Below are 85,963 nucleotides of genomic sequence, written 5' to 3' on the forward strand. Positions count from 1 at the left end.
GCCGGCGGCGCCGGCGCGGCCGGCCGCGCCCGCCGCGCCCGCCGCGCCCGCCGCGCCCACTCCGTCGCCGCGGGCCCAGCCGCGGTCACCGGGCTCGTTCGCCCGCTGCCACGCCTCGTCCCAGGCGATGCCGTAGTACTCGTAGAGCCGCTGCTCCTCGCTCGCGTCGAGGTGGCCGCCGCCGTCGACGTCGACGTGCGGGGCGCCCTTGACGCGGTCCTTGGAGTAGGGCACCTCCAGGTGGTCGCTCACCACGGAGGCGTCCTTGATCGGCACGAAGGACTCGTTGGTGCCGAACATGCCGGTCTTGACGGTGACCCATTCCGGGCGGCCGGTGGCGTCGTCGAGGAAGACGTGCTTCGCGTCGCCGATCTTCTTGCCCTCGGTGTCGTACACGGGATGGTCCAGCACAGTGGGAATCTGCTCCTGGGCGATCATGTCCACCCTCCTGGCTTGTCGAGGTCACCCGGCGACTAACCGGCGATATGAGGGCGAAACGCTGATATGCACCACAGATTTGGTTGATTTCTGACCAGTTGACCGTTGAAGCGACGGGTCAGGGGCAGACCGGGGCCGCCGGCTTCCAGTCGCCCAGGTAGACGGTCCGGGTCGCTTCCGCCGCCTGCGCGGGGGTCAGCCGGGGACGGTTCTCCGGCACGGTGACCTCCGCGCCGCGACCGGTGTTGCGGTACTCGGCGAAGCGCTGCTCCTGCCAGGGGTACTCGGCCCGCATGTCCGCGTACGGCGCCACCGCGTCGATGCCCGCGCCCAGCACGCTCTCCCGGACCACCAGCGACGGCCGGGCCGTCGGGTCCGAGCCGGGCACCCACGGGCGGGCCAGCTTGTAGAAGGCGTCCGGCGCCTCGCTGGTCACCCGGCACCGGGAGGCCAGGAAGCCGTACGGGTTGGCGCGGGCCGTCGACGGGGCGAAGACGAAGCCGTACGGGGCGCCCGCGAGATCGGTGCGGACCAGCGTCCGGAAGTGGCAGTGCTCGAAGACCGCCGTGGCCCGTCCGAAGACGAAGTCCACGTCCCCCTCGACGTAGCAGTGCGCGAAGTACTGCCGGGCGAAGGCCGCCAGGGACATCGAGTCCGCGTACAGCGTGTCCTGGTGTCCCAGGAACCGGCAGTGGAAGAACGCCGAGCGGTCGCCCTGCGCCTTCAGCGCCACCGCCTGCGTGCCTGGGTTCCCCGGCAGGTCGGTGCGGAGGAAGTCGTTGGCGAAGGTCACCGCGTGCGCGGTGAAGTCCGCCGCCTGGAGGGTGACCGTCGCCGACCCGGTGGTGCCGTACGTGCCGGAGCCGTCGGGCTTCGGCGTGCCGGCGGCGTTGTCGTACACCACGACGACGTCCTTCGCGTCCCCGCTCGCCCCGATCCACGTCATGCCGGTCCGGGCCGCGCCGACCGCGACCGTCTCCCGGTACGTGCCCGGCGCGAGCACCAGCGTCCACCCGGCCCCGGACGCGGCGCTCACCGCCGCCTGGACGGAGGTGTGGTCGCCGAGGCCTCCGGGGTGGACGTACAGCGTCTTCGCGGACAGCCGGGCCGCGGGCGAACCGTACCGCCCGAAGGGGCCGGCGGGGGCGGCGGCCGCGGCGACGGCGAGCAGGGCGAGCGCGGCGAGCGCCGCGCCGGCCCCGGCGAGGAGGGACCGGCGGCCGAGAGGGGTGCGGGGGTGGTGCGAGGGCATGCGGATGCTCCTTCGCTGAGCAGGGGGAAGGGACGGAGAGGGAAGGGGAGGGGGAGGGGCGGCGCGGGAAGGGACCGGGCCGGGGCGGGCGCGACGGGACGGGTGTGCCGCGCTCCGCCCCGGCCCGGGGCAGGGGGGGGGGAGGTCAGCGCAGGCGGCCGGCGCCGGCGCGGAGGCCGACGAGGAAGGGCACGGCCAGCGGGTGGTCCACCCGGGTGCGCAGGGTGGGCGTCCAGCCCGCGTCACCGCGCAGCGTCTCCGCCGGGAACTGCTCGTTGTGGACGGCCAGCAGGTCGACCGGCCGCCCGTTGACGTAGTTGCCCGTGGTGGTCACGGGCGCGTCCTTCCACTTCTTGAGGATCTGCCCGGCGGGCACCCCGGAGCCGAGCGTGAAGGCGTTCTTCTCCGCGTGGAGCTGCGACTCCTGTCCGATGCCCAGGCTGTACACGTAGTTCGCGTCCGGCACCTTGAAGTGGTTGTTGTACGCGTCGACCTGGCCGAAGCGGACCCGGGGGGCCCGCTCCACCACGCCGTCGAAGAGGTTGTGGTGGAGGGTGACGCGGAGCCTGCCGCGGTCGGTGGCGCCCGCGCTGTCGCTGTTGCCGATCATCAGCGTCTTGTCGTGGTCGGTGAAGACGTTCCACGAGACGGTGACGAGGTCCGCGCCGCGCACCACGTCCAGCTCGCCGTCGTGCTGCTGGTACACCTCGCCGTAGTACTCCGGCAGCGAACTGTCCGGGTAGCGGCCGTCGGTGAAGGTGTTGTGGTCGACCCAGACGTGGGTGGAGCCGTACACGACGAGGCTGTCGTACTCCGAGTTCCAGGCGCCGGTGGCGCCGTCCGTCGGGTCCCACTGCGGGAAGCAGTCGAGCGGGCTCTCCAGCTTCAGGTTGCGCACCACGACGTTGTCGACGCCGGTGACCTGGAGGCTGCCGCCGAGGATCGTGGCGTCGCGGCCGACGCCGACGAGGGTGGTGTTGGCGGGCACCTTGACCTTGATGGCCCGGCCCTGCGCGGTGGCGGAGGCGGCGCGCAGTTCCTCCTGCGGGCCGGTGACCTCGTTCTCGTACCCCCAGACGGCCGGGTCGTAGTCGGCGAGGTACCGGTCGAAGTCGTAGCCGGGGGCCTCGAAGGCGGCGCAGCCGGCCTCGACGGCGTCCAGGGTGCCGACGACCTTGACGATGCGGGGCTCGGTGCCGGGGGCTTCGAGGGCGGCGCGCAGCTCGGCCCAGGTGGTGACGGTGAAGACGCGGGAGGCGTCGGCGGCGGCGCCGCCGGTGGTGCCGCTGCCCTCGGAGGCCCAGCCGTCGCCGGCGGGGAGGGCGGCGCGGGCCGGGTCGGCGGCCGGGCGGTGCCCGGAGTGGGCGCCGGCGGCGGGCGCGGTGACGGTGAGGACGAGGGCGGCGGCGGCCACCGCTCCGAGCTTCGTGCTTCTGTTCACGCGCGGTTCTCCTCAGGATGCGGAAGGGGGTGCGGGGGGCCAGGTGATCCAGCGGGTGGGGACGGTGTCGTCGAGCCGGCGGGTCTCGCGCGGGGCGAGGACCCGGGTGCGGAGCAGCTCGCGGGCGACGAGCCGGGCCACCTCGATGGCGCCGGGCGGGTTGAAGTGGGTGTTGTCCTGCTCGGTGGCGGTCCAGTTGAAGTACGTCTTGGTCGCCTCGGGGCCGAGCCGCTGCCACAGCGCCAGCGACAGCGCCTCGATGTCGAGGAGGGGTGTGCCGGAGGCGGCGGCCACCGCGCGGGCGGCGGCGGGGTAGTCGCCGAGCGAGCGCTGGGCGTTCCCGGCGGCGTCGAAGCGGCGCCGTTCGACGGAGGTGGCGATCACCGGGTGGGCGCCCCGGGAGCGGGCCGCCTCGACGAAGACCCGCAGGTTGTCCTGGTAGGAGCCCCAGGGGGCGGCGTACCGGGCGGGGTCGGTGCTCTTGGAGTCGTTGTGCCCGAACTGCACGAGCAGGACGTCACCGGGGCGCAGCGCGGCCGTGATCGGCGCGAGGCGGCCCTCGTCGAGGAAGCTCTTGGTGGAGCGGCCGTTGACCGCGTGGTTGGCGACCGCGGTCTCCCGGTGCAGGAAGAACGGCAGCGCCATGCCCCAGCCGGTCTCGGGCGCCGCGTCGGCGTACTTCTGCGCGGCGGTGGAGTCCCCGGCGATGAAGAGCGTGCGCGGGCGGGCGGAGCCTTCGGCGGCGGACTCCTCGGCACGGGCGGCGGCCGGCCGCCCGGCCAGGGCGAGCACCAGGCCCGCCCCGGCCGCGACGGCCCCGCGGCGGCCGAGCGTCACTTGTTCTGCTGCTTCCACTCGGCCTGGGCCTCGTTCAGCTGCTCGGCGAGGGTGTCGGCGAACTGCTTCGCGGTCATCGAACCGAGCAGCACCTTCTGGAAGTTGGCCTCGTTGTCGGCCTTGGAGATGGTGTTCCAGTCGGGCAGGTAGTAGGGCAGCTGGACGATGGTGGCCTTGCCGCTGAAGAGGACCTCGGCGGCGAGCTTGGTCGGCTCGGCCTCCTGGAGCCAGGGGTCGCCCGCCGCCTCGGTGTGGGCGGGGATGGCGCCGGCGGACTTGTTCCACTTGGAGTTGGACTCGTGTCCGGCGGCGAACTCGATGAACTTCCAGGCGGCGGCCTTGTTCTTGCTGGAGGAGAAGAGGCCGAGGCCGTCGACCGGGTTGGACACCATCACGCGGGTGCCGTTGTCGAGGGTCGGGTTCGGTATGCCGCGGAACTTCTCGGTGCCGAGGGCCTTCACGTGGTCCTGGTAGGAGCCGAGGTTGTGGTTCAGCATGCCGATCTCGCCGCTGTCCCACTGGGCGACCATCTTGGTGAAGTCGTTGTTGACGTCGGCCGCCGGGGTCGTCTTCTTGAAGAGGCCGGCGTACTTCTCCAGCGCGGCCACGTTCTTCGGGTCGTTGACGGTGGTCTTGTCGCCGTCCCAGAAGCTCTGGATGCCGCTCTGGCCGTACATGGCGTCGAGCGCCTGGGCGATGGAGCCGGCGCCGCCGCGGATGGTGTAGCCGAAGCGGTTCTCGCCCCTGGCGGTGAGCTTCTCGGCCGCCGTGTAGAACTTCGACCAGGTGGTCGGCTCCTCCAGGCCGGCCGCCTTGAACAGGTCGGTGCGGTAGTAGAGGACGCCGTTGCTGGCCGAGGTGGGGACGGTGAAGAGCTTGTCCTGGCCGCCGGCGGCCTTGACGGACTCGACCATGCCGGGGTTCAGCTTGCCGAAGAGCGCGCTGCCCTCGATCCGCTTGTCGAGCGGCTCCAGCGCGCCCTGCGCCGCGATCCCGGCGAGCATCGCCGCGCCGACGCCGCCGACGTCCGGAAGCGCGCCGCCCTGGATGGCGGTGTCGTACTTGGACTGCACCTCCTTGGAGGCGACGCCGACGTACTCGACGTCGATGTCCGGGTTCGCCTTCTCGAAGTCGGCGATGATCTCCTTCCAGACGTCGGTGCGGACACCGCCGTTGTTGTCCCAGAAGGTGATCTTGCCCTTGCCCGATCCCTCGGTGCCTTCGCCGCCGGCGCCGCCGCTGCCGTCGTCACCGCAGGCGGTGGCGGTCAGCGCGAGGACGCCGGAGAGGGCGAGGGCGAGGGCGGCTCTGCGCCGTCCGGGGAAGATGGTCATCGTCGGCTCTCTTCTCTCGGGGTGGTGCTCGGGGTGGTGCGGGGATGGGAGGGGGGTGTGGGGGAGTCGCCGGGCCCGTCGTGGTTCAGCGGGCGGCGGCGGTGTCGGGGGCGGCGCTGCGGAAGTCCGTGAACACGCCCGTCCCGGCGTGCCCTTCGCCCTCGGGCGCCGCGGCGAACAGGCCGAACAGGGCGCCCACCCACCGCCAGGGGGTGGCCGCGAACTCGGGGCCGAGCCGGACGGGTCCCCCGCCGGCGTCGTAGGAGAAGCGGCAGCGGGCGTCGGCGGTGACCTCGACCCGCAGCAGCACCGTGTCGGTGCCGGTCGGCAGCGGCACGGCCCGGGCCGCGTCGCGCTCCCGGTCGGCGTTGCCCGGCGCGAAGCGGTGGGCGAGCAGCGGCCGCCCGTCGGGGGCCCGTTCCAGTCCGATCCAGGCGTACGCGTCACCGAGGACGACCAGTCCGGCGCGGGCCCCGGGGGTGTCGGAAGCCAGCCGCAGCCGGACCTCCGCGGTCCGGGCCCCGGCCGGCAGCCGCTGGGTCAGCACGTGGGGCACCGACCGCAGGTCGTCGGCCCGGTCCGTACGGACGCAGGTGAGCCGGAGCCCCCGCCCCTCGTGCGGACGCGTCCAGTCCGCGCCGGGGTTGGCGGTCCACTGCCACTGCGGTCCGAACGCGCCGCCGGGGAAGCCGTCGTCCACGGCTGGCCGGGCCGCCGGGCCCACCGGAAGGTCCGGCTTGCGGTGGACGCGTACGGGGGAGCCGTCGTCGCCCATCACCGGCCAGCCGTCCGCGTCCCAGCGCATCGGCTGGAGGTGGACGAGCCGCCCGTGCGCGCCGGTCTGCTGGAAGTGCAGGAACCAGTCCTCGCCGGCGCCGGTGCGCACCCAGCCGCCCTGGTGGGGGCCGTTGACGTCGGTGTCGCCCTGGGAGAGGACGATCCGCTCCTCGTACGGTCCGAAGAAGGAGTCCGCGCGGAAGGCGCCCTGCCAGCCGGTGGCGACGCCGCCGGCCGGGGCGAGGATCCAGAACCGTCCGTCGTGCCGGTAGGTCTTGGGCCCCTCCAGGGTGAACCAGCCGGGCAGCAGGTCGGCGTCGACCAGGGTCCGGCCCTCGTCGAGGACCTTGTCGCCGTCCGGGCTCATCCGGTGTCCGGTCAGCCGGTTGTTGAACCCGGCCCGGGATCTGGCCCAGCCGTGCACCAGATACGCCTCGCCGGTCTCCTCGTCCCACAGCGGGCACGCGTCGATCAGGCCCAGGCCCTCCTTGACCAGGTGCGGGCGGGTCCAGGGACCCTCGATCGCCGGTGAGTTGACCTGGAAGATCCCGTGGTCGGGGTCGCCCCAGAAGATCCAGAAGCGGCCGTCGTGGTGGCGGAGGGACGGCGCCCACACCCCCCGGTCGTGCCGGGGGACGGTGAACGCCTCCTCGGGTTCGAGCCGGGCGAGGGCGTGCCCGACGAGCGTCCAGTTGACCAGGTCGCGGGAGTGCAGCAGCGGCAGCCCGGGCGCCCGTCCGAAGCTGGAGGCGGTGAGGTAGAAGTCCCCGCCGACCCGGACCACGTCGGGGTCGGACCAGTCCGCCGCCAGGACCGGGTTGCGGTACGTGCCGTCCCCCAGGTCCCCGGTGACCTCGGGCACCGGCGGGCCGGTCACGACGCCACCGCCTTGCGCACCAGGGCCGCGGCCCCGTCCCGGTCCAGCCGCCCGTCGGCGACGACCGTGACCACGCGCCGGACGAAGGTCTCGCCGGCCGGGACCGCGAGCCGCTCGCCGTACGCGAGGGAGGAGCCGACGCCCGGGTACTCGGCGGCCCGCACGAACCACGGGTCGCGCCGGGTCGTCGCGGTCGCCCCGGCGAAGACCAGCGTCCAGCCGTCGCCGCACATCGCCACCCAGTCGGCGCGGGTGCCGTGCACGGCCTCCTCGCCGTCCGCCCCGGGGCCGAACACCCGTGGCGCGGCGGCCTCCTTGGGCGCCCGCCAGAAGAAGCCGCCGTACGCGGCGCCCGGGCGTCCGTTGGTGGCCGGGCTGCCGATCGACAGGTCGCGGCCGGAGACGTTGGCGACGGAGAAGGTCAGGTCGAGGGCCCAGGCCGTGTCGGTGAGGGCGGCGGCGGCGACCGTACGGTGCTCGGCGAGCAGCCGCTCGCCGCCCGCGGTCCAGCTCAGCTCCTCGACGAAGCCGTCCGGGTCGCACAGCTTGAAGCCGTCGTGGCGCTGGACGCCGTGGTTGTCGAGCGCCACCGATCCGCGGTCGCGGACGAAGGTCCGGCCGCCCCAGAAGTTGTGCCCGGCGACGTCCGGGACGGCGACGGAGACGCCCAGGTGGTGCACGTGGTCCTCGGGCAGCACCTCGGTGACGGCCCGTCCGGCGAGCGTCGTCACCGGGTGGAGGTAGGGGCGCGGGGAGTGGTCGGCGGCGAGCGCCGGCCGGGTCACGCAGTGGGCGACCGTGCGGCCCGCGGCCCGCAGCACGGTGGTGGACCCGGTGCTCATCGGGCCTCCGCCGGGGCCGGCGACGCCCAGGGGGCGCCGAGTTCGGAGTAGAGCCGCAGCTGTTCGGCGCTGGCGTCGACCAGCTTCTCCACGTCCGCCACGACCCGGCGCGGGGCGCTCTCGCCGGGCTCGGCGCGCCAGTGCGCGGCGGGCAGCGGCAGCGGGTCGGGGGCTGTGCGGACCGCCTCGACGACCCGCATGAAGGCGCCGGTCGCGTCCGGCGGCACGCACAGCGGGGTGCCGTCGGTGACGTGCGCGAGCAGGTTCTCCAGGAGGTCGGTGCGGCCGTGCACGATCTCCTCCGGGCCGTGTCCGGCCCGCTGGAGCAGGACGCGGTCCTCGCGGTACCAGAAGGTGATCCGGCCGCGGGTGCCGTGCACGACGACGTACGGCTCGCCGTTCTCCTCCGCGCAGAGCGTGGCGGCGACGGTGACCGGGAAGCCGGCGGTGGTGGTGATCCGGACGGCGGAGGTGTCGTCGGACTCGATGGCGTGCGCGTGGAACAGCTCGGTCTCGATGCCGGTCACGTCCTCGGCGCGGGTGGTCCCGGCGAGCGCGAGGGCGGTGGCGACGGCGTGGGCGAGCGGGTTGGTCAGCGCGCCGTCGACGACGTCGACGCCGTCGAGCCGGCGCCGGCCGGCCCAGCGGGCCCGCCGGAAGTACGCCTCGTCGCGGACCCAGGCGCCGGCCGCGCCGACGCCCCGGACCTCGCCGATCGCACCGTCGGCGATGAGGCGGCGGGCGGCGGGGACGGCGTGCGAGCCGAGCGACTGGAAGCCGATCTGGCAGGCGGCGCCGGCCGCCGCGACCCCGTCGGCCATCCGGCGGAACTCCGCGTAGGACGGGGCCGGCGGCTTCTCCAGGAGGATGTCGGCGCCGTGCCGGGCGGCGGCCAGCGTCATGTCCGTGTGGGTCTGGATCGGGGTGCTGAGGACCGCGATCCTCGCGCCGGTGGCGGCGAGCAGCGCCTCGAAGTCGTCGGACTGGGCGGGGTCGCCGAGGCCGTCGAGCTCGGCGGCGTCGAGCGGGCGCAGTTCGCAGACGCCGGCGAGGCGGACCAGGCCGAGCCGTTCCAGGCGGTGGATGTTGAGGAGGTGGCTGCGGCCGTGGCCGCGGGCGCCGGCGAGGACGACGGGCAGGGGTTCGGTCTCGTGCACGGGGCTCATCCCTTCACCGCCCCGGCGCTGAAGCCGGTGACGAGCCACTTCTGGATGAAGGCGAAGACGATCACGACGGGGACGGCGGCGATGACGCCGCCCGCGGCGAGCGCGCCGAGGTCGACGCTGTCGGCGCCCATGAGGGTGTTGAGGCCGACCGGGATGGTCTGCTTGCTCTGGCTGCTGAGGAACATCAGGGCGAAGAGGAAGTGGTTCCAGGCGTGCACGAAGGCGAAGGAGCCGACGGCGACGAGCCCGGGCCGCAGCAGCGGCAGCACCACGATCAGGAAGGCGCGGAAGCGGTTGCAGCCGTCGACCCAGGCGGCCTCCTCCAGGGAGGGGGGCACGTTCCGGATGAAGCCGCTGATGAGGATCATCGACAGCGGGAGCTGGAAGACGGTCTCGGCGAGGATGACGCTGCCGATCGAGTTGATCATCTTCAGTTCGGCGAAGATCTGGAAGAGCGGGACGAGGAGCAGGGCGCCGGGCACGAACTGGGAGCAGAGCAGGGCCAGCATGAAGCCCTTCTTGATCCGGAAGTCGAAGCGGGCGAGGGCGTATCCGCCGGCCAGCGCGACCACCGTGGTGCTGATGAGCACCGCGACGCCGATGAGCAGGCTGTTCTGGAAGAAGACCCCGAAGCTGCGTTCGGTCCAGACCTTCTCGAAGTGCTCGGTCGTCATCGGCCAGGGCAGCAGCGAGGTCGATCCGGCCGGGCGGACGGCGAAGAGGAAGATCCAGTAGAAGGGGACGAGGGTGAAGACGAGGTAGACGCCGAGCGGCAGGTAGATCTGCCAGCGGGGGACCTCGTCCCAGGCCCGGTGCCGCGTGCGGGCGGCGGTGGGCGGGGTGCCCTCCGGCGGCTGCGCGGGGGGCGTCGCGCCGTCGGCGGGCGCGGTGCGGGTGCGGGTGGCTGCGGCGGTCACTTGCTGTCGCCTCCGAACTTGCTCAGGCGCAGATAGACGATCGAGCAGAAGAGAAGGATCACGAACGCCACCGTGGTGAGGGCGGAGGCGTAGCCGAAGTTGTGGGCGTCGACGCTGGTCTCGGCGACGTACAGCGGGAGGGTCGTGGTGACGCCCGCGGGCCCGCCGCCGGTCAGGGTGTAGAGGAGGTCGACGTTGTTGAACTCCCACACCGCGCGCAGCAGGGTGGAGAGCACGATCGCGTCCCGGATGTGCGGGAGCGTGATGTGGAAGAACTGCCGCAGCCGGCCCGCGCCGTCGACCTCGGCGGCCTCGTACAGGTCGCCCGGGATGGACTGGAGGTCGGCGAGGATGAGGATGGCGAAGAAGGGCACGCCGCGCCAGAGGTCGGCGACGATCGCCGCCCAGAAGACGGTGCCGGTGTCGGAGAGCAGCGAGGTGCCGTACTCGCCGATGCCGAGGTCCGCCAGATAACGGGTGATTCCGGTCTGCGAGTTGTAGAGCAGCACCCAGATCGCGGAGGTGAGCACGCCCGAGACGGCCCACGGCGAGAAGACCAGGGCGCGTCCCAGCGCCCGGCCGGCGAAGGTCTGGTTGACGATGAGGGCGAGCGCCAGCCCGAAGAGCAGCTGGAGCGAGACCTCGACCACGACCCACTTGAGGCTGAAGGTGAGCGTGCCCCAGAAGTGCGGGTCGTCGGTGAAGATCTTCGTGAAGTTGTCCAGGCCCGCGAAGCCGTTCCGCCAGGGCTTGGTGGGGTTGTAGTGCTGGAGGCTGTAGTAGAAGACGCTCAGCACGGGGTAGGCGATGAAGCCCAGCATCAGCAGGCCGGCGGGGGCTATGAGCAGATACGGCAGCCGGCGGGGGGTCGCTCCCGTGCGGCGGCGCCCCCGTGCCGTGGTGGCTCGGGGCGGTTTGGTCACAGCTGTGGCCATGACGGGCGGCTCCGTTCTCGGGCGGGCGGTGCGGAGTGCGAGAGGTGTCCGAAAGACGTCCAGAAAGCGCTTTCTATCAGAGGTGAAGCGCTTCGCGAACGACGTTCGGTATCTCGAACGAGAGGGGCGGTGGGGGACAGGGCGGGGAGTCAGCCCGCGTACGGATCGGGGGTCGTCCCCGGCCGGGCCAGGAACTCGAAGTCGCAGCCGGTGTCGGCCTGGGAGATCTGCTCCATGTACAGCGCGCCGTAGCCGCGCTCGTACCGGGCCGGCGGCGGGGTCCACGCGGCCCCGCGACGCTCCAGCTCCTCGTCCGCGACGTGCAGATGGAGGGAGCGGGCCGCGACGTCGAGGGTGATCGTATCGCCCGTGCGGACCAGGGCAAGGGGTCCGCCGACATGCGATTCCGGCGCCACGTGCAGCACGCACGCGCCGTAGCTCGTGCCGCTCATCCGGGCGTCCGAGATCCGGACCATGTCCCGCACCCCCTGCTCCAGGAGGTACTTCGGGATCGGCAGCATCCCGTACTCCGGCATCCCCGGGCCGCCCTTCGGCCCGGCGCCGCGCAGCACCAGGACGTGGTCGGCGGTGATGCCGAGCGCCGGGTCGTCGATGGTCCGCTGCATCGTGCGGTAGTCGTCGAAGACGACGGCCGGTCCGGTGTGCTTGAGGAACCGCTGCTCCATGGCGACGTGCTTGACGACCGCCCCGTCCGGGCACAGGTTGCCCCGCAGCACCGCGAGTCCGCCCTCGGCCGCCAGCGGCCGGTGCCGCTCCCGGATCACGTCGTCGTCGTGCACGAGGGCACCGTCGAGCTGTTCCCGCAGGGTGGCGTGGGAGACCGTCGGCCGGTCCAGGTGCAGCACGTCGGTGATCCGCGACAGGAAGCCGCGCATCCCGCCGGCGAAGTGGAAGTCCTCCATGAGGTGCTTCCCGCCGGGCCGCAGGTTCGCGAGCACCGGCACCGTCCGCGCGATCCGGTCGAAGTCGTCCAGCGTCAGCTTCACGCCCGACCGGCCGGCCATCGCGATCAGGTGGATCACCGCGTTGGTCGAGCCGCCCAGCGCCAGCACGGCGGCGACCGCGTCCTCGTACGCCTCCCGGGTCAGCAGCCGCGAGAGCCTGAGGTCCTGACGGACCAGCTCCACGATCCGCAGTCCCGACGCGGCGGCCATCCGGTCGTGCCCCGAGTCCACCGCCGGCACCGAGGACGCGCCCGGCACGGTCACGCCCAGGGTCTCCGCCGCGGCGGTCAGCGTCGACGCCGTGCCCATCGTCATGCAGTGGCCGGGGGAGCGGGCCAGACCGCTCTCCAGCTCGGCCAGCTCGCAGTCGCCGATGGTGCCGGCCCGCCGCTCGTCCCAGTACTTCCACATGTCCGTGCCGGAGCCGAGGGTCTCCCCGCGCCAGTGCCCCGGCAGCATCGGCCCGGCCGGCACGAAGACCGTCGGCAGGTCGACCGAGGCGGCGCCCATCAGCAGCGCGGGCGTCGTCTTGTCGCAGCCGCCCATGAGCACCGCCCCGTCCACCGGGTACGAGCGCAGCAGCTCCTCCGTCTCCATGGCGAGGAGGTTGCGGTAGAGCATGGGCGTCGGCTTCTGGAAGGTCTCCGACAGCGTGGACACCGGGAATTCGAGCGGGAAGCCGCCCGCCTGCCACACCCCCCGCTTCACGGCCTGCGCCCGGTCGCGCAGGTGCACGTGGCAGGGGTTGATGTCCGACCAGGTGTTGAGGATCGCGATCACCGGCTTGCCGAGGTGCTCCTCCGGCAGGTAGCCCAGCTGTCGGGTCCGCGCCCGGTGGCTGAACGACCGCAGCCCGTCGGTGCCGTACCACTGGTGGCTCCGCAGCTCCTCGGGCCGCACCTCCCGCGCACCGTCCGGGCGGCGCCCGCCGCGGGTCCCGGCCGCGTCGGCGTGCCCGCCGTCGGTGGCGGTCGCCGTGGCGTTCGCGGGTCCGCCGTCGGCCGGGGCCGTGCCCGCGTGCCCGTCGTCGGTCGCGGTCCGGGTCGCCGCCCCGGCCGCCGTTCCGCGCCCGTCGTCCGTCCCGTGCCCGCCGCTCATATCGGCCACCCGCCGACGATCGTCGCCACCTCGGACCGCTCGTCCTCCGGGAGTTCGCGGCTCGGCGGGCGGATGTCGCGGCGGCACAGGCCGAGTGCGGCGAGCGCCTCCTTCACGACCGTGACGTTGTCCGCGCTGCCGTTGGCCGCGCGCAGCTCCTCGAAGCGGCGGATGCGCTCCCACACCTTCATCGCGGTGCCGTAGTCGCCGGCGCGCAGGGCCTCCAGCATCTCCAGGGAGAGCGCGGGCGCGACGTTGACCAGGCCGGAGGTGAAGCCGGTGGCGCCGGCCGAGAAGTACGAGGGGGCGTACGGCTCCGCGAGCCCGGCCACCCACACGAAGCGGTCGAGCCCGGCGTCGCGGGCGAAGCCGGCGAAGCGGGAGGCGTCCGGCACCGCGTACTTGACGCCCACCACGTTCGGACAGGCGGCGCCCAGTTCGGCCAGCCGTGCCCCGCTCAGCAGCGGGTTGCGGATGTAGGGGACGACGCCCAGCTCGGGCACCGCCTCGGCGATGGCCCGGTGGTAGTCGACCCAGCCGCTCTCGGAGACGTACGGGTGCACCGGCTGGTGGACCATCACCATGTGCGCCCCGGTGTCCCGGGCGTGCCGGGCCGCCTCGACGGCCGTCGGCACGTCGTGCCCGACGCCGACCAGGACCACCGCCCGGCCGGCCGCCTCGGCGACGGTGGCCTCGGTGATCGCGCGGCGCTCCTCGGGGGTCAGGGCGTAGAACTCGCCGGTGTTGCCGTTGGGGGTGAGGGTGCGCACCCCGCCGTCGAGCAGCCGGCGCAGCAGCGCCCGGTGCGCGGCGGAGTCCACCCGGCCGTCCTCGGCGAACGGCGTGACCGGGATGGCCACGACGTCGGCGAGGGCGGCCCGAAGGGTCTCGAAATTCATGGTCACTCGCTGTCGCTGTCCAGAGGGGAGGAACCCGGGGCGGGCTCCAGGGGGTTCGCGGGGAAGGCGCGCTCCACGAACGAGGCGATGTGGGCGTGGACCGCCCGGCGCGCCCCGTCGGCGTCGCCCGCGGCGGCGAGCCGCAGGATCTCCTCGTGCTCGGCCGCCTCCCGCTCCCAGGAGGGGACGGCGGCCCAGGCGACGGTGGAGACGAGCGCGGCCTGGTCGCGCACCTCGTCGAGCATCCGCCCGAGCAGCGGGTTGCCGCAGGGGAGGTAGAGGGCGCGGTGGAACGCCCGGTTGGCCAGGGAGCGTTCGGCCGGGTCGTCGGCGCCGGCGGCCCGGGCGAGGGCCTCGTGGGCGGCGTCGAGCGGGGCGCCCGAGGCGACCGCGCGGCGGACGGCCTCGGGCTCCAGGAGCAGCCGGACGTCGTAGACGGCGCGGGCCATGTCCGCGTCGACCATCCGCACGGTGACGCCCTTGTACTGGCTCATGACCACGAGTCCGCTGCCCGCGAGGGTCTTGAGCGCCTCACGCACCGGGGTCTTGGAGACCCCGAAGCGCGCGGCGAGTTCGGCCTCCACGAGCGCCTGCCCGGGTCTGAGCCCCCCGGTGAGGATGTCGTGCTTGATCGCCTCCTGGACGTACTGGGTCCGGGAGGGGATGGGGCTGGGGGCGAAGGCCATGGAGCACTCTCAGATCTCGTGTATGGCGCATGGTGTACGGCATCTCGTGTATCGCGTCTCATATATGACGTACGAAGTGCAACGGGCATGAAGCTAAGGGGGCGTCGGTGTTTCGTCAATGCTTCGCGCAGGGTTGGAGAAAGCGTTTTCTATCCGTCCTGGCGGGAGCGCTTCCACGGCGGGCCGCCCGTGATCGTCGCGGGGCTGTTCCCGTGTTTTGTTTTCTGGGATAACTATTGGGGGCCCGGTACGCCCGCCCGTACGCCCGCCCCACCGGCCCGGCCCGGCACGGCTGCCCCGGCCCGAACGCCCCCGGCCCGCTCCCGCCCGCCCCACCCCACCCCAAGGACCCGCATGAAGTTCACCGACGGCTTCTGGCTGATGCGCGAGGGCGTGCACGCCTCGTACGCCACCGACGTCCGCGACCTGCGCGTGGCCCCCGGCCGCTTCACCGCGTACGCCTCCGTCAAGCGGGTCGAGACCCGCGGCGACACCCTGAACTCGGCGCTGCTCACGGTGGAGTGCCACGCCCCCGCGGAGGGCGTGATCGGCGTGCGGATCACCCACCACGCGGGCAGGGCCCACCGGGGCCCCGGCTTCGCGCTCGCCGCCCCCGACCCCGCCGCCGGCACGGTCCGCGAGGACGGCACGACCGTGGAGCTCGCCTCCGGCCCGCTGCGCCTCCGGCTCGACCGCGCGCGCCCCTGGACCCTGGACTTCCTGGACGCGGAGGGCCGCCCCCTGACCCGGTCCGGCCGCAAGGGCACCGCCTTCGTGACCACCCCGGACCGGGCCCACCACATGGCCGTCCAGCTCGCGCTCGGCGTCGGCGAGCAGGTCTACGGCCTCGGCGAGCGCTTCACCCCCTTCGTCAAGAACGGGCAGAGCGTCGACATCTGGCAGGCCGACGGCGGCACCAGCAGCGAGCAGGCGTACAAGAACGTGCCGTTCTACCTCTCCTCGCGCGGCTACGGCGTCTTCGTGAACCACCCCGGCCGGGTCTCGTTCGAGGTCGGCTCCGAGGCCGTCGGCCAGGTGCAGTTCAGCGTCGAGGACCAGTCCCTGGAGTACTTCGTCGTCGCCGGCCCCACCCCCAAGGACGTGCTGCGCCGCTACACCGCCCTCACCGGCCGTCCCGCCCTGCCCCCGCCGTGGTCCTTCGGCCTCTGGCTGACCACCTCCTTCACCACCCCCTACGACGAGGCGACCGTCACCTCCTTCGTCGACGGCATGGCCGCCCGCGACATCCCGCTGTCCGTCTTCCACTTCGACTGCTTCTGGATGCGCGAGTACCAGTGGTCGGACCTCGCCTGGGACCCCGAGACCTTCCCCGACCCGGACGGCATGCTCGCCCGCCTCAAGGCCCGCGGCCTGCGCGTCGGCCTCTGGATCAACCCCTACATCGCCCAGAAGTCCGCCCTCTTCGAGGAGGCGGCCGAGCGCGGCTTCCTGGTCCGGCGGCCGAACGGCGACCTCTGGCAGTGGGATCTGTGGCAGCCCGGCATGGCCCTCGTCGACTTCACGCACCCGGACGCCCGCACCTGGTTCCAGGACAAGCTCCGCCCGCTCCTCGCGCAGGGCGTCGACTGCTTCAAGACCGACTTCGGCGAGCGGATCCCCACCGACGTCGTCTGGCACGACGGCTCCGACCCCGAGCGGATGCACAACTACTACGCCCAGCTGTACAACCGCACCGTCTTCGAACTCCTGGAGAAGGAGCGGGGGCCCGGCGAGGCCGTCCTCTTCGCCCGCTCGGCGACCGCCGGCGGCCAGCAGTTCCCCGTCCACTGGGGCGGCGACTGCTGGGCCTCCTTCGAGGCCATGGCCGAGTCGCTGCGCGGCGGACTCTCGCTCTCCCTCAGCGGCTTCGGCTTCTGGAGCCACGACATCGGCGGCTTCGAGGGCACCCCCGACGCGGAGGTCTTCACCCGCTGGCTCGCCTTCGGCCTGCTGTCCTCCCACAGCCGCCTGCACGGCAGCGACTCGTACCGGGTGCCGTGGGAGTTCGGCGAGGAGGCGGTCGCCGTGGCCCGCCGCTTCACCCGCCTCAAGCACCGCCTCATGCCCTACCTGTACGCGGCGGCCGCCGAGGCCCACGCCACGGGCGTTCCCGTCATGCGCCCGATGCTCCTCGAATTCCCCGGCGACCCGGCGACCCGCACCCTGGACCGCCAGTACATGCTCGGCCCCGACCTCCTCGTCGCCCCCGTCATGGACCCCGGCGGCGAGGTCGAGGTGTACGTCCCCGAGGGCACCTGGACCCACCTCCTCACCGGCGAGACCGTCACCGGCCCGTGCTGGCGCCGCGAGACCCACCCCCTGGACGGCCTCCCCCTCTACGTCCGCCCCGGCGCCGTCCTCCCGCTGGCCGCGCCCTCGGACCGCCCCGACGCGGACTGGCCCGACGGCCTCACCCTCCTGGTGGCCCCCGGCGCCCCCGAGGGCGCCACCACCACCGTCACGGTCCCGGACCACCGGGGCGCCCCGGCGGCCGTCTACACCGTGACGCACACGGCGACCGGCCCGGAGACCGCGGCGACGGGCACGGACCTGCCGTACCGTACGCGGGTGCTGACGGAGGGCCTGGAGATCTGAGGCGACGGCCCCGGCTCACGCCCGTCCGGCCCGAGGGGTGCGGCGAGGACGGCCGGGCGGGAGCACGTACGGGACGACGGCTACGGGACCAGCGGGGGCGGCATCATGGAACAGCGGGGCGACAGCGGTGACCAGGGGACCTTCTTCGCGGCGTACGAGGAGATGCTGCGACGCTGGCCCGCGGACGTCACCGGCATCGACGTGCCGACGCCGTACGGCCCCACCCGCGTCCATGTCTGCGGTCCGGAGACGGGCGCCCCGCTCGTGCTGCTGCCCGGAGGCGGAACCACCTCCATGGTGTGGTTCGGCAACGTCGAGGAGCTCAGCCGCGACCACCGGGTGTACGCCGTCGACGTCATGGGCGACTTCGGCCGCAGCGTCAACGACGGGGCACCGCTGCGCGGCGCCGGTGACCTGATGGCGTGGCTGGACGCGGTTCTGGACGGGCTCGGCCTCGCCGAGGCGCGGTGGTGCGGCCACTCCTACGGCGCCGCGATCGCCCTGCGCTACGCGCTGGGGGCGCCCCACCGCGTCAGCAGGCTGGCCCTCCTCGACCCCACCAACTGCTTCGCCGGGCCGAGCCCGCGCTACCTGCTGCGCGCGCTTCCCACGCTCCTGCGGCCCACCGTCGCGCGGCAGCGGTCCTTCCTGCTGTGGGAGACCGGCCGGCCCCCCGAGGACCGCGGGTGGCAGGACTTCCTCGACAGCACCACGACGGCGGTGCGATCCAAGGTCGTGGCCCTGCGCCGCCCCCGACCGAAGGAGCTCCGGACCTGCACCGTCCCGACCCTGGTCCTCCTGGCCGAACGCAGCCGCACCCACGACGCGCGCCGGGTCGCGGCCAGGGCCCGTGACCTCCTGCCCGGGGCCGACGTCGTCATCCTGCCGGACGCCTCCCACCACTCCCTCCCCACCGAGCGGCCCGACGCGCTCAACCGCCTGCTGACACGGTTCCTGGCCGCCTGACAGCACGGACGGGCGCGGTACCAAGGGCGCGACCGCCCGGGATGGCGGACGGAATCCGACCTAGTGGCGGTCCAGCATGGCCCCATGAGCGAGCACACCTCCACCCCCGTCCAGGCCGTCCCCGAGGGCTACACCACCGTCACCCCCTGGATCATCGGCACCGACACCGCCGGACTCATCGACTACCTGGAGCGGGCCTTCGGGGCCGAGGACCTGGGCCGCTTCGTCCTCCCGGACGGCACGATCGGCCACGCCGAACTGCGGATCGGCGACGGCCGCCTGATGGCCTTCGACAGCCCGCCCGGCTGGGGACCCACCCCCGCCTTCGTCCGGCTCTACGTGGAAGACGCACGGGCCGTCCACCGCCGCGCCGTCGAGGCCGGCGGCACCTCCGTCACCGAGGTCACCCACCTCTTCTTCGGCGACCTCGTCGGCCGCGTCCGCGACCCCTTCGGCAACCTCTGGTGGATCCAGACCCACATCGAGGACGTCGACGAGGAGGAGGCCGCCCGCCGCCTCTCCGACCCCGTCTTCACGAAGGCGATGGAGTACGTCCAGGGCGCGCTGCGCTGACGTGCCCCTCCGCCCCGGCCACCGGGCCCACCCGCACACCACCGCCCGCCCCGGCGAACCGTGCGGCCAGGGAGAGGCCGTGGGGCGGCGCTTGACCTCAACCTTGGTTGATGTCGGAAGGTCGTGTCATCCGACGGCGAGACGAGGAGAGCGTGATGACACAGCCCAGGATCCTGGTGACCGGCGCGACCGGGAAGGTCGGCGGCTCGGTGGTGGCCCGACTGCACGCGGCGGGAGTGCCCGTGAGGGCGCTCGTACGAGGGGCGGCCGACCTCCCGGAGGGCGTCCAGGCGGTACGCGGCGACCTCGGCGACCCCGCGTCGCTGGGCGCGGCCCTGGAGGGCGTCGACGCGGTGTTCCTGGTGTGGCCCTTCCTGAGCGCCGACGGCGCGGCGGACGTGATCGACGCGATCGGGAAGCACGCCCGGCGCGTGGTGTACCTGTCGTCCGCAGGCGTCGGGAGCCGGGCGGAGGAGGAGCCCGGCGAGGCGATCACCCTGTTCCACACGGAGCTGGAGCGGCTGGTCGAGGCGTCGGGCCTGGAGTGGACCGCCCTGCGGCCCACCGGATTCGCGAGCAACGCGCTGGGGTGGGCGGAGGAGATCCGCACCACCGGCGTGGTGCGGGCTCCGATGGCCGCGCTGGCCCGCCCCCTGATCCACGAGGCGGACCTGGCCGCCGTCGCCGTCCGCGCCCTGACGACCGACACCCTGATCGGCGCCCGCCCCCTGCTCACCGGCCCCGAACTCGTCACCCAGGAACGGCAGGTGGCCCTCATCGGCGAGGCGATCGGCCGTCCCCTCCGGTTCGACGAGACCACGCTGGACGAGGCCGTCGAGCGGATGAGGGCCGCCGGCTGGCCCGCGGACCTGGTGGACGCCGTCCTGCCCGCCCAGGCGAAGATGATCGACAACCCCGAGCCGGTCAACGACGAGGTCGAGCGCCTCACCGGCACCCCGGCCCGCTCCTTCCGCGCCTGGGCGCAGGACCACGTGGCGGACTTCCGCTGAGCACGGGTTCCGCGCCGCCGTGACGGAGGACGACCGGGTCATCGGGGACCCGCAGCGGAACGAGAGGTCCCGCCCCGGGGAGCGGGCTCGACACCCTCCGGCCGAGGGCCGCCACGAAGCCGTGGGCGGGGGTGCACGGTCGCGACGACGTAGAGTCGCCCGAGGCTCGGTGTCGTGGCCTCCAAGGGGGCGGGGGTTTCGACGGGTATGAACAAGACGGCCAGGACCGAGTGGTGGGAGAGTCTGCCTGCCGGGATCCGCGACGAGATCGACGGATACGTCCTTCAGGACTCCCTTCTCATGGCGGTGCGGGCCATCGTCGCCGTCGGCCTCGTTCCCCACGGCATAGGCGTGGGTACCGCTCAGCTGATCGCCCATGACCGCTATCTCCACCATGGGGACCGGATCGCCCGAGAGCCCGAGAGCCCCCTCGACCTGGAGTCCCTGGCCTGCCGGGCGGCCGGGTGCGAGGGCCGCGTCGTCGCGATCGAGGCGGTCTGGGACGGGGACACCGTCCACGACTGGTTCGTGCGGCTGCTGGCCCTCACCACCGACCCGGCGGCAGAGGCCCCCATGGCCACCGTCTATTGGTCGACGGCCAAGCGCTACCTCGGCGAGCACGAGGAGGACGCCTCGCGCCACCCCGTGGCGACAGCCGCCGAGCGGGCGGGGCGTGCGCTCGCCGAGCACCTCTCGGTGCCGTTCCACTTCGCCTCCCCGGACACACCCGACGACGAGGCCCCGCGCCTGCGGCCCTGAGCGACCGGCCGGCACCTGGCGGGGGCGGATCCGACTACTCACGGATCTCGCGCGGGATCCGCGTGCGCCATCGGCAGACCGCCGCGTACGTCCCGGCCGTCGACCCGGGCCGGTCCCGGCCGAACCGCCCGTGCCGCGAAGACTCATCCGCCCGTACGGGACGGTGCCGCCCGACGCGGAGGCGCGGCCCGGCCCGGTGCGGTGGTCTTCCGGCCTGCGCCCCTCACGGCAGCTCGCGCGGGCGGCGGACCTCCGGCATCCTCAACTTCGGCTCCGTGTGCGGGTGGTTGCGCATCTCGACCCGGAAGTCCGCCGCCTTGGAATAGTCGTGCCTGCGGAGACTGCTCTGCTCCCACGCGGCCACCAGTTCGCAGATCGGGCAGCCCGCCGTGGGTACGGCCGGCGGCAGGGGCTCCACCGAGAGCACGACCGGAGGCTCCGGGCAGGTCCCCGGCGGGCGACTCGTCGCCGGGACCGGGGTGGTGAGTACGCGGATGAGCGCGGCCTCCCCCTCGGTCGGGCGCCGCAGCCGGCCCGGCGCGGCCGTCCAGGTGGTGCCGCCGCCGGGCGGCCGCAGGTGGACGACGGACCCGTCCCAGGCGGTGACTCTGCCGAGCCGAGGGGTTCCCTCGCCGGTGTCTTCCGCCATGAACGACCCGAGGTCGGGGACGGGGGTGGGGCGGTCGCTTGCGGGCATGCGGGTGCCTCTCTGTAGCGAATCCACTACTAGGAGCACCCAGCGTGACCTACAGTCGAAGCGTCCTCAACGTACGGTCGGGTGAGGGGGAACTGTGGGCAATCGCAAGAGGCTTGACCCGGACAGCGGGCCGATGGCCGCGTACGGGGCACGTTTGCGCAGGCTGCGCGAGGAACGAGGCTGGACGCAGGAGGAGCTGGCCACGCGTACGGGCTACTCCAGCAAGCACATCTCTGGTGTTGAAATTGGTGGCAGACCCTCAACTCTCAGATTCTCGGGAGCTGTCGACGCGGCCTTCGGGCTGACCGGGACGGAACGGTCATTCGATCGGGAGTGTCGGCAGGTGCGGCACGGTGTACTTCTGGAGGGCTTCCCGGAGTACGTCGCCCAGGAGCGCAAGGCCGTCGAGATCCGTCTGTTCACGATCGGAGTCATCCCGGGACTCGTTCAGACGCCTGAGTATGCGCGGACGGTGACCGGGAGCTTCGTCTCGCGCGGAGCCGCTACGGCGGAGCAGGCCGCAGAGCGAGTGGCGTACCTGATGGAGCGCCAGAAGATCCTGGAGCAGGAGAGGCCCCCGATGCTTTTCGTCGTGATGGACGAGAGCTGCCTTCGCCGCCCCGTGGGCGGTTCTGGCGTCATGGCCGCTCAGCTCGACCGGCTCATGGAGTTCGCGGAGCGTCCGAACACCGTTGTCCAAGTGGCGCCGTTCGCCCTCGGGGAACGACGCCCGCTCGACCTTCCCCTCTACCTCCTGACCCTGCCCGACAGGTCCGTGATCTCCTACGCCGAATCGCAGTCGAGGGGCCATCTGGAGCGGGAAAACGGAGCCGTATCGTCCATGCTCACGGCCTATCATCAGCTCGCGGCGGAGTCGCTCTCGCAGGCGGACACCGTGACCATGATCAAGGAAGTACGAAAGGGCATGCTGTGACCAACGAGTCCCCTCTCTGGTTCAAGTCCTCGTTCAGTGGCAACGGCGGTGCCGACTGCGTGGAGGTCGCCCACAACCTCGTCCCCACCCTCGGCCTCGTTCCCCTCCGCGACTCGAAGGTTCCGTCCGGACCCACGGTCGCCGTCTCCGCCACCGCGTTCACCGTCTTCGTGGACTCCTTCAAGGGCCGGTAGCCGCAGCGGGCCGGGCGCCGTCCGAGGTGCGGACGGCGCCCGGCCCGGCGGGCGTGCTACAGGCTCCAGGAGAACTTCACGGCCTCCATGGGGAGGGCCTGGCCGGTGGTGCCGACCATGCCCTCCGCCTTGCAGCCGGACCGGTAGGTCGCGAAGGGGGAGGGGCGGGAGGGCTTCTGCCCCTGGTCCCGGAGCCAGCCCTCGGCCCAGATGTCGCCCTGGCCGCCGAGGCGGCTGTCGGGGCAGTAGTAGTACGAGATGGCCTCGATGGCGGTGTTCATGCCCACCGTGCCGATCTGGATGCTGTGGCTCGGGTTGGCGCACTGGTAGCCGGAGTCCCAGCCGTAGGTCGCGCGGTGGGCCTTCATGCAGAGGCTTCCGTAGTTGATCTCGACGCGCAGGGCCTCCAGGTTGCGGGCCTCGCCGATCGAGCCGGCCCACGCGCCCTGGCAGACCTTGGCCTTCCAGCCCACGTTCTGCACGTGCGGCGTGTAGCAGAGCGAGACGGCGTCGGCCTGCGCGGCGCCGCCGAAGCCCAGGGTCGCCGCGGCGGCCAGGCCGGTCGCGGCCAGGACGCGTGCCATGGTCTTGAACATGACGTGATACCCCCGTTGAGTCATGACGATCAAGGATGATCGGGGTGGATGTTAGGGGCCTCGCGTCGACTTCCTTCCGGGGTGGGCGAATCTCCGCGTGTCGTGGCCGCGCGGCGGAACTCCTAGGCTGGGGGCATGACGAACGGCACGCCGCCGCGCGACCGCGCGCAGCGCATCAAGGACGTACGGGCCCGCCTGGAGGGGGAGACGGACCTCTGGGCCGCCTCCGCCGGAACGGACGGCGTGCCGTACCTCGTGCCGCTGTCGTTCTTCTGGGACGGGGTGGACGTCTGGCTCGTCACGCGCCTGTCCAACCCGACCGGGCGGAACCTCGCGGCCCACGGCCGGACGCGTCTCGCCCTCGGCGACACCCGGGACGTCGTCCTCCTGGACGGCGAGGTCGTCACGTACACCCACGACGAGGTGCCGGACGCGGCGGCCGAGGGCTTCCGCGTCAAGACGGGCTGGAACGCGCGCCGGGCGGGTTCGGCGTACCGCTGGTTCCGGGTTCGTCCGACCGACCTCCAGGCGTGGCACGAGGAGCCGGAGCTGCCGGGGCGGCGGCTGATGACGGACGGGGAGTGGGCCGACGGCTGACGGGGGCCGTCACCAGCTCCGGTGCACGGTCGCCTTGGTGCCGGTCACCAGGCTCGCGGGCGGGACGTCGTCGGCCACGACCGCGCCGGCGGCGATCACGGCGTCACGGCCGATGGTGACGCCGGGCAGGATCATGGCGCCGGCGCCGATCCACACGTTCTCCGCCACGTCGATGGGCGCACCGGTGAGGTACAGCTTGCGCTCCTCGGGGTCGACCGGGTGGCCGCTGGTGATGAACGTGACCTTCGGTCCGATCATCACGCGTTCGGCGATCCGGATGCCGGCGTAGTCCAGGAACGTGCAGTTCTGGTTGATGAAGACGCGCTCGGCGAGGTCGAGGTTCAGGCCGTGGTCCGTGTAGAACGGCGGGTAGATCGTGACCCTCCGCGGCAGCGGCCTGCCGAGGATCCGCTCGAACAGCTCCGCCTTGCCCGCCTCGTCCTCGAAGGGGAGGACGTTCAGGCGGGAGGTGAGTTCGGTGACCCGCAGGACCCTCTCGGCCATGGCCTGGAACTCGGCGCTGTGGATCCGCATGAGACGGTCGCTGGACATGTCACGGTCCTTGTCTGTGTGCCGGAGGCGGACGAGGGCGCCCGGGACCGTGGCGTGACGGGTGGCCCGGATGCCCTCGTGACGGCACTCTAGGGGACCCCGTGAGGCCCCGGCCGGGAACGAAATCCAGGTGCGGGGGAGCGGGGCCGGGGCGTAGGGTGCCGTGCGTGTCCAGCCCCGAGGCATCCAGAGCGGGGGGCTTTCGGTCCCGCCGTCAGCCCCTGAGCCTCCGCCTTTCCTGAGCCGGTGATCACCTCACCGACCGCCGCCGCGCGCAGCGCCGTGCGGCCGGTCGGCTGTGCCCCCGTGCTCCTGGGCAGGGAGGGGGCGGGCCGGCGGCGGTGACGAGACGACGTCCACCGTTCTCGCCTCACCTCGGAGCCTTCCGTGCCCCAGCCCCAGCCCGGTTCACCGTCCCCGTCCCGGCCCCAAGTCCAGTCGCAGTCCCAGCCCCAGCCGAGTCGGCGTGCGCTGCCCCTTCCCCTGCCGCTCTACCTCCTCGCCCTCGCCGTGTTCGCCATGGGCACCTCGGAGTTCATGCTCGCCGGCCTGCTGCCGGACCTCGCCCGCGACCTGGGGGTGAGCGTCGGCGCCGCCGGGGCGCTCACCTCCGCCTTCGCGGTCGGGATGGTGATCGGCGCGCCGCTCATGGCCGTGCTCGCGCGCGGCCGGACCGGGCGGTCCGGGCTGCTCGGATTCGTGCTCGTCTTCCTCGCCGCCCATGTGGCCGGGGCCCTGACGACCAGCTTCGTCGTCCTCCTGGCGAGCCGGGTCGTGGCCGCCCTCGCGAACGCGGGCTTCCTCGCCCTGGCCCTCACCACGGCGATCGCCATGGTTCCGGCGGACCGCACGGCGCGGGCGCTCGCGGTCCTCCTCGGCGGGACGACCGTCGCCACCGTCGTCGGCGTCCCCGGCGGTGCCCTGCTCGGGGCCCACGCCGGGTGGCGGGCCGCCTTCTGGGCGGTCGCCGTGCTCTGCGTACCGGCCGCGCTCGGCATCCTGCGGGGTGTGCCCGCGGCCGAGCCGAGCCCGGAAGGGCCCTCTCTGCGCGCCGAGTTCGGTGTGCTGCGCGAGCCCGGGCTCGCGCGGGTGCTCGTCCTGGCCGCGCTCGTGAACGCCGCCACCTTCGGCTCCTTCACCTTCCTCGCCCCGGTGGTGACCGGCCCGGCCGGGCTCACTTCCTCCTGGGTCTCCGCGGCCCTGATGCTGTTCGGGGCGGGGTCCTTCGCCGGGGTGACGGCGGCGGGACGGCTCGGGGACCGGCACGCCGGCCGGGTCCTCGCCGTCGGAGGGCCGCTGCTGCTCGTGGGCTGGGTCGCCCTCGCCGTCCTGGCGGACCGTCCGGCGGTCCTGCCGGCCCTTCTGTTCGTCCAGGGCGCGCTGTCCTTCGCCGTCGGCGGCACGCTGATCGCCCGGATCCTGTACGAGGCCGCGGGCGCGCCCGCGCTCGCCGGGGCCTACGCCACCGCCGCCCTCAACGTGGGCGCCGTGGTGGGGCCGTTGCTCGCCGCGACGGTGCTGGGACGGCCGACGGGGCCGTTCCTGCTGAGCGCGGGGCTCGTCGCCGCCGCGCTGGCGTTCGCGGCGGTCAGCGGTAGTCGTCGGGGTGGTCCTGCATCCAGGTGTTGATGAAGTCGCGGGTGGCGATGAGCTGCTTCTCGTGCTTCTTCAGGTTCTCGAAGGAGGCGTCGCCACCGAGCCGCTCGTTGAGCTCGGTCATCTTCCGGATCGGCTCGGGGAAGTGTCCGGGCCCCTTGGGGTCGTTCTTCATCGCCTGGTCCATTTCCTGGAGTTCCTTGTTCACGCGGCCCAGGAAGTAGCCGCAGTCCTGCGCGCAGGAGTCGTTGAGCGTGGCCTGGAGGGTCGCGAAGGCGTCGCGGACCTTCTCGCCCGAGGAGGGGGCGTACGGGTCGACGGTGGAGCCGGCGGTGGCGGGCGCGGAGTCGTCGGGCAGGGCGCCGGCCGCCTCGGGCGGGGCCGTGGGCTCGGCGGCCGTCGTCGCCGTCGCCGATGTGCCCGGCCCTCCCGCCGGGCGGTCGGGCTCGGGGATCGTGCCGCAGGAGACGGCCAGGGCCGCCAGGACGGCGGCGACCAGTGCGGTGTTGCGTACGGACGTCGTGCCGGTCATGTGGGTCCCCCCGTGGTCATCGATCGGGAGAGCCTAGCCCTGAAATGCCCGGGGCCCGGCGCCGGATGACGCCGGTGCCGGGCCCCGGGGGCGCCCCGCCGGGCCCGGAGGAGGCCGGCGGGACGCCCGGTGTGCCGTGCTTCTCCGGTCCCTCAGCCGGAGAAGCCGACGTGCGCGAGCCGGACCGGCCCGCGCAGCTCGACGCGGAGGTCCGTCACGTCGCGGACGTGACAGGGCGCCCCCGCGAGGACGTAGGCGTACGGGCCGTCCGTGGGCTCCACCGTCACCCGGGCCAGCGCGTCCCGGGCCGTACCGGCGAAGAACGTCACCTCGCCCGCCCCGGCGGCCGTCACCGCCAGCTCCGTCACGCCGTCGCCGAAGTCGCAGGCGCGGAAGAGGAGCGTGCCCGGCGCGGCCGGATCCGCCGGGGTCACCGCGTCGCCGGAGACCCGGGAGCGGTCCACGATGACGGTGCCGGTCTGCTCGTCGTAGTCCGCCGCCCCGATCCCCGCCTCCAGGACCGGGCGCGGGCCCGGCGCGGTGCCCGCGAGCTCCAGGCGGACGGTCCGGCGGGAGTCCGCCGAGGACGGGCCGGCCAGGAACTCGTACGGCCCCGGCTCCACCGACCACCGCCCGTGCGCCACGTCCCAGTGGCCGAGCGCCCGCAGCGGCACCGTGAAGGAGGGCGTCGCCGTGGCGCCCGGGGCCAGGTGGATCCGCTCGTGGGCGACGAGCGCCCGGTGCGGGCGCGGCACCGACGGGGCGAGCGCCCGGGCGTACACCTGGACGACCTCGTCCGAGGCGACGGCGCCCGTGTTGGTGACGGCGCAGGAGAGGCGCACCGCGTCGCCGTCCACGGCGGCCGTCAGTCCCTCGTAGCCGAAGCTCGTGTAGGTGAGGCCGTGGCCGAAGGGGAAGAGCGGGGTGCCGTCGAAGTAGAGGTAGGTCTGCCGGCCGCCGATGACGTCGTAGTCGAACAGGTCCGGCAGGTCGGCGTCGGAGCCGTACCAGGTCTGCGGCAGCCGTCCGGCGGGGGAGACGTCCCCGGCGAGGACGCGGGCCAGCGCGGTGCCGGCGGCCTGGCCGCCGTGCGCGGTCCACAGCAGCGCCGGGAGCGCCGCCGCCGCGTCGGGCACCGCGTACGGGTAGGAGGAGACGAGGACGAGGGCCGTGCGCGGATTGGCCGCGTGCGCCGCCCGCCACAGCCGGTCCTGGTGCGGCGGCAGCGCCAGTGTCGTGCGGTCCTCGGTCTCCCGGCCGTTGATGTGCGGGTCGTTCCCGGCGACCACGATCACCGTGTCGGCGCCCGCGGCGGCCCGTGCCACGGCGTCCTCGCCGCGCTCGACGGTCTCCACGGAGAAGATCCCGGCTTCTTCGCGTCCGGCGGCAACCTTCGCGCCGTCGGCGGCGACAGAGACGTAGCCCCCCGTCCCCAGGTGCAGCAGGAGGTGACCGTCACCGTGGGCCTCGAACCGGAACGTCTCCTGGACGACCCAGCCCCCGGGCTCGTCCGCCGAGGCGCGGACCAGGCCGTCCCCGGCCACCGACAGGTAGCGGCCGTCCGGGGCGCGCAGGGTCAGCACCCCGTCGCCCCAGTCGATCAGGTCGAGGACCGTGCCCTCCGCGTCGGCGGTCAGCGGCGGCAGGTCCGTGCGGCCGGCGAGCAGCGCCGGGTCGAGCGCGATCTCCGCGTCCCGCCCCGGCTCCTCGTCCGTGACGTCCGGGACGCGCAGCGCCCGCCCGTCGGCGGTCCGCAGCCGGATCCGGTCCACGCCCTCCGCGAAGTCCACCCGGTCCGCGCCGAACCGCTCCCGGACGCCGTCCAGCGGGGAGGAGCGGTGCAGCCGCGCGCCGCTGTACCAGTCGAGTTTGGCGGCGTCGGCGAGCAGCCCGACGACCGCGATCCGGCCGCCGCCGGCCAGCGGCAGCAGCGGGGTCCCGTCCCCGGCCGGTTCGTTGCGCAGCAGGACGAGCGCCGCCTCCGCCGCCTCGCGCGCCAGCGCGCGGTGTTCCGCCGTGTCGTACGCGGACTCTTGGGCGTACGGGTCGAGTTCCGGGTCGAACTCGCCGAGCAGGAAGCGCACGGTCAGCTGTCTGCGCACGGCCCGGTCCACGTCCTCCTGGTCGATCAGGCCCCGCTCCAGGGCCCGTTCGAGCCGGCCGAGGATCACCGAGCTGTCGGTGCCGTGGTCGGTGAAGGAGTCGACGCCCGCGCGCAGCGCCGCCGCGACGGCCTCCTCGTGGCTGTCGAAGTACGCCTGCGGGTCGCCGAGGTTGCTCGGCGCGCCCGCGTCGGAGCAGACGAGCAGCTCCCGGTCGGTCCAGGCGCGCAGCTCCGACCCCAGGTACGGGGAAAGGTGGTTGGGCCTGCCGTTGACCAGGTTGTAGGCGGGCATCACGCCCGCGACCGTGCCCGCCTCGACGGCGCCGCGGAAGGCCGGCAGGTCGTACTCGTGGAGGACGCGCGGCCGGACGGAGGCCGAGGAGGTGTCGCGGGCGGTCTCGTTGTTGTGCGCGAGCCAGTGCTTGAGCACCGGCGCCGTGCGCCAGTACGTCGGATGGTCGCCGCGCAGTCCGCGGGTGAAGGCGACGGCGATCGCGGAGGTGAGCGCCGGGTCCTCGGAGTAGCCCTCCTCGCCGCGCCCCCACAGCGGGTTGCGCAGCAGGTTCACCGTGGGCGCCCACACGTTCAGGCCGACCCGCTCGTCCTTGGCGCGCATCGCCCGCGCCTCGCGGGAGACGGCCTCGCCGACCCGGCGGACCAGCGCGGGGTGCCAGCTCGCGCCGAGGCCGACGGCCTGCGGGAAGACGGTCGCCGGGCCCATCCAGGCGACGCCGTGCAGGGCCTCCTGGCCGGTGCGGAAGGCGGCCAGGCCGAGGCGTTCGACTCCGGGCGTGAACTGGTGGAGCAGGGCGAGGCGTTCGGCGGGGGTGAGGCGGCCGAGGAGGTCGGCGACGCGTGCGTCGACGGGGAGGGCCGGGTCACGGAAGGGCGGCCGGTCTGCGGTCACGTACGAGTCCCTTGGACGGCGGTCGCCGGACGGCGGCCGGAAGTTTCGAAGCGCTTCGATGCTCAAGCGCGCCGGGATGGGTGTCAAGGTCCCCGGCCGCTTCACTTCACCTCTTGGCCACAGGAGTTGAAGGCAACCCGGCTTCCCGGGCGGCACTTCGAGAAACTCCTGAACGACTCTTGCCGCGCCTGTGACCGTCACTTAACCTCGCAGCAACATCGAAGCGCTTCGACTCACCGGCGGCGACCCGCCGCGCCCGTCGCCGCGCTCCCGGGGCCCCGCCCCGCCCGCACCCCGCACCTTGCTCCATCTCCATCACCGCAGCCGGCCGGCGACCCCTCGGGCGCCGCGTGTCCTGGCGCGTGCCATGAAGGGTTGACGCAATGACGCCGAACGCCGCCTCCACGGGCTCCCCGAGAACCGAACAGAGCCGGAGGGGCTTCCTCGCCACCGGCGCCGTCGCCGCCGTCGCGGTCGCCGGCGGAGCCCCGCTGCTCACCGCCTGCGGCGGCGGTGGCGACACGGGGAAGAAGGACGGCACCACCAGCGGCAAGGACGCCGCCAGGATCCTCCCCGCCTTCGTGGCCAGCGAGGTCGTGCCCGCCGACGTCCCCGCGCGAAACGGCTCCGCCGCCGGCTTCACCCGCGCCATCCCCGCCGCCGAACTCAAGACTTCCGTCACCGAGAAGCTCGGCAAGGGCGGCGCGCTCACCGTCATGGCACCCTTCTGGGGCACCCCGCCCGCCCCCGGCAACCCGTACTACAAGGCCATGGACGAGGCCATCGGCGTCCAGGTCACCTGGCAGAACCAGGACGGCAACGTCTACGACCAGAAGCTCGGCGCCGTCCTCGCCTCCAGCGACATCCCCGACCTCGTCGTCGTCCCCGGCTGGAACCTCGGCGGCAAGATCCCCAGCGCCGTCGACGCCAAGTTCGAGGACCTCGGCCCGTACCTCTCCGGCGACAAGGTCAAGGCGTACCCCAACCTCGCCGCCATCCCCACCGACGCCTGGCAGCGCGGCATCTTCGGCGGCAAGCTCCGCGGCCTGCCGATGCCCGCCTCCTACGTCACCAACATCGCGCCCTTCTACCGCAAGGACCTCTTCGACGCGAAGGGCTGGCAACTCCCGAAGAGCGCCGACGAGTTCCTCGCCCTCGCCAAGGAGATCACCAGCGCCAAGGCCAAGGTGTGGGCCTGCGCCGACATGACCTGGACCGCCTGGAACATGTTCGGCGTCCTCAACGGCAGCGACAAGGCGCTGGGCTGGAACCTCGTCGACGGCAAGCTGGTCAACCGCATCGAGACCCCCGAGTACCTCGAAGCCCTCGAATGGACCCGCAAGCTCTTCGACGCCGGCGTCGTCCACCCCGACGAGAAGGCCCAGAACCAGGGCGACTCCGCCGTCCGCTTCACCTCCGGCCAGTGCCTCATGTACAACAACGACCTCTCCCACTGGTACGGCAAGACCGCCGAGATGGCCGCCCAGAACCCGAGGTTCGCCATGGCCGCCATGGACATCCCCGGCCACGCCGGAGGCAGCCCGCAGCTGTGGGCCACCAACCCCGCCAACATCTGGTCCTTCGTCCGCAAGGGCGCCCCCAAGGCGGTCGTCGAGGACGCCCTCGCCATCGCGAACTTCACCGCCGCGCCCTACGGCACCAAGGAGCGCATGCTCACCGACTACGGCGTCGAAGGCGTCCACCACACCGTCAAGGACGGGCTGCCCGTCAAGACCGACGCGGGCAACCAGGAGGTCAGCAGCTCCTGGATGTTCGTCGCCAGCCCCGCCCCCTACCTCGCCCACCCCGACATGCCGGAGATCACCAAGGCGCAGGTCGCGTGGCAGCAGCGAATGGGAGCCCTCACCCGCAAGTCCTCCTTCTACGGCCTCACCATCGCCGAGCCCGGCCGGTGGACCGGCCTCATGAACGACTTCGAGCAGCTGGAGAAGGACATCGTCCGCGGCCGCAAGAAGCTCTCCGACATGCAGCAGGCCGTCTCGGAGTGGAAGTCCAAGGGCGGCGACCAGCTCCGCGACTGGTACAAGAAGCTCCTCGACACCACCGGCTCCGCGGCGAGCTGACGTGAACAGGCACGACACCACCGACCGCCGGCCGAGGACCCTCGGCCGGCGGCTCCGGCGCGACCGCGTCCTCCTGCTGATGACGCTCCCCGCCCTCGTCCTCGTCCTCGTCTTCAACTACGTCCCGATCCTCGGGAACGTCGTCGCCTTCCAGGACTACGACCCCTACGTCTCCACCAACGGCGTCACCGCCGTCCTGGAGTCCCCCTGGGTCGGCCTCGCGCAGTTCGACCGGGTCCTGTCCGACCCCTCCTTCTGGGCCGCCGTCGAGAACACCCTCGTCTTCTTCGTCCTCCAACTGCTGCTCTTCTTCCCCGTCCCCATCGCCCTCGCCCTGCTCGTGCACAGCCTGCTGCGACCCCGGATCCGCGCCTTCGTCCAGGCCGTGCTCTACCTCCCGCACTTCTTCTCCTGGGTCATCGTCATCACCGTCTTCCAGCAGATCTTCGGCGGCGCCGGCGTCATCGCCCAGACCCTGCGCGAACACGGCCACGAGGGCTTCGACCTGATGACCGACCCCGGCGTCTTCAAGTTCCTCGTCACCGCCGAGGGCATCTGGAAGGACGCCGGCTGGGGCGTCATCGTCTTCCTCGCCGCGCTCGCCGCCGTCGACCAGTCCCTCTACGAGGCCGCCGCCATGGACGGCGCCGACCGGTGGCGCCGCATGTGGCACGTCACCCTGCCCGCGCTCCGCCCCGTCATCGCCCTCCTCCTCGTCCTGCGCGTCGGCGACGCCCTCACCGTCGGCTTCGAGCAACTGCTCCTCCAACGCGACGCCGTCGGACCCGGCGCCGCCGAAGTCCTCGACACCTTCGTCTGGTGGACCGGCCTGCGCAGCCAGGACTTCAGCTACGCCGCCGCGGCCGGACTCATCAAGGGGATCGTCGGCCTCGCCCTCGTCCTCACCGCGAACAAGGTCGCCCACCTCATGGGCGAACAGGGGGTGTACCGCAAGTGACCCAGCGCGTCCTCGAACGGCCCGCGCCGCCGCCCGCCCGCACCACCGCCGCCCGCCGCTCCCGGTGGGCGGCGCCCGCCCGCCCCGTCTGGGAGGAGCCGCCCACCCGGGCCGGACTCACCGCCAAGGCGGCGCTCCTCGCCGCCGCCTGCCTCGCCGTCCTCGTCCCGCTCTGGATCGTCGTCGTCACCAGCCTCTCCAGCAAGCAAACGATCACCGAGGCCGGCGGACTGGTCATCGTCCCCCGGGACCTCACCCTCATCGCCTACCGCGAACTGCTCAGCGGCGGACAGGTCACCCGCGCCGTCCTCGTCAGCCTCGGCGTCACCCTCGCCGGCACCCTCTTCTCGATGACGGTCTCCGTCCTCGCCGCCTACGGCCTGTCCCGGCCCGGCTCCCTCGGACACCGCGCCCTCCTCTTCACGCTGATGGGCACGATGTTCTTCGGCGCCGGCCTCATCCCCACCTACCTCCTGGTGCAGAGCCTCGGCCTCACCGACACCTACCTCGCGCTGATCCTCCCCAGCGCCGTCAGCGTCTTCAACATCCTCGTCCTGCGCGCCTTCTTCATGGGCATCTCGCCCGAACTCGTCGACAGCGCCCGCATCGACGGCGCCGGCGACCTGCGCATCCTGTGGACCATCGTGATGCCGCTCTCCCGCGCGGTGATCGCCGTCATCACCCTCTTCTACGCGGTCGGCTACTGGAGCGCCTGGTTCAACGCCTCCATCTACCTCAACGACCAGAACATGATGCCGCTCCAGAACGTCCTCATCCAGCTCGCCCAGAAGCAGGAGATCCCCGTCGGCCTCGGCCAGGCCGTCAAGGCCGGGAACCTCTCCGGACTCGCCGTCCAGATGGCCGTCATGGTCCTCGCCCTGCTGCCCGTCGCCGTCCTCTCGCCCTTCGTCCAGAAGCACTTCAAGAAGGGCATGCTCACCGGCGCGGTCAAGGGCTGACCCCGCACCCACCTACCGGAAGAACCCGCATGCCGAGCCTCGACGACCTCACCCGCCCGCCCGGCCGCCCCGGCCGCGTCCTCTACGGCGGCGACTGGAACCCCGAACAGTGGCCGGAGGACACCTGGCCCGAGGACCTGCGACTGATGCGCCGGGCCGGCGTCACCACCGTCACCCTCGGCGTCTTCTCCTGGTCCCGGCTCGAACCCGAGCCGGGCGCACGCGAGTTCGGCTGGCTCGACCGGCTCATGGACCTCACCCACGCGCACGGCGTCGACGTCGTCCTCGCCACCCCCACCGCCTCCCCGCCGCCCTGGCTCGGCCGCCGCCACCCCGAGTCGCTGCCCCGAGACGAGGACGGCCGCACCGAATGGTGGGGCTCCCGCCAGCACTTCTCCCACTCCAGCCCCGCCTACCGCCGCCACGCCGCCGCGATCACCGAGGACCTCGCCGCCCGCTACGCCGCCCACCCGGCCCTCGTCATGTGGCACATCAACAACGAGTACTGCACCCACGACTGGGGCGACGAGGCCGCCCGCACCTTCCGCACCTGGCTCCAGGACCGGTACGGCACCCTCGACGCCCTCAACACCGCCTGGGGCACCGACTTCTGGAGCCAGCGGTACGCCGCCTGGGAGGAGGTCCTGCCCCCGCGCCGCGCCCACTACCTCCGCAACCCCGCCCACGTCCTCGACTTCCGCCGCTACACCTCCGACCAGCTCCTGGAGTGCTACCGCGCCGAACGCGACATCGTCCGCAAGCACACCCCCCACCTCCCGGTCACCACCAACTTCATGCCCTTCTGGTCCGGACAGGACGGCTGGGCCTGGGCCGCCGAGGAGGACGTCGTCTCCGTCGACGTCTACCCCGACCCCGCCGAGCCCCGCGCGGGCGGCCACGAGAACGCCCTCGTCGCCGACCTCACCCGCGCCGAGGCCGGCGGCCGCCCCTGGATGGTCATGGAACAGGCCGCCGGCGCCGTCAACTGGCGCCCCGTCAACCACCCCAAGCCCGAAGGGCTCAACCGGCTCTGGACCCTCCAGGCCGTCGCCCGCGGCGCCGACGCCGTGCACTACTTCCAGTGGCGCCCCTCCCGCCAGGGCGCCGAGAAGTTCCACTCCGGCATGCTCGGCCACAGCGGCGAACACGGCCGCGCCTTCCGCGAGACCGTCCGCATCGGCGCCGACCTCGCCCGCCTCGGCCCCCGCGTCGCCGGCAGCCGCCTCCCCGACGGCGGCGTCGCCCTCCTCCACGACTGGGACTCCTGGTGGGCCGGCCGCCACGAGGGCGCCCTCTCCGCCCACCTCGACCAGGGCGACCTGGTCCGCGCCTGGCACCGCGCCCTCTGGGACGCCGGCCTCCCCGTCACCTTCGCCCACCCCCACCACGACCTGACCGCCCACCCCCTCGTCGTCGTCCCCCACCTCTACCTCCTCGACGACACCGCGATCGACGCCCTGGAGCGGTACGTCTCCGGCGGCGGCCGCCTCGTCTGCGGCTTCTTCACCGGCGTCGCCGACCCCGACGACCGGATCCGCCCCGGTGGCACGGACGCCCGCCTCCGCGCGCTCCTCGGCATCGACCGGATCGACGAGTGGTGGCCCCTCGCCCCCGGCGAGCACGCCGACTGCGGCACCTTCCGCGGCACCCTCTGGTCCGAGGAACTCGTCCCCGCCCCCGGCACCGAGACCCTGGCCGCCTACCGGGGCGGCGCGCTCGACGGCCGCCCCGCCGTCCTCCGCCACGGCCGCGCCCGCTACCTCTCCACCCTCCCCGAACCCGACGCCCTGCGCGCCCTGCTCGCCGAAGCCGCCCACGAGGCCGGCGTCCGGCCCGCCCTCGACGGCCTGCCCGACGGCGTCGAGGCCGTCCGCCGGGGCGAGCTGCTCTTCCTGCTCCACCACGGCCCCGCCCCGGTCACCGTCGCCGTCCCGGGCCGCCACCGGGACCTGCTCACCGGCACCACCGTCGACGACACCCTCACCCTCGACCGCTTCGGCGCCGCCGTCCTGGAGGAGCACCCATGAGCGCACCCGCCCCCGCGTCCCCGCCCGCCTCCCCGGCGGGCCCCGTCCACGGCACCTGGGAACCCGCGCCCGCCGCCCGCTGGGAGGACGCCTTCCCCGCCGGGAACGGACGCCACGGGGCCCTGGTGTACGGCGACCCGGTGGACGACCGGGTGATCGTCACCCACCACACCCTCGTCCGCCCCCACCACGCCCCCGGCGACACCGACCCGCCCCGCCTCGCCGACCGGCTCCCCGCCCTCCAGGACGCCCTCCTCTCCGGCGACCCGACCGCCGCCGAGACCTTCACCGACGGCCGCCCGCTGCGCTGGATCCAGCCCTTCCACCCGGGCTTCCTCACCCGCGTCCTCGACGAGGCCCCGGCCGGCGGGCGCGCCGTGCGCCGCGAGGCCGACTTCACCACCGGCGTCGTCACCGCCACCGCGGGGCCCCGCGCCAGCCGGGTCCTCGTCTCGCGCGCCGACGACGTCCTCGTCCAGTACGTCACGGAGCCGGGCCCCCGCGTCCACGTCGAGCTCGACCACCGCCTCGACGGCGCCCCGCCCGGTCTCACCGCGGGCCGCGGCATCACCACCGCCCACGGCGAGACCGTACTCACCCTGCGCGCGGGCTACCCCGGCTCCACCCTCGGCTACACCGGCGTCACCCTCGTCCTCACCGACACCGGACGCACCACCCTCACCGACCGCGGCATCCGCGTCGAGGGCGCCCGCCGCCTCCTCCTGCTCACCCGCGTCCACCGCCACGACGGCCCCCACGACCCCGCCGGGGAGACCGCCGCCCTCCGCGCCCTCGCCGGGGAGGACGGCCCCGCCGCCGCGTACGCCCGGCTCCTCGCCCGGCACACCGCCCTGCACGGCGCCGCCTACCGCCGGGTCGCCCTCGACCTCGCCGCCGACCCCGCCGAACGGGCCCTGCCCGGCTCGGCGCTGCTGGCCCGGCCCGCCGGACCCGCCCTCCTCGAACGCCTCTTCGCCGCGGGCCGTCACCACCTCCTCTCCTCCGCCGGCCTCCACCCGCCCCGCCTGTGCGGGCTGTGGACCGGCGACTGGGACACCGCCTGGTCCGGCGGCTTCACCACCGACGCCAACCTCGCCCTCCAGACCGCCTCCGCCGTCGCCGCCGACCTGCCCGAGGTCACCGAGGCCCTCCGCACCCTGATCCGGGGCCAGCGCGCCGACTGGCGGGACAACGCCCGGGCCGTCTTCGGCACCCGGGGCGTCGTCGCCCCCGCCCACACCGACGGCGAGAGCGGCCACACGTACCACTTCGACCGGGAGTACCCCCTCCACCTGTGGACCGCCGCCGCCGACTGGCTGCTCCTCCCGCTCCTCGAAGCCGACGAGGCCGACGGCCGCCGCGACCCCTGGCTCACCGGGATGCTCCTCGAACTCGCCGACTTCTACGAGGACTTCCTCACCCGCACCGGCCCCGACGGGCACCTCGCCGTCGTCCCCTCCTACTCACCGGAGAACCGCCCGCGCGGCGGCAGCTGGGGCGCCGTCAACGCCACCATGGACCTCGCCGCCGCCCGCCACGCCCTCACCGCCGCCGCCGACCGCGCCCCCGCCGGACGGGCCGCCCGCCTCCGGGCCCTCGCCGACCGCCTCCCGCCGTACCGCGTCAACGACGACGGCGCCCTCGCCGAATGGGCCTGGCCCGGCCTCGGCGACCGCTACGACCACCGCCACCTCAGCCACCTCTACCCCGTCTGGCCGCTCGACGAGATCACTCCGTACGACACCCCCGAACAGGCCCGGGCCGCCGCCCGCGCCCTCGCCCTGCGCGGCCACGAGAACGACTCGGCCCACGGCCACCTCCACCAGGGCCTCATCGCCGCCCGGCTCGGCGACGCGGCACGCACCGGGGACGCCCTCCGCCGCGTCCTCGGCGGCGACTTCTTCCACGCCTCCCTGATGAGCGCCCACTATCCGAAGCGGGACGTCTACAACGCCGACGCCGCCCACGCCCTGCCCGCCCTCCTCGTCGAGGCGCTGGTCCGCTCCACCCCGGGCCGGCTCGTGCTGCTGCCCGCGCCGCCGCCCGGACTCTGCGCCCGCGGCCGGCTCACCGGCGTCCGCACCCGTTTCGGCGCCCGGCTCGACCTCGCCTGGGCACCGGGGGAGTACCGGGCCGTCCTGCGCCCCGCCCGGGACGCCGACGTCGAACTGTGCGCCCCCGAGGGCCGGCGGCGGCTGGCGCTCCGGGCGGGCGAGGAGCACGTCCTCGTCAGCCCGTGAGCCGGCGGGAGGGCGGCGGACCCGAACTGGCCCGCACGGTCAGCACCGGGGTGAGCAGCTCCACCCCGGTCGCGTCCGGCCCGCCCGGCCCGGTGAGCCGGGCGAACAGCCGCTCCACCGCCCGCCGTCCCAGCTCCTGCGCCGGGATCGCCACCGAGGTGAGCGGCACGGACGCCTGCGCGGCCACCGCCTCCGGGCAGACCGCGACCACCGACACGTCCTCCGGCACCGCCCGGCCGGTCCGCCGCAGCAGGGCCAGCAGCGGCTCCACCGCCGTCTCGTTCTGCACCACGAAGGCGCTGACCCCCGGGCGCTCGTCCAGGATCCGCGCCAGCACACCGGCGACGGCGTCGTGACTGCCGTCGCACGGCCGGTGCAGCAGCCCCACGCCCAGCCGCCCGGCCCGCTCGCGCAGCCCGCCGAGGGTCCGCTCGGCGAAGCCGGTGTGCCGGGCGTACACCCCGGGGGAGCCGCCGACGACGGCGATCTCCCGGTGCCCGAGCCCGGCCAGGTGCTCGACGCAGAGCGCCCCGGCCGCCGCGAAGTCCAGGTCCACGCAGTTCAGTCCGGCCGGATCGGCGGGCAGCCCGACGAGGACGGCGGGCGGGGCCGCCGCGCGCAGCACCGGCAGCCGCCCGTCGTCGAGCTGCACGTCCATGAGGATCACGGCCTCGGCGAGCCCGCTGCCGGTGACCCGGCGCAGCGCCGAGGGCCCCTCCTCGCCGGTGAGCAGCAGCACGTCGTAGCCGCGCGCCCGGGCCGTGGTGGCGACGGCCACCGCGATCTCCAGCATCACCGGCACGTACATGTCGGTGCGCAACGGCACCATCAGCGCGATGATCCGCGAGCGGCTGCTGGCGAGCGCCCTGGCGCCGGCGTGCGGCTGGTACCCGAGCTGCTCGATGCTGGCCCGGACCCGCCGCCGGGTGAGGTCGGAGATGGGCCGCTTGCCGCTCAGGACATAGCTCACCGTGCTGGCCGACACCCCGGCGTGGCGGGCGACCTCGGCAAGCGTGACCATCCGATCTCCCCTGCGGCCGGGACGGGCGAATCGCTTCGACGGAGCCGTCGGAAGATCGCTTCGACGGCTCAGCAGGACGGTAACGCGGGCGAGTTGACGTGTCCAGACTGCGGGGAGGGGCAATATCGAAGCGCTTCGACTCGTGGCGTGCGCCACCCTCCGCGCAGGGCAAACCGAACCGTTCAGTCTTGACCCTGAACCGATCGGTGTAGTTCAGTGGGTGCGCAGGGTGGCGGGCGGCCACCGGGGCGGGACGAGGGAGGCCGGAGATGTTCGCGGTGGTGTACCGGTGGCGGGTGCGGCCGGAGAAGGAGCAGCTGCTCGTCGACGGCTGGCACCGGGTGACCCTGGCGATCCGTCAGGAGTGCGGCAGCTACGGCTCCCGGCTCCACCGGGCGGACGACGGCACCTGGGTGGCGTACGCCCGCTGGCCCGACCGGGAGACCCGGGAGAAGTGCGGAACCCCCGACCCGGTGGGCGAGGCGATGATGCGCGGGGCGATCGACGAGTACTTCGCGGAGACGCGCCTCACCCTCGTCGACGACCTGCTCGCCGAGCCGGAACCCGCCTGACGGCGGTCCCGCCGGAGCGGGCCGCCGCCGGGACGCGCGGGGGCGTCAGGGCGCCTCGCGGGGGAAGCGCGTCAGCGGGCCGGGGTCGTGGCTGCCGGGCGGGGACATGGTCCCGGCGGCGCCGTGCCGGGCCAGCTGGTCCAGGACCAGGCGGCCGCGCCGGACCCGCTCGCGGGCGGTGGCCAGCGCGTGCTCCCGCAGGTGGGCCCCGTACGGGTAGATGCCGGCCGCCCGGCTCAACCCGAACTTCAGGTACAACGGCGCGGCCCTGCGCACCAGTTCGGCCACCTCGTGCAGCCGGACGTAGCCGCCGAGGTCGTCCGGCGCCTCCACGTAGAGGTCCATCGGCGCGGCGCTGACCCGGCGGATCTCGGTGAGGTGGGCGGGCGTCAGGTCCGAGGGGACGTTCAGGGAATCGGCGCCGAGCCGCTCGTAGACCGCGTACGACGCCGGGTTCACCGGGCCGATCAGCGCCGACACCTTGAACCGCATCCCGGCGGGCAGCACCCCGGCGGTCCGCATCCGGTGCAGGGTCCACAGCACGCCCTCGTCCGCCACCAGCAGCGCGCCCACGCCCAGCTCGGCGGCCCGCAGCGCGTCCTCCACACAGCCGGCGAGCGCGTCGTGGCCCCGGGCGCGGGGCCCGGCGCCGCCCGAGTCGGTCCGGGTCGCCGCCCCGGTGTCCCAGGTGCCGCGCGGGCCGGTGAACAGGCAGAGCTCCACGGCCCGTTCGGCGCAGGCCGCCACCATCTCGGCGATCTCGGCGTCGGTGAGCATCCACACCCCGCTGCCCTGGCTCACCCGGTGCACCGGCACGTCGAGCCGCGCGCTCTCCGCGAGCACCGCCGCCAGCGCCTCCGGGCCCTCCACGGACGGCACCTCGGTCCGCCACCGGCCCCCGTCCGGAAAGGCGTGCGGGGACGAGTCGGCGGGATCGGGCGGCGGGACGGGGTGGCCGATGCGGCGGAGGGCTGCCGTTCCGGGGTGGTGCGAAGACATCTGACTCCTCGTGTGCGATGGGCCGGACGATGTGCGGGGAGCGGGGCGACCGGACGCCCCGGCGGGGCACGGCGGGGCACGGCGGGATCGGAGGGACGAGTCGACCCGCTCGGTACGCGGCGGGTCCGGGTGTGCGCCTCGGGCCCGGGTGTACGCGGGCCCGGGGGTACGCGTCGGGCCCCGGCGTACGCGTCGGCCCCGGGTGTACGCAGCGGGTTCAGGGCCGCAGCAGGACCTTGCCGACCGTCGGGTCGTCGCCGCCGACCAGGGCCAGCGCCTCGGCGAAGCGCTCCAGCGGGAACTCGTGGGTGACCAGCGGCGCCGGGTCGAGCAGCCCGGTCGCGAAGGCCCGCACCGCGTCCGCCCAGGCCGCCGAGGAGGCGCCGAAGACGCTCCGCAGCTCCAGCTGGCTCACCGAGAGGTGCACCGGGTCGATGCCGGTGGCGCCCTCCGCGAACATGCCGGTGAGCACCACCCGGCCGCCCCGGCGGGCGAGCAGGCACGACGAGGCGGCCGTGCCGGGCGCCCCGGCCGTCTCCACCACGAGGTCGAAGGCACCGGGCGCCGCCTCCCCCGGGGCGAGCGCGGCGCTCGCCCCGAAGTCCAGGGCCCGCGCGGCCCGGGCCGCGCGCGGGACGGCCTCGGCCAGCTCGGCGGGGGAGTCGGAGGCCAGCCACCGCGTGGCGAGCAGCCCGAGCGTCCCGGCGCCGACGACGGCGATCCGCTCCCCGGGGCGCGGCCCGCCGGCCCGTACCGCCGCCGCGACCACCGCCGCCGGCTCCAGCAGGGCGGCGGCCCGCAGGTCGGAGCCGTCCGGCAGGAGGTGGAGGAGGCGGGCGGGGACGAGCAGCCGGTCGGCGAAGGCGCCCGGTTCGGTGAAGCCGGTCTCCGCGTACCCGGCGGTGCACAGGCTCGTCTCGCCGTACCGGCACCGCTCGCAGGTCCCGCAGCTGCGGAAGCCCTCCGCGACGCACGGCCGGCCGGCCAGCCCCGGGTCCACCCCGGGGCCGACCGCCTCGACGGTGCCGGACCACTCGTGCCCCGGCACCACCGGGTAGCGCACATAGCCGGGCGCCCGCCGCCCCTCGTACACCTCCCGGTCGCTGAGGCAGATCCCGGCGGCGGCGACCCTCACCAGGACCTCGCCCGGGCCGGGTTCGGGCCGGGGGCGGGTCACGAGCCGGTGCGCACCGGGCCGTTCGACGAGCACGGCACGGTCGGTCGGGCCGCCGGTCACTTCGGCCGCCTCCGCTCCCAGCCGTCCGCCCACAGGTCGAACCGCGCCCGCTGCTGCGGGAACTCGGACGCCGCGTCCACGTCCAGCTCGACGCCGAGGCCGGGGGCGTGCGAGACGGGGAAGCAGCCGGTCTCCGGGTCGATTTCCGGGGCGCCGCGCACGACCTTCTTGATCTCCGCGTCGGCGAAGTCGTTGAAGTGCTCCAGCACCTTGAAGTTCGGGGTGCAGGCGGCGAGCTGGAGCGAGGCCGCGGTGAGGACCGAGCCGCCGACGTTGTGCGGGGCGACGGTCACGTAGTGGGTCTCGGCGGTCGCGGCCAGCTTGCGGGCCTCCAGGATGCCGCCGATGTGCCCGACGTCCGGCTGGATGATGTCGGCGGCCTGCGACTCGAAGAGCTCGCGGAACTCGATCCGGTCGTGGATCCGCTCCCCGGTGGCGATCGGCAGCTCCGTCTTCTCCGCCACCTTCGCCAGCGCCTTCAGGTTCTCCGGCGGCACCGGCTCCTCCAGCCACGCCGGGCGGAAGGGGGCCAGCTCGCGGGCGAGCCGGACGGCCGTCGCGGGGGAGAAGCGTCCGTGCATCTCCACCATCAGCTCGGTGTCGGGCCCGATCGCGTCCCGGACGGCCTCGATGAGCGAGACCGCGTACCGCGAGGCGGCCGGGTCGAGTTCGAGCCTGCCCGCGCCGAACGGGTCGATCTTCAGGGCCCGGTAGCCGCGCGCGACCACCTCGCGGGCCGCCGCGTGGTACGCCTCGGGGGTCCGCTCGGAGGTGTACCAGCCGTTCGCGTACGCCGGCACCCGGTCCGTCACCCGCCCGCCGAGCAGCTGCCACACCGGCACGCCGAGGGCCTTGCCCTTGATGTCCCAGCAGGCCGTCTCGACGACCGCGATCCCGGACATCACGATCTCGCCCGCCCGTCCGAAGTCCCCGTACTTCATGCGCCGTACGAGGTCCTCGACGGCGAAGGGGTCGGAGCCCGCGATGTGGTTGGCCTCCGCCTCGCGCAGATAGCCGAGCAGGGCGTCGGTGTGACCGAGCATCCGGGTCTCGCCGACGCCGGTCAGCCCCTCGTCGGTGTGGACCAGGACATAGGTGAGGTTCCGCCAGGGGGTGCCGACGACATGAGTGGTGATTCCCGTGATGCGCACGACGATGGCTCTCCGGAGTGTTCGTGATTTCGAACGGCGTTCGACGAGGTGGCGTGACCGTAGACAGCGGCCCGGCGGGGTGTCAATGGGAGCGCGGCCACCCCGTCCCGGACGGCCCGGGCCCGTTGCCCGGCGCCCGGCCCGCGGCTAGTCTCTGTCCGCGATTTCGGTCGCGGTCCGGCATTTCGAACGGCGTGAGGGTGGGGTGGGGGGCCATGGGGCGACTCGTACCAGCGGTGACCAGGGCATTCGACGTACTGGAGCTGTTCCTCCAGGGAGACGGCACGCTCTCCGCCCCCGAGATCACCCGCAGGCTCGGGCTGCCCCGCACCACGACCCACGAGCTGGTCTCCACCCTCACCGCCCGGAACTACCTCGTGCCGGTGCCGGAACAGCCCGGCCGCTATCGGCTCGGGGTGCGCACCTACCAGCTCGGCAGCCGCTACGCCGAACAGCTCGACCTCGCCGCGGAGGGACGGGAGGTGGCCCGCGAGACCGCCGAGACCTGCGGCGAGACCGTGCACGTCGCCCTCCTGGAGGACGCCGACGTCATCTACGTCGCCAAGGTGGACTCCACCCACGCCGTCCGCATGGTGTCGGCGGCCGGCCGGCGGCTCCCCGCCCACTGCACGGCCGTCGGCAAGATGCTCCTCGCGATGCTCCCCGCCGACGAGCTCGACGAACTCCTCGACGGGCGCGAGCTGACCGGCATGACGCCGCGGAGCATCACCGACCCGGACGCCCTGCGTGCCGCGCTCGCCGAGATCGCGATCCTCGGCGTCGCCGTCGAGCAGCGGGAGTCCAACCCGGACGTGTCCTGTGTCGCCGCCCCCGTCCGCGACCGCTCCGGCCGGGTCGTCGCCGCCCTCTCCATCTCCGTCCCGGTGATCCGCTGGGACGAGGCCCGGGAGAACGAACTCACCGCCCTCGCCGTGCGCGGAGCCGGCGAACTCTCCGCCCGCCTGGGACACCGCGGCTCCGGGCGCTGACGCCGGGCCGCGCGCGGCCCCCCGGTGCTCAGCCACCCGCGCCCGCGCCGCCCTTGGCGGCCTTGCGCATGCGGCTGACCGGACCGAAGACCTCCCGGTCGTCGAGGAAGCCCTCCAGGGCGAAGGTCGCCGCGCCGAGCGTCACCGGGTTGTGCGGGACCGTGCTGCGGCACAGGGTCGCCGCCCGGTGCGGCAGGGCGAGCGCGTGGCGCCCCACCGCCTCGTACGCGACCGGCAGCAGCCGCTCGCCGAGCAGGTCGACGACCTGGTTGCCGACCACGACGACCTGCGGGTTGACCAGGTTCACGAGGGTGGCGACGGGCGCGCCGAGGTAGCGCCCGATGCGGTCGATCGCCGCGGCCGCCGCCGGGTCGCCCGCGTCGGCCGCGCGGGCCAGCGCCGCGACCGTCACCGCGTCGTCGGGGCCGGTCGCCCGCGCGTCGCCGGGGGCGAGCTCCCGCCAGGTCTCGGCGATCCCGCGCAGCGACACGTACGCCTCCACGCAGCCCCGGTTGCCGCAGGTGCACGGGCGGCCGTCGAGGGCGAGGCAGGTGTGGCCCCACTCGCCCGCGCTGTTGGTGAAGCCGCGGTACAGCTGCCCGCCGATCGCGATGCCCGCGCCGACGCCCGCGCGCAGCGTCAGCACCACCAGGTCGTCGACCTCGCGGCCCGCTCCGCACCACATCTCGGCGACCGTGCTGGCCCGCAGCGGGTTGTCCAGCCACAGCGGCAGCCCGAGCCGCTCGTCGAGCAGGGCCCGCAGCGGGACCTCGTGCCAGGACCAGTACGGCGAGAACGACGACACCCCGCCCTCGCGCTCGACCATGCCCGGCACGCTCACGCCGGCGCCGAGGACCCGCGCGCGGTCGGTCCCGGAGGCGGCGAGCAGTTCCCCGACGGCCCCGGCGAGCGCGTCGACGACGTCGGAGGGGCGGACGTCCCCCGGCGGCAGCGGGCGCTCCACGGAGTGCCGGACCGTCAGCGCCAGGTCGAACAGCTCGGCGTGGACCGAGGTCTCGGCGATGTCGACGCCGATCAGCGCGCCCCGCTCGGCGTTGACGGCGAGCCGCGCGCGGGGCCGTCCGCCGCCGGACTCCTCGTGCCCGGCCTCGACGAGGACGCCCGCTTCGAGGAGTTCGGCGGTGAGGTTGGCGACCGTGGCGAAGGAGAGGCCGGTGGCGGCCGCGACGTCCTGCCGGCTCATCGCGCCGGGGCCCGCGTAGACCCGGCGCAGCACCTCGAAGCGGTTGAGTCGGCGAATGTCCTGCGAGGTGCGCCTGATCATCCCTGCTGTCCTCCGTCGGTGCGCTGTCGTCGCTGTGTCCGCCGTCGTCCCCGGCACCCCGGATCTTATTCGAAGGGTTGGAAGAAGAGCGCGGAGGTGTATTTACAACCGTTAGACGAACCCGTAGCTTTTCCCTCGCCGGCACCCCACCGGCACCCCACCGCCACCTCACCACCCCGTCGACACCCCGGAGGAGACGCGATGTTCCAGCTCACCGCCGTGCCCTGCACCCCCGCGCCCGGCCGCCTGCCCGAAGGCCCCGTCTGGGACGCCGCCCGCCGGGAGCTCCTCTGGGTCGACATCACCGAGGGCCTCGTCCACCGCGCCGCCCTCACCCGGGAGGACGGCCGCACCGACCTGGCGCCCACCACCTCCCTCCGCTTCGACCGCCCCGTGGGCGCGGCCGTCCCCTGCGCCTCCGGGGCCCTCCTCGTCGCCGCCGGCACCGCCTTCCTCCGCCTGGAGGACGGCCGCCCCCCGGCCGAGGCCGTCGAGCTGGCCGCCCCCGCCCTCCCCGACGACGGCGTCCCGCGCCGGATGAACGACGCCTCCGTCGACCCCGCCGGCCGGCTCCTCGGCGGCACCATGGCCTTCGACGAGCGGCCCGGCGCCGGCGCCCTCTACCGCCTCGACGCCGACGGCCTCACCCCCCTCGTCGAAGCCGTCACCATCTCCAACGGCCTCGGCTGGAGCCCCGACGGCACCCTCCTCTACTACGCCGACAGCCCCACCCGCCGCGTCGACGTCTTCGACTACGACCCCGCCACCGGCGCCCTCTCCGGCCGCCGCCCCTTCGCCGTCCTCGACCGCGGCTACCCCGACGGCCTCACCGTCGACGCCGAGGGCAACGTCTGGGTCGCCGTCTGGGGCGGCGGCGAGGTCCTCGCCCTCACCCCCGGCGGCGTCCTCCACGCGCGCGTGGAGCTGCCCGCCTCCCACGTCACCAGCTGCGCCTTCGCCGGCCCCGACCTCGACGTCCTCGTCATCACCACCGCCACCCACGGCCTCTCCGACGACCGGCGCCGCGCCGAGCCCGACGCCGGCCGCCTCTTCGTCTGCCGCCCGGGCGTGACGGGCCTGCCCGCCACCCCGTACGCCGACCGCTGACACCTCCCGGGAACCCACCATGACCAGCCCGTACGACGGACTGCGCGCCGCCCTGGCCGCCGCCCCCGTCATCGCGATCCTCCGCTCCTCCTCCGCCACCCGCTTCGCCGAGGTCACCGACGCCCTCCTCGCCTCCGGAGTCCGCGCCGCCGAGTTCACGCTCACCACCCCCGGGGCGCTCGACGCGCTCCGCGAGTACGCCGCCGACGCCCCGCCCGGGCTCGCCCTCGGCGCCGGCACGGTCACCACCCCCGCCGACGCCCGGGCCGCCGTCGAGGCCGGCGCCACCTACCTGATCACCCCCGCCACCTGTACCGACGTCATCGCCGAGGCCGTCCGCCTCGACGTGCCGGTGCTGCCCGGCGCGTACACCCCGACCGAGATCCTCACCGCCTGGCGGGCCGGCGCGACCATGGTCAAGCTCTTCCCCGCCGCCACCGGCGGCCCCGCGTACCTCAAGGCCGTCCGCGCCCCGCTCCCCGACGTGCCGCTCGTCCCCACCGGCGGCATCGGCGCCGCCGACGCCCCCGCCTACCTCGCCGCCGGCGCCACCGCGCTGGGCATCGGCGGCCCCCTCGTCGGCGACGCCTGCGAAGGCGGCTCCCTCGCGGCCCTCACCGACCGGGCGGCCGCCCTCCTGGACGGGATACGGCCCCGATGACGCACCCCGCACCGCACTCCACCCCCGCCCCCGCGCCCGGTCCCGTGCCCGGCTCCACCCCCTCGCTCGTGACCCTCGGCGAGGCCATGGCCGTCGTCGCCGCCACCGAGCCCGGACCCTTCGCCCACGGCACCCCGATGAGGCTCGGCTGGGCCGGGGCCGAGGCGACCGTGGCCGTCGGCGTCAGCCGGCTCGGGCACACCGCCGCCTGGACCGGTCGGGTCGGCGACGACGCGGCCGGCGCCATGGTCCTCGCCGGACTGCGCGCCGAGGGCGTGGACGTCTCCGGCGCCCGCACCGACCCCGACGCCCCCACCGGCCTCATGCTCCGCGAGCGCAGGACCGCCGACCGGCTCCGCGTCAGCTACTACCGGGCCGGACTCGCCGGCTCCCGGCTCGCCCCCGCCGACCTCGACGAGGCCCGGATCACCGGCGCCCGGATCCTCCACGTCACCGGCATCACCCCGGCGCTGAGCGCCACCGCCCGCGCCGCCGTCGAGCACGCCGTCCGCCTCGCGCACGGCGCCGGCGTCACCGTCTCCCTCGACGTCAACCACCGCGAGCGCCTGTGGAGCCGGACCGAGGCCGCCGAGGTGCTCGGCCGCCTCCTCCCGTACACCGACCTGCTCTTCGCCGGTCCCGAGGAGGCCGCGCTCTTCGTCCCCGGGGGCGAGCCGGAGGAGACCGCCCGCGCCCTCACCCGGCTCGGCCCCGCCGAGGCCGTCGTCAAGCTCGGCGCGGACGGCGCCCTCGCCGTCACCGCCGACGGCGCCCACCGCCAGGCCGCGATCCCCGTCACCGCCGTCGACCCCGTCGGTGCGGGCGACGCCTTCGTCTCCGGCTACCTCGCGGCCCGCCTCGACGGCTCCCCGGTCCCCGAACGGCTCCGGCTCGCCGCCCTCTGCGGAGCCTTCGCCGTCTCCGTCCCCGGCGACTGGGAGGGCATCCCGCGCCGCACGGAACTCGGCCTCCTGGCCGCCCAGGACATCACCCGCTGACCTCCCCCTCCCCGAGAAGGCCCCCGCACATGAACCGTTTCTCCGGGCAGACCGCCGTCGTCACCGGCGCCGCCTCAGGCATCGGCGCGGCCAGCGCCGTCCGGCTCGCCCGCGAGGGCGCGGCCGTCGTCGTCGCCGACATCGCCGCCCCCGCCGGCGAGGCCGTCGCCGCCCGCATCCGCGAGGAGGGCGGCCGCGCCGCCTTCGTCCGCTGCGACGTCTCCTCCGAGGCCGACTGGACCGCGCTGCGCGAGGAGACCCACCAGCGCTTCGGCCCCGTCTCCGTCCTGCACAGCAACGCCTTCACCCACACCCCGGCCGCCGCCCACGAGCTCCCCGTCGCCACCTGGGACCGCGAGCTCGCCGTCAACCTCCGCTCCCTCTACCTCGCCGCCCGCACCTTCCTCGACGACCTGCGCGCCGGGGGCGGCAGCCTCGTCGCCACCTCCAGCGTCCACGCCGACTTCGGCCTCCCCGGCTACCCCGCCTACGCCGCCGCCAAGGGCGGCATGTGCGCGCTGATCCGCCAGTTCGCCGTCGAGTACGGCCCCGACGTGCGCTTCAACTCCGTGCTGCCCGGCCCGATCCTCACCGACGTCTGGAACGACGTCGACGAGGAGGGCCGCCGCCTCTCCGCCGACGCCACCGCCCTCGCCCGCCTCGGCCGCCCCGAGGAGGTCGCCTCCGCCGTCGCCTTCCTCGCCTCGGCCGACGCCGCCTACATCACCGGCACCAACCTCGTCGTCGACGGCGGCTGGACCGTCAAGAAGGACTCCAAGTGAAGATCACCTCCCTGAAGACCTACCTCGTCGCCCCCCGCTGGTGCTTCCTGCGGATCGACACCGACGAGGGGATCACCGGCTGGGGCGAACCCGTCGTCGAGGGCCGCGCCCACACCGTCGCCGCCGCCGTCGAGGAGCTGTCCGACTACCTGGTCGGCCAGGACCCGACGCGGATCGAGGACCACTGGCAGGTCCTCACCAAGGGCGGCTTCTACCGCGGCGGACCCGTCCTCTCCAGCGCCGTCGCCGGCATCGACCAGGCCCTGTGGGACATCAAGGGCAAGGCGCTCGGCGTCCCCGTCTGGGACCTCCTCGGCGGACCCGTCCGCGACCGGGTCCGCGTCTACAGCTGGATCGGCGGCGACCGCCCCGACGAGGTCGCCTCCGAGGCCCTGGCCCGCAAGGACGAGGGCTTCACCGCCATCAAGATGAACGCCTCCGCCCAGCTCCGGCTCATCGACACCCCCGCCGCCACCCAGGCGATCGTCGACCGCGTCGCCTCGATCCGCGAGGCCGTCGGCGACGACTTCGACATCGCCGTCGACTTCCACGGCCGCCTCACCCTCCCGATGGCCCGCCGGGTCCTGCCGCTCCTGGAGCCGTACCTGCCCTTCTTCGTGGAGGAACCGGTCGTCCCGGAGATGAGCGATCACATCGGCGAGGTCGTCCGCTCCACCTCGATCCCCATCGCCACCGGCGAACGCCTCTACTCCCGCTGGGACTTCAAGAAGGTGCTCGGCCAGGGCATCGCCGTCGCCCAGCCCGACCTCTCGCACGCGGGCGGCATCTCCGAGAGCCGGCGGATCGCCGCGATGGCGGAGGCGTACGACGTCTCCCTCGCCCCGCACTGCCCGCTCGGCCCGATCGCGCTCGCCTCCTGCCTCCAGGTCGGCTTCGCCACGCCCAACCTGCTCATCCAGGAGCAGAGCCTCGGCATCCACTACAACACCGGCTCCGACCTCCTCGACTACCTCGTCGACCCCTCGGTCTTCCGGTACGAGGACGGGCACGTGGCCCTGCCCACCGGCCCCGGCCTCGGCATCGAGGTCGACGCGAAGGCCGTGGAGCGGGCCGCCGAGACCGGCCACCGCTGGCGCAACCCGGCCTGGCGCCGCGACGACGGCTCCCTGGCGGAGTGGTAGTTCCCGGACACGGGAAAGGGCCGGATCCCCTCGGGGATCCGGCCCTTCACGGCGTACCGGTCCGGGTCAGCGGTGGGCGAACCAGTTCGCCGCCGGCAGCAGCCGGCTGTCGTAGTCGAACAGCGCCTGGTTCTCCCAGGCGTTGCCCGACGACGGGTCCGTGGGGTCCCAGCCGTTGCCGGTCACCGCGGTCCAGGCCGGCTCCCAGTAGACGACGCCGAGACCGCGGCCGCCCGGGACGGCCTCCACGACGTTCATCACGTCACGGAGCCACGCCGACTGGCCGGACGGGGACGCCGGGTAGCCGGAGACCAGCTCCGACGACAGGTCGATGATGTTCTCGTGCGCGTCCTCGCTGTCCAGCCGGAAGGGATACGCGGTCTCCGCCACCATCACCTTCTTGCCGTAACGGGCCGCGATGTCGTCCAGGTTGGTCTGGAGCGAGGACAGCGCCCCGTGCCAGTAGCCGTAGAAGGACAGCGCGATCACGTCGTAACTCACGCCCTGCGCCGTGGCGTTGTCGAACCACGTGCGGTAGAGCGCGTTGTCGCCGCCGTTCGCGAGGTGCAGCGCGATCTGCGTCGACGACGAGACCGCCTTCGCCGCCGAGATGCCGGAGTTCAGCAGCCCCGCGAGCTGCGGCCAGTTGGACGTCGAGCCCTCGGGCCACAGCATGCCGGTGTTGATCTCGTTGCCGATCTGCACCATGTCGGCCGTGGTGCCCTGCGCCTTCAGCGCGTTCAGGACGTCGTAGGTGTGGTTGTAGACGTCCGTCCTGAGCTGGCCGTACGAGTGCCCGGCCCACGCCGCGGGCTTGGACTGCGCGCCCGGGTCGGCCCAGATGTCCGAGTAGTGGAAGTCGACGAGCAGCTTCATGCCCTGCGCCTTGACGCGCTTCGCGGTGGCGAGGACCTGCGTCTTGGTGTTGTAGCCGTCGGCCGGGTTCACCCACACCTTCAGGCGGCCGTAGGTGGCGCCCGCGCCCTTGAGGAGCGCGACCGGGTCGCCGGTCGTCCCCGCGGCGTTCTTGTACGTGGCGCCGAAGTCCTCGTTCTTCTTGAGCGCGGACAGGTCGACGCCCTTCACGGTCAGTCCGGTGGAGCCGGAGGTGAAGGTCAGGTCGTCGACGTTGAGCCAGTTGCCCGCGTTGGCGTCGGAGTTGACGCTGATCGTGCAGCCGCCGCCGACCACCTTGACCGAGGTGACGACCCGTATCCACGAGCTGGTCGTGACCGGCAGATCGGTGCGCTGCTCGGCGGAGCCGCAGTTGCGCAGGGCGAGGTAGGCCGCGTTCTGGCCGCCGCCCGAGCGCACCCAGGCGCTCAGCGTGTACGTGCCGTCGGCGAGCCCGCTGAGGTACTGGTAGGTCTCGACCTTGTAGGCCGAGGAGGACCAGTGCGACAGGCGGTGGCCGCCGCTGTGGCCGCCCGCCTCGGTGAAGGAGGCGGCGTTCTGGCCGGCGGCCGAGTAGGTCGACCAGCCGGACGGCGTGGCCGTGCCGGCGCCGTCGCTCTCGAAGCCGGAGTTGGTGAGCGTGCTCGCGGCCACGGCCTGCTGCGCGGGCAGCGGAGCGAGCAGCAGCGCCGCGCCGAGCGCGCCGGCCAGCGTGGCGGAGCGGAGCCGGAAACGGCTTCTGATGGTGCGCATCGTCGAGTCCCTTCGACGGTGACGGACGGGGGAGTGGTGGTGCGGTGGCGCTGTTCCTCGGGGACGGGGGAAACGGGTGGTACGGCTCACCCGGGGACGGCGCGGCGGGTGCGGGCCGCCCCCGGGGAGATCGGGGGCCCGACCCCGTGAGGGGGCCGGGGAGGGGGGGAGGACGGTGCGGGGACGCGTACGCGCGACCCCCGGGCGGATCGCGTACGGTTCCGGCGCGCGGACCGGCCGCCGTCGGCCGTCGGCCGGTCCCGAGGCGCGTGGTCCGCCGGCCGCCGGCCGTCAGCTGTCCAGGTGGACGACTCCGACGTCGCCGGCCGGGACGGTGAGCGTGCCGTTCACGCGCCCGCCGCCGAGCAGCTCCGTGCCGGTGGCGTCCAGCGGCACCTTCGTCTCCTCGTCGGTGTGGTTGAGGACGAAGACGTAGTGGCCGTTCGCGCCGGCGCGGCGCACGACCTCCACGTCCCGGGCGAGCCCGGTGCGGCTCGGGATCCCGGCGTCCTCGGCCGCCGCGGCGACGATCGCGTCCAGCGAGGCCGCGTCGAGGCGGGTGGAGACGTACCAGGCGGTGCCCCGGCCGAGCCGGTGCCGGGTGACGGCGGGCCCGCCGGCGGCCGGCCCGTCCGCGTAGGTCCAGACGGTCTCGGCGCCGCGCGGCCGGACGAACTCGGTCCACACGTCGCCGGTGAGCGCGGCGCCGCCCGGCCCGGTCAGGCCGACCCGCTGGTGGTCCAGGAGCGGCGACCACTCGTCGACGGTGAGGCCGAGGACGTCCCGCAGGGCGCCCGGGTAGGCGCCGGGGTGGACGGCGTCGTGCTCGTCGACGATCCCGGAGAAGTACGAGACGACCAGGGTGCCGCCGTTCTCCACGTACTCCCGCAGGTTCTGCCCGGCGGCCTCGGTCATCAGGTAGAGGGCCGGGACGACGACCAGCGGGTAGGCCGACAGGTCGGCCTCGGGGTGCGCGAAGTCCACCGTGAGGTGCCGGTCGTAGAGGGTCTCGTAGAAGCTGTCGGCGCGCTCGCGGGCGTCGTGCGCCTCGTTCGGCCGCCACTCCAGCTTCTGCGCCCACCAGGAGTGCCAGTCCCACAGCACGGCGACGTCGGGGACGGTCCGGCTGCCCCGGACCTCCTCCAGCGCGCCGAGTCCAGCGCCCAGCTCGACGACCTCGCGCCAGATCCGGGTGTCGGTGCCGCCGTGCGGGACCATCGCCGAGTGGAACTTCTCGGCGCCGCGCCGGCCCTGCCGCCACTGGAAGAACATGGCGCCCTCGGAGCCGCGGGCGACGTGGGCGAGGGAGTTGCGGGCCATCTCGCCGGGGCGCTTGGCCGGGTTGCGCGGCTGCCAGTTCACGCCCGAGGTGGAGTGCTCCAGGAGCAGCCAGGGGGCGCCGCCGGCGACGGAGCGGGTGAGGTCGGCGGCCATCGCGAGGTTCACGTGGGTGCGCCGGCCGTCGGTGATCAGGTAGTGGTCGTTGGTGACGAGGTCGACCTCGCGGCCCCAGGCCCAGTAGTCGATCGAGTCGCACTGGCTGAGCGCGGTCATGAAGTTGGTGGTGACCGGGACGCCGGGGGACAGCTCGTGGAGCACGTCCCGCTCCGCGCGGAAGTTCTCGCGGATGGTGGCGTCGGCGAAGCGGCGGTAGTCCAGCTGCTGGGCCGGGTTGCCGACGGTCGGGGTGGCGCGGGGCGGCAGGATCTCCTCGTACGTGCCGTACCGCTGGCCCCAGAAGGCCGTGCCCCACGCTTCGTTCACGGCCTCGACGGAGCCGTACGTGCCGTCCAGCCAGCGCCGGAAGTGCGCCGCGCAGCCGTCGCAGTAGCAGGCGCTGACGGGGACGCCGTACTCGTTGTGGACGTGCCAGAGCGCGAGCGCCGGGTGGGCGGCGTAGCGGCGGGCCAGCTCGGTGGTGATCCGGACGGCGGCCTCGCGGTAGGCGGGGGAGCTGTGGCAGATCGCGCCGCGCGAGCCGTAGGCGAGGCGGACGCCGTCGGCGGTGACGGGCAGCGCCTCGGGGTGCGCGCGGTAGAACCAGGCGGGCGGGGCGACGGTGGGGGTGCCGAGGTCGACCCGGATGCCGTGCGCGTGCAGCAGGTCGAGGACGCGGTCGAGCCAGCCGAAGTCGTACCGGCCCGGCTCGGGCTCCAGGAGCGCCCAGGAGAAGATCCCGACGCTCACCATGGTGACGCCGGCCTCGCGCATCAGCCGTACGTCCTCCTGCCAGACGCTTTCCGGCCATTGTTCGGGGTTGTAGTCCCCGCCGAACGCGAGCCGGGTCAGGCCCTTGGGGGTCGTCGCTGACATGAGTCTCTCCTGAGCACCTGTGGATCGGGAAGGGGGGTGTTCGTTTGCCGTGGCTGTGAACGTACACACATCCGGTTTCGATGTGGCAACGCAACATAACCGCACAGGAACAACCATTGACAAGTGTCCAGAACGTTTCTCTACTGTGAACGCTCACAGATGCATGGTCGGCCTCTCCGTCCGATGGAGAGGCCCCTTTCGGTCAGGGAGAACCCACCCATGCCCCAGATCACGCGCCGCAGCCTCGCCGCCGCCACCGCCGTCCTCCTCGGCGCCACCGCGCTCACCGCCTGTGGATCCGACTCCGGCGGCGAGGCGGGTGCCGAGTCCGGCCCCGTCGAGCTCACCTACTGGGCCTGGGCGCCCGGCATGGACAAGGTGGCCGCCCTCTGGAACGCCCAGCACCCCGAGGTCAAGGTCACGGTCCAGAAGCAGGCCTCCGGCGACGACCTCGTCACCAAGATCATCACGGCCGCCAAGGCCCACAAGGGCCCGGACCTCGTCCAGGCCGAGTACCAGGCGCTCCCGACCCTGGTCAGCAACGACGCCCTCGCCGACATAGCCAAGGAGGTCCAGGGCGTCGAGAAGCAGTTCGCCCCCGGCGTCTGGCAGCAGACCACCCTCGGCGGCGACGCGGTCTACGCCCTGCCCCAGGACTCCGGCCCGCTGATGTTCTTCTACCGCCAGGACCTCTTCGAGGAGTACGGCCTCACCGTCCCCACCACCTGGGACGAGTTCGCCGAGACCGCCCGCGCCCTCAAGAAGAAGGCCCCCAAGAAGGCCCTGACCACCTTCTCCGCCAACGACTCCGGCCTCTTCGCCGGCCTCTCCCAGCAGGCCGGCGCCCAGTGGTGGACCTTCGAGGGCGACAACTGGAAGGTCGGCATCGACGACGACGCCACGCGCAAGGTCACCGACTTCTGGGGCGGCCTCGTCGCCGAGGGCGCCATCGACAACCAGCCCATGTACACCCCCGCCTGGAACAAGGCCCTCAACACCGGCGAACAGCTCGCCTGGGTCTCCGCCGTCTGGGCCCCCGGCACCCTCGGCACCGCCGCCCCCGACACCAAGGGCAAGTGGGCCATGGCCCCCCTCCCGCAGTGGAACAAGGGCGAGAACGCCACCGGCAGCTGGGGCGGCTCCTCCACCGCCGTCACCAGCGACTCGAAGCACAAGGAAGCCGCCGCCCGGTTCGCCACCTGGCTGAACACCGACCCCGAGGCGCTCGCCGCCCTCGTCAAGGAGAGCGGCATCTACCCCGCCGCCACCGCCGCCCAGACCAGCGGCGCCCTCGCCAAGGCCCCCGACTACTTCGCCAACCAGCCCGACTTCTACACCAGGGCCGCCGAGATCGCGAAGACCACCGCGCCCGCCGCCTGGGGCCCCAACGTGAACGTCGCCTACACCGCCTTCAAGGACGAGTTCGGCAAGGCCGCCAAGGCCAGGACCGAGGCCGCCTTCGGCGCCGCCCTCACCAAGCTCCAGGACACCACCGTGGCCGACCTGGAGAAGCAGGGCTTCGGAGTCGCCAAGTGACGCAGCCCCCCAAGGGCGCGCGCCGGTCGTACGGGGTCAAGACGGCCCCGTACGGCTTCCTCCTCCCCGCCGCCCTCCTCTTCCTCCTCTTCTTCGCGCTGCCCATCGGCTACGCGCTCTGGCTCAGCGTCCACAAGGTCGAGATCAAGGGACTCGGCCTCGGCAAGGGCGCCAAGTCCGAGGTCTGGGCCGGCCTGGAGAACTACGGCTCCGCCCTCGCCGACCCCGAATTCCTCGGCAGCGCCCTGCGCGTCCTCGGCTACGGCGCCCTCGTCGTCCCCGTGATGCTCGGCCTTGCCCTCCTCTTCGCGCTCCTGCTCGACTCCGAGCGCGTCCGGGGCCGCTCCTTCGCCCGGCTGGCGATCTTCCTGCCGTACGCCGTGCCCGGCGTCATCGCCGCCGTCCTGTGGGGCTTCCTCTACCTCCCCGACGTCAGCCCCTTCCACTTCCTCCTGGAGAAGGCCGGACTCCCGCAGCCCGACCTCATGGACGGCGGACCCCTCTACCTCGCGATGTCCAACATCGCGGTCTGGGGCGGCACCGGCTTCAACATGATCGTCATCTACACCTCGCTGCGCGCCCTGCCCACCGAGGTCTTCGAGGCGGCCAAGCTCGACGGCTGCTCCGAACTCCAGATCGCGCTCCGCATCAAGATCCCGATGGTGATGCCCTCCCTGGTCCTCACCTTCTTCTTCTCGATCATCGCCACCCTCCAGGTCTTCAACGAGCCCATGACGCTCAAGCCGCTCACCAACGGCATCCCCTCCACCTGGAGCCCCCTGATGAAGGTCTACAACGACGCGTTCACCGGCGGGAACATCTACGCGGCCTCCGCCACGGCCGTCGTGCTCGCCCTCGCCACCTTCGCGCTCTCCTTCGCCCTCCTCAGGATCTCCAACCGCCGCACCACGCAAGGAGCCGGCCGATGACCGGTCACGCCACCCCGGCGCTCCGCAAGGCGCCCCCCGCCGCCGGCACCACCCCCGGCACCGCGCAGGCCCCGCCCGCCCCCGGCACGGCCGGCCCGGCCCCCCGCCGCACCGCCCTGCTGCCCACCGCGGCCCTGATCCTCGGCGCCCTCTACTGCCTGCTGCCGGTCGCCTGGGTCGTCGTCGCCGCCACCAAGGCCGACGACGAGCTCTTCTCCACCTTCACCTTCCTGCCCGGCACCGGCCTCGCCGACAACCTCGGCGAACTCACCGCCTACCGCGACGGCATCTACTGGAAGTGGATGGGCAACTCGGTCCTCTACGCCGGCCTCGGCGCCCTCCTGTCGACCGTCGTCTCCGCCTTCGCCGGCTACGCCCTCGCCGTCTACCGCTTCCGGGGCCGCGAGCTCTTCTTCAACGTCATGCTCACCGGCGTCCTCATGCCCCCGGTCATCCTCGCCATCCCGCAGTACCTCCTCATGGCCGAGGCCGACCTCACCGACAGCTACCTCTCCGTGCTGCTGCCGCTGATCCTCTCCCCGTACGGCGTCTACCTCGGGCGCATCTACGCCGAGGCCGCCATCCCCGCCGAACTGGTCGAGGCGGGCCGCGTGGACGGCGCCGGAGAGTGGCGGATCTTCACCCGGATCGCCGTGCCCATGCTCGGCCCCGGCCTCGTGACGATCTTCCTCTTCCAGTTCGTCGCCATCTGGAACAACTTCCTGCTGCCCTTCATCATGCTCGGCGACGACGAGAAGTTCCCCATGACCGTCGGCCTGTTCACCCTCCTCAAGCAGGGCGCCAGCCAGCCCGCCCTCTACACCCTGGTGATCACCGGCGCCCTGCTCGCCGTCCTCCCGCTGATCGCCCTCTTCCTCGTCATCCAGCGGTTCTGGAGCCTCGACCTGCTGTCCGGCGCCGTAAAGTCCTGAACACAGGGGAACGAGGGGAAACACACAGCATGAGCACAGCAGCGAGCAGGCGCCGACCGGCGACCATCCACGACGTGGCCCGCGAGGCCGGCGTCTCGCGCGGCACCGTCTCCCGCGTCCTCAACGGCGGCCACTACGTCAGCCCCGCGGCCAAGGCGGCCGTCGACGCCGCGATCCGCAGAACGGGGTACGTCGTCAACCGGCACGCCCGCTCGCTGATCACCGGCAAGTCCGACTCCGTCGCCTTCCTCCTCACCGAGCCGCAGGAGCGCTTCTTCGAGGACCCCAACTTCAACGTCCTCCTGCGCGCCTGCACCCAGGCCCTCGCCGACCGCGACATCCCCCTGATCCTGATGATCGCGGGCACCGAGGACGAGCGCCGCCGCAACCTCCGCTACATCGAGGCCGGCCACGTCGACGGCGTCCTCCTCGTCTCCAGCCACTCCGGCGACCCCGTCGTGGCCCGGCTGCACGAGGCCGGCGTGCCCGTCGTCGCCTGCGGCAAGCCGCTCGGCCAGACCACCCGCATCGGCTACGTCGCCGCCGACGACCGCGACGGAGCCCGCGAGATGGTCCGCCACCTGCACGCCACCGGCCGGCGCCGCATCGCCACGGTCACCGGCCCGCTCGACACCCCCGGCGGCGTCGAGCGGCTCGCCGGCTACCGCGAGACCCTCGCCGCCTGCGGCCTCCCCGCCGACGACGCCCTCGTCGTCACCGGCGACTACAGCCGCGCCAGCGGCGCCGAGGCCGCCCGCACCCTCCTGGAGCGGGCCCCCGACATCGACGCCGTCTTCGTCGCCTCCGACCTGATGGCCCAGGGCGTCCTCGACGCCCTCGCCCGGGCCGGCAAGCGCGTCCCCGAGGACATCGCCGTCGGCGGCTTCGACGACTCCCCGGCCGCGCTCTCCTCCCAGCCTCCGCTCACCACCATCCGGCAGCCCTGGGACCGGATCAGCGCCGAGATGGTCCGCACCCTCCTCGCCCGGATAGCGGGCGAGGACCCGGCGACCGTCATCCTCCCCACCGAACTGGTGGTCCGCGAGTCCGCCTGACCCCGCCCTACGCCCGGCCCCGGACCAGGACGACCTCCAGGGTCCGGGGCCCGTGCACGCCCTCCACCCGGTCCAGCTCGATGTCGCTGGTCGCCGAGGGCCCCGAGATCCAGGTCAGCGGCCGTCGCGGGTCCAGCAGGGGCATCGCCTCCGGCACGGAGGCGACGACCTGCTCCTCGCGGACGACGCACACGTGCAGGTCCGGCACGAGGGTGAGGGCGCGCCGCCCCTGCCCCGGCCCGCCGTCGAGCACGATCGTGCCGGTCTCGGCGACCGCCAGCGCGCACCCGGTGACCACGGCGTCGACCGCGTCCAGGGCCGCCGGGGTGAGACGGCCGTCCGGTACGGCCTCCGCCGTCGCGTCGGCGAGCCATTCCGCCGGCAGCCCGTCCGGCACAACGCACGTACGGGCTCCGCGCTCCTCCAGCCGCCGCGCGATCAGCGCGGCCAGCCCGGCCTCGTCGGTGCGGTGCACCCGGGCCCGGTAGTCGGCGAGGTTCTCGTGGAGCAGGTCGAGGACCGCCTCCGGGTCGTCCGGCGTGTGGCGGGTGAGGTACGCGCGGGTCACCTCCGGCGCCTCGGGCGCGTCCGCGACGGCGGACCGGATGCGGGCGAGGATCCGCTCGCGGGAGTTCTGGCTCATGCGCGGTCTCCTGGGCGGTTCTTCTTCCACCAGTCCCGGAAGGGCTCGGCGGGCAGTTCGGGCAGGTCACGGCTCTCCGACCACTGGCGGGCGCCGGGGCCGGGAAGCCTCTTGGGGTGCAGCCCGCGCGTCCGCGACGCGACGCGCTCGCCCGCCGCCAGGACCCCGGGGTGGTCGAGGACCCAGGTGGCCGCCCTGACGGCGGCCTTCTCCAGCCGGTGCCCCGGCCCGCCCCGGTCGGCGACCCGCCCGCGCAGGTGCACCAGCACCTCCGGGATGTCGATGGCCACCGGGCACACCTCGTAGCAGGCCCCGCACAGCGAGGACGCGTACGGCAGCGAGGCGTCGACCTCGCTCGCCGTGCCGCGCAGCTGCGGGGTGAGGATCGCGCCGATCGGGCCGGGGTAGACGGAGCCGTAGGCGTGGCCGCCGGCCCGCTCGTACACCGGGCAGACGTTGAGGCAGGCCGAGCAGCGGATGCAGCGCAGCGCCTGCCGGCCGACCTCGTCGGCGAGGGCGTCGGTGCGCCCGTTGTCGAGCAGCACCAGGTGAAAGGCAGACGGCCCGTCGTCGTCCGTCGTCCCTGTCCACGTGCTCGTGTACGGGTTCATCCGCTCGGCCGTCGAGGAGCGGGGGAGCGTCTGGAGGAAGACCTCCAGGTCGCGCCAGGTGGGGACGACCTTCTCGATGCCGACGACGGAGATCAGGGTCTCGGGGAGGGTGAGGCACATCCGCCCGTTGCCCTCCGACTCGACGACGACGAGGGTGCCGGTCTCGGCGACCATGAAGTTCGCTCCGGAGATCCCGACCTTGGCCCGCAGGAACTTCTCCCGCAGGTGCAGCCGGGCCGCCTCGGCCAGCTCGGCGGGGGAGTCGGAGAGCCCCTCGGGCGCGGGGCGGCCCCAACCGCCCATCGTCTCGCGGAAGATGTCCCGGATCTCGCCCCGGTTGCGGTGGATGGCCGGCACCAGGATGTGCGAGGGCCGGTCCTCGCCGAGCTGCACGATCAGCTCGGCCAGGTCCGTCTCGTAGGCGCGGATCCCCTCGGCCTCCAGGGCCTCGTTCAGCCCGATCTCCTGCGTGGCCATCGACTTGACCTTGACGACCTCGCTCTCGCCTGTCGCCTTCACGAGGTCCGTGACGATCCGGTTGGCCTCGGCCGCGTCCGCCGCCCAGTGCACGGTGCCGCCCGCCGCCGTCACCGCCTCCTCCAGCCGGAGCAGGTACGTGTCGAGGTGACGCAGCGTCCGGTCCTTGATCCGCTTCCCGGCCTCCCGCAGCTCCGCCCAGTCGTCCAGCTCCGCCACGGCCCGCGCCCGCTTGTCCCGGATCGTGTGCGTGGCGTGCCGCAGGTTGGCCCGCAGCCGCTCGTCCCGCACCGCCTCGCGCGCCGCCTCGGGAAAGGCGGGCATCCCCATGAAGACTCCGCTCACCGCCAGGGCTCCTCTTCCGTGCTCGCCAGGATCTCCGCCAGGTGCACCGCCCGCAGCGGCGCCCCCTGCCGGCTCAGCATGCCGCCGACGTGCAGCAGGCACGAGTTGTCCGCGCCGCACAGCACCCCGGCGCCCGTCGACACCGCGTTCGCCACCTTGTCCGCGCCCATTGCCGCCGACACGTCCGGGTTCTTCACCGCGAACGTCCCGCCGAAGCCGCAGCACTCCTCCGCCCCCGGCAGCTCCACCAGCTCCAGGCCCTTCACCGCCTCCAGGAGCCGGCGCGGCCGCTCGCCGAGCCCCAGCATCCGCAGCCCGTGACAGGACGGGTGGTAGGTGACCCGGTGCGGGAAGTGCGCGCCGACGTCGGTCACGCCGAGGACGTCCACCAGGAACTCCGTCAGCTCGTAGGTGCGCGGCCCGAGCGCCGCCGCCTCCGGACCGAAGGAGGGGTAGTGGTGGCGCACCATCGCCGCGCACGAACCCGAGGGGACGACCACGTGGTCGTACCCCTCGAAGGCGCGGACCGTGCGCCGTACCAGCGGCACGGTCTCCCGCCGGTAGCCGGTGTTGAACTGCGGCTGCCCGCAGCAGGTCTGCGCCGCCGGGAAGTCCACCTCCACGCCCAGCCGTTCGAGCAGCCGCACGGTGGCCACCCCCGTCGACGGGAAGACGGCGTCGTTGACGCAGGTGACGAAGAGGGCGACGCGCATCAGCACTTCCTCGGGGACGGTTCGAGACGGGCGGCGGCCCGGTCCCAGACGGCACCGTCGCCCTGCGGCTCGTAGTGTCGCAGGGGCTGCGTCCGGGCGACCAGGCGACGCACGGACGCCAGGTCGCCGACGAGACCCGCCGCCCGCGCCTGCACCAGCACGTTCCCCAGCGCCGTCGCCTCCACCGGGCCCGCCGTCACCGGCAGCCCGGTCGCGTCCGCCGTCCACTGGCACAGCAGCGCGTTCCGCGCGCCGCCGCCCACCAGGTGGATCCTGCGGACCTCCCGGCCGGACAGCTCGGCGGCCCGCCGCAGCGTCCGCCGGTGCGCCACGGCCAGCGACTCCAGGACGCAGCGCAGCACCGCCGCCGGAGTCACCGGCACCGGCTGCCCGGTGCGCCGGCAGAACTCCGCGATCCGCTCCGGCATGTCGCCGGGCGCCAGGAACTCCGGCGCGTCCGGATCGACCAGCGAGGCGAACGCCCGCTCCCGGGCCGCCTCTTCGAGCAGCGCGGGGAGGTCGACCGGGTGTCCCCGGCCCTCCCAGGTGCGCCGGCACTCCTCCCACAGCCAGAGCCCCATCACGTTCCGCAGGAACCGGACCGTGCCGTCCACCCCGCGCTCGTTGGTGAAGTTCGCGGCACGGGCCTCCTCGGTCAGCACCGGCCCCGGCAGTTCGAGCCCCGCCAGCGACCAGGTGCCGCAGGAGACGAACGCCACCGCCCCCGCCCCGGTGGCGGGCACCGCCACCACCGCCGACGCCGTGTCGTGCGAGGCGACCGTCGTCACCGGCGTCCCCGCCGCCAGCCCCGTGTGGGCGCGGACGTACGGCAGCAGGTGCCCCGCCGGATCGCCGGGCGCCCGCAGCGGCGGCAGCAGCCCCGGGTCGATCCCGAGCAGCCCGGTCAGCTCCCGCGACCACGTGCCGGTCCGCACGTCGAAGAGCCCGGTCGTCGACGCGTTCGTCTCCTCCGCGCCGACCGACCCCGTCAGCCAGTAGGTGAACAGGTCGGGCATCAGCAACAGGCGCTTCGCCGACGCCAGTTGGGCGCTTCCCGCCGCCGCGGCCAACTGGAAGACGGTGTGGAACGGCAGGTGCTGGAGACCCGTCGTCCGGTACAGCTCCGCCGCGCCCCCGACCCGCGCCCACACCTCCTCCGCGACCCCGTCCGTCCGCGCGTCGCGGTAGTGGTACGGCGCGCCGAGCAGCGCCCCGTCGGCGTCGAGCAGCCCGTGGTCCACCGCCCAGGTGTCCACCCCGACCGAGTCGACCGGACCCGAACGGGCCGCGGCCCGCAGCCCGTCGAGGATCCCCTGGTGCAGGGCGAGCGCGTCCCAGCGCAGCCCGTCCGGCAGCCGGACCGGCGTGTTGGGGAAGCGGTGCGCCTCGGTCAGCTCCAGGGTGCCGGCGCCGACCCGGCCGACCATCACCCGTCCGCTGGTGGCCCCGAGATCGGCCGCCGCGAACGTCCCGGTGCGCCCGCTCACCGCAGGAAGGCGGCGGCGACGCCCGCGTCGACGGGGATGTGGAGTCCGGTGGTGTGGGTGAGGTCGCCGCCGGTGAGGGCGAAGACCGCGTTGGCGACGTGCTCGGGGAGGACTTCGCGCTTGAGGAGGGTGCGCCGGGCGTAGAACTCGCCGAGCTTCTCCTCCTCGATGCCGTAGGTGGCGGCGCGCTGGGCGCCCCAGCCGGCGGCGAAGATCCCGGAGCCGCGCACCACGCCGTCGGGGTTGACGCCGTTGACCCGGATTCCGTGCTCGCCGAGCTCGGCGGCCAGCAGCCGCACCTGATGGGCCTGGTCGGCCTTGGTGGCCGAGTAGGCGATGTTGTTCGGCCCGGCGAAGACCGCGTTCTTCGAGGCGATGTAGACGATGTCGCCGCCGAGCCCCTGCGCGGTCATGATCCGGGCGGCCTCCCGGGAGACGAGGAAGGAGCCGCGGGCCATGATGGCGTGCTGGAGGTCCCAGTCGCGGGCGGTGGTCTCCAGGAGCGGCTTGGAGATGGAGATGCCGGCGTTGTTGACGACGAGGTCGACGCCGCCGAAGGCGAGGACGGCCTGGCGGAACGCGGCGGCGATCTGCTCCTCGGAGGTGACGTCGACCGTGACCGCCACGGCCTTGTCGGGACCGCCGAGCTCCTCGGCGACCGCCTCGGCGTTCTCGCCGTTCAGGTCGGCGACGACCACGCAGGCCCCTTCGGAGACCAGCCGCTGCGCGATGGCCCTGCCGATGCCCGATCCGGCGCCGGTCACCAGGGCCACCCGGGTGGCGAGGGGCTTCGGCTTCGGCATCCGCCGCAGCTTGGCCTCCTCCAGCTCCCAGTACTCGATGCGGAACTTCTCCGCCTCCTCGATGGGGGCATAGGTGGAGACGGCCTCGGCGCCGCGCATCACGTTGATCGCGTTGACGTAGAACTCGCCCGCCACGCGCGCGGTCTGCTTGTCCTTGCCGAAGGAGAACATGCCGACCCCGGGCACCAGCACGATCGCCGGGTCGGCGCCCCGCATCGGCGGCGAGTCCGGCAGGGCGTGCCGGCGGTAGTAGGCGGCGTACTCCTCGCGGTAGGCGGCGTGCAGGGCGCGCAGCCGGGTCACGGTCTCGTCCAGGGGGGCCGTGGGCGGCAGGTCGAGGACGAGGGGGCGGACCTTGGTGCGCAGGAAGTGGTCGGGGCAGGAGGTGCCGAGGGCGGCCAGGCGCGGGTGCTCCGCGCGGGCCACGAAGTCCAGGACGGCGTCCGCGTCGGTGAAGTGCCCGACCTGGGGCCGGTCCTGGGAGGCGATGGCCCGGACGTACGGGGCGAGCGCGGCGGCCCGCTCGCGCCGTGCCTCCTCCGGCAGCGGCGCGCGGCCCTCGACGACGGGCCCGAAGGGCTCCGGGCGGCCCCGCTCGGCGAGGAAGGACTCCGCCGTGCGGATCATCCACAGGGCGCGGGTCTCGCACTCCTCGGAGGTGGCGCCCCAGGCGGTGATGCCGTGCCCGCCGAGCACGACGCCGACGGCGTCCGGGTGGGCCTCCTTGATCGCCGCGATGTCCAGGCCGAGCTGGAAGCCCGGGCGCCGCCACGGCGCCCACGCCACCTTCCCGCCGTAGCACTCCGCCGTCAGCTTCTCGCCGTCGGCGGCGCAGGCCAGGGCGATGCCCGCGTCCGGGTGGAGGTGGTCGACGTGCGGCGCGTCGACCAGGCCGTGCATCGCGGTGTCGATCGACGGGGCCGCGCCGCCCTTCCCGTACAGGCAGTGGTCGAAGGCGGCGACCATCTCGTCCTCGCGCGCGACCCCGAGGTAGACGTCCTGGAGTGCCCGCAGGCGGTCGAGGCGGAGGACGGCGAGCCCGTCCTCGGTGAGGGTGCCGAGGTCGCCCCCGGAGCCCTTCACCCACATCAGCTCCACCTCGCCGCCGGTGACCGGGTCGGCGGCGGCGCCCTTGGCGGAGGCGTTGCCGCCCGCGTAGTTGGTGACGGTCGGGTCGGCGCCGAGGCGGTGGGCGCGCGCGAGGAGTGCGGCGACCTCGGGGTGGGTGCCGGAAGTCATGACGGTCTTCTTTCGTGGAGAAGGAGGGGGGGAGGGCTACGCGCCCCAGCCGGCCTGGGCGCCGCCGACGCGCTCGGCGGCGACGCGCTCCAGGCGTCCGGAGCGGAGGGTGGCGGCCACCGGGTCGGGGTCGAGGCCCTGCTCCTCGCGGAGTTCGCGCAGCAGCGGGCGGACGTCGGTGGCGTAGGCGTCCATCAGGACGGCGTTGGCGGCGAGGACGTCACCGGAGCGCCGGGCGGCGGCGAGGGCGTCGGCGTCGACGAGGAGGGCCTTGGCGGTGGCCTCCTGGACGTTCATCACGGAGCGGATGACGGCCGGGACCTTGGCCTCGACGTTGTGGCACTGGTCGAGCATGAAGGAGATGCCGGCCGCCGCGTCCAGGCCGCCGCCGGCGATGACCTCGTGCATGATCCGGAAGAGCTGGAAGGGGTCGGCGGCGCCGGCCATGAGGTCGTCGTCGGCGTAGAAGCGGGAGTTGAAGTCGAAGCCGCCGAGCCGTCCCTCCCGCAGCAGCAGGGCGACGATGAACTCGATGTTGGTGCCGGGGGCGTGGTGGCCGGTGTCGACCACGACCTGTGCCTTCGGGCCGAGCTTGAGGCAGTGGGCGTAGGCGGTGCCCCAGTCCGGCACGTCGGTGGTGTAGAAGGCGGGCTCGAAGAGCTTGTACTCCAGCAGGATCCGCTGGTCGTCGCCGAGGCGCGCGTACACCTCGGCGAGGGACTCGGCGAGCCGCTCCTGCCGGCCGGCGATGTCGTCCTGGCCCGGGTAGTTGGTGCCGTCGGCGAACCACAGCTTCAGGTCGGTCGACCCGGTGGCGTCCATGATGTCGACGCACTCCAGGAGGTGGTCGACGGCCTTGCGGCGGACCTTCGGGTCGGGGTGGCAGACGCTGCCGAGGCGGTAGTCGTCGTCCTGGAAGGTGTTGGAGTTGATCGCGCCCAGCTCCAGGCCGCGCTCCTTCGCGTGGGCGGCGAGGGCGGCGTAGTCGTCGACGCGGTCCCACGGGATGTGCAGGGAGACCTTCGGGGCGACGCCGGTGCGGGCGTGCACCTCGGCCGCGTCGTCGAGCTTCTCGTACGGGTCGCGGGGCACGCCGGGCTGCGCGAACACCTTGAAGCGGGTGCCGGAGTTCCCGTAGCCCCAGGAGGGTGTCTCGATCCGCTGGGCGGCGAGGGCGGCCTTCACGGCGGCGATGTCGGGCATGTCCACCTCGGTGCGTTCGGAGAGGGTTCAGTGAATGCAATGAATCGATTCAGTTCACTGGGAAGCTAGCCTGCACCCAAGGTGTCGTCAAGGTTCTTGACCATCGAGGCGACAGGGATCTAGCGTCCAGGGGCGGAGAATCTGAAACATTTCATTCGAGCGCCGGGGTGTCCCGGCCCCGAGCCGAGGAGCCGCCGTGCAGAGGGTCTGCTTCCTGCTGAAGGTCCGCGCCGAGCGGGCGGAGGAGTACCGGCTGCGCCATGCCGAGGTCTGGCAGGAGATGCGCGACGCCCTCACCGCCACCGGCTGGCGCAACTACTCGCTCTTCCTCCGGGAGGACGGCCTCCTCGTCGGCTATCTGGAGACCGAGGACTTCGCGCGGGCCAGGGCGGCCATGGACGCCACCGAGGTGAACGCCCGCTGGCAGGCGGAGATGGGCGGCTTCTTCGAGGGGCTGGACGGCCGCGGGCCGGACGAGGCGATGCGCCCGCTGACCGAGGTCTTCCACCTCGCGTGAGCGGGGCCGCATAGGATGCGACAGGTGGCGGCGACCCCGGACGGACGGGGCGGGACGGGCAGGACGGACGACCAGGTGGCACGCAGGTGGAACGGGTGACGGGCGCCGCGCGGGACGCCGGCGCCGCCGGGGACGGACGCGCCGCGGGCACCGGCGGCGGACGGTCCGCGGGCCGCACGGAGCGGCGCGCCGGGACCCCGGGCGACGGGCCCGCGGCGGGCGGAGCCGAAGCGCCCCCGGCCGGTGGACCGGACCGGACCCCCGGTGGCAGGACCGTCGGCATCAAGGACGTGGCCCGCGAGGCCGGCGTCTCCGTCGGCACCGTCTCCAACGTGATCAACCAGCCGGACCGGGTCTCCCCGGCGACCCTGGAGCACGTCCGCCGGGTCATCGACCGGCTCGGCTACGTGCGCAGCGAGTCCGCCCGCCAGCTGAGGGCGGGACGCAGCCGGATCATGGCGCTCCTCGTCCTCGACATGGGCAACCCCTTCTTCGTCGACATCGCGCGCGGCGCCGAGCGCACCGCCCGCGCCGCCGGGCTCGGCGTCATGGTCTGCAACAGCGACCAGAACCCCCGCGACGAGGCCGACTACCTCTCGCTCTTCGCCGAACAGCGGGTCCGCGGCGTCCTCGTCACCCCCGCCGACGCCGGCGGCGGCAACCTCCGCGACTTCCGCCGGCACGGCATCCCCTACGTCCTGGTCGACCGGGTCGGCGGCGACGGTGGCGGCTGCTCGGTCTCCGTGGACGACGTCGTCGGCGGTTCGCTCGCCGTCCGCCACCTCGCGGCCACCGGCCACCGCACCTTCGCCTACGTGAGCGGCCCCGCCCACCTCCAGCAGGTGCGCGACCGCAGGGAGGGCGCGCTGCTCGCGCTCGCCGAGGCCGGACTGCCCGCCACCGCCCTCCGGGAGCTCCCGGCGGACCGGCTCGACGTCGCCTCCGGCCGGGACGCCGGCTCCCGGCTCCTCGGCCTCGCCGACCGGCCGACCGCCGTCTTCTGCGCCAACGACCTGCTGGCACTCGGCGTCCTCCAGGCGCTGTACGCCGCCGGGGTGCGGGTGCCGGAGGACATGGCGATCGTCGGCTACGACGACATCGAGTTCGCCGCCGCCGCGACCGTGCCGCTCACCTCCGTGCGCCAGCCGGCCCTGACCCTGGGGGCCCGGGCCGCCGAACTGCTCCTGGAGGAGACCGGCGAGGCGGCGGCGGACCACCGGCACCAGCGGGTGGTGCTCCAGCCGGAGCTGGTCGTCCGCCGCTCCACCCTCACCACCCGCTGACGCGTCCCCGGGCGTCCGCGCTCAGCGGACCCCGAGGAGGTGGTCCAGGGCGAGCTGGTCGAGCCGCTCGAAGGCCATCGAGCGCGCGGCGGCCGCGTCCACGTCGAAGGTCTCGAACGCGGTCGGGTCGGCCAGCAGCTCGGCCAGGCCCTCCGTGGCGGTGGGCACGGCCAGCTCGTCCAGGCGGGAGGCGGTCAGGGCCTCCCGGACCTCCGGGTCGGCGCGGAAGGCGGCCGCCCGCTCCTTGAGGACCAGGTAGTTGCGCATGCAGTTCTTCGCCGACTCCCAGACGCCGTCGAAGCCGTCGGTGCGCACCGGCTTGAAGTCGAAGTGCTTCGGGCCCGCGTAGCCCGCCGACTCCAGCAGGTCCACCAGCCAGAACGCCTGGCGCAGGTCGCCGGCGCCGAAGCGGAAGTCCTGGTCGTACTTGATGCCGGACTGGCCGTTGAGGTCGATGTGGAAGAGCTTGCCCGCCCACAGGGCCTGGGCGATGCCGTGCGGGAAGTTGAGCCCGGCCATCTGCTCGTGACCCGTCTCCGGGTTGACGCCGACCAGCTCGGGCCGCTCCAGGCGCTCGATGAAGGCGAGGGCGTGGCCGATGGTGGGCAGCAGGATGTCGCCGCGCGGCTCGTTCGGCTTCGGCTCGATCGCGAACCGGAGGTCGTACCCCTGCTCGGTGACGTACTGCCCGAGGAGGTCGAACGCCTCCTTCATCCGGTCCAGGGCCACCCGCACGTCCTTGGCCGCGCCCGACTCGGCGCCCTCGCGCCCGCCCCAGGCGACGTACACCTCGGCGCCCAGCTCGACGGCCAGGTCGATGTTGCGGATCGTCTTGCGCAGCGCGTAGCGGCGGACGTCCCGGTCGTTGGCGGTGAAGGCGCCGTCCTTGAAGACGGGGTGGGTGAAGAGGTTCGTGGTGGCCATCGGGACCGTCAGGCCGGTGCGGTCGAGCGCGTCCCGGAACCGCTTCACGACCGCGTCGCGCTCGGCGTCGGACGAGCCGAAGGGGATGAGGTCGTCGTCGTGGAAGGTGACGCCGTACGCCCCGAGGGCGGCCAGCCGCTCGACCGACTCGACCGGGTCGAGGGCGGGGCGGGTGGCGTCGCCGAAGGGGTCGCGGCCCTGCCAGCCGACGGTCCAGAGGCCGAAGGTGAAACGGTCCTCGGGGGAGGGGGAGAAGCGCTCGGGCATGGTGGGTCCTTCTCGTGGAGGGTGGGGGAGGGGGGCCGGTCGGCCGCGCGGGCGATGCTGGCGGCCGGATTTGTTTTCTGAGATAACTAATACGCCACCGGCACCCGGGACGCCAGACCCGGACGGGAAACCACAGAGTCGAAAGAGGTGAGGGCGTGCCCGTCAGCCCCTCCGTCGTGATCGGCGTGGACAGCTCCACGCAGTCCGCCAAGGCCGTCGCCGTCGACGCCGCCACCGGCCGCGTCCTCGGCCTCGGCCGCGCCCCCCACACCGTCACCGGCACCGGCGGCGCCCGCGAGAGCGACCCCGAGGAGTGGTGGACCGCCCTCGTCACCGCCGTCCGCGCGGCCGTGCGCGACGCGGGCGTCGACCCCGGGTCCGTCACCGGCATCGCCGTCGCCGGACAGCAGCACGGCCTCGTCGCCCTCGGCGCCGACCACCGCCCGCTGCGCCCCGCCCTCCTCTGGAACGACACCCGGTCCGCCCCCCAGGCCGCCGCCCTCGCCGACCGCTTCGGCGGCTCCAAGTCCTGGCTGGAGCGCACCGGTTCCGTCCCCGTCGCCTCCATGACCGCCGCCAAGTGGCAGTGGCTGCGCGAGCACGAACCGCACCACGCCGAGGCCACCGCCGCCGTCCGCCTCCCGCACGACCTCCTCACCGAACGCCTCTCCGGCGAAGCCGTCACCGACCCCGGCGACGCCTCCGGCACCTGCTGGTACGCCCCCGCCGACGGCGCCTACGACCCCGCCCTCCTCGACCTCCTCGGCCTCACCCCCGCGCAGCTGCCGACCGTGGCCCCCACCGGCGCCACCCGCGCAGGCGGCCTCACCGCGGCCGCCGCCGAAGCCCTCGGCCTGCCCCGCACGGTCGCGGTCGCCGCGGGCACCGGCGACAACATGGCCGCCGCCGTCGGCCTCGGCCTCGGCGCCGCCGGCCTCCTCGACCACCCCGTCGTCAGCCTCGGCACCTCCGGCACCGTCTTCGCCGCCACCCGCGCCCGCCCCGCCGACCCCGCCCTCGCCGGATTCGCCGCCACCGACGGCACCCGCCTGCCGCTGGGCTGCACCCTCAACTGCACGCTCGCCGTCGACCGCTTCGCCGCCCTCCTCGGCCTCGACCGCGAGGACGCCCTGCCCGGCGGCGAGACCGTCGTCCTGCCGTACCTCGACGGCGAGCGCACCCCCGACCTCCCCGCCGCCTCCGGCCTCCTCACCGGCCTGCGCCACACCACCGACCCCCGCGCGATCCTCGGCGCCGCCTACGAGGGCGCCGCCTTCACCGTCCTGCGCGCCCTCGACGGCCTCCTCGCCGCCTGCGGCCTCGACCCGGCCGACCCGGCCGTGCGCACCCGGCCCCTCCGCCTCATCGGCGGCGGCGCCCGCGGCCGGACCTGGACCGACACCGTCCGCCGCCTCTCCGGCCGCCCCCTCGTCGTCCCCGCCGCCACCGAACTCGTCGCCCTCGGCGCCGCCGCCCTCGCCGCGGGCGCGTCCACCGGCGAGGACCCCGTGGCCCTCGCGACCGCCTGGGGCACCGGCGCGGGCGAGACCCTCCCGGCACTCGCCCGGGACGAGGAGACGTGGGAACGGATCGAGGGGGTGCTGGGCACGGCCGCGGCCGGGCTGCTGTCCTGACGGAGGCAGCGACCCGGGCTCCCGGGCACGGGAGCCCCGAACAGCGCGACCCGGGCTCCCGGGCCCGGGCCGACTGGCGTCCCTCCCCGCGCCCGGGCGACCATGAGGGGACGGAATGACCCGTTCGGGGCCCGCACGCCCGGGAGGCGCCGTGGCACACACCAGCGGATCAGCGGCACGCGCCGCCGGGACGGACGTGCTCGTCACCGGCGCCGGGCCGGTGGGACTGACCGCCGCGCTGGAGCTGCGGCGGCAGGGCGTCGCCTGCCGGATCGTCGACCGGCTGCCCGCACGCCTGCCGTACGCCAAGGCGGTCGGCGTCCAGCCGCGCACGCTGGAGGTCTGGGACCGGATGGGCGTCGTCCGCGCCGCCCTGGAGGCGGCCGTCCCGATGCGCGGCCAGTACGTGTACGTCGACGGCGCCGAGCGGGCCCGCTACGACCTGGCCCTGCCGCCCGAGGTCCCGTACGGCTTCGCCGCGCTGCCGCAGTACGAGACCGAGCGCCTGCTCGAAGAGGCGCTCGCCCGCCACGGCACCCGCATCGAGCGCGGCACCGTCCTCGACGCCTTCGAGCAGGACCCGGACGGCGTCACCGCCCGGCTCACCGACGCCACCGGCACCCGCGAGGAGCTGCGGGCCTCCTACCTGGTGGGCTGCGACGGCGCGCACAGCACCGTCCGCAAGGGCCTCGGGCTCTCCTTCGAGGGCGGCGCGTTCCCGGAGGAGTACATGCTCGGCGACGTGGAGGTCGACTGGGACCTCCCCGAGGGGTACGGGCTGCGCGCGACGCACCTCGACGGCACCGGGGCCGTCGACGACGTCCTCGTCTGCATCCCGCTCCCCGGCCGCCGCCGCTACCGCATGTCGATGCGGGTCCCGCCCGAACTCTCCGCCCCGGCCCCCGGCACGGCCGACGGCGTCGCCCACGGCCTCGACGGCGCGCGGGCGCCCGGCCTCGCCGACATCCAGGCCGTCCTCGACCGGCTCTCCCCGCAGCGCACCACGGCCTCGGCGCTCCGCTGGGCCTCGGTGTTCCGGATCAGCCACCGCATCGTGGACCGCTACGGCGAGGGCCGGGTGTTCGTCGCCGGGGACGCGGCCCACATCCACCCGCCGACCGGCGCCCAGGGCATGAACACCGGCATCCAGGACGCGTACAACCTCGCCTGGAAGCTCGCCCTCGCCGTCGGGGGCCGCGCCTCCGACGGCCTGCTCGCCAGCTACGACGCCGAGCGCCGCCCGGTCGGCGAGGAGGTCGTCGGCCGCACCGTGCGGCACGCCGCCGCGGGCGGGGTGCAGGCCGACCCCGAGGACCCGGCGACGCTGATGCTCCGCGAGGCGCAGCTCCTCGTCGGCTACCGGGGCGGCCCGGTCGTCGACCCGCCCGGCGACGGCCCGGGCCCCGCCCCGGGGGACCGCGCCCCCGACTGCGGCGGCCTCGCCGGCCCCATCGCCGCCTACCCCGTGCGGCTCTTCGACGTCCTCCGCGACCGCCCCACCGTCCTCCTCCTGTACGGGACGGGGTACGGCTCCGGCGGCGCCGCGGGCCGCGACGAACTGGCCGCGGCGGCGTGGCGCGTCACCGGCGGCCGCGTCGACGTCTGCGCGATCCTCCCGCCGGACACCCCGCACGGCACGGGCCCGCTCCCCGCGTACCGGGACACGGCGGGCGAGTTCGCCGCCCGTTACGCGACCGCCGGGGACCGGCCCACCGCCTTCGTCGTCCGCCCCGACGGCCACCTCGGAGCCCGCCTGCCCGACCCGGACCCGGCCCGCCTGACCACGCACCTGACCCGCGTCTTCGCGGCCCCCGCCGCCGCCGGCTCGAACGAGGCGGGCCCGGCGGTGTAGACCGGGCCGGGCCGCCCGACCGAGGCGCGCCTCGGATCCGGTTGCCCGGCCGAGGCCGGGCCGGAGCGCGCTGCACGGATCGGGCTTGCCGGGTCAGGTCGTACGGATCAGGCCGCACGGGCGGGCCGGCACGGGTCGGCTGCCCGCATGGGGCCGCCCGGATCCGGCCGACCGGCCGAGGGCGGGCCGGGCCGTCCGGTTCAGGGCCGCTCGCGGCCCTTGCCGTCCTTGCCGGTGCGGCGCTTGCGGGGGTGGTCGCCCACCTCCGCGGCGAACTCCGCCGCCGCCGCGTAGGTCTCCGGGACGGAGAGCATCGAGGCCACGCCGCGCGCCGCCGCTCCCGCCGCCCGCACCACGGCCTCCGCCAGTTCCTCCACCATCACGGCCCCCTCGTTCCCCGTCGGTACGTCCTGCTCACCCGTACTGACGTGCGGAGGCGTCCCGTGGTTGAGCGGGCGCCGCGCTCTTCGCGGCGGCGACGAAGGCGCGGACCAGGCCGTGGTCCTTCACGCCGGGCGCCGACTCGACGCCGCTGGAGACGTCCACGCCCCAGGGGCGGGCGGTGGCGATCGCCTCGGCGACGTTCCCGGGCGCGAGGCCGCCCGCCAGCAGCCAGTGGCCCTCGGGGCGGGCGGTGTCCAGGAGCGAGAGGTCCCAGCGGGAACCAGAGCCCGCCTTGGGCGAGTCGAGCAGCAGGACCTCCTCGCCCAGTGCGCCGACGCGCGTGTCCGGCCCGTCGGCGAGCGCGGTCGCCCGCCACAGGCGCGGGAGGATCCCGGCGGCGGCCTCGAACTCCGCCCGGCCGTAGGCGCGGCCGTGCAGCTGGAGCGCGTCGAAGCCCAGGTCGGCGGCGATCCGGGCGGCCTCGGCGGCCGGGGTGTCGTTGACGACGAGCACCGACACCACGCCGTCCGGCACGTGCGCGACGAGCCCCGGCACGCGGTCCCGGCCGAGCCCGCGGACACTCGTCCCGCTGATCACCAGACCGATCGCGTCCGCGCCCGCCTCGGCGGCCACGTCGATGTCGGCGGTCGTGGCGAGCCCGCACACCTTGACGAACACTCTGTCGCTCCTCTGCTCCCGTCCGGCGCCGTCGAGCCTACTGACCCCGGCCCGCACCGTCGATCCGCCGCTGGTGGATCCGCAGGTGGAGGGTGGCCAGGTCGAGCAGCGGGGTCGGTACGCCCAGGGCGCGGGCCCGTGCGGTCAGGTCGCCGAAGAGGTGCTCGACCTCGGTGGACCGGCCCGCCGCCAGGTCCCGGTAGAGCGAGGGGACCATCGGGGAACCCGGCGCCGAGACCACCGCGAGGCTCGCCGCCCGCTCCGCCTCCGGCACCGGGTGCCCGGCCGCCGCGGCCACCGCGGCCCCCTCCGCCAGGACGGCGGGGCCCAGCTCCGGGCCGCCGGGCGCGTCGTACACCTCGCCGACCGTGCCGCGCATCAGGCTCGTCACCGCGCCGATCGTGGTGATGAAGACCCACTTGTGCCACATCGCGGTGACGATCGAGGCGGGCACCGGCGCGTCGATGCCCGCGTCCTCCAGGACGGTGCGGATCTCCTTCACGCGCGGCGAGAGGGAGCAGTCCCGCTCGCCGAGCGCGAGGTGCGCCAGCGGCGCGAGCCGCCGGATCGTCCCCGAGTCGTCGAGCGTGGTGACCACCTTCGCGACCCCGCCGAGGACCGCCCCGGCGCCGAACCGGGCGTCCAGCGCGTCGAGATGGGCCATGCCGTTGAGCAGCGGCAGCACCGTCGTGCCCGGCGAGACGAAGGGGGCCAGGTCCGTGAGGGCCGCGTCGAGGGCGGTCGACTTCACGCCGAGCAGCACCAGGTCGTACGGACCGCCCGACGGCTCCTCGCCGGCCGTGACGAGCCGGGGCGCGTCCAGCACCCACTCCTCGTCCCGGCCCGCGACCCGCAGCCCGCCCGCGCGCAGCGCCGCCGCGCGGCCGGGTCGCACCAGGAAGGTCACGTCCTGTCCGGAGCGGGCCAGCATCGTGCCGAAGTAGCCACCGGTGGCACCGGCGCCGACGACCAGGATCTTCATGAGGGTTCCTCTCGTGGGGAGAAGCGGGGGCGGAGAAGCGGGGGCGGAGAAGCGGAACGGAGCGGCGGGAGGGGACCGACGGGCGGAACAGCGGGTCGGGCGGAACAGTGGTGCGGGTGGAACGGTCGGGCGGAACAGTGGTGCGGAACAGCGGCCGGGCGGCGCGGCGAGTCGTCCGGTCGGCGGCCCGGCCGGGCCGCTCGCGCCGCGGGCCCACGGGCGGCAGCCTAGGACGTGGCCTCCTGGTCACGCCGGGCCCGTCCGCGTTTCTGTTCGAGTGAAAGGGACGACTAGGCTCTCGCTCACCATGAACCAGCCCACGGAACCCAAGGCCGACAAGTCGGGCGTGCGCCGGCACAACCTGAGCCTCGTCCTCAGGACCGTCCACGACGCCGGCGAGACCACCCGGGCCGCCGTCGCCGCCCGCGTCGGCCTCACCCGGCCCGCCGTCTCCTCCCTGGTGGAACAGCTCCTCGACCTCGGGTTCCTGGTCGAGTCCGGCAAGACCTTCAGCGGCCAGGCCGGCCGCCCCGGCACCGTCCTCAAACCGGCCGGGACCGGCCCCGCCGCCCTCGGCGTCGAGATCAACGTCGCGTACGTCTCCGTCTGCCTCGTCGACCTCACCGGCACCGACCGGATCCGCCGCACCGTGCGGCTCGACAACCGGGCCGCCGCCCCCGACGTCCTGGCCCGCGCCGCCGCCGTCCTCGCCGCCGTCGTCGCCGAGGGCGAGGCGCTCGGCCTGGGCCCGTCCGGCGCCGCCTTCGCCCTGCCCGGCCTGGTCTCCGACGGCACCGTCCGCCAGGCGCCGAACCTCGGCTGGCACGACACCCCCGCCGAGCGCCTCTTCGGCGACGCCCTCGCCGCGCTGCGCCCCGCCGCCCGCCGGCTCGCCGTCGCCTCCGACAACGAGGCCAACATGGCGGCCCTGGCCGAACTCCGCTTCGGCACCCCCGGCACGCCCCGCACCTTCCTCCACCTCACCGGCGAGACCGGAGTCGGCGGCGCCGTCGTCGTCCACGGCGAACTCCTGCGCGGCGCCCACGGCTTCGCCGGCGAGATCGGCCACCTCGTCGTCGACGCAGAGGGACCCCGCTGCCGCTGCGGCTCGCGCGGCTGCCTGGAGCAGTACGCGGGCCAGGCCGCCCTGCTGCGCGCGGCGGACGCCGCCGACGTCGACGACCTCGCGGCCCGCGCCGGACGCGGGGAGCCCCGCGCGATCGAGGCGCTCGCCGAGGCCGGCCGGATGCTCGGCCGGGCCCTCTCCGGCGCGGTCAACCTCCTCGACCCCGAGGCCGTCGTCCTCGGCGGCATCTACCCGCGCCTGATGCCCTGGCTCGCCCCCGCCGTCACCGGGGAACTCGCCGAGCGGGTCGTCTCCGGCCTGTGGCCCGCCGACGCCGGCCGGCTGCGCGCCGCCTCCCCGGCCACCGACGCCGCCCGGGGCGCCGCCGCCCTCGTCCTCCACGACATCCTCGCCGACCCGCTGTCCCACACCCGCTGACGTCCCCGCGTGCGGCGAAAACCCACCGGACGCCGCGGCACGACCGCGTCTAGGGTGCGGGAATGACGGAGATCATCGTTCCCGCCAAGCCGCGCCCCGGAGACCGGGTCGCCGTGCTGTCGCCCGCCGCCGGACTGCCCGAAGTGCTGCCGCTCCCCTTCGAGCTGGGCCTGCGCCGGCTGTCCGACGCGTACGGCCTGGTGCCCGTCGAGTACCCGACGACGCGCAAGCTCGGCGCGTCCGCGCGGGACCGGGCCGCCGACCTGCACGCGGCCTTCGCCGACCCCACGGTCAAGGCGATCGTCGCCAGCATCGGCGGCGACGACCAGATCACCCTCCTCCCGCACCTCGACGACGCGCTGATCCGGTCCCACCCCAAGCCGTTCTTCGGCTTCAGCGACAACACCAACCTGCTCATGCGGCTGTGGAACCTCGGCGTCGTCGGCTACCACGGGGCCTCCGTGATGACCCAGTTCGGCCGCCCCGGCGCCGTCCACCCGGTCACCGACGCCTCCGTCCGGGCCGCCCTCTTCGGCTCCGGCCCCTACGAACTCCCGCCGCCGACCGACACCAACGACGTCGAACGCCCCTGGGAGGACCCCCGCACCTTCGACTCCGCGCCGGTCATGGAGCCGGCCGGCCCCTGGCACTGGCACCGCGCCGACCGGGTCGTGGAGGGCCGCACCTGGGGCGGCTGCCTGGAGACCGTCTCCCAGCTCCTCATGGCCGGCGGGGAGATCGCCGAGCCGGAGGCGTACGAGGGCGGGGTGCTGTTCCTGGAGACCTCCGAGATGCTGCCCCCGGCCGACGAGGTCTTCCGGATCCTCCGGGCCATGGGGGAGCGGGGCCTGCTCGCCCGCTTCCCGGCCCTCCTGATGGGCCGGGCCCGCGCCTGGTCCTTCGACAGCCCGAACGACGCGACGGCCCGGGCCGCGTACCGCGAGGCCCAGCGCGCCGCCGTCCTGCGCGCGCTCGACGCCTACGCCCCCGACACGCTCGCCGTGTTCGACGTGGACCTCGGCCACACGGACCCGCAGGTGGTCGTCCCGTACGGCGGCACCGTCCGCGTCGACGGCCCCGCCCGCCGCATCACCGTCACGTACTGACGGCGGCGCGACCCGCCCGGGGCGCTACCCGGCCTCCCGCCCGTGCCGCACCAGGTGGTCCCGGACCAGTGCCACGTGCGGGTGGGCCGGCGGCCCCGGCCGCCCCACCAGGAAACCCGTGTTGATCGGCGGGTCCTCCGGAAGGTGGAGCGGGACGAGCGCGCCCGAGGCCAGCTCCGCCGCGCAGAGGTAGCGGGGCAGCACGCTCACCCCGGCGCCGCCCGCCACCGCCGCCCGCACCGCCCGCAGGTCCGGCGCGGTCACCGCGGGCACGGCCGTCAGACGGCGGCCGAAGACGTGGCGCCAGTAGCGGCGCAGGATCGGCAGGTCCTCGGCGTACGCCACCAGCGGCACGCCGTGCAGCGCCGCCGGCCCCTCCGCGGCGATCCGCCCGCCGAGCCGCTCCGCCCAGACGGGCGCGCCGACCAGCACGAACTCCTCGTCGGCGAGCGGCAGCCAGGCCAGGGCGCGGCCCCGGGGCCGCACCGTCGCCACCACCAGGTCGTGCCGGCCCGCCCGCAGCTCGTCGAGCAGACCGTCGGTGAGGCCGAAGGACACCCGCAGCCGCACCCCGCGCTCCACCAGCGGCGCCAGCGTCGGCAGCACGGTGTGCGCCAGGTACTCGGCCGGGCCCGCCAGCCGGACCGGCTCCGCCGGGCCCTCCTCGCCCGGGGACCCCGTCAGGGCCCCGGCGGCGGCGCCCAGCGCGTCCAGCGGGTCCGCGATCCGGGCCGCCAGGTCGTCCGCGAAGGGCGTCGGCACCACCCCGCGCGGCCGCCGCTCGAACAGCTCCCGGCCGAGCCGGCCCTCCAGGGCCCGGATCTGCGCCGTCACGGTCGGCTGCGACAGGCCCAGCACGCGGGCGCCCGCCGTGAAGGCCCCGGCCCGGTGCACGGCGAGGAAGGTCCGCAGCAGGTTCAGGTCCGGCGGCCCGTTGCCCGCCCCCGGGGCCGCCGGTATTCCCGTCGACCCATCGGAATTCCTATCGTCCACATGTCCGAGCCTATTGGATTCCCATGGGTCGAGGAGCCTACGGTCGGACCATCGCCGACCGCGCGCCCCCTCCACGGGGCGCGGGCCGGCCACCCGCTCCCCCCGACCGAGAGGCCCGCAGACCCATGTCGAAGATCCTTTTCGTGCTGACCGGCGCCGACCACTGGACCCTCGCCGACGGCACGAAGCACCCCACCGGCTTCTGGGCCGAGGAGGCCGCCGCCCCGTACGAGGTCTTCACCGCCGCCGGCCACGAGGTCGTCGTCGCCACCCCCGGCGGCGTCGTGCCCACCGTCGACCGGGGCAGCCTCGCCCCCGAGGCCAACGGCGGCCAGGAGGGCGCCGACCGCGTCGCCGCCGCCCTCGACTCCTTCGCCGCGCTGCGCACCCCGCTCCGTCTGGAGGACGTCGACCTCGCCGAGTACGACGCCGTCCTCTACCCCGGCGGCCACGGCCCCATGGAGGACCTGGCGGTGAACGCCGACTCCGGGCGCCTGCTCGTCGACGCCCTCGCCTCCGGCAAGCCGCTCGCCGTCGTCTGCCACGGCCCGGCCGCCCTGCTCGCCGCCGTGCGCGAGGACGGCACCAACGCCTTCGCGGGCCGCCGCGTCACCGCCTTCACCGACGCCGAGGAGACCCAGGCGGGCCTCGCCGACAAGGCGAAGTGGCTCCTGGAGACCCGCCTCCGCGAGGCCGGCGTCGACGTCGTGGCGGGCGAGCCGTGGGCCCCGCACGTCATCGTCGACGACAACCTGGTCACCGGTCAGAACCCCGCCTCCTCCACCGCCCTCGCCAAGGAGGTCCTGAAGAAGCTCGCCTGACGGCCGGAAACCACCGTGCCCCGCGCGCCGGCGTGGCATCAGGCGCCGGCGCGCGGGGCGCGGCGGGCCCCCAGACGCCGGCCCGAGACGCCGGAGCGGCCTCCGCGCACCGGCGGCGACCTCCAGGCGGCGGCCCGCCCCGCACCCCGGCCCGCTGTGGCCTCCGCGCGGTGCCGGAGCGGAACGTCGTCCCGGAGCGACGCGCCGTCCCGGCCCCGCTCGTCCGGTCCCCACCGCAGCCGTCCCCGCCCCGGGAGGCGGCCGCGGCGGGCTCTCATCCCGCTCTCACGCGGGCCTTATCCCGACCTCACACGGCGCGCCTACGTTCGCGCCATGTTCTTCACCTACCTCCGGCGCGAACTGCGCCGCCGCAGAAAGGCGGCGCTGGTCGTCGCCTCCGGCCTGGCGCTCGGGATCGCGCTGGTCATCGTCGTGACCTCGGTCTCCGCCGGCATGAAGCAGGCCCAGGGCAAGGTCCTCGAATCCCTCTACGGACTCGGCACGGACCTCACGGTGACGAAGGCCCAGGAGCGGCCCGCCGAGGGAGCGCAGCCGACCCGGCCGCGCTTCGAGTTCCAGGGCGGCGACGAGGGCGAGGAGCAGAGCAGCGACCGGCTCATGGTCCAGGGCTTCCAGACCCTCGCCGACTCCACGGTCGCCACCGTCGCGAAGCAGACCGGCGTGGACCGCGCGGTGGGCGGCCTCAGCCTCGTCAACCTCAAGATCGACGGCGAGTTCCGGCGCGGCCGGATCCAGCGCGGCGAGGGCCAGGGCCAGGCTCAGCCCCCCGGCCAGGGGCAGGGCGGCACCGGCGGCCCCGGCGACACCGTCACCGGCGGCGGCGCCGCCTTCGACGTCGACTCCTTCACCCTCTACGGCACCGACGTCACCACCCCCGACCTCGGCCCCCTCACCACCTCCACGGTCGGTGAGGGCCGCACCTTCAAGACCACCGAGACCGACGCGGCCGTCGTCGTGGTCGACAGTGCCTACGCCCAGCAGAAGGACCTCGCCGTCGGCGACGAACTCACCGTCAAGGGCGTGAAGTTCGAGGTCATCGGCATCGCCACCGCGGACAGCGGGCAGGCCACCGCCCAGGTCTACCTCCCGCTGAAGCGCGCGCAGACCCTGTCCGGCTCGGCCGGCAAGGTCACCACCGTCTACGTCAAGGCCACCGACTCGACGAAGATCGACGCCGTCAAGGCCGCCATCCAGAAGAACGTCACCGGCACCACGGTCACCACCTCCGCCGACCTGGCCCAGACCGTCTCCGGCTCCCTCGACACCGCCGCCGGCCTCGCCTCCAACGTCGGCAGGTGGCTCTCGTACGCCGTGCTGCTCGCCGCCGTCCTCGTCGCCGGGCTCCTCACCTCCTCCGCCGTCAGCCGCCGGGTCCGCGAGTTCGGCACCCTCAAGGCGCTCGGCTGGAAGAGCGGCCGCGTCACCCGCCAGGTCGTCGGCGAAGCGCTCGTCAACGGCGTCATCGGCGGCGCCCTCGGCATCGCCGTCGGCCTCGCCGGCGCCTACGCCGTCACCGCCGTCAGCCCCACCCTCACCGCCGAACTCGGCGCGAGCGCGAGCGGGTTCGCAGGCCGCGGCGGCGGCATGGCCTTCGGCGGCGGCGCGGGCGGCCCCGGCATGACGCGCACCGCGGCGGGCCGCAGCGTCGACATCGCCCTCACCGCCCCGGTCAGCCTCACCACCGTCGGCCTCGCCGTCCTCCTCGCCCTCGTCGGCGGCCTCGTCGCCGGAGCGTTCGGCGCCTGGCGCGCCTCCCGGCTGCGCCCCGCCGACGCGCTGCGCCGCGTCGAGTAGCCGCCCACCCCTCCCCGTACCGCAGGAGTCCCATCCATGTACGAACTCATCGGCGTCACCAAGCAGTACCGGCGCGGCCAGGCGAGAGTCGACGCCCTCGCCGGGATCGACCTGAAGATCGCGCAGGGCGACCGCCTCGTCATCCAGGGCCCCACCGGCGGCGGCAAGTCCACGCTGCTCCAGATGCTCGGCGGCCTCGACCGCCCCACCGCCGGCAGCGTGTTCCTCGACGGCACCGACCTCGCCAAGCTCTCCGAGAGCCGGCTCACGGCCGTCCGCAGCCAGTACATCGGCTTCGTCTTCCAGAGCTTCAACCTCATCCCCACGCTCACCGCCCAGGAGAACGTGGAGACCGCGCTGGTCCCGCTCGGCGTCAAGGCCGGCGAGCGCCGCCGCAGGGCCGCGGAGGCGCTGGAGTCGGTCGGCCTCGGCGAGCGCCTGGCCCATCTGCCGTCCGAGCTCTCCGGCGGCCAGCAGCAGCGCGTGGCCATCGCCCGCGCGCTGGTCAAGCGGCCCCAGGTGCTGCTCGCCGACGAACCGACCGGCAATCTCGACGAGTCCACCCGCGACGAGATCGCCGACCTCCTCGAAGGGCTCTGGCAGGAACACGGCCTGACCTTCGTGATGGTCACCCACGACAGCACCCTCGCCCGCCGGGCCCCCCGCCTGGCGACCCTCCGCAAGGGCCGCATCACGGTCACGGAGAACCCGAAGGCACAGGCCCCCTCCCCGGCCTGAGCGCCGGAGCGCGCCGCCGTACGCACCACCGCCCCGCCCCACGGGCCCGGGCGGCGCGCACGGCGGCGTGCCCGTGCGCGTCCGCACGGACGCGGAAGGGTCGCGGACGCCCGGGACTACGCCTTGGCCAGGGCCTCACGGAGGCCGCTGTCAGTGGTCGGCCCTAACGTTCCCCCCATGACGACGACCTATCTGGAGCTGTCGCAGGACGGCGGCGGTGCCCACAAGTTCTACGAAGTGACCGTCGAGGGCCTGGACGTATCGGTCCGTTACGGCCGCATCGGCGCGGCCGGACAGACCCAGCGCTCCTCCTTCGCGACCGCGGACAAGGCGCGGGCCGCGGCGGCGAAGAAGATCGGCGAGAAGGTCCGCAAGGGCTACGCGCCCGCCGTGCCGGGCGGCCGCGCCGCCCGGGCCGTCACCCGCCGCGCGGTCGGCTCCGCGCCCTCCACGGCCCGGGCCGTCGCCCCCGTCCTGTGGCGCTTCCGGACCGGCTCCGCCGCCTTCGGCATCCACGTCGACGAGCAGCGGATCTGGGTGGGCAACCAGGCGGGGGACGTCTTCACCCTCGACCACGGCGGCGAGGTGCTGGCCCGCTTCGGCCTGCCCGACGGCGTGAAGTGCCTGGTCGCCGACGACTTCTGGATCTACGCCGGCTGTGACGACGGCAAGGTCTACGACCTCTCCTCCAAACTGCCGTTCGCCGCCTACGACATCAGCGCCGACGTCGACATCTTCTGGCTCGACATCCACGAGGGCGTCCTCGACGTGGCCGACCGCTCCGGCCGCCTCACCGTCATCGACCACGAGGACGAGCACCAGTGGTCCCGCTCCGGCCGCGGCGAGTACGCCTGGATGGTCCGGGCGGACAGCCGGGCGGTCTACTACGGCGACACCAAGGGCGTGACCGCCTATGCGGCGGACGGCACCGGCGAGCTGTGGCACACCGCCTCCGACGGCGCGGTGCTCTTCGGCTGGCAGGAGCGGACGGCCGTCTACGCGGGCACCGGCCACCGCAAGGTGCAGCGGCTCGCGAAGCGGGACGGCCGCGTCGAGGCCGTCTACGCCTGCGACGCGATGGTGTACGCGTGTGCCACCTCGCCCGGCGGCCGCTTCGTCTTCGCGGGCGACTCGTCCTCCTCCGTCTACTGCTTCGCCGAGGACGGCACCCGGCTGTGGAAGCTCGGCACCGGCGGCGGCTCCGCGCTCTCCATGCAGTACCGCGACGAGCGGCTGTACCTGGTGACCACCGACGGCTCGCTGGTCTGCGTGGACGCGAGCGAGGCGGCGATCGAGGCCGCCCAGCAGGGCAGCGTGCCCGTGGTGCGGGACGTCAAGCTGGCCGCCGCGCTGCCCACCTACACCCCGGCGACCACCGCGTCCGCCGTCGCCGCCGTCGCCTCGGTGGCCGAGGCCCCGGCCGGTTCGATCGTCGTCGAGTGCGTCCGCGAGGGCGGCCGCAGCCGCGTCCGGGTGGTCAGCCACGGCTACGAGACGTCGTGGAACGTGCAGTTCCCGCGCGCCATCCGCGAGGCCGGCGCGCGCTACGTCGTGGAGGCCCTGCACCCGGCCGCGGGCGGCTTCTACCGGGTCCGCGGCGAGATCCGGCGCCTCCTGTGAGCCGGGACCCGGACGCCAAGGGGGCGTTCGAGGCGGCGACGGGGGACGGACCGCCCCTCACGGGCGACGCCGAGCAGCGCTCCCGCGAGGTGCGCTCCGCGCTCGACGGGCTCCGCCAGATCAGACGCCTGACCGGCGGTCCGGGCGGCGCGGCCGGGGACGTACCCGCCCCGTGGGAGCGCCGGCAGCCGGTACGGGCCGTGGCGCTGGCCCTGGAGTCCGGCGGGCTCGCCCCCTCGGCGGTGGACGCCGCCGGGTCCCGGACCGCGACCGGCTACCGGGTGCGGGCGGGGGAGCGGCCCGCCACCGCCGTGGTCGAGTGGCTGGGGCCGCCCGGCTCCGGCGCCGCCGGTCGGGAGACCGCCGCGCTGACGACCTGCGCCGAGGCACTGGCCCGGCTCGGCTGGGAGGCCCTGCTGTACAAGGGCCCGCGCGGCCGCCGCTTCCTGGAGGTGGAACCGTCCGGAAACCCCGCCGGCCCGGCCCCGTCCTGAACGGACGGGCACCGGGCCGGAAGGGTGCGGATTCGGCCCCCGACTCCTCGGGCGACCGGCGTCAGGCGATCGACGCGGAGACGATCGCGGAGACGGCGATGTTGCAGGAGGCGGTCACCCAGACCGCCGGGTGCGGCTCCGGGTCCACCAGCGTGGCACCCAGCTTGCCGGGCGTCACCAGGTCCACGACGAGGAACGCGACGGCCATCATCACCAGGCCGAGGAGACCGAACGCGGCCGTGGAGGCCAGTCCCTTGCCGAAGTTGTCGTAGGTGGTCCAGATCGACGTGAAGACGATCCCCCCGATGCCGAGCAGGGCGGAGCTGAGCAGGATCGCCGCGTTCCGGTTGCGGTCCTCCCATATCTGCCGGCCCAGCTTGCCGGGGGTCAGGATGTCCACCAGGACGATGCCGAGGATCAGCAGGACCACGCCGAGGGCGCCGTAGGCGGTGGCACGGCCGAGGCCGTTGACGATGTCGGTCATGGGAAGCCGGCTCCGGAGAGTGGTGATCGCGAGCGATCGACGGTCATGGACCGGCAAAATCTAGCGCACGGAACGAGCCGGTCCGCCGCCCGCCCGGAGATCGGGCGGACGGCGGACCGGACGAGCGGCGCACAGCGGGGCGGATCAGGCTCCCGGCGGCAGGTCCCTGGCCCGCGAGCGGATCTGGATCGCCGTGACGATCTCGGCCGCGCCGACCGCGATCAGCCAGATCCCGCCGAGCAGGGTCAGCACCGCGACCGACTCCAGCGGCGAGACGATCAGCACGACCCCGGCGACGGCGCTGACGACGCCGAGGAAGACCTGCCAGCCCCGGGCCGGCATCGCCGGGTCGGAGGCCGCCGCGACGGTCTGCGTGATGCCGCGGAACAGCCAGCCGATGCCGATCCACAGCGCGAGCAGCAGGATCGACTGCGTCGCGCCCCGGAAGCAGAACAGGCCGAGCAGGATCGACAGGGCGCCGCTGATGAAGGCCAGCACCCGCAGCGAGGCGGTGGCGTGCGTGCCGAAGGCGGCGACGAGTTGCATCACCCCGCTGAAGAGCAGGTAGAGGCCGAAGAGCACACCGGCCGCGAGCAGCGAGGCGCCCGGCCACACCAGCACCAGCACCCCGAGGACCAGGGCCACGAGCCCGGCCACCAGGAGCGCCTGCCAGGCCGCCCCGGCGAGCAGGGTGAGCGGTCCCCGAGGCAGGTCGCTCCGCGCGGTCCCGTCGTGCGGCCGGTCGTGCGGCCTCTCGTGCGTCTGCGTCATGGACGGGTCTCCTGTCTACTTCGTGGCGGAGCGCGCGAACGCCCCGGCGTAGGAGCGGAGGAACAACGCCTCGGCCAGGGCCATCCGCTCGATCTCCGTGGGGTCGACGCTCTCGTTCGGGGCGTGGATGAGACAGCCCGGCTCCTCCACGCCGATCAGCGCGATCTCCGCGTCCGGGAAGCGGTCCGCGAGCACGTTGCACAGCGGGATCGAACCGCCCTGCCCCGACTGCACCATGGCCTCGCCGTACGCCTCGCTCAGCGCCGCCCCGAGCGCCGTGTACGCGGGCCCGTCGGTGCGGGCCCGGAAGGGCTGTCCGACGCTCTCCGCCTCCACCTCGACCCGGGCGCCCCAGGGCGCCGCGGCCACCAGGTGGTCGGAGAGCGCCTTGCGGGCCTGCTCGGCGTCGGTCCCCGGCGGCACCCGCAGGCTGACCCGCGCCCGCACCTTCGCCTGCACGGCGGCGGAGGAGCCGACCACCGGCGGGCAGTCGATGCCGAGCACGGTGACCGCGGGCCGTGCCCACAGCTCGTCGGCGATCGAGCCGGTGCCGACCAGGTGCACCCCGTCGAGGACGCCGGCGTCGGCGCGGAACTGCTCGGCCGGATAGGACACCCCGTCCCACGTCCCGTCGCCCGCGAGTCCGTCGATCGCGGTGTTGCCGTGCTCGTCGCGCAGGCTGTCCAGGATCCGCACCAGCGCGGCCAGCGCGTCCGGTGCCGGTCCGCCGAACATGCCCGAGTGCATCTCGCCCTTGAGCGTGGAGACCGTCACCACCACGTTGGTCAGCCCGCGCAGCGAGGTCGTCGTGGTGGGCAGCCCGAGCGCGAAGTTGCCGGTGTCGCAGATCAACAGGGCGTCCGCCTCGAAGAGTTCGGGCTGCCGGGGCACCAGCTGTTCGAGGCCGCCGGTGCCCTGCTCCTCCGAACCCTCGGCCACGAACTTGAGGTTCACGGGGAAGCCGGCGCCGTCCGCGCCGCCGAGCGCGCGCAGCGCCGTGAGGTGCATGGCGATGTTGCCCTTGCAGTCGGCGGCGCCGCGCCCGTACCAGCGTCCGTCACGCGCGGTCAGTTCGAACGGCGGGGTGCGCCAGGCGGCGTCGTCGAGCGGCGGCTGCACGTCGTAGTGGCAGTAGAGGAGGACGGTGGGCGCGCCCTCGGGGCCCCGCCCGTGCCCGACCACCGCGTCCGTGCCGTCCGGGGTGGTGACCCGCCGCATGTCCTCCAGCCCCGCCTCGGCGAAGGCCCGTACCAGGAAGTCCGCGGCCTTGGCGCACTCCTCGGGCGGGAACTGGCGGGGGTCGGCCACGGAGCGCATCGCGACCAGCGCGGTCAGGTCCTCCTCGGCGCGCGGCATCAGGGCCCGGACCCGCTCGCGCAGCGCGGCGGTGTCGGTGGACTCGGCGGTCATGCGTACCCACTTCCCTCGGGCCGCTCCCGGCCCCCGGGAGCGGCGACGGCCACCCCAGTCAAGCAATGCGGGGCAAACGCCGCAAAACATGACTCAAGTGGCGTATTGGACGCCCTCCCGGGCGGCGGCGGTGGAGCGGTCCGCCGACAGTGGGGGCGTACGCGTCCCCTCCCGCACCTGGAGAACGTCATGGCTCATCCCAACCGGCGCGACCTCGGGCTGCTCGTGCTGCGGGTCGGCACCGGTGCCGTGCTCGCGGCGCACGGCACCCAGAAGCTCTTCGGCTGGTTCGGCGGCGGGGGCATCGAGGGCACCGCCGGGGCGATGTCCGCCATGGGCTTCCACCCGCCCCGCGAGTCCGCCATCGCCGCGGGCCTCGGCGAGGCCGGCGGCGGCGTCCTGCTCGCCCTCGGCCTGTCCGCCTCCGCCGCCGTCGCCGCCGCCGCGGCAGCGATGGCGGGCGCC

General features: G+C 74.2%; 76 protein-coding genes. 37 read left to right on the forward strand and 39 right to left on the reverse strand.

The window, feature by feature from the left end:
• The 13 genes from IE321_RS11865 to IE321_RS11925 all read right to left on the reverse strand — a co-directional run.
• Nucleotides 1-438, reverse strand: a 438-nt coding sequence (locus IE321_RS11865) for a PRC-barrel domain-containing protein (RefSeq protein ID WP_190222817.1), incomplete at its 3' end; no start/stop codon positions are given.
• A 118-nt stretch (nt 439-556) separates the two neighbouring features.
• On the reverse strand, nt 557-1,690 hold the full coding sequence (locus IE321_RS11870) for a pectinesterase family protein (protein WP_190222818.1): 1,134 nt from the start codon (nt 1,688-1,690) through the stop codon (nt 557-559).
• A 145-nt stretch (nt 1,691-1,835) separates the two neighbouring features.
• Nucleotides 1,836-3,131 carry a pectate lyase family protein gene (locus IE321_RS11875; protein WP_190222819.1) on the reverse strand — a complete coding sequence of 432 codons (1,296 nt, stop codon included), beginning with the start codon at nt 3,129-3,131 and terminating at the stop codon, nt 1,836-1,838.
• Nucleotides 3,132-3,143: 12 nt separating this feature from the next.
• Nucleotides 3,144-3,968 carry a rhamnogalacturonan acetylesterase gene (locus IE321_RS11880; protein ID WP_190222820.1) on the reverse strand — a complete coding sequence of 275 codons (825 nt, stop codon included), beginning with the start codon at nt 3,966-3,968 and terminating at the stop codon, nt 3,144-3,146.
• On the reverse strand, nt 3,965-5,302 hold the full coding sequence (locus IE321_RS11885; protein WP_190222821.1) for an ABC transporter substrate-binding protein: 1,338 nt from the start codon (nt 5,300-5,302) through the stop codon (nt 3,965-3,967). The genes IE321_RS11880 and IE321_RS11885 overlap by 4 nt, the downstream gene beginning before the upstream one ends.
• A gap of 85 nt (nt 5,303-5,387) precedes the next feature.
• Nucleotides 5,388-6,956: a glycoside hydrolase family 43 protein gene (locus IE321_RS11890; RefSeq protein ID WP_226652725.1), complete on the reverse strand. Its 1,569-nt coding sequence runs from the start codon at nt 6,954-6,956 to the stop codon at nt 5,388-5,390.
• Entirely contained in the window at nt 6,953-7,798 is an 846-nt protein-coding gene (locus tag IE321_RS11895) for a DUF6807 domain-containing protein (RefSeq protein ID WP_190222822.1), read from the reverse strand. The genes IE321_RS11890 and IE321_RS11895 overlap by 4 nt, the downstream gene beginning before the upstream one ends.
• Nucleotides 7,795-8,964: a Gfo/Idh/MocA family protein gene (locus IE321_RS11900; RefSeq protein WP_190222823.1), complete on the reverse strand. Its 1,170-nt coding sequence runs from the start codon at nt 8,962-8,964 to the stop codon at nt 7,795-7,797. Before IE321_RS11900 ends, IE321_RS11895 begins: the two co-directional genes overlap by 4 nt.
• On the reverse strand, nt 8,961-9,881 hold the full coding sequence (locus tag IE321_RS11905; RefSeq protein WP_043225634.1) for a carbohydrate ABC transporter permease: 921 nt from the start codon (nt 9,879-9,881) through the stop codon (nt 8,961-8,963). The genes IE321_RS11900 and IE321_RS11905 overlap by 4 nt, the downstream gene beginning before the upstream one ends.
• Nucleotides 9,878-10,816, reverse strand: a complete 939-nt coding sequence (locus IE321_RS11910) for a carbohydrate ABC transporter permease (RefSeq protein ID WP_043225632.1) — start codon at nt 10,814-10,816, stop codon at nt 9,878-9,880. Before IE321_RS11910 ends, IE321_RS11905 begins: the two co-directional genes overlap by 4 nt.
• A gap of 149 nt (nt 10,817-10,965) precedes the next feature.
• Entirely contained in the window at nt 10,966-12,879 is a 1,914-nt protein-coding gene (gene araD, locus IE321_RS11915; protein ID WP_226652724.1) for an L-arabinonate dehydratase, read from the reverse strand.
• A complete protein-coding gene (locus tag IE321_RS11920; protein ID WP_190222824.1) occupies nt 12,876-13,778 on the reverse strand; it encodes a dihydrodipicolinate synthase family protein in 903 nt (300 codons plus the stop codon). Before IE321_RS11920 ends, araD begins: the two co-directional genes overlap by 4 nt.
• 2 nt (nt 13,779-13,780) lie before the next feature.
• Entirely contained in the window at nt 13,781-14,464 is a 684-nt protein-coding gene (locus tag IE321_RS11925) for a GntR family transcriptional regulator (protein WP_190222825.1), read from the reverse strand.
• A gap of 354 nt (nt 14,465-14,818) precedes the next feature.
• Between IE321_RS11925 and yicI the strand changes: the two genes are divergently transcribed.
• From yicI to IE321_RS11950, 5 genes are all read left to right on the forward strand, one after another.
• Nucleotides 14,819-17,059 (forward strand): alpha-xylosidase, encoded by a 2,241-nt coding sequence (gene yicI / locus IE321_RS11930; RefSeq protein ID WP_190222826.1) that lies wholly within the window; start codon nt 14,819-14,821, stop codon nt 17,057-17,059.
• A 105-nt stretch (nt 17,060-17,164) separates the two neighbouring features.
• Nucleotides 17,165-18,025, forward strand: a complete 861-nt coding sequence (locus IE321_RS11935; RefSeq protein WP_190222827.1) for an alpha/beta fold hydrolase — start codon at nt 17,165-17,167, stop codon at nt 18,023-18,025.
• Nucleotides 18,026-18,109: 84 nt separating this feature from the next.
• Nucleotides 18,110-18,598 (forward strand): VOC family protein, encoded by a 489-nt coding sequence (locus IE321_RS11940; protein ID WP_190222828.1) that lies wholly within the window; start codon nt 18,110-18,112, stop codon nt 18,596-18,598.
• A 155-nt stretch (nt 18,599-18,753) separates the two neighbouring features.
• Entirely contained in the window at nt 18,754-19,608 is an 855-nt protein-coding gene (locus IE321_RS11945) for an NAD(P)H-binding protein (RefSeq protein WP_190222829.1), read from the forward strand.
• Nucleotides 19,609-19,815: 207 nt separating this feature from the next.
• On the forward strand, nt 19,816-20,367 hold the full coding sequence (locus IE321_RS11950) for a hypothetical protein (RefSeq protein WP_190222830.1): 552 nt from the start codon (nt 19,816-19,818) through the stop codon (nt 20,365-20,367).
• Between the two features lie 223 nt (nt 20,368-20,590).
• On the opposite strand, the gene IE321_RS11955 is transcribed toward IE321_RS11950, so the two are convergent.
• The gene (locus IE321_RS11955; protein ID WP_190222831.1) at nt 20,591-21,064 is read right to left on the reverse strand and encodes a hypothetical protein; all 474 of its coding nucleotides are present in this window, start codon (nt 21,062-21,064) and stop codon (nt 20,591-20,593) included.
• A gap of 133 nt (nt 21,065-21,197) precedes the next feature.
• Between IE321_RS11955 and IE321_RS11960 the strand changes: the two genes are divergently transcribed.
• Both IE321_RS11960 and IE321_RS11965 read left to right on the forward strand, forming a co-directional pair.
• Nucleotides 21,198-21,998 (forward strand): helix-turn-helix domain-containing protein, encoded by an 801-nt coding sequence (locus IE321_RS11960; protein WP_190222876.1) that lies wholly within the window; start codon nt 21,198-21,200, stop codon nt 21,996-21,998.
• Nucleotides 21,995-22,192 carry a DUF397 domain-containing protein gene (locus IE321_RS11965; protein ID WP_190222832.1) on the forward strand — a complete coding sequence of 66 codons (198 nt, stop codon included), beginning with the start codon at nt 21,995-21,997 and terminating at the stop codon, nt 22,190-22,192. Before IE321_RS11960 ends, IE321_RS11965 begins: the two co-directional genes overlap by 4 nt.
• A gap of 56 nt (nt 22,193-22,248) precedes the next feature.
• Here the strand turns inward: IE321_RS11965 and IE321_RS11970 are convergent, their stop codons facing one another.
• Nucleotides 22,249-22,788, reverse strand: coding sequence for a hypothetical protein (locus IE321_RS11970; protein WP_229916374.1), 540 nt, complete (start codon nt 22,786-22,788; stop codon nt 22,249-22,251).
• 135 nt (nt 22,789-22,923) lie between these two features.
• Between IE321_RS11970 and IE321_RS11975 the strand changes: the two genes are divergently transcribed.
• Nucleotides 22,924-23,385 carry a pyridoxamine 5'-phosphate oxidase family protein gene (locus IE321_RS11975; RefSeq protein ID WP_190222834.1) on the forward strand — a complete coding sequence of 154 codons (462 nt, stop codon included), beginning with the start codon at nt 22,924-22,926 and terminating at the stop codon, nt 23,383-23,385.
• A 9-nt stretch (nt 23,386-23,394) separates the two neighbouring features.
• Here IE321_RS11975 and IE321_RS11980 read toward each other — a convergent pair whose 3' ends face one another.
• Entirely contained in the window at nt 23,395-23,937 is a 543-nt protein-coding gene (locus IE321_RS11980) for a DapH/DapD/GlmU-related protein (RefSeq protein WP_190222835.1), read from the reverse strand.
• 471 nt (nt 23,938-24,408) lie between these two features.
• Between IE321_RS11980 and IE321_RS11985 the strand changes: the two genes are divergently transcribed.
• Nucleotides 24,409-25,566 (forward strand): Cmx/CmrA family chloramphenicol efflux MFS transporter, encoded by a 1,158-nt coding sequence (locus tag IE321_RS11985; RefSeq protein WP_308076790.1) that lies wholly within the window; start codon nt 24,409-24,411, stop codon nt 25,564-25,566.
• Here IE321_RS11985 and IE321_RS11990 read toward each other — a convergent pair.
• Nucleotides 25,526-26,065: a hypothetical protein gene (locus IE321_RS11990; protein WP_190222836.1), complete on the reverse strand. Its 540-nt coding sequence runs from the start codon at nt 26,063-26,065 to the stop codon at nt 25,526-25,528. The two genes, IE321_RS11985 and IE321_RS11990, sit on opposite strands and share 41 nt — an antisense overlap.
• A gap of 152 nt (nt 26,066-26,217) precedes the next feature.
• Entirely contained in the window at nt 26,218-29,076 is a 2,859-nt protein-coding gene (locus tag IE321_RS11995) for a glycoside hydrolase family 3 C-terminal domain-containing protein (RefSeq protein ID WP_190222837.1), read from the reverse strand.
• A 383-nt stretch (nt 29,077-29,459) separates the two neighbouring features.
• On the opposite strand from IE321_RS11995, the gene IE321_RS12000 reads away from it, so the two are divergent.
• The 5 genes from IE321_RS12000 to IE321_RS12020 are packed head-to-tail and all read left to right on the forward strand — an operon-like array spanning nt 29,460 to nt 37,344.
• Nucleotides 29,460-31,160 (forward strand): extracellular solute-binding protein, encoded by a 1,701-nt coding sequence (locus IE321_RS12000; RefSeq protein ID WP_190222838.1) that lies wholly within the window; start codon nt 29,460-29,462, stop codon nt 31,158-31,160.
• Between the two features lies 1 nt (nt 31,161).
• Nucleotides 31,162-32,118: an ABC transporter permease gene (locus IE321_RS12005; protein WP_226652721.1), complete on the forward strand. Its 957-nt coding sequence runs from the start codon at nt 31,162-31,164 to the stop codon at nt 32,116-32,118.
• Nucleotides 32,115-33,077: a carbohydrate ABC transporter permease gene (locus IE321_RS12010; protein WP_043225613.1), complete on the forward strand. Its 963-nt coding sequence runs from the start codon at nt 32,115-32,117 to the stop codon at nt 33,075-33,077. The genes IE321_RS12005 and IE321_RS12010 overlap by 4 nt, the downstream gene beginning before the upstream one ends.
• Before the next feature lie 29 nt (nt 33,078-33,106).
• Nucleotides 33,107-35,104 (forward strand): beta-galactosidase, encoded by a 1,998-nt coding sequence (locus IE321_RS12015; protein ID WP_190222839.1) that lies wholly within the window; start codon nt 33,107-33,109, stop codon nt 35,102-35,104.
• Entirely contained in the window at nt 35,101-37,344 is a 2,244-nt protein-coding gene (locus IE321_RS12020; RefSeq protein ID WP_190222840.1) for a glycosyl hydrolase family 95 catalytic domain-containing protein, read from the forward strand. The genes IE321_RS12015 and IE321_RS12020 overlap by 4 nt, the downstream gene beginning before the upstream one ends.
• On the opposite strand, the gene IE321_RS12025 is transcribed toward IE321_RS12020, so the two are convergent.
• Complete coding sequence (locus tag IE321_RS12025) at nt 37,334-38,365, reverse strand: LacI family DNA-binding transcriptional regulator (protein ID WP_190222841.1); 1,032 nt, start codon at nt 38,363-38,365, stop codon at nt 37,334-37,336. The two genes, IE321_RS12020 and IE321_RS12025, sit on opposite strands and share 11 nt — an antisense overlap.
• A 269-nt stretch (nt 38,366-38,634) precedes the next feature.
• Here IE321_RS12025 and IE321_RS12030 point away from each other — a divergent pair, with 269 nt between their 5' ends.
• A complete protein-coding gene (locus IE321_RS12030; protein ID WP_043225608.1) occupies nt 38,635-38,937 on the forward strand; it encodes a putative quinol monooxygenase in 303 nt (100 codons plus the stop codon).
• Between the two features lie 45 nt (nt 38,938-38,982).
• Here IE321_RS12030 and IE321_RS12035 read toward each other — a convergent pair whose 3' ends face one another.
• From IE321_RS12035 to IE321_RS12045, 3 genes are all read right to left on the reverse strand, one after another.
• Nucleotides 38,983-39,936, reverse strand: coding sequence for a hypothetical protein (locus tag IE321_RS12035; RefSeq protein ID WP_190222842.1), 954 nt, complete (start codon nt 39,934-39,936; stop codon nt 38,983-38,985).
• A 217-nt stretch (nt 39,937-40,153) separates the two neighbouring features.
• Nucleotides 40,154-41,173, reverse strand: coding sequence for a zinc-dependent alcohol dehydrogenase (locus tag IE321_RS12040; protein WP_190222843.1), 1,020 nt, complete (start codon nt 41,171-41,173; stop codon nt 40,154-40,156).
• Nucleotides 41,170-42,324 carry a mandelate racemase/muconate lactonizing enzyme family protein gene (locus IE321_RS12045; RefSeq protein ID WP_190222844.1) on the reverse strand — a complete coding sequence of 385 codons (1,155 nt, stop codon included), beginning with the start codon at nt 42,322-42,324 and terminating at the stop codon, nt 41,170-41,172. Before IE321_RS12045 ends, IE321_RS12040 begins: the two co-directional genes overlap by 4 nt.
• A 215-nt stretch (nt 42,325-42,539) precedes the next feature.
• Here IE321_RS12045 and IE321_RS12050 point away from each other — a divergent pair, with 215 nt between their 5' ends.
• On the forward strand, nt 42,540-43,313 hold the full coding sequence (locus IE321_RS12050) for an IclR family transcriptional regulator (RefSeq protein ID WP_079022126.1): 774 nt from the start codon (nt 42,540-42,542) through the stop codon (nt 43,311-43,313).
• A gap of 28 nt (nt 43,314-43,341) precedes the next feature.
• Here the strand turns inward: IE321_RS12050 and IE321_RS12055 are convergent, their stop codons facing one another.
• Nucleotides 43,342-44,598 (reverse strand): ROK family transcriptional regulator, encoded by a 1,257-nt coding sequence (locus tag IE321_RS12055; protein WP_190222845.1) that lies wholly within the window; start codon nt 44,596-44,598, stop codon nt 43,342-43,344.
• A gap of 201 nt (nt 44,599-44,799) precedes the next feature.
• On the opposite strand from IE321_RS12055, the gene IE321_RS12060 reads away from it, so the two are divergent.
• The 5 genes from IE321_RS12060 to dgoD are packed head-to-tail and all read left to right on the forward strand — an operon-like array spanning nt 44,800 to nt 49,288.
• On the forward strand, nt 44,800-45,705 hold the full coding sequence (locus IE321_RS12060) for an SMP-30/gluconolactonase/LRE family protein (RefSeq protein WP_190222846.1): 906 nt from the start codon (nt 44,800-44,802) through the stop codon (nt 45,703-45,705).
• 19 nt (nt 45,706-45,724) lie between these two features.
• Nucleotides 45,725-46,366, forward strand: coding sequence for a bifunctional 4-hydroxy-2-oxoglutarate aldolase/2-dehydro-3-deoxy-phosphogluconate aldolase (locus IE321_RS12065; RefSeq protein WP_190222847.1), 642 nt, complete (start codon nt 45,725-45,727; stop codon nt 46,364-46,366).
• Nucleotides 46,363-47,364 carry a sugar kinase gene (locus tag IE321_RS12070; RefSeq protein ID WP_190222848.1) on the forward strand — a complete coding sequence of 334 codons (1,002 nt, stop codon included), beginning with the start codon at nt 46,363-46,365 and terminating at the stop codon, nt 47,362-47,364. The genes IE321_RS12065 and IE321_RS12070 overlap by 4 nt, the downstream gene beginning before the upstream one ends.
• A 29-nt stretch (nt 47,365-47,393) precedes the next feature.
• On the forward strand, nt 47,394-48,146 hold the full coding sequence (locus tag IE321_RS12075) for an SDR family NAD(P)-dependent oxidoreductase (protein ID WP_051842261.1): 753 nt from the start codon (nt 47,394-47,396) through the stop codon (nt 48,144-48,146).
• Nucleotides 48,143-49,288, forward strand: a complete 1,146-nt coding sequence (dgoD, locus tag IE321_RS12080; protein ID WP_043225603.1) for a galactonate dehydratase — start codon at nt 48,143-48,145, stop codon at nt 49,286-49,288. The genes IE321_RS12075 and dgoD overlap by 4 nt, the downstream gene beginning before the upstream one ends.
• Before the next feature lie 66 nt (nt 49,289-49,354).
• Here the strand turns inward: dgoD and IE321_RS12085 are convergent, their stop codons facing one another.
• Nucleotides 49,355-50,935 (reverse strand): glycoside hydrolase family 53 protein, encoded by a 1,581-nt coding sequence (locus IE321_RS12085; protein WP_190222849.1) that lies wholly within the window; start codon nt 50,933-50,935, stop codon nt 49,355-49,357.
• A gap of 291 nt (nt 50,936-51,226) precedes the next feature.
• On the reverse strand, nt 51,227-53,248 hold the full coding sequence (locus IE321_RS12090; RefSeq protein WP_190222850.1) for a beta-galactosidase: 2,022 nt from the start codon (nt 53,246-53,248) through the stop codon (nt 51,227-51,229).
• Nucleotides 53,249-53,467: 219 nt separating this feature from the next.
• Between IE321_RS12090 and IE321_RS12095 the strand changes: the two genes are divergently transcribed.
• From IE321_RS12095 to IE321_RS12110, 4 genes are read left to right on the forward strand one after another with little or no spacing between them, the layout of a single operon-like run.
• Nucleotides 53,468-54,784, forward strand: coding sequence for an ABC transporter substrate-binding protein (locus IE321_RS12095; RefSeq protein WP_190222851.1), 1,317 nt, complete (start codon nt 53,468-53,470; stop codon nt 54,782-54,784).
• The gene (locus IE321_RS12100; protein ID WP_190222852.1) at nt 54,781-55,713 is read left to right on the forward strand and encodes a carbohydrate ABC transporter permease; all 933 of its coding nucleotides are present in this window, start codon (nt 54,781-54,783) and stop codon (nt 55,711-55,713) included. The genes IE321_RS12095 and IE321_RS12100 overlap by 4 nt, the downstream gene beginning before the upstream one ends.
• Complete coding sequence (locus IE321_RS12105) at nt 55,710-56,645, forward strand: carbohydrate ABC transporter permease (protein ID WP_190222853.1); 936 nt, start codon at nt 55,710-55,712, stop codon at nt 56,643-56,645. The genes IE321_RS12100 and IE321_RS12105 overlap by 4 nt, the downstream gene beginning before the upstream one ends.
• Nucleotides 56,646-56,674: 29 nt before the next feature.
• Nucleotides 56,675-57,700, forward strand: coding sequence for a LacI family DNA-binding transcriptional regulator (locus tag IE321_RS12110; RefSeq protein WP_190222854.1), 1,026 nt, complete (start codon nt 56,675-56,677; stop codon nt 57,698-57,700).
• A gap of 7 nt (nt 57,701-57,707) precedes the next feature.
• Here the strand turns inward: IE321_RS12110 and IE321_RS12115 are convergent, their stop codons facing one another.
• The 6 genes from IE321_RS12115 to rhaI are packed head-to-tail and all read right to left on the reverse strand — an operon-like array spanning nt 57,708 to nt 65,221.
• Nucleotides 57,708-58,343, reverse strand: coding sequence for a LutC/YkgG family protein (locus IE321_RS12115; protein ID WP_190222855.1), 636 nt, complete (start codon nt 58,341-58,343; stop codon nt 57,708-57,710).
• Nucleotides 58,340-59,776, reverse strand: coding sequence for a LutB/LldF family L-lactate oxidation iron-sulfur protein (locus tag IE321_RS12120; RefSeq protein WP_190222856.1), 1,437 nt, complete (start codon nt 59,774-59,776; stop codon nt 58,340-58,342). The genes IE321_RS12115 and IE321_RS12120 overlap by 4 nt, the downstream gene beginning before the upstream one ends.
• Nucleotides 59,773-60,489, reverse strand: coding sequence for a (Fe-S)-binding protein (locus IE321_RS12125; protein ID WP_190222857.1), 717 nt, complete (start codon nt 60,487-60,489; stop codon nt 59,773-59,775). The genes IE321_RS12120 and IE321_RS12125 overlap by 4 nt, the downstream gene beginning before the upstream one ends.
• Nucleotides 60,489-61,916, reverse strand: a complete 1,428-nt coding sequence (locus IE321_RS12130) for a rhamnulokinase (RefSeq protein ID WP_190222878.1) — start codon at nt 61,914-61,916, stop codon at nt 60,489-60,491. Before IE321_RS12130 ends, IE321_RS12125 begins: the two co-directional genes overlap by 1 nt.
• Before the next feature lie 56 nt (nt 61,917-61,972).
• Nucleotides 61,973-64,018 (reverse strand): bifunctional aldolase/short-chain dehydrogenase, encoded by a 2,046-nt coding sequence (locus IE321_RS12135; protein ID WP_190222858.1) that lies wholly within the window; start codon nt 64,016-64,018, stop codon nt 61,973-61,975.
• A gap of 36 nt (nt 64,019-64,054) precedes the next feature.
• On the reverse strand, nt 64,055-65,221 hold the full coding sequence (gene rhaI / locus IE321_RS12140) for an L-rhamnose isomerase (RefSeq protein ID WP_190222859.1): 1,167 nt from the start codon (nt 65,219-65,221) through the stop codon (nt 64,055-64,057).
• Nucleotides 65,222-65,417: 196 nt separating this feature from the next.
• Between rhaI and IE321_RS12145 the strand changes: the two genes are divergently transcribed.
• The gene (locus IE321_RS12145; protein ID WP_190222860.1) at nt 65,418-65,738 is read left to right on the forward strand and encodes an L-rhamnose mutarotase; all 321 of its coding nucleotides are present in this window, start codon (nt 65,418-65,420) and stop codon (nt 65,736-65,738) included.
• Nucleotides 65,739-66,019: 281 nt separating this feature from the next.
• Nucleotides 66,020-67,021, forward strand: a complete 1,002-nt coding sequence (locus IE321_RS12150) for a LacI family DNA-binding transcriptional regulator (RefSeq protein WP_190222879.1) — start codon at nt 66,020-66,022, stop codon at nt 67,019-67,021.
• A 21-nt stretch (nt 67,022-67,042) separates the two neighbouring features.
• Here IE321_RS12150 and xylA read toward each other — a convergent pair whose 3' ends face one another.
• Nucleotides 67,043-68,212 carry a xylose isomerase gene (xylA, locus tag IE321_RS12155; protein ID WP_190222861.1) on the reverse strand — a complete coding sequence of 390 codons (1,170 nt, stop codon included), beginning with the start codon at nt 68,210-68,212 and terminating at the stop codon, nt 67,043-67,045.
• Nucleotides 68,213-68,367: 155 nt separating this feature from the next.
• Between xylA and xylB the strand changes: the two genes are divergently transcribed.
• Both xylB and IE321_RS12165 read left to right on the forward strand, forming a co-directional pair.
• On the forward strand, nt 68,368-69,846 hold the full coding sequence (gene xylB, locus IE321_RS12160) for a xylulokinase (protein ID WP_190222862.1): 1,479 nt from the start codon (nt 68,368-68,370) through the stop codon (nt 69,844-69,846).
• A 151-nt stretch (nt 69,847-69,997) separates the two neighbouring features.
• Nucleotides 69,998-71,698, forward strand: a complete 1,701-nt coding sequence (locus IE321_RS12165; RefSeq protein ID WP_226652718.1) for an FAD-dependent monooxygenase — start codon at nt 69,998-70,000, stop codon at nt 71,696-71,698.
• Nucleotides 71,699-71,898: 200 nt separating this feature from the next.
• Here the strand turns inward: IE321_RS12165 and IE321_RS12170 are convergent, their stop codons facing one another.
• From IE321_RS12170 to IE321_RS12180, 3 genes are read right to left on the reverse strand one after another with little or no spacing between them, the layout of a single operon-like run.
• Nucleotides 71,899-72,078, reverse strand: coding sequence for a hypothetical protein (locus IE321_RS12170; protein ID WP_043225580.1), 180 nt, complete (start codon nt 72,076-72,078; stop codon nt 71,899-71,901).
• 34 nt (nt 72,079-72,112) lie between these two features.
• A complete protein-coding gene (locus IE321_RS12175) occupies nt 72,113-72,760 on the reverse strand; it encodes a phosphoribosylanthranilate isomerase (protein ID WP_190222864.1) in 648 nt (215 codons plus the stop codon).
• Nucleotides 72,761-72,797: 37 nt separating this feature from the next.
• Nucleotides 72,798-73,742 carry a ketopantoate reductase family protein gene (locus tag IE321_RS12180; protein WP_190222865.1) on the reverse strand — a complete coding sequence of 315 codons (945 nt, stop codon included), beginning with the start codon at nt 73,740-73,742 and terminating at the stop codon, nt 72,798-72,800.
• A gap of 307 nt (nt 73,743-74,049) precedes the next feature.
• Between IE321_RS12180 and IE321_RS12185 the strand changes: the two genes are divergently transcribed.
• Nucleotides 74,050-75,246, forward strand: coding sequence for an ROK family transcriptional regulator (locus IE321_RS12185; protein ID WP_190222866.1), 1,197 nt, complete (start codon nt 74,050-74,052; stop codon nt 75,244-75,246).
• 62 nt (nt 75,247-75,308) lie between these two features.
• Nucleotides 75,309-76,352 (forward strand): S66 family peptidase, encoded by a 1,044-nt coding sequence (locus IE321_RS12190; RefSeq protein ID WP_190222867.1) that lies wholly within the window; start codon nt 75,309-75,311, stop codon nt 76,350-76,352.
• A gap of 24 nt (nt 76,353-76,376) precedes the next feature.
• Here IE321_RS12190 and IE321_RS12195 read toward each other — a convergent pair whose 3' ends face one another.
• Nucleotides 76,377-77,345, reverse strand: coding sequence for a LysR family transcriptional regulator (locus IE321_RS12195; RefSeq protein WP_190222868.1), 969 nt, complete (start codon nt 77,343-77,345; stop codon nt 76,377-76,379).
• Between the two features lie 125 nt (nt 77,346-77,470).
• Between IE321_RS12195 and IE321_RS12200 the strand changes: the two genes are divergently transcribed.
• The 5 genes from IE321_RS12200 to IE321_RS12220 all read left to right on the forward strand — a co-directional run bounded on the left by IE321_RS12200 (nt 77,471) and on the right by IE321_RS12220 (nt 82,833).
• Complete coding sequence (locus IE321_RS12200; RefSeq protein ID WP_043225575.1) at nt 77,471-78,166, forward strand: type 1 glutamine amidotransferase domain-containing protein; 696 nt, start codon at nt 77,471-77,473, stop codon at nt 78,164-78,166.
• Between the two features lie 333 nt (nt 78,167-78,499).
• On the forward strand, nt 78,500-79,981 hold the full coding sequence (locus IE321_RS12205) for an ABC transporter permease (protein ID WP_190222869.1): 1,482 nt from the start codon (nt 78,500-78,502) through the stop codon (nt 79,979-79,981).
• Nucleotides 79,982-80,017: 36 nt separating this feature from the next.
• A complete protein-coding gene (locus IE321_RS12210; protein ID WP_043225572.1) occupies nt 80,018-80,719 on the forward strand; it encodes an ABC transporter ATP-binding protein in 702 nt (233 codons plus the stop codon).
• Nucleotides 80,720-80,896: 177 nt separating this feature from the next.
• On the forward strand, nt 80,897-82,339 hold the full coding sequence (locus tag IE321_RS12215) for a WGR domain-containing protein (protein ID WP_190222870.1): 1,443 nt from the start codon (nt 80,897-80,899) through the stop codon (nt 82,337-82,339).
• On the forward strand, nt 82,336-82,833 hold the full coding sequence (locus tag IE321_RS12220) for a hypothetical protein (protein ID WP_043225570.1): 498 nt from the start codon (nt 82,336-82,338) through the stop codon (nt 82,831-82,833). Before IE321_RS12215 ends, IE321_RS12220 begins: the two co-directional genes overlap by 4 nt.
• A gap of 61 nt (nt 82,834-82,894) precedes the next feature.
• Here the strand turns inward: IE321_RS12220 and IE321_RS12225 are convergent, their stop codons facing one another.
• From IE321_RS12225 to IE321_RS12235, 3 genes are all read right to left on the reverse strand, one after another.
• Nucleotides 82,895-83,317 carry a DUF350 domain-containing protein gene (locus IE321_RS12225; RefSeq protein WP_043225569.1) on the reverse strand — a complete coding sequence of 141 codons (423 nt, stop codon included), beginning with the start codon at nt 83,315-83,317 and terminating at the stop codon, nt 82,895-82,897.
• A 144-nt stretch (nt 83,318-83,461) separates the two neighbouring features.
• Entirely contained in the window at nt 83,462-84,088 is a 627-nt protein-coding gene (locus tag IE321_RS12230; RefSeq protein WP_190222871.1) for an HdeD family acid-resistance protein, read from the reverse strand.
• A gap of 15 nt (nt 84,089-84,103) precedes the next feature.
• A complete protein-coding gene (locus IE321_RS12235) occupies nt 84,104-85,498 on the reverse strand; it encodes a dipeptidase (RefSeq protein WP_190222872.1) in 1,395 nt (464 codons plus the stop codon).
• A 189-nt stretch (nt 85,499-85,687) separates the two neighbouring features.
• On the opposite strand from IE321_RS12235, the gene IE321_RS12240 reads away from it, so the two are divergent.
• The coding region (locus tag IE321_RS12240) for a DoxX family membrane protein (RefSeq protein ID WP_190222873.1) at nt 85,688-85,963 on the forward strand (276 nt) is incomplete at its 3' end.

Origin of the sequence: Streptomyces hydrogenans, from assembly GCF_014656075.1 — a bacterium.
Taxonomy (GTDB): domain Bacteria; phylum Actinomycetota; class Actinomycetes; order Streptomycetales; family Streptomycetaceae; genus Streptomyces; species Streptomyces hydrogenans.

Coding starts and splice junctions, on each gene's coding strand:
- IE321_RS12185 (WP_190222866.1), top strand. CDS start 74,050: ATGAACCAGCCCACGGAACCCAAGGCCGACAAGTCGGGCGTGCGCCGG.
- IE321_RS12210 (WP_043225572.1), top strand. CDS start 80,018: ATGTACGAACTCATCGGCGTCACCAAGCAGTACCGGCGCGGCCAGGCG.
- IE321_RS11990 (WP_190222836.1), bottom strand. CDS start 26,065: ATGACCGGCACGACGTCCGTACGCAACACCGCACTGGTCGCCGCCGTC.
- IE321_RS12015 (WP_190222839.1), top strand. CDS start 33,107: ATGCCGAGCCTCGACGACCTCACCCGCCCGCCCGGCCGCCCCGGCCGC.
- IE321_RS11945 (WP_190222829.1), top strand. CDS start 18,754: ATGACACAGCCCAGGATCCTGGTGACCGGCGCGACCGGGAAGGTCGGC.
- IE321_RS12170 (WP_043225580.1), bottom strand. CDS start 72,078: ATGGTGGAGGAACTGGCGGAGGCCGTGGTGCGGGCGGCGGGAGCGGCG.
- IE321_RS12070 (WP_190222848.1), top strand. CDS start 46,363: ATGACGCACCCCGCACCGCACTCCACCCCCGCCCCCGCGCCCGGTCCC.
- IE321_RS12130 (WP_190222878.1), bottom strand. CDS start 61,916: ATGGTCGGCCGGGTCGGCGCCGGCACCCTGGAGCTGACCGAGGCGCAC.
- IE321_RS11900 (WP_190222823.1), bottom strand. CDS start 8,964: ATGAGCCCCGTGCACGAGACCGAACCCCTGCCCGTCGTCCTCGCCGGC.
- IE321_RS12190 (WP_190222867.1), top strand. CDS start 75,309: ATGACGGAGATCATCGTTCCCGCCAAGCCGCGCCCCGGAGACCGGGTC.
- IE321_RS11870 (WP_190222818.1), bottom strand. CDS start 1,690: ATGCCCTCGCACCACCCCCGCACCCCTCTCGGCCGCCGGTCCCTCCTC.
- IE321_RS11975 (WP_190222834.1), top strand. CDS start 22,924: ATGACGAACGGCACGCCGCCGCGCGACCGCGCGCAGCGCATCAAGGAC.
- IE321_RS12125 (WP_190222857.1), bottom strand. CDS start 60,489: ATGCGCGTCGCCCTCTTCGTCACCTGCGTCAACGACGCCGTCTTCCCG.
- IE321_RS12110 (WP_190222854.1), top strand. CDS start 56,675: ATGAGCACAGCAGCGAGCAGGCGCCGACCGGCGACCATCCACGACGTG.
- IE321_RS12205 (WP_190222869.1), top strand. CDS start 78,500: ATGTTCTTCACCTACCTCCGGCGCGAACTGCGCCGCCGCAGAAAGGCG.
- araD (WP_226652724.1), bottom strand. CDS start 12,879: ATGAGCGGCGGGCACGGGACGGACGACGGGCGCGGAACGGCGGCCGGG.
- IE321_RS11980 (WP_190222835.1), bottom strand. CDS start 23,937: ATGTCCAGCGACCGTCTCATGCGGATCCACAGCGCCGAGTTCCAGGCC.
- IE321_RS12000 (WP_190222838.1), top strand. CDS start 29,460: ATGACGCCGAACGCCGCCTCCACGGGCTCCCCGAGAACCGAACAGAGC.
- IE321_RS12235 (WP_190222872.1), bottom strand. CDS start 85,498: ATGACCGCCGAGTCCACCGACACCGCCGCGCTGCGCGAGCGGGTCCGG.
- IE321_RS12105 (WP_190222853.1), top strand. CDS start 55,710: ATGACCGGTCACGCCACCCCGGCGCTCCGCAAGGCGCCCCCCGCCGCC.
- IE321_RS11935 (WP_190222827.1), top strand. CDS start 17,165: ATGGAACAGCGGGGCGACAGCGGTGACCAGGGGACCTTCTTCGCGGCG.
- IE321_RS11895 (WP_190222822.1), bottom strand. CDS start 7,798: ATGAGCACCGGGTCCACCACCGTGCTGCGGGCCGCGGGCCGCACGGTC.
- IE321_RS12060 (WP_190222846.1), top strand. CDS start 44,800: ATGTTCCAGCTCACCGCCGTGCCCTGCACCCCCGCGCCCGGCCGCCTG.
- IE321_RS12020 (WP_190222840.1), top strand. CDS start 35,101: ATGAGCGCACCCGCCCCCGCGTCCCCGCCCGCCTCCCCGGCGGGCCCC.
- IE321_RS12180 (WP_190222865.1), bottom strand. CDS start 73,742: ATGAAGATCCTGGTCGTCGGCGCCGGTGCCACCGGTGGCTACTTCGGC.
- IE321_RS12025 (WP_190222841.1), bottom strand. CDS start 38,365: ATGGTCACGCTTGCCGAGGTCGCCCGCCACGCCGGGGTGTCGGCCAGC.
- IE321_RS12030 (WP_043225608.1), top strand. CDS start 38,635: ATGTTCGCGGTGGTGTACCGGTGGCGGGTGCGGCCGGAGAAGGAGCAG.
- IE321_RS11970 (WP_229916374.1), bottom strand. CDS start 22,788: ATGTTCAAGACCATGGCACGCGTCCTGGCCGCGACCGGCCTGGCCGCC.
- IE321_RS11950 (WP_190222830.1), top strand. CDS start 19,816: ATGAACAAGACGGCCAGGACCGAGTGGTGGGAGAGTCTGCCTGCCGGG.
- IE321_RS12135 (WP_190222858.1), bottom strand. CDS start 64,018: ATGACTTCCGGCACCCACCCCGAGGTCGCCGCACTCCTCGCGCGCGCC.
- IE321_RS11925 (WP_190222825.1), bottom strand. CDS start 14,464: ATGGCCTTCGCCCCCAGCCCCATCCCCTCCCGGACCCAGTACGTCCAG.
- IE321_RS11940 (WP_190222828.1), top strand. CDS start 18,110: ATGAGCGAGCACACCTCCACCCCCGTCCAGGCCGTCCCCGAGGGCTAC.
- IE321_RS11885 (WP_190222821.1), bottom strand. CDS start 5,302: ATGACCATCTTCCCCGGACGGCGCAGAGCCGCCCTCGCCCTCGCCCTC.
- IE321_RS12050 (WP_079022126.1), top strand. CDS start 42,540: ATGGGGCGACTCGTACCAGCGGTGACCAGGGCATTCGACGTACTGGAG.
- IE321_RS12035 (WP_190222842.1), bottom strand. CDS start 39,936: ATGTCTTCGCACCACCCCGGAACGGCAGCCCTCCGCCGCATCGGCCAC.
- yicI (WP_190222826.1), top strand. CDS start 14,819: ATGAAGTTCACCGACGGCTTCTGGCTGATGCGCGAGGGCGTGCACGCC.
- IE321_RS12055 (WP_190222845.1), bottom strand. CDS start 44,598: ATGATCAGGCGCACCTCGCAGGACATTCGCCGACTCAACCGCTTCGAG.
- IE321_RS12085 (WP_190222849.1), bottom strand. CDS start 50,935: ATGCGCACCATCAGAAGCCGTTTCCGGCTCCGCTCCGCCACGCTGGCC.
- IE321_RS12115 (WP_190222855.1), bottom strand. CDS start 58,343: ATGAGCCAGAACTCCCGCGAGCGGATCCTCGCCCGCATCCGGTCCGCC.
- IE321_RS12215 (WP_190222870.1), top strand. CDS start 80,897: ATGACGACGACCTATCTGGAGCTGTCGCAGGACGGCGGCGGTGCCCAC.
- IE321_RS11960 (WP_190222876.1), top strand. CDS start 21,198: ATGGCCGCGTACGGGGCACGTTTGCGCAGGCTGCGCGAGGAACGAGGC.
- IE321_RS12090 (WP_190222850.1), bottom strand. CDS start 53,248: ATGTCAGCGACGACCCCCAAGGGCCTGACCCGGCTCGCGTTCGGCGGG.
- IE321_RS11955 (WP_190222831.1), bottom strand. CDS start 21,064: ATGCCCGCAAGCGACCGCCCCACCCCCGTCCCCGACCTCGGGTCGTTC.
- IE321_RS11920 (WP_190222824.1), bottom strand. CDS start 13,778: ATGAATTTCGAGACCCTTCGGGCCGCCCTCGCCGACGTCGTGGCCATC.
- rhaI (WP_190222859.1), bottom strand. CDS start 65,221: ATGCCCGACATCGCCGCCGTGAAGGCCGCCCTCGCCGCCCAGCGGATC.
- IE321_RS12075 (WP_051842261.1), top strand. CDS start 47,394: ATGAACCGTTTCTCCGGGCAGACCGCCGTCGTCACCGGCGCCGCCTCA.
- IE321_RS12200 (WP_043225575.1), top strand. CDS start 77,471: ATGTCGAAGATCCTTTTCGTGCTGACCGGCGCCGACCACTGGACCCTC.
- IE321_RS12225 (WP_043225569.1), bottom strand. CDS start 83,317: ATGACCGACATCGTCAACGGCCTCGGCCGTGCCACCGCCTACGGCGCC.
- IE321_RS12230 (WP_190222871.1), bottom strand. CDS start 84,088: ATGACGCAGACGCACGAGAGGCCGCACGACCGGCCGCACGACGGGACC.
- xylA (WP_190222861.1), bottom strand. CDS start 68,212: ATGCCCGAGCGCTTCTCCCCCTCCCCCGAGGACCGTTTCACCTTCGGC.
- IE321_RS12065 (WP_190222847.1), top strand. CDS start 45,725: ATGACCAGCCCGTACGACGGACTGCGCGCCGCCCTGGCCGCCGCCCCC.
- IE321_RS12095 (WP_190222851.1), top strand. CDS start 53,468: ATGCCCCAGATCACGCGCCGCAGCCTCGCCGCCGCCACCGCCGTCCTC.
- IE321_RS11910 (WP_043225632.1), bottom strand. CDS start 10,816: ATGGCCACAGCTGTGACCAAACCGCCCCGAGCCACCACGGCACGGGGG.